Here is a 114,628-nt window from a genome sequence, read left to right as displayed (position 1 = left end):
ATGCGGCCGAAGTCCATCGCGACCGTGGTGGTCTTCTTCTCCTCCACGCCCGACAGGTCGTCCACGCCGACACCCCGGTCGGTGAGCGTCTCCTCGGTGCGCAGCGGGCGCGTCTCCGACACCGAGCCGACCATGGTCGTCTTGCCTGCCCCGAACCCGCCCGCGATCAGGATCTTGATCGCCGTGGGCAGCTTGGCGCGCGCCGCGCCGACGTCAGAGCGTACGGAGTCCATTGAGCACCGCCTTGTAGGTTTCCAGGTCGAGAACGTCCGTCTCCCGCGCGGGCTCCTGGATGGCGACGAGCCCTCGGTCCACGAGGTCGCCCAGCAGGACGCGGACGGTGCCGGCCGGCAGGTCCAGGTGGGCGGCGATCTCGGCGACCGACAACGGCCGCTCGCACAGCCTGACGATGGTGTGGTGCTCGGGGCCGAGGCCGGGCTCGGTGGCGGGCGCCGTGTTCAGGGTCACCACCAGGGTGATCAGGTCGATACGGCCCCGGCTCGGCTCGGTGCGCCCGCGCGTCATCACGTACGGGCGGACGATGCGCCCGGCCTCGTCGTCGAGCCACTGCTCCTCGGCCGGGTCGTCGGACAGGTGCGTCATGTGCCGCCCCCTTCCCTTCTGGCGGCGCCGTCGGAGCGGGCGGGCGAGGTGAGGTACTGCCCGACACGGGTCACCAGCATGGCCATCTCGTAGGCGACCAGGCCCACATCGGCGTCGCCGGCGCACAGGACGGCCAGACAGGCGCCCTCTCCGGCCACGGTCACGACAAGGTAGGCCGACTTCATCGCGATGATGGTCTGCCGTACGGCTCCGCCCGCGAAGCGCTCGCTGGCCCCCTGGGCCAGGCTCTGGATCCCCGCCGCCACCGCGGACAGGTGCTCGGCGTCGGCCCGCGTGAGGCCTTGCGATGTGGCCAGGAGCAGCCCGTCGGTGGACAGAACGATCCCGTGTTCGGCTTCCCTCACCCGCTCGACCAGGTCGTCCAGCAACCAGGCCAGGTCGGCGGGGGAACTCGTCCTTTGCATCACTCGCTGTCCTCTTTTACCGGCTCACACTGTTCACTACGTCGTCTCCATTGGTCTCCGGCGGTCACCTGGCGAGGCGGAGTTCGGTCACCCGCGGCCGTGGTCCGCGGGCTCACGGGGATGCGGTCGGAGGTTCGTCCTCCCGTGTCGGGGTGGCGTCCAGGCGGCGCGGCAGCCTGGCGGCGTCGAAGCGGCCGCGTTCCGTGCCGCTCTGGAAGGAGCCCATCAGCCGCCGCAGGTCCTCCGGCGACAGCTCGTCGTCCTCCTCGGCGGCGGCCGGGACCGGCGGCGGGGGCTGCTCGCGCAGCTCCGGCGCCAGGTGCGCCTGCGCGACGCGCCTGGGCAGCCCGGAGGGGGTGTAGGCGGGCCGCTCGGGCGGGGGCGCCGGCAGGTCCGGCAGCTCGTTGACGGGCGGGTCGTCCCACCGCGGGGCCACCGTCAGCAGCGGCGGACGGGAATCCTCGGGATCGTCGGCGGCGTGCACGGGAACCTCCCCGGTCGGACTGTGCCCTCCCTGCCGGGGCTCCGGCACGCCGTTCAGCGGCACGCCGGCGGGCGCCGCGTCCGGCTCGATGTCGGGCTCGATGTCGGAGTCGGACTCGATCAACTCGCGGGGGATCAGGACGACGACGGTCGTGCCGCCGTACGGAGAGGACTTCAGCGTGACCCTGATCTTGTGCCGCGAGGCCAGGCGGCTGACCACGTACAGGCCGAGGCGGGGCGTGCCGCTCAGCTTGAACTCGGGCGGGTCGGCGATGCGCTCGTTGGCCGCGGCCAGCTCGTCCGGGGGCATGCCGAGACCGCGGTCCTCGATCTCCACGACGTATCCCTTGGCGACCTCCTGGCCGCTGACCTGCACCGAGGCGTACGGCGGGGAGAAGGAGACGGCGTTCTCGATCAGCTCGGCGAGCAGGTGGATGACGTCGCCGATGGCCCGGCCGGCGAGCTGCGCCTCGCCCATGGGCATCAGCGTGACCTGGGTGTAGTCCTCCACCTCGGCGAGCGCGCCGCGGACCACGTCGACCATCGGCACCGAGCGCCGCCAGGCGCGGCCGGGGGAGGCGCCGGACAGGACGATGAGGTTCTCGGCGTTGCGCCGCATGCGGGTGGCCAGGTGGTCGACCCGGAACAGGTCGGCCAGCTCGCCCGGCTCGGTCTCCCGCTTCTCCATGGCGTCGAGGATGGTGAGCTGCCGGTGGACCAGCGACTGGGTGCGCCGGGCCAGGCTGAGCAGGATGCCCCGGTAGCCGCGCCGCAGCTCCGCCTGCCCCACCGCGACCGCGATGGCCGTCTCCTGGACGATGTTCAACGCCTGGCCCACCTGCCCGATGGCGTCGTTGCCGACCGCGAGCGGCGGCGCCTCGGCCTTGACGTCCACGTCGTCGCCCCGGCCGAGACGTTCCACGACGCTCGGCAGCCTCTGTGAGGCCAGCTCCAGGGCGGCGGCGCGCAGCTCCTCCAGCCGCCGCACCAGCGCGCGGGCCGTGGTGATCGACAGCATGATGGACGCGATGACCGCGAGCAGGCCGAGACCCCCCATGAGCACCAGGCGGACGATGACGCCGACCGCGAGGGGTGTGGCCCGCTCGACCAGGGCGTCTCCGCTGTCCTGGATGAGCCGGTCGAGCTGGGAGAGGATGCTCTCGGCCGACGACCTCCACGTCTCCGCCCCGACGGGCGGCGGGCCGCCGCCCATGCCTTCCCGGATGAGCTGGTCTTCGGTCGAGCGGAAGCGCTTGAAGGTCTCGCTGTTCTCCAGCCGCTGGAAGGCGGCGTGCTCCATCGTGGGGAGCTCGGAGGAGGCGCCGGCCAGGGTGTACCGCCGGGCGCCGACCATCTGGCTGAAGGTGACCGCTTCGGCCGGGGTGAGCCCGCCCGCCGCCAGCGCGCCGGCGACGAACGCGTCCTCCTGCGAGATCAGCTCCTTGGCCCGCGCCATCGCGACCAGGGTGCGGGTGTCCTTGGCGAAGTCCTGGTCGTCCAGGCCGGCCAGCGCGTCGTAGATGTTGTAGACCGACTCGACGACCTGGGTGAAGGCCTCGCCCGCGGCGTGGCGGTCGATCTGGCGGGCGTCGATGCGCTTGCGCAGGGGCACCAGGCGCTGGAGCGACTGGTCGGCCGCCGCGATGCGGCGCAGCACGGCGTCGCTCGCCGCGCGGCGCACGCTGGCGTCGCCGATCAGGCGGTGGAAGGTCTCTCCCGCCGCCAGCGTGCGCGCGCGCTGGGTGGTGAGCGTCCCGCTCGGTCGGTCGCGGAGGTCGTCCTCGCCCAGCGTGACCGTGGTCAGCAGGCGCTCGCGCTGGAGCTCGGTGATCAGCCGCTCGGCCGGCTGTGACACGTTGGTGTCGAGTGTGTTGACCCACAGCAGGTTCAGGCCCTCGCGGAAGGTCACCCACGCCGCGAAACTCCAGAGCGCCACGAGTGATATCAGCAGAGCCGTGACCTTGGCACGTACCCGCGGATTGTGGAAGCGCATAACTCCATCCCTGGCCAAAGTCAGGAAGCCCTCCGTGCCGTCAGGGCGCATGATATCGGTGAAACCGGTGTCGAAGTATGTTATTGCATGGCTATCGCGTCGAAGGGGGCATTTCACCGTGTCGCCCCCGGAACCTTAGCATGGAGGAAATCCGGCCACGATCCTCCGCTGTCAGCACCGGTAAACATGGCAGTTAAGGATGGTCCTATATGGTGACGTCTCCCGTATGGTGTCCGGTTAGTCGCATTAATGGGCGGATTTCAGATGCGGTGCCACCGTCGCGTCACGCCCCGCGAGATGCAGTGCGCCGATGATGGCCGCGCGGACGACCGCGAGCGGCGTGTACAGATCCTTGTCGTGCCACATGGGCGTGCACGGCTCATCCTCGCCCGCGCGCAGCAGGTAGGCGTGCCCGGAGGCGACCGCGCGGTCGCGTCCGGGCTCCTCGCGCGCCGACTCGCACAGCAGCAGCGTCTGCATGGCATAGGCGGTCTCCTCCGCCGTGCCCCGCCACAGCCCCCACGCGCCGTCCGCCCGCTGACCCGACAGCACCCAGCGCACCGCCCGCCGCACGCGGTCGCGCTCGACGCGCCCGCCGCCGGCCGCGTCGAGCGCGACCGCGCAGCACATCGTCGCGTAGTAGGGGGAGGCGTGCCACCGGTCCGACCAGCTCCCGTCGGCCGCCTGCCGTTCGAGCAGCCAGCCCGCGACCTCCGCCATCGCGGCCGCGTATCGGGGGGAGGCGTCGGGACGGCCGGTGGCGTACTCGCGAAAGCAGTCCAGGACGTGCGCGTTGGTCGTCGTCGAGAACCCCTGCTCGCCCTGCCAGGTCGCGAAGTGCGTCCCGGCCCGGTACCCCCACAGACTGGCGGGCTCCCCGGGCTCCCCGGGCTCCCCGGGCTCCCCGGTCGCGCCCGCCAGGGCGAGGGCGTACAGGGCGACCGAGGTGGTGTCCGCGTCACCCGGCAGTCCCGCTCCCGCCGGGATGCCCTGAGGGCCGAGCCCCTCGTTCAGGCTCCGCAGCACCCGCGCCGGCATGGCCACCGGGACGCCCGCGCGAAGCAGCCAGCTCACCACCCAGCCGCGTTCGAACACGGTGATCGGCATCCCGCACGGCACCGGCCCGCCGTGCAGGCGCGCCACCGCCTCCAGGTGGACGCGCGCCGGATGGCCCGGCTCGGGAGCCCTCCCGGCGCCGAGCCACGCGGCCGTGGCGGCGGGCGAGGCTCCGACCGTCCCGGCCGGCGTGATCGGCACCCCGCGGGCGCCGGCCGCGGCGTCGCCCGCCACCTCCAGGGCGTGCATCAGCTTGTCCGGCAGCACGGCGCCCGCGCGCAGCGCCGAGCGGACGCCGGCCAGCCTGTCGGTCCGCATGCCCGGCGGCAGGGACAGCGACGCCGCCCCGTCCCCCAGGGGGGAGGGGGCCAGGCCGGCCGCCCGCACAGCCTCCAGGTGCCCGTTCACCGCCTCCACCAGGTACGGGACGATCAGCTCGACCGCCGGCATGTCGGGGCGCGGGCCCGTGTACCCGCCGCGCGACCACCGCAGCAGCGCCCGCAGCCCGCGCCCGGCCGCCGCGGCCGGCGTCCCGTGCTCGCCGTCCAGGGCCGTGGTCAGCGGGCCGCCGCCGGTGGCGCCGCCCGCCGTGCGGCCGCGCCGCAGTTCGGCGAGCAGGGCCTCGGTGGCGCTCAGCGTGGGCACCAGGGCGTAGTCGTCATGCACGCCCCACGAGCCGTCCGGTCGCTGGGCGCCGGTCAGGAACGCCACGCGCTCGGCGTGGCCGGTCAGCCACGGGGCCAGCGTGACCAGCCGTCCGGTCTCGTAGACCGACGCGGTGACCTCGCCCCAGGGTCGCTCCGTCAGCCCCCGCACAAGCGCGCCGGCCCGCGCCGCCAGGTCGCCTGTGGTGTTCCCCGTCGTGCCGCCCGCGGTGGGGGAGGTGTGCCTGTTCGCCGAGCCGCCGCGGCTGATGGCCGCGCGGCCGTTGACGTGAGGCGTGGTGCGGTCCGATGCGCCGGGGGGCGGGAGGAGGGCGCTCACAGCCGCCCCCAGTACTCGCCGAGCGCGTAGAAGCCGGCGCAGAAGTCCATCTGGCGCTCCAGGTAGTCGGCCAGTCGCGGGTGGACGTCCCGCACGCCGCCGATCAGCTTCCCGGCCTCGGCGGTGAGCACGGCGACGCGGTCGCCGACCTCTTCGCGCGTGGCGCCGATCAGCAGGGCGTTGACGTCTCCCCAGCTCCGGTCCCGCTCATAGCTGCTCAGGTCGTTGAGCAGCCGCATCACCCGCTGCACCGCGCGGGCCGCCTCGCGCACCTGCTGCGCGGCCATCGGGGCGTCCTGGCCGCCGGTGGCGATCCAGTGGCAGGTGAACACCAGGCTGAAGGCGTGGTTGTCGGCGTTGGCCAGGTACTCCTCCAACGACGGGGTGGCATGGGCGGCCTTCCAGTCCCACTCCCGCACCATCGCCTCGAGCGTGCGCCGCAGTTCGTCCTGCCAGATGTCCTCCATCGCCGGCCACGCCGGCGCCCCGGCCAGCCCGGCGCGGATGTCGGCGAGCATCCGGGCAAGGTCGTCCCCGGGTGGCGGCCCCTCGCCGGCCGCCACCTCCAGGCACACCCGCGCGTGGCCGCGGACCTCCTCCGCCGAGGTGAGCGCGTAGTCGATCAGCCAGTCGAGTGCGAACGCCCACAGGCACGCCTTGTTCGCCGTCCTCAGCTCCTCGGCGGTGTGCCGCGGTCCGCTGAACGCCATCGCCATCGCCACCGTGCCGTACAGCGCGGCGTCGAACGGCTTGGCGGAGAACAGGGCGGGGTAGGCGGCCGCCCACTCGGTCATGTGCCGCTGCGATCGTCCGGCCACCGCGGCGGCCCGCCCGCATTCCACGGCGCTCAGGCCGTGCGCGAAGGACGCCGCCATCACAGCGCCCCACGCAGCAGGTGGGGGGCGCGTACCAGTGCCAGTTCCACCTTCTCCTTCGGGCGCAGCGACCCGGCCGCGGCCGGCGTGAACGGCCCGCCGCCGCGCACCACCGGGCGGAATCGGCTCAGCAGCGCCGCCACGATGAGCGGCGCGGCCATGTCGAACAGATGCCGGCCGAGGCACTGGTGGGGTCCGCCGCCGAAGGGGAAGTAGGCGTACCTGTGCCTGCGCTCCTGCCGGCCGGGCGCGAACCGCTCGGGGTCGAATTCCAGCGGGCGTTCCCAGAACTCGTCCAGCCGGTGGGTCGCGTAGGGGGTGATCAGCACCTGCGCTCCGGCCTCGATCTGCACCCCGCCGACCAGGTCGGCCCGCTTGGCCATGCGCGGGAACAGCCAGCCCGCCGGCCGCAGGCGCATCAGCTCCTGCAGGACCATCTTGGTGTAGCGCAGTTCGGGCAGGTGGGAGGCCCGGACCGGCCCGTCGCCGACGACCCGGCCGACCTCCTCGTAGAGGCCGGAGGCGACCTCCGGATGGGCGGCGAGCGTCGCCCACAGCCAGGTCAGTGTCGTCGCCGTGGACTCGGCCGCCGCCCCGTAGACGCTGACGATGTCGTCGCGCACCTGTCGCTCGTCGGCCCCCTGCTCCTCGCGCGCCCGGACGAGCGCGGAGAACACGTCGGTGCCGGACCGCCGCCGGTCCCGGTCCTGCCTGATCATCGGCAGGACGACGTCGTCGATCCGCCGGACCGCGTCCATGAAGGCCCGGTCGCCGGGGAGCCGGACGCTGTACGGCATCGACGGCAGGAGCAGGCGGAAGGCGATGGAGCGCGCCGCGCGGTCGTAGGCGGGGGACAGGCGGCGCCCGCCCTCACGCGACAGCCGCCCGGCGAACAGCACCTTGATCACCGTCTGGTTGACGACGTCGGCCAGTTCCTCGCCCGCGTCGAACGAGCGCCCCGACGCGGCGTACGGCTCCAGTTCGGCGATCCGCTCGTCCACCGCCGCCGCCATCTGCTCGGCGAGGGAGGCGACGTACCTGGCGGTGAACAAGGGCTGCAGGATCTCGCGGCTGCTCTGCCAGGCGGCTCCGTCGTCCAGGACGCTCGCGCCGAGCAGCCGCTGGAGGGGCCGCCAGAACATCCCCTGGCGCTGGTAGTTCTCCCAGTTGCCGCGCAGGACGTGCTGGACGTCGTCGGGGTGGCTGACGAGGTAGATCGACGGGGTGCCCACGGGCAGCCGGACGATGCCTCCCGCCGACTCCCTCCCCAGTTCCGCCAGCATGTTCACCGGGTCGCGCACGATTGGCGCGAGTATCCGGCGGAGCGGAATTGTTCGGGCACGCCGGGGGGAAGCGACGACCGACATCGTGACTACTCCAATTGTGAGCTGCTTGTGGGGTATCCGGGGTCATGTCTTGATGGCGTGGACTGTTCCGCCTCGCGATGCGGGCACCGGCCCAGACGAGGTCAGGCGTCGGTCGACGGGGCACGTCCGGCCTGTTCGGAGCACGTCTGTGTCGGGCACCGCTCGCCGCATGACCACGAATGCGACAATTGCTTACTCTCCTGGCAAATTGGTGCAGGCCCAATGAGCTATCACGATCTACGACTCCGATCAAGTTTCCGGGCAACTAATGATTTTCTTCGTCAGATATGGTATTTGCCGGTCTTTCCGGGCCCCCGCATCCGAGCGGTCGGCCGGAGATGCCGCGCGCCCGGCTGAGGCTCGGCTAGTCTCGCCACGATTGATCTGATAAGTCGGGAGCTGATGCGTCGTGGAACCGGTGTCGGTGGGCCTGATCGGAGCAGGGCCGTGGGCGGAGGCCGTCCACGCCCCCACCATCGCCGCGGGGCCGCACACGCGGCTGACCGGCGTCTGGGCCCGCAGGCCGAGAGCCGCCGCCCGGCTCGGCGTCCCGGTGTACGAGCGCCTGGAGGAGTTGTTCGAGGTCTGCGAGGCCGTCGCCTTCTGCGTGCCGCCCGGCGTGCAGGCCGAACTGGGCGTCCTGGCCGCCCGCGCCGGCAAGGCGCTGCTGCTGGAGAAGCCCCTCGCCGCCGACCTCGACGGGGCCAAGCGCCTGGCCGACGCCGTGGGCGAGGCGGGGGTCGCCTCCCAGATGGTGCTGACCTTCCGCTACTCGGCCACGACCAAGGCGTTCCTCGAACGCGTGCGCGCCATCGAACCGTTCGGCGGATACGCGATGAACGTTTCAGGAGCCCTCTACACCATCGACTCCCCGTGGCGGCAGGAGCGGGGAGCCATCCTGGACGTCGGGCCGCACATGATCGACATGCTGGACGCCTCCCTCGGGCCGGTCACCGGCGTGCGCGCCCACGGCCACACCCTCGGCTGGGTGGGCCTGCTGCTGGAGCACCAGAGCGGCGCGGTGAGCGAGGCGTCGCTGTCCATGGCCGCCCGCGTCGACCACGGCGCCTCCCAGGTCGCGGTGTTCGGCCGCCAGGGCACCGAGACCCTCGACGGCGGCGATCTCGGCTACGACGTCTTCCCCGACATGGTCGCCGAGTTCGCCCACACCGTCCGCCGCGGCGGCGGCCACCCCCTCGACGCCCGCCACGGCCTGCGCCTGCAGGAGATCATCGCCGCCGCCGAGGCCCAGCTGCGCTGATCATCGCAGGTCAGGGGCCTCGGACACGGGCGGGTTCCGACCCGTCGTGTCCGATCCCGCCGGGGGTTGGTACCGTTCCCTTGACGCGCGCAGCGCAGCGAAGCCGGTGAGAGTCCGGCGCTGTCCCGCAACTGTGAGGCCCTCCGGCCGAGCCAGGTCGCCTGCGTGCCGCGCCGACGCCATCAACCCTCGTGGAAAAGGGTGATCCGTCATTTCGCGGGTCTCTCGATTCCCGGCAACTGGAGGAATCCCCTCGTGAGGCCCGTGCACACGGCCTTGGCGGGCGCGTTGCTGGGTGCGCTGACGCTGGCCGCATGCGGCCAGTCCGGCGGCACCGCAGCAGGCTCCGCCACCCCGGCCGCCCCCGCCCCCGCCGCCTCTTCGCAGGCGCCCGGCTTCCCGGTCACCGTCCAGGCCGGCAACGGCGCGGTCACCATCCCCGCCAAGCCCGCGCAGATCGTCTCGCTCTCGCCCACCGCGACCGAGAACCTGTTCGCCATCGGCGCCGGCCCGCAGGTCGCCGCGGTCGACGACCAGTCGACCTACCCCGCCGACGCGCCGAAGACCGACCTGTCCGGCTTCAAGCCGAACGCCGAGGCGATCATCGCCAAGAAGCCCGACCTGGTCGTGCTCGCCAACGACACCGGCGGCGTCGTGGCCGCGCTCACCAAGGTCGGCATCCCCGTCCTGCTCGAACCGGCCGCGACCAAGCTGGAGGAGAGCTACGACGAGATCGCCGACCTCGGCGCCGCCACCGGGAACCCCGACAAGGCCGCCCAGGTCACCTCGGACATGAAGGCGCAGATCGAGCGGCTCGCCGCCGCCGCGCCCAAGGACGCCGGGCTGACCTACTTCCACGAACTGGACAACACCCCGTACTCGGTCACCTCCGGCACCTTCATCGGCCAGATCTACGGCATGTTCGGCCTGACCAACATCGCCGACAAGGCCCCGGACGCCGCCGGCGGCTACCCCAAGCTCTCCAGCGAGTTCGTCGCCAAGGCCGACCCGGACCTGATCTTCCTCGCCGACACCAAGTGCTGTGGTCAGTCCAAGCAGACCCTGGCCAAGCGGCCCGGCTGGGGCGGCCTGTCGGCGATCAAGAAGGACCAGGTGTTCCCGATCGACGACGACATCGCCTCCCGCTGGGGCCCGCGCGTCGTCGACTTCGCCAAGGCCGTCGACGCGGCGGTCAAGAAGGCCGCCGGCTGACCGGCCCGGCCCCGAACCACCTGCGAGAACCATGACCGGCACCCGCCCGGACCCCTCCCCGCCCTCCGTGCCTTCCGTGCCCGCCCCTCCCGGCGCCGCGGAGGACGACCCCGCCATCTCCCCGGAACCGGCCGCCTCCGGGGAACCGGCCACCGGGGAACCGGCCGCCTCCGGGGAACCGGCCTCCGGGGAACCGGCCGCCTCCGCGGAACCGGGCAAAATGCGGCCGGTGGTGCCGTTCGTCGCGGCCGGCCTGCTCGCGGTCTGCCTGCTGGCCGGGCTGATGATCGGCGCGGCCGGGCTGCCGCTCAAGGGCGTCGTGCTGGAACTACTGGACCGGCTGCCGTTGGTCTCGGTGCACTCCGGGCTGTCCCCGGTCGAGCGCGGGCTGCTCTTCGAGCTCAGGATGCCCCGCGTCGTGCTGGCGGCGATCGTCGGCGGGCTACTGGCGATGGCGGGCGCCGGCTACCAGGGCGTGTTCCGCAACCCGCTCGCCGACCCGTACCTGCTCGGCGCCGCCGCCGGCGCGGGCCTCACCGCCACCCTGGTCATCGTCCTGGTCCAGGCCGAGGGGCTGGTGCCGCTGGCGGCCTTCGGCGGGGCGATCGGCGGCGTGCTGCTGGCGTACGCGCTGGGCAACACGGCCGCGCGCGGCGGCGGCACCGCGACCCTGGTCCTGGCCGGGGTGGCGGTGGCCTCCTTCCTGTCGGCGTTGCAGGCGTTCGTCCAGCAGGTCAAGGTCGAGCAGCTCCAGCGCATCTACTCGTGGATCCTCGGCGGCATCGGCGGCGACTGGTCGCAGGTGTGGCTCGTCGCCCCCTACGCCGTGGTCTCGGCGGCCGTGCTGATGGCGCACGGCCGCCTGCTCGACGTGCTGTCGGTCGGGGACGACGAGGCCGGCAGCCTCGGGGTGAACGCGGCTCGCGTCCGGCTCGTGGTGCTGTGCGCGGCCTCGCTGGCCACGGCGTCGGCGGTGGCCGTCAGCGGGCTCATCGGGTTCGTCGGCATCGTCGTGCCGCACGCCGTCCGCCGCCTCGCGGGCGGGTCCTACCGGGTGGTGCTGCCGATCTCGCTGCTGGCAGGGGCCGCGTTCCTGGTGCTCGCCGACCTGGTCGCCCGCACCGTCCTGGCCCCGGCCGAACTGCCCATCGGCGTGGTCACGGCCTTCATCGGCGCCCCCTTCTTCGTCGCGGTGCTGCGCGCCACCAGGGCGGTGGAGGCATGACCACGAGGAGACGGTCGTGAGCGCGATCGAGGTGAGCGGGCTGTCGGTGTCGCTCGGCGGGCGGACGGTGCTGTCGGACGTCGGGCTGTCGGCGCGTGACGGCGAGTGGCTGGCGGTCATCGGCCCGAACGGCGCCGGCAAGTCCACGCTGCTGCGCGCGATGATGGGCCTGCTGGACGCGCGGGGCGAGGTGCTGGTGGACGGGCTGCCCGCGCGCTCGCTCAAGCCGCGGCAGCGGGCCCGGCTGATGGCCTACGCCCCCCAGAACCCCCTGCTCCCGCCCGGCCTGACCGTCCTGGAGTACGCCCTGCTGGGACGCACCCCCTACATCTCCTACCTCGGTCGCGACGGCAGGCACGACCGCGAGGTCACCGAGTCCGTCCTGGAACGCCTGGACCTGGCCGGCCTCGCGCGCCGGCCGCTCGCCCACCTGTCCGGCGGCGAGCGCCAGCGGGTCGTGCTCGCGCGGGCACTGGTCCAGCGGGCGCCCGTGCTGCTGCTCGACGAGCCGACGACCGCCCTCGACCTCGGGCACCAGCAGCAGGTGCTCGAACTGGTCGATCGGCTGCGCCTGGCGGACGGGCTGACGATCGTCACGACCGTCCACGACCTCAGCGTGGCCGGGCAGTACGCCGACCGGGTCCTGCTGATCGCCGACGGCCGCGCCGTCGCCTCCGGGCCGGTCGGCCGGGTGCTCACCGAGCCGCTGCTGGCCGGCACCTTCGGCGCTCATGTCCGCGTCGCCCAGGGCGAGGACGGCCGCCCCCTGGTCAACCTCGTCCGCCCCGCCCTCCCCATGACGCCCGACCGGGCGAACGGTCCCGTGGAGGTGCGCCCGGCGGAGGCCCACCCCGGCGCCGAACCTGACAACCCACGGCCAGGCGGCGCTCCCGAGCGGCCTCGGCCAGGGGACGATTCCGAGCAGTCTCGGCCGGGAAGTCATTCCGAGCAACCTCGGCCGGGGGATGATCCCGGACAGGGTGACGCATGCTCTCCCTGAGCCATCGGCACGAGGACGGCGCCCGTCTGGCCTCCCTGCTATGGGATCTCGGGCCCGGATGGCGGGCCATCTCCTCGGCCATGCTGGGAGGCGGCATCGGCCCGGTGGAGTGGGTGCTGAACGCGCAGGTCGTCGGCGCCTACTCGCGGATGGACCCGGTCGCGCACCTGCTCGAACTCGCGCCGCCCGGACGCGGGGTCGGCATGCTGACGGCGGCCTCGGTCGCCGACCACACCCGCGCGCACGACGGGGGAGTGGACGCCGTGGCCACCGTCGGCCTGCGCGTCCCCACCTGGGCCGCCTCCCCCGAAGGCACCCCCGACCCCGAACTCCGCCCAGCCCCCGAGCCCCGCCCCGCCCCCGAAGCCCGCCCGGGCCTCGACTCGGACGTCCGGGGGGAGGCGGCCACCCGGCCGGTCTTCCCGGCGCCGGGGACCATCAACATCATCGTGGCCGTCCCGGTGGCGATGAGCGACGCCGCCCTGGTCAACGCCGTGATGACGGTGACCGAGGCGAAGGCGCAGGCCCTGGCCGAGGCGGGATACGCCTGCACGGGCACCGCCTCGGACGCCGTGTGCGTCGCGGTCCGCGCCGAGGGCCCGGAGGAGCCGTTCGGCGGCCCGCGGTCCACGTGGGGCGCCCGCGTCGCCAGAGCCGTCCACCGCTGCGTCCTCGCCGGCGCCCACGCTTGGCCCACCCTCGACCACACCCCCGCCTCCGCCTCCCGCCCGTTGCCTCCACATCCCTGGCCCACCCCCTGAAACCACCGGCTCGCCCCACTCCCAGACCCATGCTGGGCCGTCGTCAATGCGGATGACCGGCAACGCTGATCCGCGGATGGGGCGCGGCGTACACTCGTGATGTGGACGCCGCGCGTGATTACGACGACCTGCATGCCCTGGTGGACCGGCTCAAGCCAGACCAGGCACGCCGGTTGCGCGCGGTCGCCCTGCGTCTGGTCCAGTCCGGCGACGTCCCCGAAGGGGCGAGTGCGGAGCAATCGGGCAAACGCCGGCTCTCTTTCATCGGCATGATGAACTCCGGGGTGGGCGATCTCGCCGAACGGCATGAAGAAGTCCTCAAGGAGGGCTTGGATCGTCCGATGTGACGACCCTCCTCGATACCGGCCCGCTCGTGGCGGCCCTCGACGCCGACGACAAGAGTCACCACCGCTGTGCGGAGTTCCTGGAAACGGCTCCCGGCCCCCTCTTGGTTCCCGCGCCTGTCATGGTCGAGGTGTGCTGGCTGCTCGAGAAGTACCGTGCGTGGTGCTCGCGCCGAGGCCGCTTTCATCGACTCTCTCGTCACCGATCAGATGACCTTGCTCGATCTGGCCGAAGGCGATCTCGCCCGTGTGGCCCACCTGGTGCGGACGTACGCGGACCTGCCGCTCGGCGTGGTGGACGCCTCGGTCATCGCGATCGCCGAGCGGCTGGGGCTTCGGAGATAGCGACGCTCGATCATCGCCATTTCCGCGTGGTGCGACCGGTTCATGTGCCTGCGTTCAAGTTGCTTCCTTGAGCGCCGAGCCGGTGCCGCGGGCCGCGGGCCGTGGCGGGGCCGGCTAGGAGGTGAAGGCGACGGTGGTGAGGGTGTGGTCGATGGTGGGCTGGTGGCATTTGCCGGGCGGGCAGAAGAAGGCGAGGAGACCGACGGGCTGGCCCTGGCCGCGGCCGATGATGTAGACGATCAGGTCGAGGCGTCCCTGCTGGGCCGGGTCGTTGACCACGCCGGTCAGGCGGAAGGCGGGCTTGCCCGCCACGGTGTCGGTGGTGAGCGCCGAGGCGAAGTCGGCCGGGCCCGGCAGCACGAAGCTCAGGCTGCGTTTGAGGGTCTCGGGCGGGTCTGAGGTGGTGATGGCGTCGTTGAGCTCGGCGAACACGCCTGTCGCCCGTTCGGGGTGGGTGCCGAGCAGCGCGTTGACCGCCGTCCAGTCGGAGGCGATCGGCACGGAGAAGAGCGCGTCGAACTCCGCCGCCGCCGGGGAGACGACCGCGTACTCGTCGGCGTGCGTGCGCGCCACCCACCCGCCCGGATACTCGAAGGTCATCGGCGCCGCCGTGCTGCCGGGATAGCGCTTGGCCCCCAGCGGAGCCGTCCCCTGGTTGAGCAGCAGGGTGGCGGCGACCGCGACCGCGACCACCGCCGCGCCGGCGCCCACCAGCGCCCCCACCAGCCGGCCGCGCCGGCGCCTGGGCGCCGCGGGACGCGGGCCGGTGGCCACGCCCGGCCGGGTGGCCGGGCCGAGGGAGGCGTGCGCGGACCCCGCCGGGTCCGCCGCCGCGAACGAACGCAGGGAGGTCGTCGGCTCGGCCGAGCCCATGGTCTCGCCTCGCGGCCCGGGGTGGCCGTCGTACGGCCCGGCGGGCGCGTACGGCGGCTCGCCGGTGGCGTGCGGGCCGGGGTGGGCGTACGGATGGTCGGTCGCGGGCGCGGCGTGCCGGCCCGGGCCCGCCTGCTGCACGCCGGTGGGCTGGTCGTCGGAGCTGATCGCGTCCCGCAGGGCGGCGACGAACTGGCGGCAGGTGACGTACCGCTCGTTCGGCGACTTGGCCAGGGCGCGGAGCATAACCTGGTTGACCGAGTGCGGCAGGTCGGGCCGGTAGGGGGTGAGCGGCGGCGGGTCGTGCGATACGTGCGCGTACAGCAGGGCCAGTTCGGTGTCCCGCTGGAACGGCGGGGACCCGGTGAGCGCCTCGTAGACGACGCAGGCGAACGCGTACAGGTCGCTGCGGCCGTCCACGGGCAGCCCGCGGATCTGCTCGGGCGCCACGTACCGCGGGGTCCCCATGAAGTGGCCGTGGCTGGTCAGCCCCGCCTCGGAGAAGGTGCTCTTGGTGAGCCCGAAGTCGGTGAGGTAGACGTGCTCGGGGTCGCGGTCGGACCCGTCGGCGACCAGGATGTTGGCCGGCTTGACGTCCCTGTGCACGAGCCCGTGCTGGTGGGCGGCGTCCAGCGCCGAGGCGATCTGGGAGAACAGGCGGTAGGCGCGGGCCACCGGCAGGGGGCCGCTGCTCTGGATGAGCTTGCGCAGGTCGGCCCCGTCGACGTACCGCATGGCGATGAAGAGCAGGTCGCCGTTCTCGCCCGCCTCGTAGATCGGGATGATGTTGGGGTGGTCGACCGCCGCGACCAGGCGCGACTCGCGGACGAACCGGTCGCGGAAACGCTGGTCGGCCGACAGTTGCGGCGCCAGCACCTTCAGCGCCACGGCGCGGCCGAGCCGGCGGTCGCGCGCCCGGTAGACCGTCGCCATGCCGCCGCGCCCGACGACCGCCTCGATGAGGTAGTCGGCCACCTGGGTGCCGATCAGCGGCGGCATCGAGAAACCCTGTTCGCTCATTGGTCCACCGGGTTCCCGCAGAAGCCGCAGAAACGGTGCGCTCTCTGCAACCGCATGCCGCACTGCGTGCAGAACCGTGCCTGCGCGCCGGACGCGGCCGCCTCAGGACCGCCGGCCGGCGTACCCGGACCGCCGGCGGGCGTGGCGGGGCCGGAGGCCGGCGTGGCCGGTCCGCCGGTGGGCGTGGCCGGGCCGCCCGCGGGCGTGCCGGCGACACCGGTGGGCGTTGACGGCCCGCCGGCGGAGGCCGGGCCGGCCTGCTGTCCTGTGCCGGGCGCGCCGAACGGAGACTGGCGGTACGGGGGGAAGGAGCCGTCGCCCGGGTGCGGCGGTTCCATCGTCTGGGTGCCGCCCGCCGGTCTCCCGGAGCCGCCCCCGGGGCCCGCCGGGGCGAGAGGGCCGAGCGAACCCGCCGGGCCCGCGGCCGTACCGGAGATCCCCGAGACCGCGGGGAACGATTCGAGCACGCCGTCGCCCGCCGCCTCGCCGGCCGTCCGGCGGCGCCGCCGCAGCATGAGCGGCACCGCGACGGCGACCGCGGCGGCGACGGCGACGATGCCGGCGGACACCGGCAACAGCAGCGGCGCGAGGCCGGAGGCCTTCTGGGCGACGGCCGGGGCCTTGCTCTGCCCGGCCGAAGGGGTGCCCGCGCGGTTGGCCCGGGCGGTGCGCAGGTGGTCCTGGGCGACGGCGTGGTCGGGACGCAGCCGCAGCACCTGCTCCAGGACCGGGATCGCGTTGGCGTAGAACTTGTTGTGGAACGGCGCGAGCGCCGTCTCGTACACCACGTCCACCGGCCCCCGCCGGGCGGTCACGTCGGCGGCCACCAGCGCGGCCCGGATGTCGTCCACCGGGGTCAGCGTCGCCGCGTCGCCGCTGCCGGTGAGCAGGCCGATGACCTCGCTCCTGCCGTCGTCGATCACGGCGCCGCCGTCGCCGTCCTCGCTCAGGAACGTGGCGAGCTTGGCGCGTTCGGCCTGTTTGAACGTGCGCCCGCCCGGCGGGTCGAGGTGGGCCGTCTGGACCTTCGGCGGGGCCTTGGCGCTGGGCCGGCTCGGCAGGCCGATGGTGTCCACCGACTCGATGCCGCTGCCCAGCGTCGTGCCGAGCGGCACGGTGGGCAGCGTGCCGTCCTCGCCGCCCTTGGTGAGCTTGAGCACGGCGGGCGAGCCGGGCGAGGCGCCGGTGCGCAGCAGGTCGGCCGGGTACCCCTCAGGCACGGGCGGATCCGCGTACGGGAACACCGTGATCTTGGGGGCTGTGGTGGCGATGCAGTTGGAGTTCTGCCGGTGCGGTGGGTAGCAGGCCTGCAGGCGGGCGTTGAGCTCGGGGTTCTTCAGCTTGTGCCGGGAGAAGTCGGCCGGGATCTTGACCTTGAAGTACTCCGAGAAGACCCGGTTGGCGGCGTAGACGGCGGGGTCCTTGCTCGGCCGCACGACGCCGGTGGCGGTGACCACGACGCCGTCGGGGGAGACGGTGAACCCGCTGCCGGTGCCGACCGGCGTGTCGTACTCGCGCACGACCTGCTGGATGACCCCTCGGTCGTCGAGCAGGTTGATGGTCACGTGGGCCTTCGCCTCCACGCGGACCGTTCCAGGGGTCACTCGGTCGGTGGAGCCGCTGGGATGGGGGTGCATGGGAAGGATGAGCGATCCGAGGACGCTCAGCCCCGCGACGAGGTGGTGCAGGCGGGGCATCTCCGCCTCCTGTTCCGGACCTGGTTGAGTCCAGAGTCTCAGCGCGGACAGCCTCGTTCAAGGCTCCTCCGGCCGCCGTCACGCACTTGCAATCGGTCGTTGAACGATCTGCGACAGCCGTTTCGCGATCTCGAACGACTTGGAGGCCGCTTGGAGACGGCGTCGGCGCGGACGCTCGCGTGAAGGTCGCGTGCCGGGTTTCCCGTCAGGTGGCGTCGTGCATGTATATTTTTCGTACATAACCGGACATTGGTGGAAGATATTTAACCGACGAAGGGATGGGGCGGTATGAGGGCCTTTCCGCGGGTGCTGTTCGACGAGGCGCACAACGAGTCGTGGACGATCCGCCGCGAGGTCGCCGAGGCGATCAACCCGGCGCACCCCGACGACAACAGCTACGCCCGCGCCGCGCAGGTCCTGCGCCGCCTCGGCCACACCGTCACCGCGCACACCGAGGGCCCGGTCACCCCGGCCGTGCTCAACGCCCACGACGTCTACGTCGTCGCCCACCCCTCCGCCGACCGATGGGAGCGCACCACCGGGCTCGGCAGCCCCGCCTTCCCCGCCGAGGAGATCGACGCCATCGAGCGGTACGTCTCCGAAGGCGGCGGCCTGATCGTGCTCGCCGAGTGCGAGCAGGAGAAGTACGGCAACAACCTCGGGGAACTGCTCGCCCGCTTCGGCGTCGGCGTCGAGCACACCACCGTCCAGGACCCGGGCAACTCCTACAACGGCGTGGCCACCTGGGTGCTCGGCGCCCCGGTCCCTGGAGCGGGGGACGACCTGACCGCCGGCGCCCGCGAGGCCTGCTTCTACCGGGCGGGCGTGCTCACCGCGCCCGAGGGCGCGACCGTCCTGTTCGCGACCTCGCCCTCCGCCGACCCGGCCGGACGCCCCCTCGCCCTGGCCCTGCGCCACGGCGAGGGCCGGGTGGTCGTCTTCGCCGACTCCGACCTGTTCGGCGACGACTCCATCGACGACCTGCGGCACGCCCGGCTGTGGGGCAACGTCGTCACCTGGGCCGCACGCGTACCGGCGAGCACGGGCGGCGCGAGCTCCTCCGACGGGGCCTTCGCCGAGCTCAAGGACGCGGTCGAGGGACTGCGCCCCCTCACCGCCAAGGACGGCTCGGTCGCCGACGCCGCGGCCGCCTCGCCTCTCGTCGACCGCGTCGTCACCGCCGTCGAGACGCTGGCCCCGCGCTTCCCGCACGACCAGGACTATCTCGCCGCCGTCGTCGCCGACCTGCGCGCCTGGCAGGCGGGAGGGTTCGGCGTGCCCGACTTCCTGGACTCGCTGAACGCCTTCCATCCCGACACCCAGCGGGTGGACGGGCTGGAGCACCTGGTCGTGTTCCCGATGTACACCCAGAACGGCAACCCCGGCCGCAACCTGGAGGCCGTCTGGATCCGCACGGTGTGGCCCGACTGGCTCGCCGAGCTGGAGAGCGGGCAGTACGACAACCCCATGTTCGTGCCGATCGCCTTCGTCGACTTCACCGCCGGGTACGACACCAACAGCGCGGTGCTGTTCCCCGAGACCGTCGCCGTCCGCGAGACCCCGCCCCGGTTCACCTGGGGCGCCATCTTCTGCGACCGCGAGGCCGCGCGGTTCCGCGGCGTCAGCCGCGCCGCCGCCGACACCCTCCAGCTCGCCCTGCCGCCGGACGCCGCCCGCCTGCTCTCCAGCCAGGAGCTCGCCCAGGACACCTTCGTGCTCTGGGACCTCGTCCACGACCGGACCCACAGCCACGGCGACCTGCCCTTCGACCCGTTCATGATCAAGCAGCGGATGCCGTACTGGCTGTACTCGCTGGAGGAGCTGCGCTGTGACCTGACCGCGTTCGGCGAGGCGGTCGCGCTGGAGGGGCGGGGCGTGCCGCACGCCCGGTACGTGCAGTACGCGATCCTGTTCGACCGGCTGTTCCGCTTCCCGATCACCGGCGAGCGGGTGCGCAACTACGACGGCCTCGGCGGCCAGCTGCTGTTCGCCTACCTGCACCGCAACGACGTCGTCCGCTGGACCGACAACCGGCTGTCCATCGACTGGGACCGGGTCGCCGACTGCGTGGCCGACCTGCGCGGCGAGGTCGAGAAGCTCTACCGCGACGGCATCGACCGATCCAAGCTCGCGCACTGGCTGGCCGCCCACCAGCTCGTCGCCTCCTACGTCGCCCCGCACCCCGCGTCGGTGTGGAACCGCGGCGCCGACGCCCTGCCCGTCGAGGGCTTCCCGAAGGCCGTGGTGGACGCGGTGCTGCCCGACGAGTTCCCCCTGAGCATGTTCTACGAGGCCCTGCGTCGTAAGCTTTCCGGAGTCATCGAGGCGACGAAGGGAATCCGCGCGTGAGCCAGGGCGACCAGGGCGGGCCGGCGAGCAGAGTGGTGGTCGTCGCCGGGGCCGGCGGGCCCACCGGCCGGGCGGTCACCGCGCGGCTCGCCGCGCGCGGCGACACCGTGATCGGCCTCGGCCGGCGCGCCTCCGACGGCGTGACCGCGGTCGACCTGGCCGACGGCGAGGCCGTCCGCGAGGCGGCGAGCCGCATCGGCGCCGAGCACGGCAGGGTCGACGGGGTGGTCCACCTCGTCGGCGGCTGGCGCGGGTCCAAGGCCTTCGCCGACACCGACCTCGCCGACTGGGACGCCCTGCACGAGGCGATCGTCCGCACCCTGCAGAACGTCTCGCTCGCCTTCGAGCCGTTGCTGCGCGACAGCGACGACGGCCGGTTCGCCATCGTCTCGGCCAAGGCCGCGCGGGAGCCCACCCAGGGCAACGCCGCCTACGCCGCCGCCAAAGCCGCGGCCGAGGCGTGGACGCTCGCCCTGGCCGACGCGCTCCGCGGCACCCACAGCGCCGCCGCCATCCTGGTGATCAAGGCGTTGGTCAACGACGACATGCGGGCGGCGAGCCCCGACCGCAAGTTCCCCGGCTTCACCGACGTCGACGACCTGGCCGCCGCCGTCGCCGGGCTGTGGGACCGCCCGGCCGCCGAGGTCAACGGCCTGCGGGTCGACCTGACGAGCTGACGACCTGACCGACCACCACCGGCACGACACGCGGGGGCACGACCACATGACCCAGGCACGGCGGCGCCACGACCCCGAGGTCAAGGCGTTCGCGAGCGACAACTACGCGGGCGTCCACCCGGAGGTCCTCCAAGCGGTCGCCCTCGCCAACGGCGGCCACCAGATCGCCTACGGCGAGGACGTCTACACCGAGGCGCTCCAGGAGGTCTTCCAGCAGCACTTCGGGCCGCGGGCCCAGGCGTGGCCGGTGTTCAACGGCACCGGCGCCAACGTCGTCGGCCTGCGGGCGATGACCGCGCCGTGGGAGGCCGTCATCTGCGCCGAGAGCGCCCACGTCAACACCGACGAGGGCGGCGCGCCCGAGCAGATGGCCGGGCTCAAGCTGCTCACCGTGCCCACACCCGACGGCAGGCTCACCCCCGAGCTGATCGACCGGCAGGCATGGGGCTTCGGGGACGAGCACCACGCCCAGCCCAAGGTCGTGACGATCACCGAGAGCACCGAGCTCGGCACCGTCTACACCCCCGAGCAGATCGCCGCGGTCTCCGCGCACTGCCGCGAGCTCGGGCTGCTGCTGCACCTGGACGGGTCACGCCTGGTCAACGCCGCGGCGGCGCTGGAGGTGCCGCTGCGGGCGCTGACCACCGACGTGGGCGTGGACGTGCTGTCCTTCGGCGGCACCAAGAGCGGGCTGATGTTCGGCGAGGCCATCGTCGTGCTGAACCCCTCGGCCGTCCGCGGGCTGGTCTACCTGCGCAAGAGCTCGATGCAGCTCGCCTCGAAGATGCGGTTCGTCTCGGCGCAGTTCGAGGCGCTGCTCGCCGGCGACCTGTGGCTGCGCAACGCGCGCAACGCCAACGCCATGGCCGCGCGCCTGGCCGCCGCCGTGCGCGACATCCCCGGCGTCACCCTGACCAGGGCGGTCGAGGCCAACGCCGTCTTCGCCGTCCTGCCCCGCGAGGCGGTCGACCGCCTGCGCAAGAGGTTCCGGTTCTACACCTGGAACGAGGCCACCGGCGAGGTCCGCTGGATGACCGCCTTCGACACCACCGAGGCCGACGTGGACGCCTTCGCCGCCGCCGTCGCCGAGGAGCTCTCCGCGTCCTGACGCCCGCCGCGCCCGGGCCCGCCTGCGCCTTGACGAGGGTCAGGGCTTGGCGCCCCGGGCGGTGAGCAGTTCGGTCATGTAGCCGATTTCGCCGTTCTGCGTGTCCACGATGCTCTGCGCCATCGTGCGCACCTCGTCGCGGGTGGTCAGCTTCAGCACCGCCTTGGCCATGTCCACGCCCCCCTGGTGGTGGCGGATCATGAGCTGGAGGAAGAGGACCTCGGCGTCCTTGCCCTTGGCGGCCTTCAGGCGCTTCAGCTCCTCCGGCGTCGCCATGCCCGGCATCATCGCCGCGCCGCCCGCCGCCGCGACGGGGGCCGCGGACCCGCCGTGCCCGCCGTGGCCCGCCATCCAGGCCATCACCGGCCGCGAGCCCGCCTGGTCCAGGCCCCACTGCTGCAGCCAGCCCATGAAAATTCCACGCTGCGCGGTCTGGGTGGTGATGATGTCGTAGGACAGTCCCCGGATCGCGGAGTCGGCGGTCTCGTCGCGCACGGTGAAGCTCATCTCGACGGCCTGCGCGTGGTGTACCGCCATGTCACGCGCGAAACCGGCCTCAGGGGAGGCGTCTCCCGGCGGCGCGGACCTGCCGAACAGCAGGAAGGTGGCGACGGCCGTCACCGCGCAGGTGAGCAGCGCGACGAGGACGAGACGTGAGCGTGAGTTGACCATTGCCAGCCAATATGAGGGGTCGTGCCAGACGTTGAACGCAAACGTTATTACCTACCCACTATCCTCCACATAAGTATCGGCAGCTTGACCACACACGTCCTGAACGGCCGTTGGAGGAAACACGATGGGCAAGGAGAGGACGCAGGCACGGCGGGAGCATCTCGCCCAGATGCGCACCGCGCAGAAGCGCAAGGAACGGCGCACGGCGATGCTCATGTGGGGTGTCGGCGCCTTCGTCATCGTCCTCGTCGTGGGCCTGGTCGGCTTCTACGTGATCAGGGAGAACGCCGCGGGCTCGCTCGACGCGGTGAAGACCTTCAGCTACAAGGCCTCCCAGCACACCGCGATCAAGGTCAACTACAAGGAGACGCCGCCGGTCGGCGGCGAGCACAACCCGCAGTGGCAGCAGTGCGGCCCCTACGACGGGCCGATCAACCCCGAGAACGGCGTGCACTCCATGGAGCACGGCGCGGTCTGGATCACCTACCGGCCCGACCTGCCCAAGGCCCAGGTGGACAAGCTCAAGGCCATGGTGACCTCTGACTACATCCTGCTCAGCCCGTACCCGGGTCTGACGGCGCCGGTCGTGGTGAGCTCCTGGAACCACCAGCTCGTCCTCACGGGCGCCGACGACGCGCGCCTGCCCCGGTACATCACCAAGTACAAGCAGAACCCGAGCACGACGCCCGAGTACGGCGCCACCTGCGGCGGCGAGGGCGCCACCTCGGCGCTGGCCGCCGACAACCCGATCCCCACCACGTCGCCGACCCCTGCGCCGAACGCGTCGGCCGCCCCCAGCGAGTCGCCGGCCCCGGCCGAGTCGTCGGCCATGCCGAGCGCGACGCCCAGCTCCTGACCCGTCCCGCGCGAGCGGCGGCGGAACCGGGCCGGCCCGCGGAGGTTCGCCTCCGCCGGCCGGCCTTGTCATGTCCGTATCTCCGCCGCCCTCACCGCCCTCACCGTCCTCACCCTCACCGTCCTCACGCCCTCACCGCCGTCACCGCCCCGCCGTCCGCGCCGCTCTCGCCGTCCGGTGCGGCGCCGGGCGCTCGCGGCCGGCGCGGGGCCGGTCAGCGCAGGACGTCCTCGGGGTCGACGGCCTCCAGCGCGTGGGCCTCGCCGACCGGGCGGCTGGTCAGGGTGCCCGCGTGGGCGTTGAGCCCGAGCGCCAGCGCCGGGTCGTCGCCCAGCGCCTCCCGCCATCCCTTGTCGGCGATCGCGAGGGCGTACGGGAGGGTGACGTTGGTCAGCGCGTACGTCGAGGTGTGCGGGACGGCCCCCGGCATGTTGGCCACGCAGTAGAACACCGAGTTGTGCACGCGGTAGGTCGGATGCGCGTGGGTGGTCGGCCGGGAGTCCTCGAACGCCCCGCCCTGGTCGATCGAGATGTCCACCAGCACCGAGCCCTCCTTCATGCGGGCCACCATCTCGTTGGTCACCAGCTTGGGCGCCTTGGCCCCCGGGACCAGCACCGCTCCGATCACCAGGTCGGCGGAAAGGACGGCGCGCTCGATCTCGTAGATGTTGGAGGCGACCGTCTGCAGGTGCCCCCGGTAGATGGTGTCGGCCTGGCGCAGCCGGTCGATGTTCTTGTCCAGGAGCAGCACCTCCGCCTGCATGCCGAGGGCGATCGTGGTCGCGTTCATGCCGGTCACCCCGGCGCCCAGCACCACCACCTTGGCCGGGTACACGCCGGGGACCCCGCCCATGAGCACGCCCCGGCCGCCGCCCTGGCGCATCAGGTGGTAGGCGCCGACCTGGGGCGCCAGGCGTCCGGCGACCTCGGACATGGGCGCGAGCAGGGGGAGCGCCCCGCCGGCCGTCTGCACGGTCTCGTAGGCGACGGCCGTGACCCCCGACTCGATGATCGCGAGCGTCAGCTTCCGGGACGCCGCGAGGTGGAGGTAGGTGAACAGGACCTGGCCCTGCCGCATGAGGGGGTACTCCGAGGCGATGGGCTCCTTGACCTTCAAAATCATGTCGCCCTCCCCCCAGACCTCCTCCGCCGAGGGGAGAATCTCCGCGCCCGCCGCCCGGAAGTCCTCGTCGGGGATGGAGGAACCGGCGCCCGCGCCCTGTTCGACGAAGACCTGGTGGCCGTGGCGGACCAGTTCGTTGGCTCCGGCGGGGGTGAGGGCGACCCGATGCTCCTGGTCCTTCACCTCTCGGGGTATTGCGACCTTCATGAGATCCTCCTTCGACCCGGGGCGGCGGCTGCCCGCTCGTCTCCCGTTACCGCCGTTCGCGTGCCGGTGACGGTGTGATCAGCGGAGCACTGCCCAGGAGCGACCCCGCCTCACCCGGCCCGGCGCCCGAGCCGGCGGCCGTGGCGTCCCGCCGGCCGCCGCAGGCGCCCAGGCCCTCGGGATATCGGGGCCGATCTCGGCGCGCGGGCGAATTGTCAGGTTCTCTTCAGCGTAGGACCCCCTCTCCGGCGTTCATCCTGCGGTTAGCTCGTACGGGCGAGCCTCGATAGGCTCGGCCGAGCGATGTCGGTCACCGGACATCAAGGGCGGACGCCCCGCTCCTGGGGCGAGGCGATGTCGAAGGGGTGAGGATGCGCAACCGTCGGGCGGCCGGCGATCACAGTGATCCGGCCGGCGTGCTGCCGGGTCTCGGCGATCCTCCTCCGGCCGACCCCGGCGACCCGCCGGTGCTCATGGACGACCTCCGCTCCGCCGAGGACGAGACCATGGTCGACATCCGGCCCGTGCCCGGCGAGCCCGAGGAGACCCCCCTCGCGGCGGTCCCGCCGGAGGCCGTGCCTCCTCCGGCCGGCGAGGAGGACCTCCCGCCCGGGTCCGGCGGCATTCCCCCCGGCCCCGAAGGGCCCGCCGTCCCCGGTGAGCCGCCGCCCGGGCCCCCGAGAGCCGGGCGCGGCACGACCATCGCCCTGATCGCCGGGCTGTTCGTGGCCATCATCGTCACCGGCGTCCTCGGCACGATCGCGGTGCTGATGACCCGCGAGCCCGACCTGCCGCTCGGCGCCGACCCGCCGAGCCGCCTGGCCACCCCCATCCACTTCGCGCCCGTCACCGGCGTGCGCGCCGCGCCGTGCCCGGGCGCCGAGGCCGTGCTCGACGACGCGGGGACGACGTGTTACCAGGTCGCCCGGGGGGTCACCGTCACCTCCGTGGTGAGGATCTCGACCGTCGCCGCCCAGGACGGCACCTATGCCGTGCGCGTCGTGCCCGCGCCCGACAGCCGCGCCCGGCTGGCCGACCTGATCAAGGACACGCTCAACCAGCAGCTCGCCGTCGTGGTGGACGACAAGGTCGTCACCGCTCCCCGGGTCGCGCAGCCCATGACCCAGGACAGCCTCAGCATCGCGGGCCTGTCCAAGGAGACCGCCGAGGCGCTGATGTCGCGCCTGCTCGGCGGCGTCGGCACGGTCACCGGCAGCGGCGCTCCGACCCCCACCTCGTCCTGCCCCCCGACCGGCGCCCCCGGCACCGGGACGACCGGCGACCCGGGCACCGGTACCACCGGCAACCCCGGCACCGGTACCACCGGCAACCCCGGCACCGGTACCACCGGCAACCCCGGCACCGGGACGACGGGCGACCCGGGCACGGGCACCACCGGCGCCCCCGGAACCGGCACCACGGGCGGCCAGGGGACGGGCGGCACGATCGGCGACCCGGGCGCCGGAACGGTCGGCGGCTCCCCGGTCTGCCCGCCCACCGCCGCGACGACGGCCGCACCGCCCCCCGGCGGCGCCACGACCGGGGTGCCCTCCGGCCCGCCCGCGACGGGCGCGCCCTCGGCGCCGGCCTCGCAGCCGGGCTCGATGCCGCTGGTCCCGCCCGGCGCCACGCACACCCCGGGAACCGGGACCGGCGCCACGCCCGCCGGCAAGGGCGCGCAGCCGGCGGGCTCCGCGAGCCCCCATGCGACCGGCGTCTCGGCGCGTGGCCCGCGCCGCACCCTCGACCCGCGGTTCCCCGGTTGCAAGCAGGCCCACGCGGCCAACTACGGGCCCTACACCAAGGGCGTCCACCCCGAGTACGACTGGTACGTCGACGGCGACCACGACGGCGTGGCCTGCGAGCGGGGCGACATCACCTGACCCGCCGCGCCGGCCCTGGCTCTGCCATGCCGCGCCGTGTCCCGCCATGTCCCGCCATGCGGTGCCGTGTCCGGTCGTAGCCGCCGGGCGGCGGGCGCGTCCCCCCGGCGGGGCCGATCAAGGGGAGGCGGGGGACAGGGCGATGTCCTCGGGACGGATGGGCACCCGCGACAGGGACAGGCCCGTGGCGGCGCGAACGGCGGCGACGATGGCGGGGGTCGAGGACAGAGTGGGCGGCTCGCCCGCCCCGCGCAGGCCGTAGGGCGCCGCCGGGTCCGGATTCTCCAAGATCGACAGTTTCATGGGCGGCATGTCGAGGATGGTGGGGATCAAGTAGTCGGTGAACGACGGGTTGAGCACCCGTCCCTCCCGCACCTGGATCTCCTCCATGAGCGCCAGCCCCAGCCCCTGCGCCGACCCTCCGTGGATCTGCCCCTCGAGCGCCGTCGGGTTGATCATTTTTCCGACGTCCTGGACGGCGGCCAGCTCGACCACCTTGACCAGGCCGAGGTCGACGTCCACGTCCACGACCGCCCGGTGGACGCACAGGGCGAGCTGGGTGTGGGAGTCGCCCTGCCCGGTCAGCGGGTCCATGGGGCGGGTCGGCCGGTGGCGGTACTCGCGGGTCTCCTCGACCGGGCCGTGCTCCCGCAGCAGGTCGGCGAGCGCGAGGCCGGGGCGCTCGGCGCACAGCGCGTTCAGGCGCTCGCGCACCGCCTCGCACGCGGCCTTGACCGCGCCGCCGGTGACGTAGGACTGCCGTGAGGCCGAGCTGGACCCGGCCGAGCCGACCGTCGTGTCGGCCGGGGCGACCGTCACGCGCCCGGCGCCCAGCTCGGGGAACTCGGCGAGTTCGGTGCGGGCGATCTGGGCCTGCACGGTGACCAGGCCCTGCCCGACCTCGGCGGCGGCGGTGTGGACGAGCACGTGCGGCTCGTCCCCGAGCAGTTCGACCCGGACGCGGGCCGTGCTGTAGTCGTCGAAGCCCTCGGAGAAGCAGATGTTCTTGATGCCGACCCCGTACCCGATCCCGCGCCGCACGCCCTCGCCGTGCGTCGTCTGGGCGACCCCGCCCGGCATGGACCGCAGATCGGACGAGCGCGCCGCGCCGGGCAGCGGCATGGCGGCCAGTTCGCGCAGCATGCCGGCCAGTGGCGCCGGAGAGTCGATCACCTGGCCGGTCGCCAGGCGCGACCCCTGCGACACCGCGTTGCGCAGGCGGATCTCCACCGGGCCGAGCCCGCACGCCTCGGCGAGCCGGTCCATCTGCGACTCGTAGGCGTAGCAGGCCTGCACCGCGCCGAAGCCGCGCATCGCCCCGCAGGGCGGGTTGTTGGTGTAGGCGCCGTAGGCGTCGATCGCGATGTTGGGCACCTCGTACGGCCCGACGCCGAGCGAGGCGGCGTTGCCGACGACGGCGAGGGAGGAGGAGCAGTACGCCCCGCCGTCCAGCACGATCTCGGCCTTGACGTAGACGAGCCTGCCCTCGCGGGTGGCGCCGTGCTCGTACCGCATGCGGGCGGGATGCCGGTGGACGTGGCCGAAGAACGACTCCTCGCGACCGTAGACGATCTTGACCGGCCGGCCGGTGCGCAGGGCGAGCATGCTCGCGTGGATCTGCATCGACAGGTCCTCGCGGGCGCCGAACGCGCCGCCGACCCCGGCCAGCGTCAGCCGCACCTTGTCCTTGGGCAGGGCGAGGCAGGGGGCGATCTGGTCCTGGTCGACGTGCAGCCACTGCGTGGCGACGAACAGGTCGACGCCGCCGTCCTCGGCCGGGACGGCCATCCCCGACTCGGGGCCGAGGAACGCCTGGTCCTGCATGCCGACCTCGTACTCGCCGGTGACGACGACCTCCGCGGACGGCGGAATGCTCCCCACGCGGACGGGCTGGTGGCGTACCAGGTTGCCGCCCGGCAGCACGTGCGGGCAGGCGGGGTCGAACAGGGCGCGGCGCGCGTCGGTGACGGCCTCGCGCGGCTCGTACGCGACGATGATGGCGGCCGCCGCCCGCCGAGCGGTCTCCGGGTGGTCGGCGGCGACGATGGCCACCGGTTCACCCTGGTAGCGCACCTGGTCGATGGCCAGCACCGGCTGATCCTTGTGCTCCAGGCCGAAGAAGCGCTCGCCCGGGACGTCCTCGTGGGTGAGCACGGCGTGCACGCCGGGCATCGCGAGCGCGGGGCCGACGTCGACGGAACGGATCCACGCCGAGGGGTGCGGGCTGCGAAGCGTGGCGCCCCACAGCATGTCCGCGAGGTACAGATCGGAGGAGTAGGCGAACTCCCCGGTCACCTTCAGGATGCCGTCCGGCCGGATGGCGCCGGTGCCGACGCCTTCGCCGAGGCTGCGCCCGCGCGCGGTCTGGGTCACACCGGCAGTACATCAGCCCAGCTCAGGGGCGCCAATAGGCGCGGGCGTGAAACGCCGGGGGCCGGTCGGGCGATGAGTTGGAGGTTCATCCAAATCGAGTGGTTAGCCTTGATAAGTGCGTATACGTGATCTCATCGCGGTGGACGGGCTGCGCCTCACCCTGCTGTCGGACCAGAGCCACCTGGACCGGCGGTTCACCGGCGCGCACATCACCGACCTGCCCGAACCCGGACGTTACCTGTCCGGGGGAGAGCTCGTGCTCACCGGGTTGACCTGGCATCGCGGCCCAGGGGACTCCGCGCGGTTCGTCGGGGCCCTGGCCAAGGCCGGAGTGGCCGCGCTGGCCGCGGGACGGGCGCTGCTCGGCCACGTGCCCGGCGACCTGGTCGAGGCGTGCCGGGAGCGCGACCTCCCGCTGCTGGACGTGCCGGAGGAGGTGTCCTTCCGCGCGTTGAGCGAGGTCGTCGAGGCGCGCCTGGGCATCGGCGGCGCCGCCGACCTGCGGGGAGCGCTCGGCCGGCACCGCCGCATCGTCGCGGCCGTCGCCGAGGGCACCGGGCTGGAGGAGCTTTTCACGGTGATCGCCCAGGAACTCGGCATCACCGGCGCGGTCGTCTCGGCGAGCGGCGCGGTGGTCGCGGGACGGCTGGATGAGGATCTGCCGGCCTTACTCGCCCGCGAGTATCTGTCCGCGCCGCGCCTGCCCCACCTGGTGCGCACTCCGCGGGGACCGTTCACGCTGTTCGCCGTCGACCGGTCGCACCGGGCGGCCGGCTGGGCGCTGGTCCTCGGGTCGGACCTGCTCGACCACGCCGACACCGGCTTCGAGCTCGCGGCCTGCGTCGCGCTGCAGCGCGGCCGCACCGAGGAGGGCCGCAGGGTGGAGCGGCGGCTGGCCGAGGAGCTGATCGGGCTGGCCATCACCGGGTCGGGGAGCGGGCCGGAGCTGGCGGCCCGCCTGCGCACCTGCGGCATCGGACCCGAGGAGCCGTACGCGGTGGTGACGGCGGCCGTCGTCAGGCCCGGAGCCACCGACGGACCCGACGCCGCCACGCTCGGCGGCCAGGTTCTGGAGGAGTTGCTCGACCGGCGGATCGTCGCCGCGCGGGGAGCGGACGGGGCCGTCGCCCTCGTGCCACTGCGGATCATGGCGGCGGAAGCGCGGGCCATGACAGCCGATTCGGCAGGGGAGATGGCCTCTGACCTGGGCCTGAGCACACAAATCGACCGGGACCGCGGACCTCGTGTCAGGTCCGCTGCCGAATCGATGCACATTCATCCGCAAGTGCGGGCGCAAGTGCATGGGCAAATGCAGTCTCATGTGCAAGCATTGGTACACGCGATAAGGGAACGTGTGACGGCCCTCTCGGCCGGGATGCCGAGAGCGCAGGTGGCCATAGGCGTCAGCGCCTGGCTCACCGGTGCCACGGGCATCCGGGGCGGTGCCGAGGAGGCTGGTCACGCGCGGCGTCTGGCGGAGGCGCGGGGTGGAGGGGTGGTGACCAGTGACGAGATCTACACGCACGCCTTGTTGCTCGCCACCGTGCCCGCAGAAGTCCGCAGGTCCTTCTCCGACCGCATCCTCGTGCCGCTCTTCGCGTACGATCGGCGGCACCGGTCGGAGTTGGTCCGTACGCTGGACGTCTTCCTCGAGTGCGCCGGCTCGTGGAACAACTGTGCCGAACGTCTGCACGTGCATGTGAACACGGTGCGGTATCGCATCCGGAGGGTCGAGGAGCTCACCGGACGTGATCTCGGTTCCATGGCGGACCGGGTGGACCTTTTCCTTGCGCTACGTGCGAACTGAATATCGAGTCAGCGGTTCAGGAAGACCGAATGGTGAATCAGCAGCAGTACAAGTCCGCACGCGAGTTCTGGGCGGCGGGGGACATGTTAATGTCCGTGCCATTGCCGGTAACACCGAAGACGGCCGAAAAAGCTACGGCCAGGGTGAGAAGTGCGAGGCGGCGGCGACGCATGGCTGACTCCTGTCGGTCGGGGATTGTCGGGGCTTACATCTTGAAGGGGTGCCGGTGAGCGGTCAAGATCTTATTGGTCAGCGAATCAGAATGACCCGCCGCCAGCGCGGTCTTTCCCAGGCGCAATTGGCACATCCGGAACTCTCGGACAGTTATGTATCACTGATCGAGAGTGGAAAGCGTACGCCCACCGCGGCCGTTCTGGAACTGCTGGCCGCCAAGCTCGAATGCTCCCTAACGTACCTGATCAACGGCGTCACGGCCGAACAGATGCAGGATCTCGAGCTTCGCCTGGGCTACGCCGGCCTGGCGCTCAACAACGGCGAGGTCGCCGAGGCCAGGCGGCGTTACGCCGAGCTCCTCGAGGACGGCAGCCTCACCGGGCTGCGCTCGCTGCTCCAGCAGGCCGAGTACGGCTACGCGCTGGCCAGCGAGGCGTGCGGCGACCTCGACGAGGCGATCGAGGTGCTGCTGCGGCTGCGCAGGTCCTCCGGCGACTCGATGCCCTCCGACCAGGCCGTGGCGATCGCGGTCGCCCTGACCCGGTGCTACCGCGAGCGCGGCGACCTCGCCGCGGCGGTGCAGGTCGGCGAGGACACCCTGCTCGGCGCCGGCCGGCCCACCTGGAACGACGCCCTGGTCGAGCTGGGCGCGACCCTGCTCAGCGTCTACGACGTGCGAGGCGACCTGCTGCGCGCCCGGCAGTTCTCGATGGAGCTGCTCGCCGCCGCCGAGATGCTCAACACCCCCCGCTCCACCGTCGCCGCGTGCTGGAACGCCGCCATCGTCGCCGAGAAGACCGGCCGTGGCGACGAGGCGCTCTCTTTGGTCGAGCGGGCTCTGGCCGTGCAGTCGGAGACCGGCGAGGCGCGCAACCTGGCCAGGCTCCGCGTCGAGTACGCCATCCTGCTGCTGCGCACGCGTCCCGCGGAGGCCGCCGCCTGCCGTGACCTGATGCTGCGCGGCGAGCGCGAGCTGATGTCGACCTCGGCGAGCACCGTCGACCTGGCCGTGGTCTCGATCTACCTGGCCAAGGCCGAGCTGGTGCTCGGCAACGCCGCCAAGGCCGTCGAGTACGCCCGCCGGGGCAGGGACATGCTGGGCGAGCGCACCCCGGCGCTGCTGGACGAGGCCCGCCTCACGCTGGCCCACGCCCTGCTGCTGCAGGAGGAGACGGCGGAGGCGACCGTCGAGCTGCTCGCCGTGGAGGAGTCTCTGGAGCACTCGCCCGCCTCGCGCAAGGCGGCCGAGGGCTGGCTGGCCACCGCCACGGTGCTGGAGCGTCTCGACGACCGCGAAGAGGCCAGCGTCGCCGCCTACCAGCGCGCCCTCGCCAGCGTCGGCCTCTGACCGGCCGCCTCCGCGCTTCCGCGCGCCGGGGGCACCCGCTTCCGCGCCCTCGGACCACCCGGTCCGAGGGCGCCGGCGTGCCCGGCGGATGACGATTCGCGGGAACGCCGACGTGGCCGGAGGGCGGGGGACAGATGACGTTCGTGTCAGGGCGGGCGGCGGGCGGGCGGTCATCTCGCCGGGGTTTTCCACAGGCGGAGACGTGCGGTGAGGACCGGCCCGTCACGTGAGTAGCCTTAGGGTGCTATGAGGACTTCCCCGCTCGCCGCCGCGCTGGCGATCCTGGTCGCCGCCGTCCTGGGCACGGCGTTCGCCGCGCCCGCCCTGGCCCACACGGCGCTCAAGAGCAGCAACCCCGAAAAGGGGGCCACGGTCAAGAGCCTCGACTCGGTCAAGCTGACCTTCACCGAGTCCGTGCGCCTGCCCGTGGTGCTCGTCCGCGATGCCGCGGGCCAGGAGCACCACGACGGCAAGCCCAAAGCCGACGGCCCGACGGTGACCCAGAAGGTCGCCGGCCCGCTGCCCTCCGGGAAGTACACCATCGCCTGGCGGGTGGTCTCCGACGACGGCCATCCCATCGAGGGCGAGATCCCCTTCACGGTGAAGGCGCCGGAGGCCGCCGCGTCGCCGTCGGCGTCCTCTGTGTCGGCCACGCCCTCTACCTCTCCCTCGATGAGCGTCCTGCCGGCGCCCGCGACCTCCGCCTCCCCGGGCGGGGGAATCGCGGCCGATCCGGCCGCCACGCCGGTGTCCGGCGACGGGGGCCAGGGCGGCGGCATCGCCACCTGGGTGTGGATCGTCATCTTCGGTCTGGCCGGCATCGGCATCGGCATGGCCCTCACCCTGCGGAAGAAGTCGTGAGCAAGACCCTTCGCCTCGCGGTCGCGGGGACGTGCCTGGCGCTCGGCGCCCTGGCCGTCGCCATGGTCGTGGGGGGCGCGGCCACCCCGCGCGTGATCCCCGGCCTGCCCGACGAGGGCCTGCTGACCCGCTGGGCGCTGCCGGTGTCCAAGCTCGCCATGGACACCGCGGGCGTCCTCAGCGTGGGGCTGCTGCTCTTCGCCGCCGCGCTGCTCCCGAGCGACAAGGGCCTGCTGGGCGCCTCCGCCCTCACCTACGTCAGGGCCGCCTCGTGGACGGGCCTGCTGTGGGCGGTCGCCGCGGCCTCCACCCTGGTCTTCAGCCTCTCCGAGACCCTGGGCACCCCGGTCGGCGACGTCCTCGGCGGCGACGAGCTGACCAGCTTCGCCAGCCAGGTCCCCCAGGGCATCGCCCTCACCCTCGTCGTGCTGTTCGGCACGGCCATCGCCCTGTTCGCGCGGGGCGCCATCACCGCCGGCTCCGCGGGGGGGCTGCTGGTGCTGTCCCTGGCCACGCTGATGCCGCCCGCCCTCACCGGCCACTCCGCCTCGGCGCCCAACCACGGCCTGGCCACGACCAGCGTCGCGCTGCACCTGCTGGTGCTCGCCCCGTGGGTGGGCGGCCTGCTGCTGCTCTGCGTGCACGCCTTGCGGCGCGGGCCCCACCTCGACCTGGCCGCCCAGCGCTTCTCCCGCGCGGCCCTGTGGTGCTTCATCGGCGTGGGCGTGTCCGGGCTGTTCAGCGCGCTGAGCAGGCTCACCTCGGTGGGCGACCTGTTCACCTCCTCCTATGGCCTGATCATCATGGCCAAGATCGTCGCCTTCGCCGTGCTCGGCGTGATCGGCTGGTGGCACCGCGGCCGCACGCTGTCGGCGCTCGCCGCCGGGCGGCCCGGCGCCTTCACCCGGCTCGCCGGCGTCGAGGGCCTGATCATGCTGGTCGCCGTCGGCCTGGCCGTCGCGCTCTCCCGCACGGCCCCGCCCCCGCTCGACCTGCCCGTCGACCGCGCCTTCGAGCTCCTGGGCTACCTCGTCCCGCCGCCGATCTCCGTGGCCAACCTCCTCACGCTGTGGTGGTTCGACCTGTTCTTCGCGGTGGTCGCCGCCCTGCTGGCCGGCCTGTACGGGGCCGGCGCCGTCCGGCTGGCCCGCCGCGGAGACCACTGGCCCGTGGGCCGCACGATCAGCTGGGCCATCGGCGTGCTGCTGCTCGTCCTTGTCACCCAGAGCGGCGTGGCGCGCTACGCCCCCGTGCTGTTCAGCGTGCACATGACCGAGCACATGGTCCTGTCGATGCTCGTGCCGATCTTCCTGGTGCTCGGCGCCCCCGTCACCCTGGCCCTGCGCGCGCTCAAGCCCGCCGCCCGGCGCGGCGACCGCGGCCCGCGCGAGTGGATCACCACCATCCTGCACAGCAGGTTCGTCAAGGTGGTCACCCATCCGGCCATCGCCACGGCCCTGTTCATCGTGTCCACCTACGCCCTCTACTTCACGCCGCTGTTCGCCGCGGCCATGGAGGAGCACCTCGGGCACATCGCGATGACCGTGCACTTCCTGCTCAGCGGCACCCTGTTCTTCTGGGTGATCATCGGCATCGACCCGGCGCCGACCAAGCTCCCCTATGTCGGGCGGCTCCTGCTGCTGTTCGTCACCATGCCCTTCCACGCCTTCTTCGGCATCGCGCTCATGAACATGGGCACCCCTCTGGCGGGCGAGTGGTACGACCAGCTCGGCCGCACCTGGGGTGCCTCCGGCGTCGCCGACCAGAGCACGGGCGGGGCCATCGCCTGGGCCTTCGGCGAGATCCCCACGCTCATCGTGCTCATCGCCCTGGCCTTCCAGTGGTACCGCGACGACCAGCGCACGGCCCGGCGGGCCGACCGCCGCGCGGACGCGCGCGCCGCCAAGGAGGGCGGCACCGGCGACGCCGAGCTCGACGCCTACAACGCCTACCTCTCCCGGCTCAACCAGCCCGGCGGCCGCGAATGACCGCTCTCCACCGCGACGCGCCGCGACCTACCTGCGGGTAGCGTGGCATCAAGGAGTTCGGGCATAAACACCTTGGGCGGGATAGCGGCATACCTGCCTCCCGGGTGGTCTCGCCTTCACTCCGAGCGATTTTCTCGACCGCTCTTCAAGCACGCGCCGGTAGCGCACCGCCGTCCCATCGGTGGTGACGCGGTGGGGCCGGGATCACGTAGCCCGGAGCGGCGCGCGGCCCAGAAGGGTTGGGGGAGTTGTACGAAGAGTTGCGCATGCGCGGAAAGCGAAGTCTGGCGCGGGCGATCGAGGACTATCTGACGGAATGGTCGGAGCGCACCGGAATCACCGTCGAGGTATGGGCCATGCCCAAAGACAGGGTCACCGGACCGGTCGCCGACGCCGTCTACGCCGTCGTGCTGGAGGCGCTCGCCAACGTCGAGATGCACAGCGGGGCCCACACGCTCTCCGTCGCCCTCACCACGGGGAGCGGTGGGCTGCGGCTCACGATCAGCGACAACGGCATCGGCTTCCCGCCGGGACGCACCGGCCGCGGCATGGACATGATGAAGCGGCGCTTCAGCGAGGTGGGCGGCACACTGGCGGTCAACAGCGTCGTCGGCGAGGGCACCACCGTCAGCGGCCACATCTGACCCACCGGGCCTTGGGGTCGTGGTGAGGGGGCCACGACCGGGGAGGGGCTGTGGTCAGGGGGCCGTGACGGGGCCGGAGGCGCCGGTGGAGTGCGAGATGTCGAGTCGTAGCTCCACGGCCTCCACCGGGCCCGCCTTCGCGGCGAACACGACGCCGGCCAGCGCGCCGATGAGGGCCAGGAGGCTCAGAGCAGGGGTGTGACCACGTGTCCCGCGCGCGTCCGCCATCCACGTCTCCTTCCGTGCCGGTGATCTCCACCGCGCCGCATCGATCGCCGGCGCCGATGTCCGCGGCTGACCGGAGATACGCGGAACACCCACCGATCGTTCGACCGGCCCCCCGCCGGTTCCATGATCGTTCGCCGGGCCCCCGGCTCGTACGAACCGTCGGCGCTCGTGCTCGGCGGTTACCAGAGAGGCGGGGTCTCAGCAGAGGGAGGTGGAGTCCTGCTGGGCGTAGAGGCGCCCGCACTGGCGGACCACGACCTGCGCGCCGTCGGGGTTGACGGTGACCAGCAGGATCGGCCGGTCCAGGGCGTGCCGGCCGTCGGAGGCGCCGTGCAGCTTGATCAGCCCGCTGTCGCCGTCGATCTCCTGCAGCTTCTCCAGCGCCAGCAGCACGCCGGCCCGGTCGACCATGCCCGGCGCGCCGGCCGCGGCCGCCGGGCCGCCCTGGCCGGAGAAGGCCACCTGCGCCGCCCCGATGAGCACCTCCGCCGCGTCATGCGCCTGCACGGCGTACTCCTTGGACGGCAGCCGGGTACTGGGCAGCTTGTCCATGTGCAGCTCGGTGATCAGCGTGCTCAGCTGGTGGTAGAAGTCGCTCCTGAACTCGGTGGGGACGTTCGCCCACGCGCTCTCTGCGGCCAGCGCCACGTACATGACCCGCACCCGGTTGTTGCGTCCCAGCGCGGTGGAGTAGTCGTTGACGTACTGCGTGATGTCGTCGTTGGCCATCACCGTGAGCCGGTGGCACTGCGACTTGGCGATCGCGTCGACGAAGGCGCCGAACTGCGCGGTGCGACCGGCGTAGTACACCAGCTCCGGCTTGACCGGCCGGGCGCACACCTGCGTGACCTTCTCCTCCAGCGCGGCCGCGTTGGAGTAGCCGATCGAGGTGGCCCCCTTGCCGAAGTCGCGGACGAACCTGGCGCCGAGGTCCTTGGTGAACAGGTCGCTGAGCATGGTGTCGGTGAACACGGCCGCCGTGCGGGCGGGCGGGACGCCGCGCTGGGGGATGCCCGCGCGCGCCCACCGCGCCGCCGCGGCGGCCAGCAGGCTGTTGGGCGGGGCCAGCGGGAAGAAGGAAGGGATGAAGGACTCCCCGTCGCCGCGCCGCCCGAGGTCGTCGTAGGTGGAGGTGGTGCTGATCACCGGCACGGCCTTGCGGCCGAGGATCTGGATCGCGGCCTGGACGTCCTGCCGGCTCTCGCCCAGGCCCACCACGCCGATCACGCTCGGATCGCGGTCGATCTCGCGCAGCACCTGCCGGGCGACGTCCTGGGCGTACCGGAAGTCGGCGCCGGCGTTGGCGACGAGCACCCGCATCTGCAGCTTGCTGCCGTCGCCGCTGTTGCCGATCAGCCTGCCCTGCTCCAGGGCGATGCCGGCCAGCTCGCCGTGGATGTCGGTGAGCGCGTCGTCGGCCGCGGCGACCGCCTTCCCCGGGGTGGTCAGCTTCCCGAAGTAGATCACGGTCGCGTAGGGGTTGCCCGAGGCCAGGACGGAGCGGTTCTGCTGGTCGATGCGGCCGAGCACGGCCGCCAGATGCGGAGCGAAGACGAAGCCCCCGTCGCTGATGCCCACGCACTCACCCGTCCCGGCGCGCCAGATGCCGGGGCCGCAGTTGCTCGTCGCCGTGGCCAGGACGCGGACCAGCGACAACGCGACCAGGGCCGTCACGGTGACCCACGGCAGGATCGGGTGCGCCAGCAGCGGGCGGCGCCGCCCGCGGACCGGGACGTTGATCTTCTCCAGGATCGGCGCGTCCTTGGGTTCGACCTCGATGCGCAGCACGCGGTGCGAGCCCAGGGCGCGGTCTCTGGCCAGCTCCTTCCCCCACTGCTCCCACAGTTCCTCGGTGAGCTCGGGCCGGCCCGTCATGATCGGCGCGTCGTCGCCGCCGGGCCGCGCCGGGGGCAGGACCCGCTGGTCGCCGGGACCGGTCACGACCACCAGCAGCGGGTCCGACAGGCAGGTGATCGCGCGTACCTCCTCGATGCGGGCGACCAGGCGGCTGCCGTCTCCCTCGGCCAGCAGCACCGGGTAGGACGTGCGCGCCCAGGCGACCCGCCGCCACACCTTCCACAGGCGGCGCTCGTACCCCTGCCGCAGATCCTCCAGGAACGCGTTCACCAGCAGGCGCTCGATGCCCTCGTTCGCCTGGACGGCCTCCAGCCTCTTGCGGTCCTCGCCCGGCTCGGCCTGCCGGGCCCACGCGTGCGAACCGGTCACGGACGGCGCCGGCGGATCGTCGGGAACGGCGCTCACCGGAGGAAGCGAGGCGACCGGGGGGATGCCGCGCGGCGGGACGGTGGGGCGGGCGGCGCCCGGGTCGCCGAGCGGGACCGACTCGGCCCGGCGGCGGAACTGGAGCAGGCGGACGGCGAAGGTGGTGACGTCGTGCGGCTGGTTGCGGCGCTGGCCGGGCATGAGGAACGGCTGGCGGCGGAACCACCGGTAGCGGCGCCGCCCGGCCCAGTTACGCGACAGCAGCAGCACGTGGAACGATCCGATCACCGGGCCGGCGAGGATCGCGCACACGCCGAAGAGCGTGGTCAGCTGGTCGGCCCATCCGGCGCTCAAGATGGCCGTGGCGGCGGCCCAGGCCGGCAGCGGGCCCTCCGCGTAGGCGCGGACGTTCGCCCAGAAGTTGCGCCGGTCCTGCCCGGTGCCCGCGCTGATCTGCCTGCGCCGCTGCCGCACGGCCCTTTTCACCCCGTCGTGCAGGCGGTCGGGCTCGTCCTCGGGAACCTGCAGGTCGAGCATCCACAGCACCTGCGCGAACAGCGGGAACCGCAGGTGCGCCTCGCCGGGTGGGGCGACGGCCGCGAGGTCGCGCGTCACCTGGCGCAGGCGTGCGGCGAGCGCGGCGTACGGCGGAGCGGGGCGCTCCCCGGCCGGCGCGCCCTCCTCCTGCTCGGCGGAGGGCGCGAGGTGGGCGAACGGCGTGCCGTCGCACCGGGCCTCCAGCGCCTGGACCGCCGCAGACGTCGCCGCGTACTGCCCGGTGACCCACACCACGGGCAGCGGCACGTCGCCGCCGCGCCAGGTGGGACGGACGCGCATCTGGTCGAAGACGCGCAGGAACTCGCGGACGCCCTCGTTGCGCCGGCGGTAGCTCTCGTCGGGGTCGTGACGCGGGACCGTTCCCGTCTGGTTCCCGGTCCGGTTCCCGGACGGGGAGCCGGGCGCCACGGTGGCCGGGTCGTCCGGATCCGGGAAGGGCGGGGGTGCAGGGGGCACTGGGTTCACTCCCGATCGGCAGGGGCTGACGCGCTCGCTTTCGGCTGGTCGTGCGGTGGGGAGGGGTCGGATTCCAGCATAGGCTTCCGGCGCCCGCGGCGGTCGAAGCCCACGTCCACAGATGGGCCGTGGGCTCGTGGTGCCCGGCGTCCGGGCTCGCGGCCGGTGTCGGGGCCGGCGGGGTGCGGGCGGTCAGAGGTCGCGTCGCATGCACACCCGGGGCCAGCGGTCCAGGCCGAGCGCCCGCTCGCGCCGGCGCAGGTCGCGCAGGCCCGGGGTCAACTCGGCGTCGTCCAGTGACCAGAACCCGCACCGCTCGTAATAGGGGGCGTTCCACGGCACGCGGGTGAAGGTGATCAGCGTGAGCGCCGGCAGGCCCTCGGCCGTTGCGTAGGCGGCGGCGTGGTCGATGAGCGAGCGTCCCATGCCCCTGCGGGCCGACGCGGGATGCACCGAGACCTGTTCCAGGTGGAGGTTGCCGTCGATCACGTCGGCGAGGAGGTAGGCGACCGGCCGGTCGCCGGCGTCGGTCTTCACCCACGCGCGTCCTGCGCGCTGGTAGCCGGCCAGGACGTCGATGGGGAAGGGCTCGTCGTCGGCGACCTTCGTCATGCCCAGGTCGAGGAAGGATCGCCCGGCGGCGCGCTCGATGTCCTGCAGGAGGGAAAGCTCGTCGAGGGCGGCCATACGGATGCTCATCGGCTCATTGTCGTCGCCGTCGGCGCCGCTGAACAGTCGTTTACGTGCGGCCCGGCGCCCGCCGGAAGGCGCTGGTCGCCGGGGCCGCCGCCATGATCGGCCCGAGCACGACGCGGCCGGCCTTGAGGGTGTTCACGAACGTGGACCACTCGCCGGAGGCGACGACAAGGGCGGGGCCGTCGGGGTTCTTGGAGTCACGCACGGCGATGGCGTCCTCGCCGGCCAGGTTGCTCGCCACCTCCACGCAATGGCCGCCGTTGTCACCAGACCGAGATGATTTGCGCCATAACGCGTGGCTCAGGTCCATTTGTCTACCGCTTCCTTGATTACTTTGAGCGACAGCGACTGAGGGAAGGCCTCCGCCCTGATGGCGTCGTAACGAGCGGTCAGCGACGCGATCGCGTTTCGATCGGTCATCGTGCGTCCGTCGGGCACCGAATCCACATATACCGTATAAGGAGTGCCGCGCTGTTCGGCTATAACGAATCCGGCAAGAAGTCCAGGGATGGCCTCGGCGTCGAACGGAACGATCTGGATCGTCACCCGCGGGTGCTCCGCCATTTCCAGAAGGTGCAGCATCTGATCGCGCATCACCTCCTTACCGCCGATGGGACGGCGCAGGACGCCTTCGTCCATCAAACTGAGGACCAACGGCGGGTTTTCCTGGGACAAGATGCTCTTGCGTTGCATCCTGCCGGCCACTCGCTCCTCCACTATTTCGGGTGTGCTGTCGGGCGCGCGGCAGAAGATTCGCCGCGCATATGGCTCGGTCTGGAAGATCCCCGGAACGAGCAGTGGGTCCCAGGTCTGGATCGCGGTCGCCCGCCGCTCCTCGAAGGTGAAATCGCGGAAATGATCGGCGACCGGAGGCGGCGGCGGCCAGCCCTCCAGGTAGAGGGCCTCGAACTCCCCCTCCAGGCCGAATGCCTGGTCACAGCGCTTGGCGAAGTCCTCGCTGGGGGTGCGCTTGAGGTTCTCCACCGCGCCGACGAGGCTGCCGGAGAAGCCCACGCGCCGGCCGAGCTGCCCTTGGGTGAGCCCGGCGAGTATGCGGTGGCGCTGAAGCTCGTAGGCGAAGCGGGCGCGCGCGGATTCCCCGGGGTTGATTTTCGTCATATGTGGCATTTGAAACATCTATTCCATTTCGGGAGTGGTGACATGGGGGGTGACCGCCGTTCCACGGAGACCGTGGTTCCGGTGTGTAGTTAATCGGGTACCCAAGGTAATGGATCGGGAGTATCACGAGAAGACAGAATCGTTATGGTCGGCGCCGTCGCATCTCGACGTGCCGGAAAAGAGGCATGCGGGCTGGGCGCTGGAACGGTCATATCCATACGATCCGGGCAGCCCTTTTCCGGTCGTCCGTGGGATGAACTCTGGCCGCTGTGCTCCCCGGGCCGTCCGGTGCCCCCGCGGTGTGAAGAATCGACCGGTGTTCTGATCTGTCGCGCAAATAGGGCCGGCGTCGGCGGGCTATGGCACACCAATTCGGCACACGTGATGTGCGCGTGGTGGGAAACGCCGAACCGGCCCGCGTCCCGCGATTCGCCGGGGCGCGGACGCGCGTTCGATTGGGCGAGTGGATGGGGCGGGTTCGCCACCGGGGACCGCTCCACTCCCCGCGAACCCGTGTGCCGCGCCGCCGTTCTTGACTCCGTCCGCTCGTTCCGCAGTCAGTGCCGCGTCTCGGCGTCGTTTCGGAGGGTTTCTCATGTTTCAGAGGCATGCATATAACGAAATGGTATCGACCGAGGTCGTGGGCTTGTGAGCCGCGGTTGTCCGTGTTCTTTGGGTGGGTTTGGGAGCGAAACGATCACTTAATGGCACCAATTCCGGTGGAATGATGACGTAGCGGACGTCGGTCAGTAAGGCTCGACAGCACATCCGCATTCGCGGGTGTGAGTCCACGGACGCCGAGATGGTCAAGGGAGAGACGAGTGTCGGCAGCTCGTTCGAACTCCGGGTTCTCGCCGGACGTCGCGGCGGCTCTGAGCCAGGCCGACCGGGGAATTCGCATGCGGATGGGCGACCATCACGCGCTGTTCGACTACTGGCGCTTCGCCATGAGCACGATCTGCAGCGTGGACGCCTTCTACGTGGGGTTCTACCGGGAGGGGCGCAGAATCGTCTATCCGTACACCTACGACGACACCATCGCCGTCAAGCGCTACATGCCGCCGGAGGTCTTCGGATACGGCCCCACAGGCCAGGCCGCGTGGATTCTGCGGAACAAGCGCACCTACACCTACGCCAGCGACAACGGCATGCTCCTGCACCACGGCGTCGCCTTCGGCGACGAGCAGCGGGTGTCGGCCGACGCCATCACGATCCCCATGTTCGACACCCGCGACGGCGAGGAGGTGGTGATCGGCCTGGCCTCCATCCAGACCTACAAGAGCCACGCCTACACCGACGAGCACGTGCGGGCCTTCGAATGGACGGCCGGTTCGGTGGCGACCGTGCTCGCCCGCGAGCGGGAGGACGAGCTCAACCGTGAAGGGCTGGCCGTCCCGCCGGCCGGCGCGGACGGCGACCAGCCGTCGGTGGTGGAGGTGGTGCAGGACGTCTCGGAGATCCTCGCCGAGCTGCACAGCAAGATCTGCGCGGTGGAGGAGGCCATCCCGATCGGAGAGCGAGAGCTGGTGCGCATGGTCAGGGAACTGCGGCACCAGTGCGAGCGGGGCCAGACCGAGACCATGGACATCATCGCCCGGCCTTCCGTCCGGGCTGAGAACCTGCTCAACTCGCTTTCCTCCAAGGAGCGGGAGATCGCCTTGCTGATCGCGCGCGGCGGCCTGAGCAACAAGGAGATCGCCGCGCGGGTTTTCGTCACCGAATCCACCATCAAAGGCCACGTCTCCCGCATATTGCGCAAGCTCGGCGTCGAGCAACGGTCCGGTATCGCGGCCAGACTGGAGCAATTCTTCGACTAAGTGCCGCCGGTTCCGGTCGCGGGCGGCGCTCCCGGCGCGTCTGTACCCCCCTGAGGACCCCTGGCCGATCTTGTGTGACCGCATCGTCCCTGGACGGCGGCGTCTCGCACGTTACTTGCGAACCATTCGCAACACACGTTCGTCTGCACGTTCCGCGTTCTCTGTATGGTGCTCTGAGGTCGTTTGAGGTGTTTCTCGGGTGCCCTCTCCCCGCATTGTGGTCACCGGCTGTTCACTCGGCTTCACCGAGCGAGCCCAGGCAGTACTTAGTACTGCGGCATCCACCGGGAAAACCCACCCCAAGGCGTGGCGCTATGGGTGATCGATGCGGATATCGTCCTTATGTCAAAAGGGAGGGGTTTGTCGGCACCTGGCGGCTTCCGGCCGTCGGCACGGGGGGAGACGGGTCGACGTCGCCGGTGGTGCCGGCGCAGGCGAGGAGCGGCTATGGAGGGGTTGACCATCGCCATCCTCGGGATCACGCTGCTGTCCGGAGTCGTCTATTCGTGGAGCAACCGGCGGGGGAGCGACGCGCTCGCGTCGATCGCCGGTGAATTCCCGATGACGCCCGAGCAGGCCGCGCTGATCGCGATGGAGGCTGGTCTGACATGGCGGGAAAGGGCGAACGGCAGAGCCGTGCCCGTGACGCGTAGCGGAGATGTACTGAAGGTCGAGATCGAGTGCGGTGCGGGAGTGATGTCGTTCGAGATTCGCCAGACCCCTTCGGGCAGCCGGGTCACCGGGCGGGCCGAGGAGATCGCGATCGTCCGGATGCCGCAACTGGGAGGGTTCGGCGTGTCACCGGCGGACGTACCGACCATGACGGCGGGCATGCCGAGGAACCCCGCGCGGCTGCTCCGGCGGCGCGAGCGGGTCTTCGACGCCCTCGCCTTCGCGGCCCGCGAGGGGGGCACGGCCGGAGTGGATCACGCCCACGAGCCGGAGACCGTCCTCACCGCGAACAGCGGCCAAAGGACGAACACCGGCCGAAGGACGAACGCCGGCCAAGGGCGGGAGACCGGCCAGAGGGAGAACGCCCGGCGAAGGGAGGAGGCCGGTCAGGGCACGGATGCCCCTCAGGGGACGGACGCCGGTCAGGGGACGGACAGCGGTCAGGACAGCGGTCGCGGTGCGCATGCCGGGCGTGGTAGCGGTCGGCTGATGCGCGTCCGGCGAGGTGCGGTGGCCCGGCATCGGGCGGGCGCCCGCGGTGCGGTGGACGTGCTCTACGGAGTGGACGCGGGCCGAAGGCGGTGCGACGCCGTGCCGAGGCCCTGACCAGCGCGCAGGCCGGTCCCGTCGCCGGGTGGGCGGCGACGGGACCGGCCTGTGTCCTTCGCCGGCGCCGCCGCGCGGTGTCCGAGGTGTCGTCCCCCTGTGCCGGTGCCGGTGCCGGTGCCGCCGTGCGGCGTCCGCGGTGTCGTCCGCCTACCGGCGGTGTCGTCCGCTGTGGGCGGTGCGGGCGGCCGTGATCGAGCGCCCGCACCGCTGTCAAGGGTGCTCAGTCGCGGATGATGTGGACGTCCACCACCGCCGACCGGCCCGCCTCGACGGCCTCGAGGCCGCGACGCAGCGCGGGCAGCAGGTCGGCACGGTCGGTGACGGTCTCGCCGTGGGCGTGGCAGGCGCGGGCGACGGCGGCGAAGTCGGGGGGTGCGCTGAAACGCGTCCCCTCGGCGTCCCCGCGGTTCGCGGACAGGCCCTCGGGGAACAGCTCGAAGACCGGCAGCCGACTGGCGCGGTAGCCGTCGTTGTTGAGCACGACGGCCATGATGGGCGCGCCCGCCTCGGCCGCGAGGCACAGCGCCGCCGTCGGCACGCCGAACATGAAGCTGCCGTCGCCCACCACGGTCACGACCCGGCGTCCCGGTGCGGCCAGGCTGACGCCCACCGCCCCGCCGAGCCCCCAGCCCAGGCCGGGCGACCCCGTGCCGTACATGGTGGCGGCCTCGGTGCGGGCGAGGTTCTCGTGCAGCGCGCGGGCGTTGGTGACCGACTCCTCGACGACGAGGTCGTCGGCGCGCAGCACCTCGTTCAGCGCGGTGACGACCTCGGCCCCGGTCATCGGTCCCGCGGCGGCGCCGCTGGTGGCCGCCGCGGCCGTCGTGCTCGCGGACGTAGAGGGGGCCGTGGCGGTCGCGGCCGGCCGCGTCGCGGGCGCGGTGTGGCCCATCTCCTCCAGCCGGTCGGCGATCTGGCCGAGGGCGGTGGCCCCGTCGGCGGTCACGGCCACGTCCACCGGGAAGGTCCACATCGGCATGTCGGTCTTCAGCGGGTCGACGTCGATGTGGACGACCGTCGCGCCCTCGCGGGGATGGGTGAACCTCGGGATCCACGGCACGTCCGCGTCCACGACGATGATCAGGTCGGACTCTTCGACGGCCTGCTGCGCCTCCGCCGCCGTCAGCAGGTTCATCGGGTGCGACGTCGAGATGCTGACGCAGCCGCTCTCGGCCAGATCGACGACCCGGACCCCCGCGAGATCGGCCAGGCGCGTGACCGCGTGGAAGCCCTCGGCCCGGCGGCCCACCTTCGCGGTGATGAGCAGCGGCCGTTCGGCGCCCGCCACCCGCTCGGCGATCCAGCGCACGGTCTCGGGGTCGGCCGCGGGCGGGCGGGGGACCGCGTAGCCGGTGGTGCGGCCGAGCTCCGGCGCCGGCGGGTCCATCAGGACGTCGCGGGAGACCATGAGGTACGACGGCCCTGGCACCCCGCCCGTCGCGACCTGCACCGCACGGCCGATGGCCCGGGCCAGCATGCCCGGCCGGGTGATCTCGGTGACCCACTTGGCGTACCCGCGCACGACGCCGGCCTGGTCGGGGACGTCCTGCTGCCAGTGGATGGTGTGGGAACGGCCGCCGGGCGCGCCCGGTTCCTCCGCGTACGGCGTCTTGCCCGCGATGACCACCACTCCGGCGCGGTCGCGCAGCATGTTGTGCACCATGGCGCCGAGGTTCTGCGTGCCCACGTCCACGTGCACGAACACGGCCTGCGGGCGGCGGGTCACCTGCCAGTAGCCGTGCGCCGCGGCCAGCGCGACCGCCTCGAACGAGCAGATGATGACCTTGGGGGCGGGCGCGCCGGCCTTGGCCAGCGTGGCGATCGCCTCCTGCAGCGGGGCGGAGTCCGTGCCGGGGTTGAGGAACAGGTGCTCCACGCCGTGCTCGGCGAGCAGCCACAGCAGGTGCTCGGCGGTCGTCGCCGGCTGGAAGTGGTCCACGCGGTATCTCCTGACATAACTGACATAGCGGCATCTATCGCGCGTTGAATCTGCGTCGAGTGCTGAGCGTAGAAGATCAGCGCCCGCGCCGTCTCCCCCCTCGGCGGCAGGACCAGAGGCGCCCGGCACCCTGAGCATCCGGCGGCCGCGGCCGCCGTGCCGTCGGCTGCGTGCCGGCGGGTCAGCGGGCGGCGTGCCTGCCCTTGCCCCGGCGTTCGCGCAGCCGCACGACCACGAACGTGACCACGGCCAGCGCGGCGAGCCCGATGACGACCTTCGACAGGATGCCCGCGTAGCCCTCGACCAGCGACCAGCTCTCGCCCAGCTGGTATCCGGCCAGCACGAACACCGAGTTCCAGATCAGGCTTCCCAGGGTGGTCAAGGTGACGAAGTGCGCCAGCGGCATCCGCTCCACCCCGGCGGGCACCGAGATCAGGCTGCGGAGGATTGGGATCATCCTTCCGAAGAACACCGTCTTCGTCCCGTGCTCGCGGAACCACGCCTCGGCCTTCTCGATGTCCTCTACCTTGACCAGCGGCAGGCGCGCGGCGATCGCCACCGTCCGATCGCGCCCGAGCGCGGACCCGACGCCGTACAGGGCCAGAGCGCCGATCACCGAGCCGAGGGTGGTCCAGAGCAGCGCGTCGAACAGGCTCATCCCACCCCTGCTCGCGGTGAACCCCGCCAAGGGGAGGATCACCTCGCTCGGCAGCGGGGGGAACAGATTCTCCAGCGCGATCGCCAGGCCCGCGCCCGGGGCTCCGAGCCGTTCCATCATCCCGGTCGCCCATCCTGCGACCCCGTCAACCGTCGTGTCCATGCCCGACACGCTATGCAAGATCGGGCATTCCGCGGCATGAGGGCGACCACCGGGTGGGCGATCCGGCGTCAGGGCCAAGGTTGCCGGGCTCCGGACGCCACCGCGAGTGGCTAGTGCGGTGACCACATACGTTCACCGGGCGCGGCTCTCCATCCCCGGCCACGTGCTGCAGTGATCGGCGCCGGGGCGGCGGGTCGTGGTACGGCGATGCCGGCGCCTGCCACGGCGCCCGAACCGGTGAACATTCATGGACAGCGCACTAGAGGGGGCAGGCCGGTCCGCGAACCGTGGACGAGCATGTGCCGCGGCCTGCGCTCGTCCGCTGTTAGAGCGGTTGTCCACAGGGCAGAGGTCGGCCTGCTCGCGGCGAAGATCAGGCTATTAGTCTCGGGACACATGACCGAGTGGCCCCGGGCTGGAGGAGATCGATGCACCGGCCGTTCCGCGGTTTCGCGCGCCTGACCCGGCGGTGGCCGGCATCGGGGTTCACCCTGCTCACCCTGCTCACACTGACTTCTGCCCTTCTGCCGGCCACCCTCGCCCCGCCCTCCGCGGCGGCCGCCGCCCCTCCCCTCACCGACGCCACCACCGCCCGGGTTCCTCGGGTGGAGGCGGCGGTCTGCCCGGTCCCGGTGCCGGCGGGCACGCAGTGTGGGTTCCTGGTGGTGCCCGAGCGCAGGGACGTCGGCGACAGACGGGAGATCCGCGTCGGTTACGCCCTTCACCGCTCCACGGCGGCCGACCGCCGGCCCGATCCCGTCGTCTACACCAGCGGAGGCCCGGCCTCGGCCTCCGTCCAGCTCACCGGCTACCTCACCGACATGCCTCTCGGCCGCGACCGCGACGTCGTCGTGCTCGAACAGCGCGGCAGCCGGTGGTCACGGCCGCGGCTCGACTGCCCCGAGATCGCCCGGGCCCTTCTCGACACCCTGAGCATGCCCGGCGGGCCCGCCGACCCGGCCGAACACGCCCGCATGGCCTCCGGCGCCACGGCCTGCCGCGACCGGCTCACGCGGCAGGGGGTCGACCTGCGCGGCTACGTGACCTCCGAGATCGCCGCCGACGTCGTCGACCTGCGGCGCGCGCTGGGATACGACCGGTGGAACCTGTTCGGCGTCAGCTATTCGACCAGGTCGATGCTCGCCGCCGCGGAGGCCGACCCCGAGGGCACGCGGTCGGTCGTCCTGGACTCCTTCTTCCCCCCGCTGACCCGCCGGTACGACGAGGCGGCCGCCGACCTGGCGGGTTCCATCGCGTCGCTCGGCCGCGAATGGCCGGGCCTGTCCGGGCGCTTCGCGACGATGGTCCGGCGCCTGAACGAGCGGCCGGCGCAGGTCCGCACCTCCGACCCCCTCACCGGCCGTCCGATCGCCGTCCGGCTCACCGGGGACGACGTGGCCACCATCCTGGACGAGGCGATGCACGAGGTGGAGGTCCTGCCGGTCGTGCCCGCGCTGGTGGACGCCGTGGCCGACGGGGATGACCGCCCGTTGCAGGTGCTGGCCGACCAGGCCGGCGGCGGGCTGCTGTCCCACGAGTTCGGGCTGTTCTACGCGGTGATGTGCCAGGACGAGGCGCCTTTCAACACCTTCTCCGGCCAGGGCCACCCTCAACTGTTCACGGTCGAGGCCGACAAGGCGGTCTGCGACGCCTGGGGGCTGCCCGCCTCCCCGTCCGCCGTCCTCACCCGCGGCCCCGCACCGACGGCGCCGCGCAGGGTCGTCAGCGCGCCGGTGCTGGTGGTGGGCGGGGAGTTCGATCCCACGACGCCGGTCGCGAAGGCCAGGTCCGCGGCCCGGGCACTGCCCGGGGCGAGGGTCGTCGAGTTCGCCGGCGTGGGGCACGCCGTGTTCCTGTCGAGCCGGTGCGGGCGGCAGACCATCTCGGCCTTCGTGGCCGACCCCCGTGCGGCGGCCCCGTGCGATCCCGGCCGGGCGTCGTACGCGATCCCGGGCCCAGGGGACTTCCACGTCACCCCGGTCGTCTACCGCGTGAGCACCGGCGCCTGGTGGCTGCTCATCCCGTTCGCCCTGTTCCTGGTCACCTCGTTCGGGCAGCTCGTGGTGGGGATGCGGGCGCTGGTCCGGCAGAGCGCGGCAGGCAGGGTGAGCTCGGTGGTGGCCCTCACCACGGTCGCCGGTTTCACGGGGGTCACCTTCATCCTGCTGACCGCGTTGGGCCTCTACAGCGCCGCGGCGTCCAACCAGACCGCGCTCGGCATCGGCATCCCCTCGGCGGTCCTGTGGTACGGCACCGTCGCGGCGCTTTCGGCGGCGCTGAGCCTGGTGGCGCTCCTCCGTAGCCGCCTGCACTGGCAGACCGCCGTCCCCGTGGCCGCCGCCGTCACCCTGCTGCTGTGGTGGGTGCTGTACCTGTGATCACGTCCGGCCGCTGGTCGGTGCGCGGCACTCCGACGATGCTCCGCATCTCGCGCATGGCGGTTCAGGGCGGGCGCGGTGCGCGGGGAACGGTCAGGGGAGGGTGAGGATCTCGCTGCCGGTGTCGGTGACCACCAAGGTGTGCTCGAACTGGGCGGTGCGCTTGCGGTCCTTGGTGACGGCGGTCCAGCCGTCGGGCCACAGGTCGTACTCGATGGTGCCCAGGGTGAGCATGGGCTCGATCGTGAAGGTCATGCCGGGCACCAGGGTGACCGACAGCGACGGGTCGTCGTAGTGGGGCACGATCAGGCCCGAGTGGAAGGAGGTCGAGATGCCGTGCCCGGTGAAGTCGCGCACCACGCCGTAGCCGAAGCGCTTGGCGTACGCGGAGATCACCCGGCCCACGATGTTGAGCTGACGCCCCGGGGCCACCGCCTTGATCGCCCGCATCATCGCCTCGCGCGTGCGCTCGACCAGCAGGCGCGACTCCTCGTCCACCTCGCCGACCAGGTAGGTGGCGTCGGTGTCGCCGTGCACGCCGCCGATGTAGGCGGTGATGTCGATGTTGACGATGTCGCCGTCGTTGAGGACGGTGTCGTCGGGGATGCCGTGGCAGATCACCTCGTTGATCGAGGTGCACAGCGACTTGGGGTAGCCGCGGTAGCCCAGCGTCGAAGGGTAGGCGCCGTGGTCGCAGAGGAACTCGTGCCCGATGCGGTCGAGTTCGTCGGTGGTCACGCCGGGGGCGATGTGCCGGCCGACCTCCTCCAGCGCCTGGGCGGCGATGCGGCCCGCGACGCGCATGCGCTCGATCGTCTCGGGCGTCTGGACGTCGGAGGTGCCGCGGCGGGGCTCCTTGCGGCCGACGTACTCCGGGCGCTCGATGTCGGCGGGAACCTTGCGGGTGGGCGAGAGCCGTCCTGGCCGGAGCAGTGTCGTCATGCGCCAAGTCTAGTTCGGCGGCAAGCGGGCAGGATCTGCCGCAGAACGAGCGCGCCGGCCGTTCTGCGGGCATTGTTGTAGATCATCCGTACGGCAAGGAGAGACATGAGCGCCGACCAGTGGTGGTTCTGCCTGAAGCACATGGCGGTCGAGCCGGACGAGGGCTGTCCGAACAAGGACCGCATGGGGCCCTATGCCACGCGTGACGCGGCGGCGGCGGCGTTGGAGACGGCCGCCGCGCGCAACAAGAGCTGGCAGGAAGGCGACAAGGAGTGGGACGGAGACTAGACCTGGCGCCTCCACGGCCGGGTGGCCATCACGCGCCGGACGGCGAGGATGCCGATGCCGCACCAGATGAGGTTGAGCAGGGCCGAGGGCCACGCGAGGTGCACGGCGGAGTTGATCATCAGGGCGATCGCTCCGCCGAGGTTGAGGAGCTGGTAGGCGAGCCCGTCGCCGGACAACCTGCGCATCGACAGCATGGCGTAGGCGTAGACGAGCACCCCGGCGCCGAGCATGCCCAGAATGTCGATCAGGAGCGGCACCGTCTCATGCCCCGGCGGAAGCGCGCGGCCGGCGGGAAAGGCGATGAAGGCGGCGTGTGTCGCCTATAACGGGAAATGTCTGGCGTGGGTGGGTGCAGTGCAACTCTGTTCCCCCTATCCATCGACATGCCGGCGTCCGCGGCGGGTCGGGCCGCGCGCTGCCGCGAGTGCCGGCGTTCGTGCGGCTCACCTCGCTTGACCGGTGTTGCCCGCCAGCGTACGCCCGGTGCGGGCGCCGTCCGGGGTGGGCCCTGAACAGGCATGCCACCTGGTTGGGCATGATTCAGCAGCGAGCGGATCCACGTCCTATCGGGACGTAGGTTCTGCTTTCGATATCCCGGCCGAATGGGTCTTTCTTCGACGATGTCCGGCCGGCCCCGGAGGGTGGCCGTCGTGCGGGGCCGGTGGCTCAGTCGGGGAGGCGCGGGCCGGTGATGCGTTCGGCCAGGCGGGCCAGGCGATCGATGAGCCGGCCGCCCGAGCGCGGCCCCTCCCCGGCGGCCATGCTGACCAGGTGCTGGGCGGCGTCGAAGGTGAACAGGCCGTCGTGGGACGGCACCGCCAGCGCGTCGTGGGCCAGACCCTCGAGCTCGGGGTCGCCGCCGTCCAGAGCGAGGATCGTCGCCCCTGTGCGCCGCGCGTCGTCGACGCGTTCGAGCAGAGGCGCCGGCGCCTTGTCCTCGGCCACGACGAACAGCGTCTCGCCGCGACGGGCCGCCTGGATGCGGTCGATGCCGACCGCGAGGTGCGGCGGCGCGTCCGCCGGGGGCGACCAGCGCACCAGCGTCGGGGCGAGCTGGGACAGCCCCGACATGCGCGCCTCGTCGTCGAGGTGGGCGGCGAGGTGCCACGGCTCGTCCTTCGGGGTGCCGACCAGCAGCAGCCCGCCGGGCGAGCGGGTCGAGCGGAGGAAGGTGCCGAGCTCACGGGTGCGCTCGACCCAGCGGGTGGTGGAGAGCACCTCGCGCAGGAAGGCCACCGACGCAGCGTCCATGGCCTCCATGGTGCATCATCGCCCCCGCCGCCGTCCCGGATAGCGCCACCTGGCATGATCGAGAGGATCAGAGCGCAACGAGGAGATCAGGCACATCATGAGCGATGCACTGCCGGACGTCAGCGGCCTGTCGGTGGGGATCCTCGGCGGCACGGGCGACCAGGGGAAGGGGCTCGCCCGCAGGTTCGCGATCGCCGGGCACACCGTGATGATCGGCTCGCGCAGCGCCTCGCGGGCCCAGGAGGCGGCCGACGGTCTCGGTTCCGGGCTCCCGATCAGCGGCGCGGACAACGCCGCCGTCGCCGCGGAGGCGGACGTCGTCATCGTGGCCGTGCCGTGGGACGGGCACCGGTCCATCCTCGCGTCGCTGCGCTCGGAGCTGACCGGCAAGATCGTCGTCGACTGCGTGAACCCGCTCGGGTTCGACAAGCAGGGGGCCTTCGCGCTGGAGGTGGAGGAGGGCAGCGCCGCGCAGCAGGCGGCGGCGGTCCTGCCCGGCAGCCGCGTCGTCGCGGCCTTCCACCACGTCTCCGCCGTCCTGCTGCTCGACCCGGCCGTGGCGGAGATCGATCTCGACGTGCTGGTGCTGGGCGACGACCGCGAGGCGACCGACACGGTTCAGGCGCTGGCGTCGCGGATCCCCGGCGCGCGCGGCGTGTACGGCGGGCGGCTGCGCAACGCCCGGCAGATCGAGGCGTTCACCGCCAACCTCATCTCGATCAACCGCCGGTACAAGGCCCACGCCGGTCTGCGGGTGACCGACGTCTGACCTCGCGTCCTGCGGGGGCGCCTGACCGTGGTGCGGGTGCCGGACGGTGGTGGGGGTTGCGGTCTGTGGCCCGGAGGCGATCTGACAAAACGGGGCGTTTGCGGTCATTCTTGACGGCATGAGCTCTTTGCACCCGGAGACCCGTGCCGTCCACCTGCCCAACCCGCCGCTGAACGGAAGCACGCCGATCGCGGTGCCGCTGTACCAGACGTCGGGGTTCGTGTTCGACGATCCGGCCGTCTTCGCCGACGGCATGGGACGTCCCGACGGCGCCTTCGTCTATGGGCGACTGAGCAACCCGACCGTGCGCGCGCTGGAGGAGGCCGTCGCGGGCCTGGAGGGCGGCGTGGGCGCTGTGGCCGCGGGGTCGGGCATGGGGGCCATCAACACCGTGCTGTTCGGGCTGCTCCAGCCCGGTGACCATGTGATCGCGCAGACGGCCCTGTACGGCGGCACCGCCGCGTCGTTCGCCGACCTCCAGGAGCGGTTCGGGGTGTCGGTGACCTACGTGCCGCAGGACGACCCGGCGGCGGCGCGCGAGGCGATCCGGCCCGAGACCAAGCTGCTGTACCTGGAGACCATCGCCAACCCGATGACCCAGGTGGCCGACCTGCCCGGCATGTGCGCCGTCGCCCGCGAGGCCGGGGTGACCACGGTGGTGGACAACACCTTCGCCTCCCCGGTGCTGTGCCGGCCGCTGGAGCACGGCGCCGACGTCGTCGTCCACTCCATGACCAAGTACCTGAGCGGGCACAGCGACGTGCTGGGCGGCATCGCCGTCTTCGCCGACGACGCGCCGCATCGCAAGGTCTGGTCGTACGCCACGAAGCTCGGCGCGACCCTCGACCCGTTCGCCGCCTGGCTGACGCTGCGCGGCATGCAGACGCTGCCGTTGCGCATGGCCCGCCACTGCGACAACACCCGCTCGCTCGCGACCCGGCTGGCCGAGCACCCGGCCGTCGCGGCCGTCCACTGGCCCGGCCTGCCCTCGCACCCGTCGCACGAGTTGGCCGCCAAGCTGCTGCCCGACTTCGGCGGGGTGTTCTCCTTCGACCTGGTGGGCGGGCGCGCAGCAGGGGAGAGGTTCATGAGCTCGGTCCGGCTCGCCCTGCTCGCCCCCTCGCTCGGCGGCGTCGAGACGCTGATCCTGCACCCGGCCACGACCTCGCACCGCTCGCTGACCGCCCACGAGCTCCAGCGGGCGGGGATCGGCGAGGGCACCGTACGGGTCGCGGTCGGCATCGAGCACCCTGACGACCTGTGGGCCGACTTCGCCCAGGCCCTCGACGCCTAGACGGACGGTATCCGCGCCACCTGCCCGCTCTGCCCCGTTGGTGGGAACGGGTGGAGCGGGCGGGGCCGGCCGGGTACGGGGGGCCGCACGGGCGGCGGCCTGGCCGGTCGGCGGGCCGCCGCGGGCGGTCAGCGGTAGCTGTGCTCGGGAGCCGGGAAGGCGCCGGAGACCACCTCGTCGGCGAACGCGCGGACCGCGTGGTCCATCTCGCCGGCCAGGTCGAAGTACTTCTTCACGAACTTCGCCGGACGCTGGGTGAGACCCATGAGGTCCTGCCAGACGAGCACCTGGGCGTCGCAGGATGGGCCCGCGCCGATGCCGATGGTGGGGATCGACAGGGCGGCGGTCACCCGCGCGGCCAGGTCGGCCGGCACGCATTCGAGCACGACGGAGAAGGCGCCCGCGTGCTCCAGCGCCTTGGCGTCGGCCATGAGCTGCTCGCCCGATTCGCCGCGTCCCTGCACGCGGTAGCCGCCGAACGCGTTGACCGACTGCGGGGTCAGCCCGAGGTGGCCCATCACCGGGATGCCGGCCGAGACCAGCGTCTCGACCTGGGGGAGCACCCGGCGGCCGCCCTCCAGCTTGACCGCGTGGGCGCCGGCCTCCTTCAGGAACCGGGCCGCGGAGGCGAGGGCCTGCTCGGGTGAGGACTGGTAGGAGCCGAAGGGCAGGTCGGCGACCACCATCGCCCGCGAGGACCCGCGGACGACCGCCGCCGTGAGCGGGATCAGGTCGTCGACGGAGACGGGAAGGGTCGAGTCGTACCCGTAGACGACCATGGCGGCCGAGTCGCCCACCAGCATGACCGGAATGCCGGCTTCGTCGAACACCCGAGCCGTCATCGCGTCGTAGGCGGTGACCATCGGCCACTTCTCGCCGCGTTCCTTGGCGGCGGAGATGTCGCGGACGGTGATCCTGCGTCCAGCTTGGCCGCCGTAGAGCGCGGTCGGCGAGCTGGCAATCTGGGACGTAGAGGACATCATGGATCCCTCCAGGCCTCGAGGCGCCCTTGTGGCGTCCCCGGACGGTCAGATCATCGCATGTCTGACCGTCAAGGCAACACCCGGGAGGCCCCCTCCTCATCCCGGCGTTCCCCTGTCGGAGTCCCCCATACCCCTGGGGCCGCGAGCCCGTGCCGGCGAGATCGCGGGCGCGCCGGCGGGGATGCCGCCGCACGTCCGAGGAGGTTCTGTCGGTGCGCTCGGGTAGCGTCCCGCAGGCCTCTGGGAGAGCGTCCGGCGCCGCCCGGGAACGCCCGAGGTCCGTCATGCCCGCGAATGGGACGACCGGGTGGACGGCCGGTGAATAACGAAACGAAACCGTTGCGTATCGAATCTAGAAGCGCTACGGTAGCGTTGCGATACTCAACCGTATCGAAATTACGGACGTGTTAATTCCTGGGGGGATGAAGCAGTGGAACAACCGACAGGTCACCCACGCCGATGGCAGGTCCTCGGCGTCATGGTGTTCAGCCTGCTGGCGATCGTTCTGGACAACACGATCCTCAACGTCGCGCTGAAGGTCATCTCCGACCCCGAGGCGGGGCTCGGCGCGACGCAGAGCCAGCTCGAGTGGGCCATCAACTCCTACACGCTGGTCTTCGCCGGCCTGCTGTTCACCTTCGGCGTGCTGGGTGACCGGTTCGGGCGCAAGCGCATGCTGCAGGTCGGCATGGTGTTGTTCGGCCTGGCCTCGCTGGCCAGCGCCTACGCGCAGGACCCGACGCAACTGATCTTCGCGCGGGCCGCCATGGGCCTCGGCGGCGCCGCCGTCATGCCGGCCACTCTGGCGATCATCGCCAACGTCTTCGCGCCGCAGGAGCGCGCCAAGGCGATCGGCATCTGGGCGGGCGGCGTCGGCCTGGCCATCGCCATCGGCCCGATCACCGGCGGCGTGCTGCTCGAGCACTTCTGGTGGGGCTCGGTCTTCCTGGTCAACGTGCCGGTCGTGCTCATCAGTTCGGTGCTGATCGCCCTGCTGGTGCCCGAGTCCAGGAACCCGGACAAGGCGCAGCTCGACCCGGTCGGCGTGCTGCTGTCGATCATCGGCCTGGTCGGCGTCATCTACGGCATCATCAAGGGCGGCGAGCTCGGCACCGTCACCGACCCCGAGGTGTGGGCGCCCGGCCTGGCCGGCGTCGCGGTGCTCGCGGCCTTCGTCTGGCACGAGCGCAGGACCGCCCACCCGGCCTTCGACGTCCGCTACTTCGGCATCGCGAAATTCTCCACCGCCGTCGCCAGCGTCGGCCTGGTGTTCTTCGCCATGATGGGCGTGATGTTCTTCCTGGCGTTCTATCTGCAGATCGTCAAGGGGTACAGCCCGCTGCAGGCGGGGGCGCTGATGTTGCCGTTCGCGGCGGCGCAGCTCATCTTCTCGCCGCTCAGCGCCCAGATGGTGCGCAGGTTCGGCGGCAAGGCCGTCGCCACGGTCAGCCTGGTCATCGTGGCCGGCGCGCTGGCGGGCTTCGCCTTCCTGGAAGTCGGCACCTCGATCTGGGTCTTCATGGGGCTCGCCTTCGTCCAGGGCGCGGCCATGGCCAACATCAACCCGCCGGCCACCGAGGCCGTCATGTCGTCCCTTCCCCGGGAGAAGGCCGGCGTCGGCTCGGCGATGACCAACACCGTTCGCCAGGTGGGCGGAGCGCTCGGCGTCGCCGTCCTCGGCTCGCTGCTGTCGGCCAGCTACCGCGACAACATGGCGGGGGCGCTGTCGGGGCTGCCGGAGAACGTGCGGCACGCGGCCGGCGAGTCGATCACGGCCACCTTGGGCGTCGCCCAGTCGCTCGGCCCCAAGGGCGCCGCGCTCATCGCCCCGGCCAAGCAGGCGTTCGTCGACGGCATGCACGTGACGGCGCTGTGCGGCGCGGTCGTCGCGCTCATCGGCGCGGCCGTCGTCGCCAAATGGCTGCCAGGTAAGAACGCGACCGCCACCCCGGTCGCTCGACCGGAAAGCAAGGAACCGGCAGTAGTGTGATCTGACCATGGTGACTGAGCAGACGGGGACGGTCCGTACGCCCGGCCGTCCCCGCAGCGAGAAGGCCGAGAAGGCGATCATCGACGCGGCGATCGCCATGATCGCCGATGGCACGGGTGTCGCCGAGCTGTCCATCGAGGCGATCGCCGCGCGGGCGGGTGTCGGTAAGACCACCATCTACCGGCGGTGGTCCAACAAGGAGGAGCTCGTCGTCGACGCGCTCGCCAGCCTCAAGGCCCCGATACCCGAGCTGCCCGGCCTGTCGGTGCGCGACGACGTCATCCGCTACCTTTCGGCGATGCAGGCCGACAGCCACAGTCCGCGCACCCGCTGCATCATGAACATCGCGCTGGCCGAGTCCGACCGCTTCCCTCACCTGACCGAGCGGTTCCGCGCGATCGTGCTGCGCCCCCGGCGGGAGGCCCTGCGGTCGGTCATCCAGCGGGGTGTCGAATCCGGTGAGCTGCGCCCGGACGTGGACGTCGAGATGGCGATCGCGGCGCTGTCCGGCGCCATGATGTTCTTCACCAAATGGCGTGGCGACGACGACGAACTGCCCGCCGACCTCCCCGACCGCATCGCCGACCTCATCCTCACCGGCCTGCGGCCCTGAGTGGTTCGTCCCGGCGAGTGTTCCCCGGGAGCTTCGAGGGCGGACGGCGGCCGAGGGATCGTGACCCGGCCGCCGCTCGGCGTAGTAGGGCGGGGACTACGAGGCGGGGGTCTCCCGCCAGCGGTTGGTGATGGGCAGGCGGCGGTCACGGCCGAAGTTCTTTGGGGTGATCTTGGGGCCCGGGGGATACTGCCGGCGCTTGTACTCGGCTAGGTCGACCAGGCGGATGACCCTGGCCACCAGCTCGGCGTCGTGCCCGGCGGCGACCAGTTCGCCCTTGCCCATGTCGTGCTCGACGTAGTCGGCGAGCAGCCGGTCGAGCACGTCGTACGGCGGCAGGGAGTCGGTGTCCCGCTGGTCCGGACGCAGCTCGGCGCTCGGCTCCTTGGTGATGGAGTTCTCGGGGATGGGCGGCCGGTCGAAGCGGTGCAGCAGCTCGCCCTCACGCCCGGCCTGCTCGTTGCGCCAGCGCGACAGCTGCCACACCGTCGTCTTCAGGACGTCCTTGATCGGGGCGAAGCCGCCCGCCGAGTCGCCGTAGAGCGTGGAGTAACCGGTGGCCAGCTCGCTCTTGTTGCCCGTGGTGAGCACCAGGTGGCCGTGCTCGTTGGACAGCCCCATCAGCAGCATGCCCCGCACGCGCGCCTGGAGGTTCTCGGCGGCCAGCCCGCTCAGCTCGACCTCCTTCTCGAAGGCGTCGACGATGCCCTCGATCGGGACCAGCCGGGAGTGCAGCCCCTGCCGGTCGACCAGGTCGCGCGCGTCGCTCACCGAGTGGTCGGAGGAGTGGCGGGAGGGCATCAGGACGACGTGGACCCGGTCGGGGCCGACGGCGTCGGCGGCGATGGTGGCGGTCAGCGCCGAGTCGATGCCGCCGGACAGGCCGAGGATGACCGACCGGAAGCCGTTCTTGGCGAAGTAGTCGCGCACGCCGAGGACCAGCGCCGAGTAGACCTCCTCCAGGTCGGGAAGACGCGGGGCGACCGTCGGAGGCTCAGGCTCGTAGGCGGGCAGCGGGTCACCCGAAAGCACCAGCCGCTCGACCGTGATGGTGGTGCCGTCGCCGGCGTCCACGGGGAACGAGCCGGGACTGACCCACGGGTCGGCGGTCGGCAGCTCGAGATCGGTGACCAGGAGCTCCTCGCGGAACTGGCCCGCGCGGGCGACCAGCTCACCCTGCGCGTCCACCACGATCGAGTCGCCGTCGAAGATCAGCTCATCCTGGCCGCCGACCTGGTTGGCGTAGGCGAGGGCGCACCCGGCCTGCCGGGCGCGGTCGGCGCACAGCGCCAGGCGCACGTCGTCCTTCTCGCGCTCGTAGGGGGAGGCGTTCGGCACCACGAGCAGGCCCGCGCCCGCCTGCGCGACCGCGGCGACCGGGCCGCCGTCCTGCCACAGGTCTTCGCAGACGGCGATCGCCACGTCCACGCCGTGCAGCCGGAAGATCGGCAGCCGGTCGCCGCGAATGAAGTAGCGGTATTCATCGAAGACGCCGTAGTTGGGAAGGTGGTGCTTGGCGGTCCTGGTGACGACCCGGCCGCGGTGGAGCAGCGCGGCGGCGTCCAGCGGCGCCCCCTTCGGCTGCCCGGCGCGCGGCGTGACCCCGGAACGGTCGACGTAGCCGACGACCACGGGCAGCTCGCCGAGGCCCTCGTCGGCCAGCCGGGTCGCCGCCGCCGAGAGCGTCGCGATCGAGGCGTCGACGAACGAGGTGCGCAGCACCAGGTCTTCGACGGGGTAACCCGTCAGGAACATCTCGGTGAACACGACCAGGTGTGCGCCGCGATCTGCGGCGCGCCGCGTCCACTCGACGAGTTCACCGGCGTTGGCGGACAGGTCGCCTACCGACGGGTTGGTCTGGGCGAGGGCTATTCGCAGTTGAGGCACGGTGTCCACCTTACGTGTGACGGCGTCGGCGAGCAGGGGCCGGACCGCCGGCTGTGGAGGAGCGCCCGGCCCTAACCCGCCTTCCCCGGCGGGGGCCGCCCATCCCTGCCTGCTTCAGGAGCCCACGCCCACCTCGACGGGGTGGCCGGCGGCGGCGCGCCGGCGGATGGCGGGGCCGATGGCGAGCTGGCCGAGGGCCGCGAGCAGCCCCAGTACGCCGACCGTGATCCACAGCGTGGCCTGGCCGGCGCTCAGCAGGCGGGTGCCGATCAGCGGGGCCAGCAGCCCGCCGGCCGACCAGGCGAAGCCGAACAGCCCGCTGTAACGGCCGCGCAGATGCGGCGGAGCCAGGAGCGCGACGACCGTGCCCGCCATGCCCGCCGTGACCACCTCGCCCAGCGTCCAGATCGCGACGCTCACCGCGTACCCGGCGGTGGTGGAGACGAACGCGGTGAGCGCGAACCCGAGCGCGCACACCGCCATGCCCAGCGCCAGCGTGCCGCTGGGGTCCCGCTTGGCCAGCCAGTGCCCCACCAGCGGCTGCACCACCACGATCAGCAGGCCGTTCACCGCCATCGCGAACCCGTACGCGGAGGCGGGCAGCCCCGAGGAGGTGACCGCCAGTGGCAGCGTCGTGTACGCCTGGAGGTAGACGAAGGTGTACAGCAGCGTCAAGGCGACATAGGTGACCATCAGCCGGTCCTTCAGCACATCGCCGAAGCCGCCGGCCTCGCGCGTCCTGTCGGGGCGCGTCTCCGGCACGGCACGCCACACCAGTACGCCGAAGACCACCGAGGTGACCGCGTCGATCCAGAACAGCCAGACGAACCCGGACCTGACCAGCATGCCGCCCGCGACCATCGCCACCGCGAAGCCCAGGTTGATCGCCCAGAAGAGCAGCCCGAACGCGCGCGACCGGTCGTGCGCCGGGATCAGGTCGGCGACCAGGGCCTGCGAGGCCGGGCGGTAGGCGTCCACGACGACGCCGAGCACGCCCATCGCGGCGACGATCGCCGGCAGCGAGGTGCTGTACCCGAGGGCGATCATGGTGACCGCCGTGGCGACCATGCCGCCCGCCAGGGTCGCGCGCCGGCCGAGATGGTCGGCCAGCCAGCCCGCGACGAGCTGCGACATCAACGAGCCGATGCCGAAGACCGCCAGCACCAGGCCGGCCGTCGCCAGGGGCAGCCCGCGCGCCTGGGTCAGGTAGATGCCGATGAAGGGCTCGACCATGGTGCCGAGCCGGTTGATGAAGGTGCCGCCGAGGAGCACCCAGAAGGCGCGGGGGAACCCGCCGATTCTGGACCGGAGGAAGGAGGGCCTGTCGGAGATAACGCTGGTCACGAGGTCCAGCCTTGGACATGGCCTCGCCGCCGTGCCAATCTTTTAGGCTGTGCTAAAACATCGGTGAAGGGCGGGGGCCTCGTGGGGGTGCAGTGGCGGTTCGAGGCCGACGACCTGGCGCGCCTGCGGTTCGCCTTCTCCCCGCTCTGGGAGGTCGTCGCGAGCCTTCGCGTGCTCAGCGCTCCCGCGCGCCACTCCGTCCACCTGCCGTGGCTGCGCGCCGTCAAGCCGCGGCTCGGCGAGCTCGACCTGTCCGAACTGCTCGCCCTGGCCCCGGCCCGCGGGTACATCGCCGACTTCCTGACCCCGCCGCCCGACACGCCGCTGCCCGACTTCGCCGCCGAGCTGGCCCGGGTGCGCGAGACGCCCGCCGAGAAGGCCGCGGAGGAGGCCGGCTGGGTGGCGACGCCGGACACCCGGGCCATCGCCCGGTTCCAGGCCGACCCGGCCGCCGGGGTCCGCCGCGTGGCCGACGCCCTCGCCGCGTACTGGGAGCTCGCGCACGCCGAGCACTGGCCGCGTGTGCACGGGCTGCTGGAGGCCGACCTGATGTGGCGCACCCGCCGTCTGGCCGCGGGCGGGGCCAAGGAGCTGTTCGCCGACCTGCACCCCTCGGTCCGCTGGGAGGGCGACCGGCTCACCACCGCCACAGGAGGGGCCTGGTGCCACGCCGGTGACCTGGGAGGAGACGGGTTGTTGCTGGTGCCGAGCGCCTTCCGCTGGCCGGACATCGCGGTCATGGCCGAGCCCTACCAGCCGATGCTCGTCTACCCGGCGCGTGGCGTCGGCACACTGTGGGAGGCCGGCCCGCCCCCGGCGCCCGGCGCGCTCGCCGCGCTCATCGGCAGGACCCGCGCCCAGTTGCTGCTCTCGCTGCGCGACCCCGCCTCCACCACGGCCATCGCCAGGCGGATGTCCATCACCCCTGGCGCGGTCTCGCAGCATCTGTCCGTCCTGAGCGCCAGTGGCCTGGTCGTCCGCAGACGACTCGGCCGTGAGGTCCTCTACCGGCGCACCCCCACCGGCGACGCCCTCGCCGGCGCCTCCTGACTTCGGGGCGCCTGCGGCGGCACACCGGCCGGCGTCCCTCCTCTTGCTTCCTACTCCGGCCGGATCCGGGACGCTTGCTTCTTACTCCGGCCGGATCCGGGACGGCGGCGACGGTGACTCCGTCCGGATCGATGGTCCGGGCGACGGCGCGCGAGCCGCCCCCTGACCGCGCCGGACCGGCCCCCTGGCCGCGCCGGACCGGCGATCCGGCGACGGCTGGCGGGGCGCCGGCGTCAGCAGAAGAAGGGGCGGACGGAGGGCAGGGCGGCGAACGGGGCGCGGCCGGACGCGGGACGCGAGCCGCCCGGATAGGCGTCCAACGTGCCCCGCGCCGCGCCGTTCTCGTTCACCGGCCCCTCGGCCACGGCCCGTGAGGACTCACCGCCGCCCACCGGCATGCCCTCGGAGGCGATGCCGCCGGCCGATGCGAGACCGGACGCGGCCGGTCCGAGCGCCGCGCCGTCCGGTCCGAGCGCCGCGCCGTCCGGGGCGGCTTCGCCAGGACGCGTCCCGCCGGACGCGCCGGCCAGGGAGGAGGCGTCCGTGGACCCGTTCCCCCCGGATCGGCCCGCGGACGAGGCGTCCCCGCCGGCGCCGTTCACACCCGCCGAGGGCGGATGGTTCGCGTTCGTACCGCCCCCTGGCAGGACGTCCGCGGCCGTGCCGTCCCCGGAGCGCGGCCGTGCCGCCGGACCCCCGCCGGACGGACCGGCGGCCCGCCCGCCCGCCCGGGACGCCCCGGCACCACCAGAAGACCCGGAACCACCAGAATGCCCGGAGGCCCCGGAACCGCCGGAAGACCCGGAACCACCAGAAGGCCCGGAGGCCGCGGAACCGCCGGGACCGCCGGGAGACCCGGACGCCCCGGAAGACCCGGAAGACCCGGACGCTCCCGAACCGCCCGAACCGCCAGGGCGGGAAGGCGCGGACGCGCCGGGGGCTCCCTGGGCGCCGGAGGCCCCCGGCGTGCCGGACCGCCCTTGCGCACCCGAGGCACCGGAGAGACCCGAGGGACCCGAGCCGGTCGAGGGAGCCCGGGAACCCGGCGGCCGTCGGGAGCCCGCGGGCCCGTGGGAACCTGCCGCACCGGGGGCGCCATGTGCGGCCGACCACCTTGAGGCGCCGGTCGGCCTGTCGTCCACACGGGAGGGGACGCCGCCGCCCGTGCGGGGCGGCCACGCGCCGATGCGCGGGGGGGCGTTGCCGGAGGTGCGCCGCGCGGACGCCCCCCACGCCGACGGGGCGGGAGATGCCGACCCCGGGGCGTACAGACGGTCGGGGGTGCGCTGGAGGCTGCCGGGCAGCAGGCCGATGCCGCGCGCGACCAGTCGCTGCCCGTAGACGTCGGTGATGCGGACGGTGTACGGCCCGGACCCGGCCCCGTGGCCGGCCACCCAGTAGTTGTCCGGCGCGCGCGACAGGTCGCGCCAGCGCCCGTCCCGCGAGATCTGCAGCCGGCGCAGCGGGTTGCCGTGGTCGACGGCCTGGATGGCGAGCCAGCGGGCCGAGGACCCCTGCTTGAGGCGGAACGCCACCGGCCTCGGGACCGCGGGGTTGCGCACCCTGTGGTAGCCGACGGGCACGACGCCGCGGCCGGGGTCGGCGATGCGGGCGAAGGCGGGGCGGCTGAGGTCGAGCTCTCCCGTGGCGCACGACAGGCACTCGTCGACGACCTGCACGCGGACGGTGCCGCGCGGGCCGGTGACGTCGAGATACGCGCCGCAGGCGGCCGAGCCGGCGTACTCGACGGGGGAGACCGCGACGACCAGGGCATCGCGCACCGCCCCCAGCAGGGAGCAGTCGCCGCCGAGCACCCGCGACAGGCCGCCCGGACCGCCCGGCCCCGGGCCCGACGCGGCGCACGCGGCGTTGCGGCCGACCTGCGCGCCGAGCGCCACCAGCGCGAGCGCGGTGCCCAGGGACACCGCCCACGCCAGCCGGTGCCACGCCGCCGCCCGCGCCCGTCGCCGCCTGCGCGGACGGTCGCCCCGAGGGCGCGCGGACACGGCCTCGCCGTCGCCCGGTGCCCGTCCGGACGCGGTCCCGCCCTCGCCCGGCGAGCGTCTCGACGTGTGATTCGCTGTCCTGCGATCACGCGGTGCCCGCCCGGGCATGACCTCGCCGTCGCCCGGCGAGCGTCCTGACGTGACCTCGTCGTCGCCCGGCGCGCGGCGCGCGTCCGGCAGGTCGCCGGCTCCTGCCCGCGCCTGATCATGAGCGCGCGTCATCGGACGCCGTGGCCACCGTCGCGATGCCGTCGGCCTGGCGCGCCGCCGATCCGCCTCCATGTGTGCTCTCCTCGCCGGACGTCGGCATTGACGAATGCGGAACGGCACCATGCTGTCACATTAAGCAACCGCAGGCTGGTCTTGTCCCATCTCCGGAGTGGGATGCCGATCGCAGGGCATTCGGTGACCGATGGGCGCGAAGATCGTCGCGGGCCGATGGCGGGCGCGGACCGGCGTGAAAGGGTGAAGGTCACGGCTTCGACTCCTCACTACGGACCCGCGTAACGTGTGCGAAACACCAAGCGGGCAGACTGGTAGATGACCAGACATGTCTTCCGCCGACTCAGAACCTGGCTCAGCGTGACGACGATGGTGTCCGAACACCGTCCGGCAGAAGGGGATGCCTTGGACCGCCAGCAGGAATTCGTGCTCCGTACGCTCGAAGAACGCGACATCCGGTTCATCCGGCTGTGGTTCACCGACGTGCTCGGGTTCCTCAAATCCGTGGCGATCGCCCCGGCCGAACTCGAGGGCGCCTTCGCCGAGGGCATCGGCTTCGACGGGTCGGCGATCGAGGGGTTCGCCCGCGTGTACGAGTCCGACATGCTGGCCAAGCCCGACCCTTCGACGTTCCAGATCCTGCCGTGGCGCAGCGAGACGCCGGGCGCCGGCCGCATGTTCTGCGACATCCTCATGCCGGACGGCTCGCCGTCGCACGCCGACCCGCGCTGGGTGCTCAAGCGCACGCTCGCGAAGGCCGCCGATATGGGCTTCACCTTCTACACCCACCCCGAGGTGGAGTTCTTCCTGCTCAAGGGGCGGCCGGAGGAAGGCGCCAGGCCCGTGCCGATCGACTCGGGCGGCTACTTCGACCACACCCCGCACAGCTCGGGCCACGACTTCCGCCGCAACGCGATCATGATGCTGGAGGCGATGGGCATCTCGGTGGAGTACAGCCACCACGAGGGCGCCCCCGGCCAGCAGGAGATCGACCTGCGGTACGCCGACGCGCTCACGACGGCCGACAACATCATGACCTTCCGGCTGGTCATGAAGGAGGTCGCCCTGGAGCAGGGCATCTGGGCGTCCTTCATGCCCAAGCCCTTCACCGACTTCCCCGGCTCGGGCATGCACACCCACATGTCGCTGTTCGAGGGCGACCGCAACGCCTTCTACGAGCCGGGCGCCGACTACCAGCTCTCCAAGATCGGCCGGTCGTTCATCGGAGGCCTGCTGCGGCACGCGGCCGAGATCACCGCGGTCTGCAACCAGTGGGTGAACTCCTACAAGCGGCTGTGGGGCGGCGCCGAGGCGATCGCCGGGCTCGGGGGCGAGGCGCCCAGCTACATCAGCTGGGGACACAACAACCGGTCCGCGCTCGTCCGCGTCCCCATGTACAAGCCGCACAAGGGCAACTCGACCCGCGTCGAGTTCCGCTCGCTGGACTCCGCGTGCAACCCCTACCTGGCGTACGCGGTGATCCTCGCCGCCGGCCTGAAGGGCATCGAGGGAGGCTACGAGATGCCGCCCGGCGCCGAGGACGACGTGTGGGCGCTCACCAGCGCCGAGCGGCGCGCTCTCGGCATCGAGCCGCTGCCGCAGAGCCTGGACGAGGCGATCACCACCATGGAGCGCAGCGAACTGGTCGCCGAGACCCTGGGCGAGCACGTCTTCGACTACTTCCTGCGCAACAAGCGCGCCGAATGGCACGAGTACCGCCGCCAGGTCACCGAGTTCGAACTGGGCCGCTACCTGCCCGTGCTGTGATCGCGCTCGGGCGGCGTGCGCGCCGACGGGCGGGAGGTGGCAGAGGGACGCGACGGCGGGTCGTCGGCCTTCTGCCACATCCATCTCGTGATGACCTGAACCGTTGATGGACATCGGCGAGTACGTCGAGTTCTTCGATCCGGACGTGGTCGGCGCATGGCTGCGCTGGGACGCGGTCACCGCGTCGAACTGCCCGGTCACGCAGATCTGCACGCGGTCGAGGGAGTACCTGGCGGCGCTGTACACCATGTGGTACGTGACTCCGGACGGCTCCGACGGCGACTGGAGAGGTGAGCAGGACCGGCCACTGCGGGTGGGCGAAGCCCACACCACGTCGGGCGGCTGGCCGGAAGGGCGTGCTGATCGCGTCGCGGGCCTGAGGGACGCCTTCCAGCGTGAGGGCCGTCCGGTTCACCTCGTGCTGCCCGGATACTCGCTGGGGAACGGCCGGGTTCTGCTGCTCGACGGCACCCACCGCGCGGTCGCGGCTCATCTGTCCGGCGTGGACGTACGGCTGATGGTGTTCTCCATCGAGGGCCCGATGGACGCGGCCGTGCTTCCTGATCTCGCCCGCTATTCGGCCTCTTCGGCGGCTTCCGCCTGCGGAGCGGACGCGTAAGGGGGGCGGGCGGCGGCGCGGCGGGCGAGATAGTCGAGGAGCAGATTCTCCACCGCCTCCCGCTTCTCGGACACCCGCAGCCGCAGCAGCGAGTCCAGCAGGACCGTCCAGAACAGCAGGGCGGCCGTCGGCGCCGCCACGACGACCGTCCAGTGAAGGTCGAAGGCGACCATGAGGTTCGGCGAGGCGAACAGCACCGGCGCGAGGATGGCCGCCAGGATGTTGATCTCCAGCTCCGTCTTGTCGATGCTGTAGACGGGCGCGTACGCCCGCAGCCAGAGCTTGCTGTACACGAACCGGTAGTACTGCACATCGCCCGTGTGGTAGCCGCCGGTCGGGTGGAAACGACCGCTCGCCGCCTCGGCCTCCTCGGCCGGCCGGGCGGCCCTCTGACCGGACTCCCGTGGGGTGCCCCCTTTCCGCGAGGCCACCTTGCTCGTGCGGGCGCCTTCGCGCTCCTGCCGGACGGGCTCGCCCGCTCGCTCCCGTCGCCCGAGATGCGCGTGCACCTCGAAGCACTCGGCGAGATCCTCCGGCGCGAACCACTCCTTCAGCCGGTCCTGAGACCCGATCTGGTACCTGCGCCTGACGAACCTCAGCCGCTCCAGTCGGCTCACCAGCTTGAATGCCAGTTCACGGCAGATATAGCCGAGGACGAAGGCGCCCGCGAGCGCGCAGATGGCGACCATCACCCCCAGAACGCCCGTCGCGCCCGCCAATGTCCGCAGGGTGTCCTCGTGACGTAACTGGTTGACGAGCACGGTGCCCTCGGTGAGGACCACCAGGCCCGGCGCGAGGACGCTGGCCAGTTGAAGGCTGATGTAGAAGGACATCCGGCCGCGCGCCAGTTCCGCGCCTCCCAGCAGAGGAGTGAGTGGATCCACCGTTGGCACCCCCGGGAGCGTCCGCCGCGACGCATCAAGAGGTATCGACCACGGTGATCTCCGTCAAGGGAGCCGATGGCGGAGGGGGGACCGGCTCTCATGCGTCATGCCGCCGTTACTCACCGCTAACGGCTCCGTCATCGTCGGCTGATGCAATGACGATCAAGCGGTACGGATAATATCTGGCGGTATCTACCGGAATTTACGGTCTATCGCTCCTGTTAGGAGCAGCATGGGGGGTGCTACCGCATGACAACGACGTCCGCAGGTGTGCAGACCGCGCTTACCGTACCGGCCCGGTTTCGCGGCCCTGAGGGGATGGCGAACGGCGGCTGGGTCGCCGGGACGCTGGCCGGAACCCTCGCCGATCGGCTCGACTGCGCGCACGCGCTCGAGGTCACCCTGCACCGGCCCATCCCCCTGGACACCGAGCTCGCCGTGAGCCACATGGCCAACTCCGCGTCGCTGTCCCTCGACGGGCAGGTGCTCGTGGAGGCCATCCCCGTCGCGCTCGACGTGACCCCGCCGCCCTTCGTGCCCTTCACCGACGCCGCGCGCGCCGAGGCGGGCTTCCCCGGCCTGACCGGCGGCCATCCCGCGCCCGGATGCTTCGTGTGCGGCCTGCGCGACCCGGGCGACGGGCTGCGGATCTTCCCCGGCCCCGTCGAGGGCACCGACCTGGTCGCGGCCGGGTGGCGGGTGCCGGTGACCGTGACCGACGACGGCGTCGTCCCGGACGCCCTGGTGTGGGCCGCGCTCGACTGCCCCACCGGGTGGGCGAACGCCGGGGAGGGCGGCCCGGGCCTGCTGGGACGCATCACGGCGCAGGTCTTCCGGCGCGTGTACCCGAACGGCACCTACTCCGTCGTGGCACGCTCCACCGGGCGCGAAGGGCGCAAGCTCTTCGGCGAGAGCGCGGTGTACGAAGTGGACGGCACCCTCGTCGCCGCCGCCAAGGCCACCTGGATCATCCCCGCCTGACCGCCCCGCTCCGGCATCCTCGTGTGAGGGCCGGTCCGCCGGCGTCCCCGGACGCCGGGTCAGAGCGCGAGGCCGGCGCGGATCAGGCTGATCGTCCAGATCGCCAGGACGGCCAGCACGCCCGTGCTCAGCAGGGCCGAGGCGCCGAAGATCGACCAGCGCAGCAGCCGGTGGGTCAGCGGCACCCGGTCCTCCGCGCCCCGGCTCGGCGCCCACGGCCCGCGCAGGTCGGCCGTCGTCAGCTCCGGATCGCCGTCCCCTTCAGAGCCGTCCCGGCCTGCGTCCGTGCCTTCGTCCCCGCCAGGCCGCGGACTGCCGGGCCGGGTGCCTTCGTCGCCGCCGGGCCGGGTGCCCGCGTCCGACTCCGCCTCCGGCTCTGTCGCCGTGCCCGGTCCGGTGGACGCGTTCCGCCCGGTGTCCCGTGCCGGGGCCGTGGCGAGGCGGATTCTCTCGTTGAGCCTGAGCTTGGCGCCGTTGGCGATGCTCGCGGAGGAGGCGTGGTCGTGGCCGTCCGGGTCGGAGCCGTTCACGGGCAGGCCGACCAGCCAGGCGAGCAGGCCGGCGACGGCGGTGTCGTCGGCGGGAAGCCCGGAGGCCAGATAGCGCACCTCGGCGGCCGTCCTGGCCAGGTCGCGCACCATGTTGCCCAGGCCGACCCCGTCGAACCACTCCGGCAGCCGGTCGGCGTCCTGGCCCACGGCCGTCGTGCGGAGCAGGTCGGCCTTGGTGACGACGACGGCGACGCGTTTCTGCCGGCCTCCGTCGGCCCGTGCGGCCAGCTCGTTCCTGACCCGCTGAAAGGTGTCGGAGGGGTCCTCGGGGGACAGCACGACGCCGGCGCGCTGGAGGGACTGCCGCTCGCCCTCCGACAGGCCGAGCTGCACCAGCGGCAGGGCGAACGGGTCCACCACGAGCAGCATCGCCTCGCCGTGGGCCAGGTAGCTCATCGCCTCCACCTGGGTGGCGCCGGTGAACCCCTCCCCGGAGGGGTCGAACAGGTACAGAATGCGGTTGCCGCTGCGGGCCCGCGAGCCGGGTAGCGTGACGTCCACCATGGTCGCCGACGGAGCCCGCGTCGTGGTCTTGGAGACTCTGCCGAGCCGCAGCTCATGGCGCAGCCGCGAAAAGGCGATCTCATCGCCCTCCACCACGAACCCGGCCCGGCCCTGCGCGTCCTTCACCACCCGGTTCAGCGCGTTGAGCGCCAGCACCATGAAGGTCGTCTTGCCCGCGTCGGGCCCGCCGATGAAGGGCAGCGGCTCGATGCGGGCCCTGCCGATGCGGGGCGGCAGCGCGCGACCGCACTCCGGACAGTACGCCGGCAGCCGGAAGCGGCCCAGGACGATGGCCGTGGGCAGGCGTGTGCCGCACCGGCACACGTGCCGGAACACCCCGTCGAGGTTGGGAGCCAGGTGGCGGTGCCGCCGTCCGCAGGTGGGGCAGGCGTACTCGGGCAGGCTGATGCGCGCGTAGCACTGCGGGTGCGGGCAGGTCTGCAGGATGCGCCGCGCCCGCATGAACACCGTCTCCACGCAGAGCAGCAAGAGCAGACAGCTGAGCCACAACAGCAACCCCGCCGCCGCGACCAGCGCGTACGCGGCAGTGAGCGCGGCGGCGACGGCGGCCAGCGGGACCACCGCCGCGGCGACGCCCGCGACCAGGGCCAGCCAGATGGGCAGGACGAAGAATCCCTGGACGTTGGTCATCAGCCGCCGTGTGACCGTGCCGAGCGCCCGCCTGGCGGCCTGCGCCATCGCGGGGACGGCCGCGCGCTGCGTCCGCCACCAGTCCAGTGCCATCTGGCCGAACAGGTAGTGGCGGTAGACGGGGTCCCGGTCGGTCTCGGCGGCGCCCGGACGGCCCTCCGCGTCCGCCGCGCCGGCGACGACGGGGGAGGCGCCGCGTGCCGTGACCGGGAGCAGCACCCGCCCGGCACGCAGGAAGTAGTGCCCGACACCGGCCGCGGTCGCGGCGGCCAGGGTCAGCGTGGCGACGACCGGGAACCCGTACAGGAACCCGAAGTACATGCACGCGCCCCACAGCACGACCGCGACACCGAAGACGAACGGCATCAGCCCACCCCCTTCGAGGGGCTCATGTAGAGGGGCATGGAGGGACTCATGTGGAGGGTCATCGGGGGTCTCGCTGCCAGGGAAGGGTGCGCCGGCCCTTCGCCATCTCCTTGAGTCCGGCCGCCAGCTCCGGGTCGTGCTTGAAGCGCGAGTCGGCCGACCCGAACGGCGACCAGCCGGTGAGCTGCGATCTCGCCCACGCGTCCAGCTCGGGCACCGTGGCGCCGGCCAGGTGCAGGCGGACCGCGACCTCCAGCAGCGCGGCCTGCTCGTCGCGGCTCCTGCGCTCCTCCAGCCAGGCGTGGGCCAGCCCGGTCCTCGCCTCCTCGGGCAGTCGCCGCATGACCTCGGCGCGGAAGCGCGGCTCCCGATCAGCCGTGATCCGGGCGGCGCAGGCCAGCGCCTCCCGCAGCAGTTCGTCGTCGGACTCTGGCCGCAGGTCCTCCAGCCGCCCCAGTGTCGCCGCCGCGCCCGCGGGGTCGGCGGTCTCCCGGAGGCCGGCGACCAGGAGCATCACCTCGGCGTCCGCGGCCGGATATCCGGGGACGGTGTCCCGCACCAGCCCGGCCAGCCCCACCAGGGCGGGGTCCTCGACGCCCTCGGCGAGGAAGGTGCGGGCCGGCAGGTCGCTGAGGTGCGGCGAGCGGCCCATGGCGGCGCCGAGCCGTCGCACCAGGGCCTCGCACTCGGCCCGGCCGGGCGCCTGCTCCCACACCGCGAACACCGCGGCGTCCAGCGCCCCGGCCGGCACGTCATCGCCGTTCGCGTCCGCCCCCAGAGAATGCGCCGCGTCCACCGATCCGTGCGAAGGGGCGGCGCCGGAAGAGGCCGAACCATAGGGGTCCAGGGCGTGGGAGGCGTCCCCGGCCCTGGGAAGGAGGGAGCCGCAGGCGTCTTCGGCGCCGTGAGGGGGCGAACCGGACGCGGGCCCGGCATCGTGTGGGGCGGCGGGCCCGGGGTCGTGCGGGGCGCCGGGAACGGGGCCGTGTGGGGCGCCGGGATCGGGGTCGTGCGGGGCGCCGGGAACGGGGCCGTGCGGGGCGGCGGGAACGGGGCCGGGGCCGGACGCCGCGGTCGCGGTCTCGTGGAGGGCGATCAGCTGGACGGTGGCCTCGACGCGGGGGAGGCGGTCGCGCCGGACCCGGGACAGGATCACCGCCGTCCCGGTGAGCGGCGCGGAGGACAGGTCGCGCGAGGCCAGCAGGTCGCACACCTCGTCGCTCAGCATCCGCCCGCGCACCGCCGGCGCCGACTCCTCAAGCCCCCGGACCACTCCCGCGAGCACGGCCTCGCGCATGCCCGGCGGCACCCGTTCGAGCAGGAGGCCGAGGTCGCCCCCGCCCGCACGGACGACGGCGCGGGCCGCGAGCGCGAGGCCGGTGGGGTCGATGGGCGCGCCGACCGCTTCTGCCGTGGCCGCGATCTGGACGAGCTCGGAGGCGTCCCGGACGTCGGCCAGCGCCCGCGCGGCCTCCGCGCGCAGCGTCTCGCGCGTCCGCGGCCACGCCGGAGGGGCGGGGGAGGGCAGCGTGGGGTCGCGCAGGGCCAGGACGGCGCAGCGCGCGGCGCACAGCTCGGCGGTCTCGGCGGGCGCCAGGGCACGCGCGGCGTCGGCCAGTTCGTATTCCATCCGGTCGCACACGCGCCCGAGGTCGGACCACAGCCAGTCGGGCAGGCCGGGCGAGAGCGTGCGCGCGATGGCCGACTGCTCCTCGGCGGTCACGCTGTCGTCGCCCCGGCACAGCGCGAGCAGCGCCGCGCTGGTCTCCGGTTCGAACCCCTCGCCGTCCAGGCCGCCGGCGGACCGCAGCTCGCCGATCGCGTCGATGCCGGCAAGGTCCATGCGTCGCCAGCATTCGGCGACCGTACGGGCGAAGCGGCCGAGCGGGGGGCCCGCCGCGGGTGGGGGCTCGGAAAGCCGCACCACGGCGGCGTCGATGTCGGAGGGCAGCCAGACGTCGGGGGTGGTCCCGACGATGACCTGCGGCGCCGCGCCCGGGTCGGCGCTGTAGGTGCAGAACGGCAGCCGCGCGGCCACCTGCCAGGGCAGCGAGTAGGAGATGACGCCGATCCAGCGCACGATCTCCTCGACGTCCGCGCAGACCAGCACGAGCCGTCCGTGGCCCTGGGAGAGCGCCTTGACGACGGCCTCCAGCAGGGCGCCGAGCCGCGTGTAGGCGGCCTCGCCGCAGGAGGCGAGCCAGGAGGCCAGCGACTCGGGGTCGACGTGGTCGCCGGGCGGCAGGTCGGTGAGCGCCGGGAGCGCCGTCCCGGAGGAGGCGGGCACGTCCGACCACAGGGGGGCCTGCCAGAACTCCACCGGGCGCAGGCCCGTCAGCTCCTCGGGGTCGGCGACGACGGCGTGGCCGAGGTAGTTGCCGTACCGGCCCGAGTAGTCCTGGCCGAGGTAAACGCAGCGGGTGAGGACGTACCGAGGCCCGGCCGGTCCGTAGGCGAGGGCCACGGGCAGCCGGGCGACCTCGGCCGGAGTGGGGGCGAGCGGCGCGCCGGGCGGCGGCCGGTAGGACAGGTAGGGGGCCACCTTGCCCGCGAGGCCGGGGGGCAGCCCCGGCGACTCGGCGACGAACTGGAACCCCGCCCGCCCGGCGGGCCCCGCCTCAGCGGAGGTGTAATGCAACTGCCACGCCATCGGCCGCCCCGCCCCCTTCCATGCCCGCCGAGGAGCGCGGGGTTCCCCGCCGCACGGCGTCGGTGAGGGTCATCGGCGGACTCCGGTGAGCATGCCGAAGCGGTGGAGGAGCCATAGCAGGGGGTCCTCGACGCGGTAGGGGCGGATGCCGCCGGGGCCGACGCTGTCGGCGCCGGGGACGCCGCCGAGAGCGGACAGGCCGAACAGCGCGAAGTCGATGAAGTGCTGACGCAGGTAGCGGTCGACCATGCCGGCCTGCCACTCGTCCAGCAGCGCCCTGATCTGCTCGTGGACGGCCTCGCGGTCGTCCAGGTCGAGGGTGCCGGACGGGGTGCGGGCCCGGTGCAGGGCCGACTGGGTGTCCATGCCCTCCTGCAACGCGTCGATCTTGCTGAGCGCCACCGCCACCGGCACCTTCAGCCGCCCCGACCCCGCCCGGTCGCGCAGCAGTTCGGTGACCCGGCTGATGACGTTGATCGGGTCGCTGTCGGGGTCGCCCGCGTTGACGCCGCTCCTGGCCGCGGCGATGCCGCTGAGCGACGCCTTGGCCCCGGGCAGCTCCAGCGGGTCCACCAGGAAGACGATGGCGTCGGCGGCGTTGAGGTAGCGGAGATGGGTCTCGGTGGACTCGCGGCTGCGCAGGTCCTCACCGGCGGTGTCGAACAGGACGAGCGTCAGCGACATGGTCTTGGAGCGCAGGCGGCCGGGGACGGTGCGGGTGAGCAGGTACACCAGCGGGTCGCGGGGCTCGGTGGCGGCCGGCCGGGTGGTGGCCAGCAGCCGCTGCTCGCCGTAGAGCGGCCGGGCGAAGTCCTGCTTGTAGCGGGCGATGGTGCGGTCGTCGCAGGCGACCAGCGAGGAGTCCAGCTCGGCTCCGACCCGGTTGGTCAGCTCGTGCAGCAGCACGGCGATGTAGGTGCTCTTGCCCGATCCCTTGGCCCCGACCAGCGCGACGATCTTGCCGGGGTTCGCGCAGTACTCGGCGGGCAGCCGGTTGTGGCACTCGGGGCACACCCGCCACCCGGTGGAGCGCGTACACCTGGGGCAGTCGGCCCGCCGTCCCGGCCTGCGCACGGAGAACACCGGCGGCAGGGACGCGGCGGCGGGCGAGCCGAGGTAGTCGGCGAGGGTCTCGTCCAGCACGGCGTCGCATCCGCCGCCGCGCCCGGACCTGCCCGCGCAGCGGAAGGCGATGCGGTTGCGATCGAGCCGCGCGAAGCAGAACGGGCAGGTGATCTCCACGGCGTCATCCCACCTTCATCCGCCGGACCGGCGGGTCGATGAGGGCGACTTCGCCGCCCGGGGCGCCGCGGTCGGCGCCGTGGCCGTGCGCCGGCCCCGGATCGGGGTCGTCGTCGAACACCAGGCCGCCGCCGAACGACGGGCCCGGCCCGCCGCCGGGGATGGGGGTGCGGCCGGCCGCCGGGGCGTCCCCGTAGGGCTCCCACGCCGGGGCGCTCTCGACGGCGCCCTCGGCGAAGCAGCGCAGCCAGTACGGCTTGGCCTGCCGCGGGGCCGGGACGGTGAGCCGGGCCGGGACCTCCAGGTCGGTCCAGTCGTCCAGCAGGATGCCGTCGTCGGCGGACTTGGGCTGGACGTGCCCGGGCTTGAGCACCAGGGCCAGGCGGCGCAGCCGGACGGGCCGGTCGGCGGTGATCTCGACCACCAGCGACCGCCGCCAGGCGGGCCCCTGCTGGCTGAGGTCGTAGCGGACCGGGACGCGGCCGGCCAGGTGCAGGCTGACGGCGGCGCCGCGCACCCGCTCGCCGCGCACCATGGAGGTGGGCGCGACCTCGACGGTGACCGGCTCGCCCTCGGGCACGTCCAGCCGCACCCCGCCCTGCGCCCGGTAGGCCGCCGAGTTGACGATCATGCTGCGGCCGTTCCAGCGGACCTCGACCTCCGGGACGTCCGGCGGCCAGACGAACCCGACGTACACGGTGACGCCGCGGCGCTGGGCGGTGAGCCGGGCCGGGGGAGCCAGGTTGACGTGCTCGATGTGCGCGCCGACGGTGGCCAGCTCGCCGGACACGGTGACCGCCAGCAGCACGCCCTGGCCGCCGCCGGGGCGGATCGACTGGCCGTCGCGGGTGGGCGCCGAGGGAACGGCCCGGGTCGCCGCGCGCAGCTCGGTCAGCGACAGGGTGGTGCCCATCGGCCAGGGCGGCGCCGCGTCCAGCCCGACGATCTCCAGGGCGCCGGTCGCGGGCTCCTCGTAGTGGACCAGGAAGGTGCCCGGCGCCGACGGGTCGGGCCGCAGGGTGAAGTCGGTGATCGGCCGCGGCCGTCCGAGGGGTGTCATCGTGCGCCGCACGCCCGGCGTGACCACCTCGCCGTCGGGGTCGGCGTAGACGGCGCGGACGGTGTAGCTGTAGCTGGTGCCGTTGGCGACGTCCCGGTCGCGGAAGCCGGTGTCGCCGGCGGGCACCGGGTGCCCGTCCCGGGTGACGATCACCCGGGTGGCCTCGGCGGGCCGCGTCCAGCGCCCGGACACCACCCCGTCGCCCGCGGTCAGCCGCAGGTCGCCCGGCTCGGGACGGACGATCACCGTGGCGGCGAGCGCCGGCATGGCGACGGCCTCGTCCCTGCGGGCGACCACCCAGTAGGCGACCGGGGTGTTGACCGGCGGCTGCTCGTCGCGAGCGGAGGGCCGCTCGGCCGTCGCCAGCAGGATGCCGTCGCGGTAGACGTCGTAGACGATGCGGCCGGCCCGGGACGGCGAGGGCTGCCAGACCAGGCTCACCCCCTCGCCCTGGACGGCGGCGCGCACGGCCCGCGCCGGGTGGGGGGCCAGCCGGGCGAGCAGTTCGGCGGCGCCGGGCAGGTCGGGGACGCGCTGGAGGGCGTCGCGCGCCGCGAGCCAGGCGTCGTCGGGGTCCAGGGCGGTGCGCGCCCGCTCTCTGAGCCGCACGGCCTGCGCGAGCCGGGCCCGCACCTCGGTGGCCAGCTCGGCGGCGTCGCCGGTGAGCGCGCCGGGCTCCAGCGCCTCGGCGAAGTCGGCCGCCGCGTGGATCTCCCCCGCGTCGACCAGCTCGCGCAGCCGCGAGGCCGCGCCGCCGCCGAGGCCGCCCTCGCCGCGGACCGCGAAGATCAGCCGGCGCGCGTCGCCGGCGGCGAGGTCGAGCTCGGTGGTCGCGTGGCGCAGCAGCGTGTCGTCGTAGGGGTGTTCGCGGACCCGTTCGCGCAGGCGGGACACGATGTCGTACAGGACCAGCGCCGCGGGGTCGGGGGAGTTGCGCAGGGCGGCCAGCACCGTGTCCGCGCCGATGGTCCACGGCCCGCGCGTGCGGGCGGCCCAGTGGCGCCCCACCTCGGCGATGGCCTCGGGCACCGAGCCGCCGCCCGCGACCGCGAAGCCGTCGAGCACCCGCATATCGGCGCACCGGTCGCCGAACAGGAACCGGCCCAGGTGGGGCGCGCCGAGCACGTCCAGCGCCTCGCGCACCTTGGCGAACCCGGGGTAGGGGGCCGCGTCGGGCAGCGGGTCGGGGTCGCGGACCTCGATGTCCCGCTCGGCGGCCAGCCGGACGGCCTCCTCCTGGCTGACGCCGCTGGAGCGGGCGATGGTGGCCAGCAGCGCGGGGGAGAGCATGCGCAGCCGCCCCGCGGCGTCCTCCAGCCGGCCGCCGGCGCCCGACAGCCGGCGCGCCGCCCTGCGCTCGGAGTCGCCCAGCGCCTCGCGCAGCGGAGCCAGGTCGCCCTCGGCGGCGGCGGTGAAGATGGGCGAGAACCGCGCGTGGTCGGCCTCCAGCCGGTCGGCCAGCCGCTTGTACTTCAGCATGCCCCGGGCGCGCCGCCAGCACTGGCGCACCTGGCGGACGGTCTCGGCGACCTGGGCGGCCGTCATCGCCTCGGTGAGCTGGTAGCGGACGCGCAGGTCCTCCGGCGGGAGACCGCCGGCCTCGCGGGCGGGCTCCAGCACCTCCCGGGTGTAGCGCTGTTCGTCGAACGCCATGCGACCGCCCGGCTAGCTGACCTGGACGCGGGACAGGGCGGCCCGGGACTCGGCGACGTCCTCCTCGGACATGCCGCCGATCTGGATGCGCAGTTCGAGCTCCTCGCCGGTCTCGCGCTCGCGGGCGGTGACCTGCAGCAGCCCGGAGGCGTCCAGGGCGAAGGTGACCTCGATCGGCCACCCGGCCGGCTTGCCCGCGGGGATCTTCAGCACACCCTCGGCGATGACGCCGTTGTCCTCGACCTCCTCGGACTCGGCGGTGCCGGCCTGCTCCATGACCTCGATGGTGACCCCGGTCTGCCCGCTGTCGATGGTGTAGAAGTCCTGCGTGACGCCGGCGGGGAGCGCGTCGTTGGCGTGGACGAGGTGTTCGACGCTGCGGCGCCGGGTCTCCTTGTCGGTGACGATGATGCCGAAGGCGCGCGAGGCGACCGTCTTGATCGTGCGGCCGGCGATCTGCTCCTGCTGCTCGGCGCTCAGGCCCGCCCGCTCGGCGATCTCCTTGGCCTTGGCCGGCTCGCCGGAGCGCATCAGGCGGCGGTAGGTCTCCTCGAAGGCGAACAGGGCCGCGCCCTTGGCCACGGCCAGGTCGGGGTCCTGCAGGCGCGGGGTGAGCTGGAACTCCTTCTGCAGGGCCTCGGTGACCGCGGGCATCTTGGTGGAGCCGCCGACGAGCACCAGGTGGTCGTAGGCGGCGACCCCCTTGCCGGTGGCGGTCTCCATCGTGCGCCGGGTGATCTCGATGGTGCGGTCGAGCAGGTCGCGGGTGAGCTCCTCGAAGGACGCGCGGGTGAGCTCGACGGTGCTGACCCGGCCCTCGTGCATGACGCGGACGACGTGCTGGGCGCGCGTGGACAGGGTCTTCTTCAGGTCCTCGGCGTCGCGGCGGAGCTGCTGCTCGGAGTGCTTGTCCAGCAGCGGGTCGCCGGCGTCGGGGTGCTCCTCGCGGAACCGCTCGGCCAGGTGCTCGGCCAGGCGGTCGTCCCAGTCGGCGCCGCCCAGCTCGTGGTCGCCGTCGGTGCAGACGACCTCGATGTCCCCGCCCTGGATGCGCATCACGGTGGTGTCGAAGGTGCCGCCGCCGAGGTCGTACACCAGGATCGTGCGGTCCTGGTCGGGGTTGAGCACCCCGTAGGTGATGGCCGCGGCGATCGGCTCGGAGATGATGTCGATGACGTTGAGGCCGGCGATCTGCCCGGCCTTCCTGGTGGCGTCGCGCTCGGCGGCGCCGAAGTAGGCCGGGACGGTGATGACGACGTCGTCCACCGTCTCGCCGGTCGCGGTGGCGGCGTCGTCGGCGAGCTTGCGCAGGACGAAGGCGGAGATCTCCTCCGGGGTGTAGGGCCTGCCGTGCCGCACGCGCGGGGTGTCCTGCCCCATGTCGCGCTTGATGCGGCTGACGACCAGGTCGGGGTGCAGGACGGCGCTGTCCTTGGCGGTCGCCCCGACCACGACGTTGTCGGGCGACTCGAAGAACACCACCGAGGGCGTGGTGTCGGCGCCCTCCAGGTTGCGCAGCACCGTGGGACGGCCGACGTCGTCGACATAGGCGATGCACGAATACGTCGTACCGAGGTCGATCCCGTGAACAGCCATCCCCTACTCGCTCTCCTTCTCCGTGCCGCCGCCGGCGCGTTCGGCGGCGCCGTTCACCGCGTCACGCGCATTGTCGGCCTTGCCGTTGTTTCGATTGCCTCGCTGTTGCTTCGGGTCGTCCGCGCTGCCCGCTTTATCCTGTTTCTTCGCTTTTTTTGGATCGGTCGATTTCGGCTGCGCCGCCCGGTCGTCGGCCCTCCCCACCACCACCGGCGCCTTGCGCAGCACCCGCTCGCCCATGGTGAAGGCCTCGCCCAGCACCTCCACGACCGTCCCGTCCTCCCCGGCGGCCACCGGGCTGGTGCCCGCCGGCCGGTGGAGGGCCGGGTCATAGGCGTCGCCCGCCTTGACGCCCACGCGCTCGGCGCCCGTGCGGCCGAGCACCTCGGCGAGCTCCTCGGCGATGGCCGACAACAGCGGCCCGGCCAGCTCGGCCGACGGGACGCGCGGCCCCTGCCAGCGCGCCGCCTCGCGCGCCACCGTGTCGTGCAGGCGGTACAGGGCCGCCCTGACGGGGGTCAGGGCCTCCTGGAGCGCCCCGTGCCGCAGTTGCTGGTTCTCGGCGTGCAGGCGGTCGATCACCTGCTCCCGGTGCGCTGCCCGCTCGTGCTCGCGCCCCACGGTCTCGGCGAGGGCGGCGAGCCGGCGGGTGAGCTCCTCGACCTGGCGCGAGAGCTCCTTGGCGGCGTCGGCCTGCCCCTCGGAGGGCGCGGAGGGCGTCGTGCCGCCGGAGGCGGGCTCGCGCGGCTCTTCGGGGGGAGGCGCCATCGATCTCCTCGCGGCGGAAATAAGAATTCCTGACGTCAGTAACTGTAGGCCACCGAAGACCCCGCCCGGTAGAGATTGATCTGTCCGGTAATGAGCCTTATGTCGGACTGATCGGTCATCCCGGTCGCGGGCCTTTCGGAGGCGGGACCTGCACCGTATATACATCCTTCACGGCTCGGCGCAGGGAATTCTCGGTTGGATATGGCTTAGATCCCATAAGTCCCATTAGTTACATGCATTGCGCGCCGGGTGATGTCAGATGGGATCGCCGCCGCCTCTCGTCCCGGCGGGCGAATCCGCCCGGTGCGGGTCCGCGTCCCTCCTGCGTTCCACCGGCGGAGGCGTTGATTCGGACACTCATAATTGAGGGATGACAAACCGGATCTTGATCGTCGAGCACGAGGCCGAGGCGGGCCTCGGCCTGTTCGCCGGATGGCTGGCCGGGGCGGGCCTGGCCTGCGAGGTCGTGCGGCCGTACCTGGGCGAGGAGATCCCCTCCCTCGACGCCGGGACGGGAGTCGCCGGTCTTGTCGTGCTCGGCGGCGCGCCGTCGGCCTGGGACGACGAGGGGACGCCATGGCTGCCGGCCACCCGTGAGCTGATCAGACGGGCGGTCGAGGCGTCGCTGCCCACCCTCGGCATCTGCCTGGGCGCCCAGCTCATGGCCCTGGCCTGCGGCGGAGAGGTCCGTCCGGGGGAGGCGGGGCTGGAGGTCGGCCTGGGCGAGGTGTCCCTGCTGCCGGCCGCCGCCGACGACCCGCTGTTCGCCGGGCTGCCGCTCACCGCGCGTGCCGTGCAGTACCACCAGGACGCCGTCACCGTCCTGCCCCCCGGCGCCGTCCCGCTGGCCACGGGCGCCGCCTACCCCAACCAGGCATTCCGCCTCGGTGAGCGGGCCTGGGCCGTGCAGTTCCACCCCGAGGCGTCGCCGGAGATCTTCGGGTCGTGGACCGGGCCGAACCTCGCCGAGCTGGCCGCGTCCGGACACGACGCCGCCCGGCTCTGCGCCGAGGTGGACGCCGCCGAGCCGGAGCTGCGGCGGACCTGGCGCCCCCTCGCCGAGGCCTTCGCCGCCGTCGCGCGGGAGGGGCGGGAGCCCGGCGACCTGCCCGGCACCCATGTCCATTCCCGGTGACCGGGCGATTACGTAGCGAAACCACTAACGACGAATCGGTGAGGAAGCGGCTACGTTGAGCATGTGACCGCCGAGTCCCGTATGCAGACGACAGCAGGGCGTCTCGCCCGGCTGGGCTTCGCCGACGGAGCCCAGGCCGAGCGGCTTCTCGACGACCTCGGACCTGAGGCCGTGGGCGATCTTGACCTGCTCGCGGCCCTGGTCGGCGCGGCCGACCCCGACCTCGCCCTCATCTCGCTCAACCGCCTCGCCGAGCGCGACCCGAGCGTCCTCGGCGCATTGCGCGCCGACCCGGGCCTGCGATCGCGGCTGCTCGGCGTCTTCGGGTTGTCGGCCGCGCTCGGAGACCACGTCGTGCGCCATCCCGAGCACTGGAAGCTCCTGTCCGGCGACGAGGCCGTCCAGCGCACGCCCCGGCACGCGATGCGCTCAGAGCTGCTGGCGGCCGTCGGCGCCGACCCGGACGACCCCGAGCCGTGCGCCTCGCACGGCGGCGCCGAGGCCACGCCGGCCGCGTCGGCCACGTCGGCCATGTCCGCCCTGCGCGTCGCCTACCGCGGCAGGCTGCTGCACCTGGCCGCCCGCGACATCACCGGCGCCGCCTCGCTGTCGGAGATCACCTCCGAGCTGTCCGACCTGGCCTCCGGCGCCCTGGAGGCCGGGCTCGCCATCGCCAGGGCCGAGGTCCCCGAGAGCGCCGACGTCCGCCTCGCGGTGATCGGCATGGGCAAGTGCGGCGCCCGCGAGCTGAACTACATCAGCGACGTGGACGTCGTGTTCGTCGCAGAGCCCCGCGACGGCGTCGACGAGACCAAGGCGCTCCAGACCGCCACCCGGCTGGCGCAGGGCATGATGCGCGCGTGCTCCACCAGCACCCCCGAGGGCTCCCTGTGGGAGGTGGACGCCGCGCTGCGGCCCGAGGGCAAGGCCGGGCCGCTGGTCCGCACGCTCACCAGCCACCTGACGTACTACCGCCGGTGGGCCAAGACCTGGGAGTTCCAGGCGCTGCTCAAGGCGCGGCCGGTCGCCGGCGATCTCGAACTCGGTGGCGAGTACGTCGCCGCGGTCAACGAGCTGGTCTGGCAGTCCGCCGCCCGCGAGAACTTCGTCGAGGACGTCCAGGCCATGCGCCGCAGGGTCGAGGCCCACGTCCGCGCCGGCGAGGCCGACCGGCAGATCAAGCTCGGCCCCGGCGGCCTGCGCGACATCGAGTTCGCCGTCCAGCTCCTCCAGCTCGTGCACGGCCGCACCGACGGGCTGCTGCGCCGCCGCGCCACCCTGCCCGCCCTGGCCGCCCTCTCGCGGGGCGGCTACGTCGGCAGGGACGACGCCAAGGCCCTGGCCGAGGCCTACACCTTCCTGCGGCAGATCGAGCACCTGCTGCAGCTGCACCGCCTGCGCCGCACGCACGTCGTGCCGGAGAACGTCACCGACCTGCGCCGCATCGGCCGCGGCCTCGGCATGGTCGTCGACCCGGTGGGGGAGTTCACCACCCGCTGGAAGCGCCACGCCAGGGAGGCGCGGCGCCTGCACGAGAAGCTCTTCTACCGGCCGCTGCTGCAGGCCGTCGCCCGGCTGCCCGGAGAGGAGGCCCGCCTGTCGGCGGCGGCCGCCTCGGCCCGGCTGTCCGCGCTCGGCTACGCCGACCCCGACGGAGCCCTGAGGCACATCGCGGCCCTCACCAGCGGCGTCTCCCGCAGGGCGGCGATCCAGCGCACGCTGCTGCCGGTCATGCTCGGCTGGTTCGCCGACGCGCCCGACCCCGACGCCGGGCTGCTGGGCTTTCGCCAGATCAGCGACAAGCTCGGCACCACCCCCTGGTACCTGCGCCTGCTGCGCGACGAGACCGCGGTCGCCGAGCGCCTGGCCCGCCTGCTGGGCACCAGCCGCTACGCCACCGGCCTGCTGCTGCACTCGCCGGACGCCGTCGCCATGCTCGGCTCGGACGGCGAGCTGACGCCGCGCCCCAAGCAGGCCATCGCCGGCGAGGCCGCCGCCTCGGTGCGGCGCCACTCCCAGGACGCCGAGAGCGCCGTGGTGTCGGTCCGCGCGCTGCGCCGCCGCGAGCTGCTGCGCACGGCGGTCGCCGGGCTGGTCGGCCGCATCGACATCGAGGAGGTCGGCCAGGCCCTCTCCGAGCTCAACGACGTCACCATCCAGGCCGCCCTGGACTCCGCCGTCCACAAGGTCACCCTCGAACGGCGCGGCGAGTTCCCCACGCGCTTCGCGGTGATCGCGATGGGCCGGCTCGGCGGCTACGAATGCTCCTACGGCAGCGACGCCGACGTGATGTTCGTCCACTCGCCGCTGGAGGGCGCCGACGAAAAGGCCGCCGCCGACGCCGCGCACGCGGTCGCCAACGAGCTGCGCCGCCTGCTCGCCCGTCCCGCGCCCGATCCGCCGCTGCTGATCGACCCCGACCTGCGCCCGGAGGGCCGCCAGGGCCCCCTCGTGCGCACCCTGTCCTCCTACGCCGCCTACTACCGGCGCTGGTCCTCGCCGTGGGAGTCCCAGGCGCTGCTGCGCGCCCGCTTCTCGGCCGGAGACCCGCACCTGGGCCAGGCGTTCATGGAGCTGGTCGAACCGCTTCGCTACCCGCCCGACGGCATCGGCGAGGCGGCCATGCGCGAGATCCGCCGGCTGAAGGCACGCATGGAGGCCGAGCGGCTGCCCCGCGGCGCCGACCCGCTGCTGCACACCAAGCTCGGCAGGGGCGGGCTGTCGGACGTCGAGTGGCTCGCCCAGCTCATCCAGCTCCGCCACGCCTGCCAGATCCCCGAGCTGCGCACCACCCGCACGCTGGAGGCCCTGCGCGCGGCCGTCGGGGCCGGGCTGCTGGCCTCCACCGACGAGGAGGTCCTGGCCGAGGCCTGGCGCTTCGCCTCCCAGATCCGCGACGCCATCATGCTGGTGCGCGGCCGGGCCGGCGACAGCATCCCGGTCGACGTGCGCGAGCGCATGCTGATCTCCCGCGCCCTCGGCTACCCGCCCGACGGCTCGGAGGACTTCGTCGAGGACTACCTGAGGACCACCCGCCGGGCGCGGGTGGTCACCGAGCGCGTCTTCTACGGCGGCGCCTGACCCGCCGCGTTCCGCTCTCTTCCGTTCCCTTCCGCCGCGTTCCGCTCTTTTCCGCCGGCGACGCCTCCCTCGGGCGGTCTGTCGCGTGGCGCGACCGAGGCGCGGCGTCGTCCCGGCGCGGCGTGGGCGAAGGTCCCCGCGCCCCATGACCTCAATGAGTACCTTTGTTGACGTTCCGTTGACCTACCGCTTCGTGGAGGAACGGTCATGCCCCCCTCGGACTTCCGCGCCGCCCCGCAGGGCCCGGCCGGTGATGCCCGGTGAACTCCGTCTACATCGACCTCGCCATCGGCCTGGTCCTGGCGTTCCTGATGTTCTCCCTCCTGCTCAGCGGCGTGAACGAGGGCCTGGTGCGCCTGCTCGGCATCCGCAGCAAGTTCCTGTGGGCCTACCTCAGGGACACCCTCGACGGGCACAAGGGCAGGAAGTCCATCCCGAGCACCATCGCCGAGGTGTTCGCGAGCCTGCCGTTCCGCCGGGACGAGCGCCCCGCGTTCAGCGCCCAGCCCCCGCCGGTGCGGAACTCGGCGACGAGCTGGACCGGTCTGCTCTACGAGCGGCTGCGCGAGATCGACCACGGCAAGGACGGCAGGACCAGCATCGCCTCCATCCCGCCCGGCCGCTTCGCCATGGCGATGATGGAGATCGTCACCGGCGAGGGCGGCGTGCCGGCCATGCTCACCAAGCTGGAGCAGAGCGGCAGCCCGCTGTACCGGCCGCTCAAGGGCGCCTGGGACACCGCGCACGGCGACCTGGACGCCTTCCGCAAGGGCGTCGAAGAGTGGTTCGACGGCGAGATGTCGCGGCTGACCATGCTCTACCGCCGCTACGTGCGCTGGGTGATCGCCGCGCTCGGCCTGGTGCTGACGCTGGTGTTCAGCATGGACGCCCTGGAGTACGGCAGGGCCATCCTCACCGACAACGCCATCAGGGCGCAGGTCGCGACCACGGCCGACGGGGGAGCCCGGTCGCTGGAGTCCCTGCGCGACAAGTGCCCCGAGCACCCTGCCGACCCCTACGGCTGCGTGACCGAGGTGCTGTCGGCCCCCGCGTTCGTGCAGATGGTCAGCCACGCGCCGGTGTCGGTGCGCATCCCCGAGGGCGGCAGCCCCCAGTGGTCCTGGAAGGGCGGCGACTGGTTGCACCGGCTGATCAGCCCGGGTCACTGGCCGGGATTCCTCATCACCTTCTTCGCCCTGCTGTTCGGGGCCCCGTTCTGGTGGGACATCCTGCGCCGGCTCACCGGCATCCGCGTACGGGCGGGGGAGACGTCCGGAAAGTAGGCGCGGCACCGGCGAACGCCGCCCCGAATGCCGCCCCGATTGCTGTCGTGCACGGCGAATGCCCTCACTGTAAGTGTTCGACGTGCTGCGTTACGTGTTGAGAGCGCGAGACGGGGGGTAGGAGAGCCATATCTCATTCCGCGCGCTGGTTGGGGGGACCATGGGGCGGTTCCGGGCAGGTCATATCGGGGTGCTGTCGCTCGGCGTCTTGGCGCTGGCCGCGTGCGGCCACGGGGACACCAAGGTCGCCGCGCAGCCGGCCGCGCCGCACAAGCAGGCCGGGCCGGCCGCCGCGCAGGAGGCGCGGAAGGCCGCCGTGGCCATCGCGGCCAAGGTCAAGGCGAACGAACTGGGCCAGATCCCGGTGATCATGTATCACCGTGTGGTGGCCAAGCCGACCGTCACCGACGACCGCACCCCCGCGCAGTTCCGCGCGGAGCTCGAACGCCTCGCCAAGGACGGCTACGTCCCGATCACGGCCAGGGAGTACACCACCGGCAAGATCGCCATCCCGGCGGGGCGCCACCCGGTCGTGCTGACCTTCGACGACTCCTCGCCCTCGCAGCTCACGCTGGACGGCATGGGCAAGCCCAAGGCGGACACCGCGGTGGCCATTCTGCAGGACGTGGCCGCCAAGCATCCGGGGTTCCGGCCGGTGGCCACCTTCTACGTCATCAGGGACATGTTCGGCACCTTCGGGCCCGAGGCCCAGGCGCAGACGCTCGGCTGGCTGCGGGACAACGGCTTCGACATCGGCAACCACACGCGCGACCACATGAACCTGCGCGGCAAGTCCAAGCAGCAGGTCACCGACCAGATCGCCGCGGGCCAGAAGCTGATCACCTCGTTGATCAAGGACGTGCCCGTCACGCTCGCCCTGCCCTACGGCAACCAGCCCAGCACCAAAGACTGGGCCATGCGGGGCGAGGCCGGTGGCGTGAAGTACAACTACTCGGGGGTCTTCCTCGCCGGGTACACCCCCGGCGCCTCGCCGTTCAGCAAGGACTTCGACCCGCTCGGCATCCCGCGCATCCGGGCCATGGACAAGGTCGGCGACTGCGCCCGGTTCTGCTCCACGGCCTGGCTCGACTGGCTCAACGCCCACCCCGAGGACCGCTACACCTCCGACGGGGACATCAGGACCGTGGCCTTCCCCAAGTTCAAGGCGCCGTACGTCGCGAGCCGCTTCGCCGGGTACACGCTGCCGTACTGACCGGCTAGTGCAGGTCCAGGGCCATCAGCACGACGAGCCCGATCAGGTGGGCGAACACCACGAACACGATCAGGAAGACGAAGACGAACTTCGCGGGCCCGTGCTCGAAGTGCTGCCCCTCCTTGAGCGGGGGCAGCTGGGCGCGGCGCTCGGCGATGCGCTCTTCGAGGGGCTTGCGACCGAACAATGGATTCCCTTTCCTCACCCGGGCAGCCATCGCTCGCGTGTGCCCGTCACCATGCCAACGTCATGAACCCCGGGAGGCTTCCTCGGCGCGGACGCCACCGGGCTGAACGGACACGACACGAGGGTATAGCGCCCCCTCCCCGCCCCCTCGCCCGGGAACCATCGGGGGCGCGGGGCGGTGACCAGGGCGGCTGGACGGGGCCGGTTGACGCGACATATCGTGATATTGAGCACGTCGCACGATATGACGTTCATGAGCCTTCGTTCACGGGAGGAATCTCCATGTCGCACATCCCCAAGAGCACAGGGAGCGCGCTGCGGGAGCTGCTGCGGGCCGTGGCCGGGCTGACCTCGGGGCTGTCCTCGGGCATCCTCGGCAAGCCCACCGCGCCGGGCCCGGTGGTCGACATCCGCGACGGCAAGGGCCACGACCCCCGGCGCCGCCGCTAGAGACCGGGGCGGGGCCGCTCGATTCAGATGCGCGCGGCGCCGATCGGCGACAGCTCGCGGAGCCTGTCCTCGGTCGGGCTGCCGGGCCGGGCGGTGAAGACCTGCAGGAACTGTGACCGGTCGGGGTCGGCCAGCGTCTGGCAGTACAGCTCCAGCAGGCCGAGCCGCGGGTGCCGGACGCGCTTGGCCGGACAGGCGGGGCCCAGCACGGGATGCTCACGCCACACCGCGGCGAACGCCGGGCTCTCCTCCAGCAGCGCCTCGACGATCGCGGCCGCCCGCGACCCCCTGCCGTCGCGCGTGTAGGCATCGTGCAGACCGGCCGCGATGAGGCGGTCGTGCAGCGGATGGTCGTCCTCGGGGTGGATCAGCCGCTCGGCGGGGTCGGTGAACCAGCGGTAGTGCAGGCTGCGCGCCAGCCCGGTGTGGCGGGTCTGGTCGCCCATCAGCGCGACCGCGGGCGGGGTCTGCCTGAGCGTCTCCCCGAGATGGGTGACCACCTGGGCGGGGGTGTCCTCCAGCCGGTCCAGAATGCGCGCCATGCCGGGTGAGACCTGGTCGCCGCGCGGGACCCGCGGCGGCGTGGCGTGCCCGGCCAGGCGGAACAGATGGTCGCGCTCCTCGGCGGACAGGCGCAGGCCACGGGACAGCGCGGCGAGCATCTGCTCCGACGGCATCGGGCCGCGCCGCTGCTCGATGCGGCTGTAGTAGTCGGTGGACATGCCGGACAGCGCGGCGACCTCCTCGCGGCGCAGCCCGCCGGTGCGGCGTCGCGCTCCGCGCGGCAGGCCGACGTCCTCGGGCTGCAGCGCCTCCCGCCGCGTGCGCAGGAATTCGGCCAGTCGGACCCGGTCCATGGACGAGAACACCCCCTCGACGCCCACCGGGCGCGGGCGCCCCCGGCGCCGCCGTCCCACGCCTCGGATCAGGGCTGTCTGCAGCGTACCCGCCGCCGGCCGGGCCCCCGACACCTCCCGCCAGGCCGATGACGTCCCCTTCTGTGACCGGCGGCACTGATACTTGACCGTGCGTTCCAGATAGTCGTAGCCTGCTTCCATGGCTCGAGTCAGGGAGTTCGACACCGAGGCCGCGCTTGAGGCGGCCATGTCCGCCTTCCGCCGCAGGGGGTACGAGGGGACTTCGGTGCAGGACCTGGTCGACGCCACGGGAGTCGGGCGGGGGTCGTTGTACGCGGCGTTCGGCAGCAAGGAGGGTCTGTACCTGGCGGTCATGGATCGTTATCGGGAGCGGTACGCGGTCCCGCTGGTCGAACTTCTCGGCAGCGGCGCGCCCGCCCGGGACCTGATCCACGCGGTGCTGGTCGGCGTGGTGGACGAGATCGTCCACGACGGCGAACGGTTGTCCTGTCTCATCGTGAGCGCGACGACGGAGCGGCTGCCCCATGACCCTGATGTCGCCAAGCGCGTGCGGGCGACGACCGCGTCACTGGAGGACGCGCTGACCGAGGCGATCCGCCAAGCCCAGGCGGGCGGGCAGGTCGCCGGCGCTCGGGATGCGAGGGACCTGGCGGGATTCCTGCTGGCGACCGTCCACGGCCTGCGGGTCATGGGCGCGATCACCGCCGATCGCGGGTCACTGATGCGCATCGTGGAGGTGGCCATGGGCTGCCTCGACTGAGTTCTCCCTGCCCTCAAAATGTAACGAGCATTCAAGAATTAACCCGTGCGCGGCTCACGCGTCACATCACCCGGACCGCACCCGCGGCCGGCTCCACCATGGGGGAAGCACATGAACAAGATCGGTGTCGGGATCATCGGGGCGAGCTCGCGAGGATGGGCGGCCATCAGCCACGTCCCGGCGCTCAAGGCCCTTTCCGACTACTACGACCTGCGCGCGATCAGCACCACGCGGCGGGAGTCCGCCGAGCTCGCCGCGAAGGAGTTCGACGTCCCGGCGGCGTACGACGACCACAGGGACCTGATCGCGGATCCCGGTGTCGACCTGGTGGTGGTGGCGGTGAAGGTGACCCACCACCATGCGCTCGTCTCGGCGGCGCTGGAGGCCGGGAAGATGGTCTACAGCGAATGGCCGCTGGGCGTGGATCTCCGCGAGGCGGCCGATCTCGCCCAGCGCGCCCGGGCCGCGGGCGTGCGCACCGTGATCGGACTGCAGGCCCGCTTCTCCCCGGTGGTCCGTCATGTCCGCGACCTCATCGCCGACGGCTACGTCGGCCGGGTGCTCGGCACGACGCTGACCGGGTCAGGGGTCTCCTGGGGACCCGAGACCGACCGCGCCCACGCCTACATCTTCGACGCGGCCAACGGAGCGACGCTCCTGACCGCGGCGGGGGTGCACGCCCTCGAAGCGGTGAACCACGCGCTGGGGGACCTCGCCGGCGTCTCGGCCAACCTCGTCATCGGCCGCGAGGAGGTGCGGGTGGTGGACGATGGGACGACGATCCCGGTGACGACGGCCGACCAGCTGTCCGTCATCGGGACGCTGGACAACGGCGCGGCCCTGTCCTTGTTCTACCGCGGCGGCTTCTCGCGCGGCGACAACCTGCGGTGGGAGATCAACGGCACCGAAGGCGACCTCGTCCTCACCGCGGCCGGAGTCAACGGAAACCTGCAGGTGGCAAATCTGAAGCTGGAAGGCGGCCGAGGCGCCGACACCGCGGTCGCCGAGATCACCGTTCCTGATCACTACTTCGGCCCGGTCCCGCGCGCCCTGGCCGCGCTTCCGCAGAACGTGGCACAGACCTATGCGTTCCTGGCGAAGGACGTGCGGGACGGCACCGAGACCGTCCCCGGCTTCGATCACGCCCTTTCGCGGCACCGGCTCGTCGAAGCGATCGAGCGGGCATCCCGCACCGGATCCGTCCAGGTTCCGGCAGGTTCGGCCGCTTGACCGCGCGAAAGGCCCAAGGTGGGAAACGGAAAGCCCGTGGCGAGGTGCATGCCCTTGCCACGGGCTTCCGACTCGACGACCTGCGGGACCGCCTCGCGGCAGCACCGGCCGGAGACCGCGCGACGCACACGTGCGTCGCCGCGCGGTCGCCGGTCACACGTCGTAGTAGAGCTCGAACTCGTGCGGGTGCGGGCGCAGACGGATCGGGTCGATCTCGTTCTCGCGCTTGTAGGCGATCCACGTCTCGATGAGGTCGGGCGTGAACACGCCGCCCTCGAGCAGGAACTCGTGGTCGGCCTCCAGCGCGGCCAGAACCTCCTGCAGCGAACCGGGGACCTGCGGGACCTGGCCGGCCTCCTCCGGAGGAAGCTCGTAGAGGTCCTTGTCGACCGGCGCCGGCGGCTCGATCTTGTTGCGGATGCCGTCCAGGCCCGCCATGAGCTGCGCGGCGAAGGCGAAGTACGGGTTGCACGACGGGTCCGGGACGCGGAACTCGATGCGCTTGGCCTTCGGGTTGGACCCGGTGATCGGGATGCGGATGCAGGCCGAGCGGTTGCGCTGGGAGTACACCAGGTTGACCGGCGCCTCGTAGCCCGGCACCAGGCGGTGGTAGGAGTTCACCGTCGGGTTGGTGAAGGCCAGCAGCGCCGGCGCGTGCTTGAGCAGGCCGCCGATGTAGTAGCGCGCGGTGTCCGACAGCCCCGCGTAGCCGACCTCGTCGTAGAAGAGCGGCTCGCCGTCCTTCCAGAGCGACTGGTGGCAGTGCATGCCGGAGCCGTTGTCCCCGAAGATCGGCTTGGGCATGAAGGTGACCGTGTGGCCGAACTCCACCGCGGTGCTCTTGATGATGTACTTGTACAGCATCAGGTTGTCGGCGGTCTTGAGCAGCGTGCCGAACCTGAAGTCGATCTCGGCCTGGCCGGCGGTGCCCACCTCGTGGTGCTGCATCTCGGTCTCGATGCCCGCCTCGATCAGGCGGCGGACCATCTCGGAGCGCAGGTCGGTGAAGTGGTCCATCGGCGGCACCGGGAAGTAGCCGCCCTTGTAGCGCGGCTTGTACCCGAGGTTGCCGCCCTCCTGGGCCTTGCCGGTGTTCCAGGCGCCCTCGATGGAGTCGATGTGGTAGTAGCTCTCGCTCGCGCTGCTGGAGAACCGCACATCGTCGAAGATGTAGAACTCGGCCTCAGGGCCGAAGTAGACCGTGTCGGCGATGCCGGTGCCCTTGAGGTACTCCTCGGCCTTGCGGGCGACGTTGCGCGGGTCGCGGCTGTAGGCCTCGCCGGTCAGCGGGTCGTGGACGAAAAAGTTGATGTTGAGCGTCTTGTGCTGACGGAACGGGTCCAGGACGGCCGTCGACGGATCGGGCAGCAGGAGCATGTCCGACTCGTGAATGGCCTGGAACCCGCGGATCGACGAGCCGTCGAACATGAGGCCGTCGGTGAAGACGCTGGCGCCGAAGTTCTCCACAGGGAAGGTGAAGTGGTGCGTCGTGCCCGGCAGGTCGGTGAACCTGACATCGACGAACTGCACCCCTTCGTCCCTGATGAACTTCAGGACGTCGTCGGCGGAGCTGAACATCCAACCTCCCAGGGGCACGGGCTTTCAGACTTGAACGTAGGCCTGTGCCGTTTCCACCCCATGTCTCGTTTGTTTCACGGATGTTAAGCAGAGGGGGGGTATGCCGCCGGAACCACCGCTGCGGCCTCCCGATATCTTACCCGCATGAGCAAGCAACCCCGCTGGACGCAGACGTGGATCGGCGGCACCCGCGCCGCCGGCGTCGACCTCGGGCATCCGGGCGAGCGGCTCGGCCTCCCGAGGGAGGGCAGCGGATCGGTCTCGGGGTTCGGGCGGCGCATCGGCGCGATCACCGTCGACTGGCTCATCTGCACGTGGGCCATCGCCGGTGGCCTGCTGCGGGTCGACCCGCGCAGCGCCGGCTGGGTGGGCTTCGCCGTGTTCGCCGCCGAGTACGTCCTGCTGGTGGGCACCATCGGCATGACCTTGGGCATGCGGCTGTTCGGCATCAGGGTCGCCGCGCTCGACGGCGGCCGGCCGGGGTTCGGCGCCGTCGTCCTGCGCACGCTGCTGCTCTGCCTGGTGGTCCCCGCCGTCGTCTGGGACCGCGACGGGCGCGGCCTGCACGACCGCGCCGCCCGCACCGTGGTCGTCCGGCTCTGAGCCCCTCAGGGCCGCCTGGTGCAGGAGAAGATCGCGGTACCCGGCAGCAGGCGGCCGCGCAGGGGGCTCCAGCCGCCCCACACGCGCTCGTGCCCGGCCGGCCACTCGGGTTCCACCAGGGACGTGAGCGTGAGCCCCGCGCCTGTCACCGCGCCCACCCAGTCGCCCAGCGTGCGGTGGTGCTCGACGTAGGACGGCTCGCCGTCCTCGTCCTGCTCCACGTACGGCGAACGGTCGAAGTAGGAGCGGTCGGCGGTCAGCCCGCGCGGGCCCGGATCGTCCGGAAACGCCCAGCGGATCGGGTGGCTCACCGAGAACACCAGCCGCCCGCCCGGCCGCAGCACCCGGCGGATCTCGGCCAGCACCGCGCCGGCGTCGGCGACGAACGGCAGGGCCCCGTACGCCGAGCAGGCCACGTCGAAGGACTCGGAGGAGAAGGGAATGCGGCCCGCGTCGGCCTGGACCACGGGCAGGCGGGTGCCGATCTGCTCGTCGATGCGCCTGGAGTGCTGGAGCTGGCGGTGGGACACGTCGAACGCGGCCACCTCGGCGCCCTGGCCGGCGAGCCACCGGCCGCACTGCCCGGCGCCGCAGCCGATCTCGAGCACCCGGCGGCCGCGCACGTCGCCCAGCAGGCGCGCGTCGGCCTCGTCCAGCCCTTCGGGGCACCAGACGAAGCCGTCGTCGCGCAGGAAACCGCCGTGCTCGGCCTGGTAGTCGTCGGCCGCGGCGTCCCACCAGCGGCGGCTGGCCCGCGCGCTCGGCGCCTCGCCCAGCGCGCGGCGCGTCACCGGAGAGGAGCCGGAGGTCACCGCATCTTGCCGCGGGGCATGCGCGCGCCCTTCGGCATCGGGCCCTTCGGCACCGGGAGCGTCTGCGGCAGCGCCCGCAGGCGGTAGTTGACCTCGGACACCGCTTCCTTCTTCAGGTTGCGGGGGAGCTTCATCAGGTGGCGCTGCAGCTTGTTGATGGGCACCTGGCCCTCGCCGTCACCGCACTGGATGTCGTAGACCGGCACGTCGATGGCCACGCGCTGCACGCGCTTCTTCTCGGCCACGAGCATGCGCTGCACCCGCGTGCCGGGCCCCTCGGAGACCAGCACGATGCCGGGGAAGCCCACGACCCGGTGCACCACGTCCTGGTCGCGGGTGACCGCGACGGCCGGGGTGACCTGCCAGTTGCCGCGCATGCTCTGCAGGATCGCCGCGGCGGCGCCCGGCTGGCCTTCGAGCATCGAATACTGCGCCCGCTGGGCGAGCTGCCCGAACACCAGCAGGCCCACCGTGATCGCGACCATCACGCCGAGGATGATCAGCTGCCACAGCAGCCCGGTGACGAGCCCGACGACGACGAAGACGACCAGCGTGGCCAGCGCCGACGCGTAGACGATCGGCATCCCCTTGGGGTTGGCCTTCTGGATGATCTGAGCGACCATGCGGAGCTGCTTGACGCGCCCCGGGCGCTCTGGGTCTGCGGGCTTCTTCGCCATGGTTGAAGGATACAAACGCAAGGCTCAAGAAAGGAAAACGTGACCTGATGGCCGGTCGGACCGTGACCATCGGCGTCGCCCCGTCATCGTCCGCCTACGCCCGGCGACCCACGCGCCGCCTCGAATCACCGGGGAAGGGGGTCGGCCATGGCGGCACGACACCCCCTTCACGGATGTGGAACGGGCCTCAGGCGGTCTGGCGGGCCTCGACGGCCTGCCGGTAGAGCCGGCCGGCGCGGTAGGAGGAGCGGACCAGGGGCCCGGACATGACCCCGGCGAAGCCGATCTGCTCGGCCTCGGCCTGCAGCTCGACGAACTCCTCGGGCTTGACCCAGCGGTCCACCGGGTGGTGGCGCGGCGTCGGGCGCAGGTACTGCGTGATGGTGAGCAGGTCGCAGCCGGCCTCGTGCAGGTCGCGCATCGCCTGGACGATCTCCTCGCGCTCCTCGCCCATGCCGAGGATGAGGTTGGACTTGGTGACCAGGCCCGCCTCGTGGGCCATGGTGATGACCGCGAGGGAGCGCTCGTACCGGAAGGCGGGGCGGATGCGCTTGAAGATGCGCGGCACCGTCTCGATGTTGTGCGCGAACACCTCCGGACGGCTTCCGAAGACCTCTTCGAGCTGGTCGCGGTGGCCGTTGAAGTCGGGCACCAGCAACTCGACGCCGCAGCCGGGGATCATGGAGTGGATCTGCCGTGCGGTCTCGGCGTACAGCCAGGCGCCGCCGTCGGGCAGGTCGTCGCGGGCGACGCCGGTGACGGTGGCGTAGCGCAGGCCCATCTGCGCGACCGACTCGGCGACCCGGCGCGGCTCGTCGGTGTCGTACTCGGCGGGCTTGCCGGTGTCGATCTGGCAGAAGTCACAGCGCCGCGTGCACTGGTCGCCTCCGATGAGGAAGGTCGCCTCGCGATCTTCCCAGCACTCGGAGATGTTGGGACAGCCGGCCTCCTGGCAGACCGTGTGCAGACCTTGGTCCTTGACGAGCGATCTGATCTCGTTGAACGTCGGCCCGTTGCGGAGCCTGGTCTTGATCCACGGGGGCTTGCGCTCAATGGGGGTCTGGCTGTTGCGCACCTCCAGACGGAGGAGCTTTCGGCCTTCAGGAGCTACGGTCACGCCTTCCAGCTTACGTCCGCGTCCGCGCCGGACCGGCCACCGGGTGACCAGGCTCACGGCCCCTCCGGAGAGCGGTCAGAGCCGCCCGGACAGCAGGTCCTCCTCCTGGACGTCGACTCCTTCGGCGCCCAGGGCCTCGGCCAGGCGCCGCTCGGCGAACGGCAGCACCTCGTCGACGGTGATGCGCCGCCCGGTCTCGGCCGACAGCGAGGTGACCCCGGCGTCGCTGATGCCGCACGGGATGATGCGGTTGAACCAGCTCGGGTCGTTGGCGCAGTTGAGGGCGTAGCCGTGCATGGTGACGCCCCTGGCCACCCGGATGCCGATGGCGCCGAGCTTGCGGTCGGGCAGGCCGCTGGCCGGGTCGCCGGCGACCCAGACGCCGCTGCGCCCCTCGACCCGGCCGCCGACCACGCCGAAGTCGGCGCACACCTTGATCAGCGCCTCCTCCAGCAGCCGGACGTAGGCGATGACGTCGAGCGCCTCGGTGAGCCGGACGATGGGATAGCCGACGAGCTGGCCGGGACCATGCCAGGTGATCTTGCCGCCGCGGTCGACGTCGATGACCGGGGTGCCGTCGGTGGGACGCTCCTCAGGGCGGGTGCGCTTGCCGGCGGTGTAGACGGGGGCGTGCTCCAGCAGCATGCAGGTGTCGGGGATCAGGCCGGCCGCCCGGCGGGCGTGGACCTCACGCTGGAGCTCCCACGCCTGCTCGTAGGGCACGTCGACTCCGAGGCGGACCAGCGCGAGTCTGCGAGGCTCACCGCCGTTGGTTCCTGCCTGCTTGGTCTGGTCGGCGCGCTCAGTCACGGTGCAAGCCTAACGCGAGGTCAGGCGCTCACGTGGTCAGCGGGCGCGGGTCGATGCGGACTTCCTTGACTCCGGTGCCGTCGCGCTCGACGCGGTAGGCGTGGCCCCGGGGGTCCACGGTGACGGCCTGGATGAACTCGGTGCCGACGTAGTGCAGCGCCACCCCCTCGTCGGCGGCGTAGCCCTCGGGCAGCTCGCCGGAGGCGATCGACTCGTGCAGCAGGGCGCGGCGCTGCGGGTCGGAGTTGTAGTGCACCCCGCAGGAGTAGGGCAGCAGGCCGAGGCCCTCGGCCCACGGCCGCAGGACCGGACCGAAGGAATCGGTGTTGCCGCCCACGTGCCAGCACAGCGCGCCGGCGCTCTGACCTGCCAGGACGACACCGGCCCGCCAGGCCTCCTCCATCGCCTCGTCCAGGCCGTGCAGCCGCCACAGCGCGGCCAGGTTGGCGACGCTGCCGCCGCTGACGTAGACGGCGTCCTGTTCCAGGAGCCACTCGCGGGGGCTGTCGACGTTCGGCATCGGGAACAGCGCGAGGTGGCTGACCTCGACGTCCCACGCCAAAAACGCGCCGTACATCTTCAGCAGCCACTCGGCGTCGTCGCCGGTGGCGGTGGCGAGCAGCCCGAGCTTCGGGCGGTCCTGGCCGGTGAGGTCGAGCGCGTATCGGAGCAGGCCCGAGGGCTCCATGACGCCCTGGCGCGGCGAGGAGACGAACGAACCGCCGCCGATGGCGAGGATGTGGGACTGGCCGAGCCTGTTCATGATCTCTCCTGCTGCCTGTTGGGAAGGGCGGGGAGGACCCTGCCTGGAAGGCGCACGGGCCGGACGCGGCACCCTCCCGTTGTCACCGGACCGGCACCCTAGAGTATGGCTGCCAGGGCCCCGTCGAGACGCGGATGCCGGAACCGGTACCCCATCTCCAGCAGGCGCCGGGGGAGCGCGCGCTGGCCGATGAGCACGCCCTCGTCGGCCAGGTCGCCGAGGGCCGCGCGCAGCGCGAACCCGGGCACCGCCACCGGCATGGTGGGGCGGTGCAGCGCCCGGCCGAGGGCCCGGGTGAACTCGGCGTTGGTGACCGGCGTGGGGGCGGTGAGGTTGACCGGCCCGCGGACCTCGGGCTCGTCCATGATGTGCAGCACGGCGCCCACCCAGTCGGGAAGGGTGATCCACGAGACGTACTGCCGGCCGGAGCCCAGGGGCGCGCCGACGCCGAGCCGGAACACCGGCAGCATCTTGCCGAGGAAGCCGCCCTCGGGGGCGAGGACGTGCCCGGTGCGCAGCCGGACGACGCGGACGCCGGCCTGCTCGGCGGCGGCGGTCTCGGCCTCCCACGCGAGCACCAGCTCGGCGAGCCACCGCCCGTGCTCGCGTGCCCGGCCGCCCTGCGCGGACCGGGGCGTCTCGCCGCCCGGGGCCGCGGCCGGCTCGCCGGTGCGGGGGTCGAGCGGGCGCCACCCCGGCGGGGGCTGCCAGGACTCGTCGACCGGGTGCTCGCCGGTGTCCCCGTAGAGGCCGATGGCCGAGCCGCTGAGCCAGACGCGCGGCCGGTGCTCCAGCCCCGCCATCGTGGCGGCGAGGGTGCGGGTGCTGTCGACGCGGCTGGTGACCAGCTCGCGCCGGTGCTCGGGCGTCCACCGGCGGTCGGCGATGCCCGCCCCGGCGAGGTGGACGACGGCCTCGGCGCCCTCGAGCACCGAGGGCGCCAGAATGCCCTCGCGCGGATCCCAGAACGCCTCGTCCGGCGCGGCGGGCGTGCGGCGGACGAGCCTGACGACCGTGCGGCCCTGTTCGCGCAGGGCGCGCACGAGCGCCGAACCGAGAAGCCCGGACGAGCCGGTGACCACGACTGCCATGCGATCACCCTACGTCCGCCGCCCCGGCAGCCCCCGCGTCATCACCGCGTGTCAGCCCCGGTGATGCGCGGCCATGCCGGGCCCGGCCGGAGCCGGGCCCGTGGTGGTCAGCCCAGGCCGAGCTGGTTCTCGAACCGGCCCTCTTCCAGGCGGCGCTTGACCGTGGTCAGGAAGCGGGCGGCGTCGGCGCCGTCGACCAGGCGGTGGTCGTAGGTCAGCGCCAGGTACACCATGGAGCGGACCGCGATGACCTCGCCCTCGGGCGTGTCCAGGACGACCGGGCGCTTGACGACCGCGCCGGTGCCGAGGATGGCGACCTGCGGCTGGTTGATGATCGGCGTGTCGAACAGCGCGCCGCGGCTGCCGGTGTTGGTCAGCGTGAACGTGCCGCCGGACAGCTCGTCCGGGCTCACCTTGTTGGTGCGGGTGCGCTCGGCCAGGTCGGCGATCTTCCGGGCGAGACCGGCGATGTTGAGGTCGCCGGCGTCCTTGATCACCGCGGAGGCGAGCCCGCGCTCGGCGTCGACCGCGAACGCCAGGTGCTCGTGGTCGAAGTAAGTGACCTCGTTGGTCTCGCTGTTGATCACCGCGTTGAGCTTGGGGTGCTGCTTGAGCGCCTCGACCGTCGCCAGCGCGAAGAACGGCATGAAGCTGAGCTTCACGCCCTCGCGGCGCTGGAAGTCGGTCTTGGCGCGGTCGCGCAGCCGCGCGATCTTGGTGACGTCGACCTCGACGACGGAGGTGAGCTGCGCGGAGGTCTGCAGCGACTCCATCGTGCGCTTGGCGATGGTCTGCCGCATGCGCGACATCTTCTCGGTGCGGCCGCGCAGCGTGGTGTCGGCCTGCACCGGCTCGGGCGCCGCGGCGGCGGCCTGCGGAGCCGGGGCCTGCGCGGGGGCGGGGGCGGGGGCCTGCGCGGCCTGGGCCTGCGCCTGCGCCGCCTGCTCGCGCTGGACGCGCGCGGCCTCCAGGACGTCCTGCTTGCGGATGCGGCCGCCGACGCCGGTGCCGGTGAGGGCGTCCAGGTCGACGCCGTGCTCGGTGGCGAGCTTGCGCACCAGCGGCGTGACGTACGGGCTCTCGCCGGAGGCGATCGGCGACGGCGCCGCGGCGGCCGGCGCCTGCTGCGGGGCCTGCTGCTGCGGGGCCGGGCGCGGCGGCGCGGCCTGCGGAGCCGGCGGCTGCGGGATGGAGGAGACCGGGGCCTGCTGCGGAGCCGGGGCGGGCTCGGGCGCCTTGGCCGGCTCGGGCTCGGGTTCGGGCTGCGGCTCGGGCTGGGCCTGCGCCTGGGGCTCGGCCTGCGCGGGCGCGGCCGAACCGGCCCCGGCGCCGTCCTGGTCGATGATGGCGAGCTCGGCGCCGACCTCGACGGTCTCGTCCTCAGCCACGACGATCTTGGTGAGCACGCCCGCGGACGGGGAGGGGATCTCGGTGTCGACCTTGTCGGTGGAGACTTCGAGCAAGGGCTCGTCGGTCTCGACCTGGTCCCCTTCCTTCTTCAACCAGCGGGTGACGGTGCCCTCGGTCACGCTCTCGCCGAGCTGGGGCATGGTTACGGAAACCGGCATGGTGTCGTCTTCTCTCGCGTTTCCTGTGAGGGCTTAGTTGTGTACGTGCAGGGGCTTGCCGGCGAGCGCGAGCATCGCCTCGCCGACGGCCTCGGACTGGGTCGGGTGAGCGTGGATGAGCTGGGCCACCTCGGAGGGCAGTGCCTCCCAGTTGTAGATGAGCTGGCCTTCGGTGACGAGTTCACCCATGCGCTTGCCGACCATGTGGACCCCGAGGACGGGGCCGTCCTTCGCGGAAATGATCTTGACGGCGCCCTGGGTGCCGATGATCTGGCTCTTGGGGTTGCCGCCGAGGTCGTAGACCAGCTCGGTGATCTCGTAGCCGCGCTCCTTGGCGGCGGCCGAGGTGATGCCGACCGAGGCGACCTCGGGGTCGGAGTAGGTGATGCGCGGCACGCCCGCGTAGTCGATCGGCACGGGGGACAGGCCGGCGATGTGCTCGGCGACGAGGATGCCCTCGGCGAAGCCCGCGTGCGCGAGCTGGAGGGTGGGGATGAGGTCGCCGACCGCGTAGACGCCGGGCACGCTGGTCTGGCAGAACTCGTCCACCACGACGGTGCCGCGCTCGATGGCGACGCCGGCCTCCTCGAAGCCCATGCCCGAGGTGACGGCGCCGCGGCCGACGGCCACCAGCAGCAGCTCGGCCTCGAAGGTCTTACCGCCCTCGAGGGTCACCACGACGCCGGTGTCACTGGTCTTCACGCTCTCGAAGCGGGTGCCCAGCTCGTACTTGATGCCGCGGCGGCGGAAGGCGCGCTCGAGCAGCTTGGAGCTGGACTCCTCCTCCAGGGGGAGCAGGTGGGGCAGGGCCTCCACGATGGTGACCTCGGCGCCGAAGGACTTCCAGACGGAGGCGAACTCGACGCCGATGACGCCGCCGCCGAGCACGATCACCGAGGAGGGCACGCGGTCGAGCTTGAGCGCGTGGTCACTGGTGATGACGCGCTCGCCGTCGATGTCGAGGCCGGGGAGCGACCGCGGAACCGACCCGGTGGCCAGCACGATGTTGTGGCCCTCGACGACCTGGTCGCCGACGACGACGCGCTTGGCGCCGTCCAGCCGGCCCTCGCCCTCGATGATCGTGACGCCCCTGCTCTTGAGCAGGCCCTGCACGCCCTTCCAGGCGCGGTTGACGATCTTGTCCTTGAAGGCGTGGACACCGGGCATCTCGACGCCCTCGAAGTGGGCCTTGACGCCGACGCTCGTGGCCTCGCGGGTCTCGTCGGCGACCTCCGCCGCGTGCAGGAGAGCCTTGGTGGGGATGCAACCCCGGTGCAGGCACGTGCCGCCGATCTTGTCCTTCTCGATCAGCGCGACGCTCTTGCCCAGCTCTGCCGCCCGCAGGGCGCAGGCGTACCCGCCGCTGCCGCCGCCCAGGACAACGATGTCGTAGGGGCCGCTGCCATCAGCCACTGGAAAGCTCCTTGTCGGATCGGTGGGCCCTCACGGCCGGGTCATGCCCGCTCTCGCGGCGCGCCCGGCCTGCCCAACAGCATCTTTTCACTTGTCTCGCGTATTCGTGACGCGCGCGGTGCGCCGGTGTGGACCGGCGGCGTGGCCGCCGGTCTCCCAGGCGCACCGCGCTCATCATGCCTCGTGACCGCTCTGGTGACGCTCGGCCAGCGCGACGAGGGTGCGAGTGATCACGCCGGTGCCGCCCTTGGGGATGTACCCGTAGGGGGCCTCCTTGTTGAAGGCGGGGCCGGCGATGTCGAGGTGGGCCCAGCGCACGCCCTCGGGGACGAACTCGCGCAGGAAGATGCCCGCCGCGAGCATGCTGCCAGAGCGCTCGGGGTTGAGGTTGGCGATGTCGGCGATCGGGGAGTCCAGGCCCTTGCGCAGCTCCTCGGGCAGCGGCATGCCCCAGGCTCCCTCGCCCTGAGCCGTGGCGGCCTCGACGACCTCCTCGCGCAGTTCGTCGTCGGAGGCCATGACGCCGCAGGTGCGCCAGCCGAGGGCGACGATCTGGCCGCCGGTGAGGGTGGCGACGTCGACGATGATGTCGGGGTCGTCCTCGGCGGCGCGGGCGATGCCGTCCACCAGCACCAGGCGGCCCTCGGCGTCGGTGTCGAGGACCTCGACGGTCTTGCCGGCGTAGGTGTGCAGCACATCGGAGGGGCGCTGGGCGCTGCCGCTCGGCATGTTCTCGGCCAGGCACAGGTAGCCGACGGCGTTGACCCGCAGGCCGAGCCGGGCGATGGCGAGCAGGGCGCCGAACACCGCGCCCGCGCCGCCCATGTCGGACTTCATCCACGCCATGGAGGCGGACGGCTTGAGCGACAGGCCGCCGGAGTCGAAGGTGATGCCCTTGCCGACGTAGGCGACGGTCGTGGTGGCGTCGGGATGGGAGTAACCCAGGCGCACCAGGCGGGGAGGGTTCACCGAGCCCTGGCCGACGCCGACGATGCCGCCGTAGCCGCCCTCCTTCAGGGCCGTCTCGTCGAGCACCTCGACCGACAGGCCGGCCTTGGCCGCGGTCTCTTCGGTGATCTCGGCGAAGCGCGCGGGCGACAGGTCGGACGGCGGGGTGTTGACCAGGTCGCGGACCAGCGTGACCGACTCGGCCAGCGTCGCGGCCCGGCCTACCGCGCCGTCGGCGCCGGGGGCGTCGCTCAGCACGGTGACCGTCTCGAGCGGCGCCTGCCGGCCCTCGCCCGTGCGGTAGCGGGCGAAGTCGTAGGCGCCGAGCAGAGCGCCGAGCGCCACGGCCTCGGCCTGCTCGGGCGTGGCGGCGGGCAGCGCGAAGGCGGCCTCCGTCGTGCCGGCGAGCGAGCGGGCGGCCGCGCCGGCCGCCCGGCGCAGCGTCTCGAGGTCGTGCGCCCCCTCCTGCGCGGGGACCTCGCCGAGCCCGACCGCGACGATCACCGGTGCGGGCACGGCGCCGAAGGAGGGGAACTTGGCGATCTCGCCGGCCTTGCCGGAGAACCCCAGCGCTTGCAGCGTGGGCGTGAGCCCGCCGGTGATGGCGGCGTCCAGGTCTTGCGCGCCGGGCGCGGGGCGGGGGCCGTCGGGCGAGGTATTGATGCCGACTACGAGGGCGCCGGTCTCGACCGGGCCCGAGTCAGAGGCGTTGAGTCGCACTGTCGTCACGTAGGCCGATGCTAGCCGTGCTTCTCCCGTACGCATAAACAAGGGTTCGTCCTACGTATGGGAGGCCGCCCGTGGCGTCGATGATGCCAATAGCGCTAGTACCATCGTGCGTTTGATGTGAATGATGCTAGTGTCAATGGCACTATGCTGCTCACCCTGGATCTGAACGACCCGCGGCCGCTGCACGAGCAGGTCACCGGAGCGATCAGGCGCGCCGTCGCGTCGGGCCTGGTGGTGCCCGGTCAGCGGCTGCCTCCGGCGCGCGAGCTCGCCGCCGCCATCGGTGTCAACGCCAACACGGTGCTGCGCGCCCTGCGGCAACTGCGCGACGAGGGCGTCCTTGAGTTCCGCCGCGGCCGGGGCGTCTCGGTGCTCGCTTCCCCCGACGGAGGCGAGGTCGTCCGGCGCATGGCGCGCGAGCTGCTGGAGGAGGCCGAGCGCTACGGCCACGGCCCGGCGGACGTCATAGAGATCATCAAGGAGCTGGAGTCGTCATGACGTACCGATCGCGGTTCCTGCCGGCGGCGGGCGCGTGGGCCGCGTCGGTGACCGCCGCCCTCGTCGTGGTCCCCCTCGTGCTCCGCTCCCGGCTGCCCGAGCCGCTGGCCACCCATTGGGGACCGCCGGGAGCGCCGGACGGCGCGTCGTCCTTCTGGGCCGCCCTCGGCCTGCAGATGGCGTTGTGGGCGGTGTTCGCGAGTCTCGCGGCGTCCATGGTGCTCCGCGGAGACGTCGTGCGGCACAGGGCGCGCAGGAAGGCGGCCGCCGCGATGCTCGCCGGCGGCGCCGGACTGGCGCTGGGCACGCAGTGGATGACGCTCGGCGCCAACCTCGGCCGCGCCACCTGGCGGGACGCCGGAGCGGTCGGCGGCCGGGTTCCGCTGGTCCTCGCCGGAGCGGTCCTGCTCGGGGTGATCGGCCGGCTGCTCGCCTCGGCGGGGCCCGGCGACCCCCCGGAGGAGGGGGCGGCGCGGCTGCCCAGGCTCCGGCTGCGCGCCGACCGGCGCTCGGTGTGGGTCTCGGCGGCCTCCAACCGCTGGATGTCCGGCCTGTGCCTCGCCGCCCTGGCCGGTCTCGCCGTCCTCGCGGTCCTCGGCCTGATCGCCGGGGACGGCCGGATCCGCGACACGGCCGTCCCGCTGATGATCGTCGCGGTGGTCGGCTGGGCCCTGTCGACGGTCGGCGCCCGGGTGAGCGAGCAGGGCCTGGTCATCTCGTTCGGTCCCTTCCAGTGGCCCACGCGGACGATCCCGCTCGACAAGATCCAGAGCGCCAGAGCCGAGGTGCGCCATCCGCTCGAAGTCGGCGGCTGGGGGATCCGCGGCCTCCCGGGAGCGTCCACCATCATGATCCGCGGCGGCGAGTGCCTCGTCGTGCGCTACACCTCCGGAGGGGAACTCGCCGTGTCCGTGGACGACGCCGCACGCGGCGCGGCGCTGCTCAACGCCCTGGTCTCCGCCCGTCCGGCCGTGTCCCCCTGAGTCCCCCTGACCTGCCGGGCGGGGAGGGGCCCGCCGCGGTCAGGGGGCGGCGGCGCAGACGATCAGGGCGGCCGCGGTGGCGACCTCGACCAGGGCGCCCAGCACGTCCCCGGTGATCCCGCCGAGCCGCCGGACGGCATGGGCCCGCACCGCCCAGGCCGCGCCGAGACCGGCCGCGACCGCCACCGGGAAGACGACCGGGCCGCCCGCGAGCAGGCCGAGCACGAGGGCCCCGGCCGCGACCGCCGCCGTCGCGATGATCGCCGTGCTCTGCCGGACCGTCCCGGCGACCATGGCGCCGAGGCCGCCGGGACGGGCGGACGGCACCCCGGTCACGCAGGCCCAGGTCACCGCCAGCCGCCCGGTGACGACGGCGAGCGCGAGCGCCATGGGCCCCGCCTCGGAGGCCGCCGCGGCCTGCGTGAGCAGCGTGAAGACCAGCGTCACGACGCCGAACGGGCCGATGTCGGAGCGCTTCATGATGTCCAGGGCCTGCCCGGCCGGCTTGCCGCTGCCCAGGCCGTCGGCCAGGTCGGCCAGCCCGTCCAGGTGCAGGCCGCGGGTGAGCACGGCGAGGGTGCCGAGGCCGAGCGCCGCGGCCAGCAGCGGCGAGACCAGCGGCCCGGCGGCGGCCATGACCGCCGCACCGGCCAGGCCCAGGCCGAGCCCGATCAGCGGCGCCAGCGCCATGGCCCATCCGGCGGTGACGCGGTCGGTGCGGGGCAGCCCGGCCGGCCAGATGGTGAAGGTGCCGGCGGCCAGGCGCAGTCCTGCGGCGACCGGCTCCTCCGGCGCGGAGGACGCGGGCGTGTCAGGGGACATATCAGGAGGCATATCGGTAGCCCGGTCGAAGAGGTCTCACAGGGAACGAGGGACGACGCGGACGGCGGCATCGGTGGCCCGCCCGGCGCGGTCTCACAGGGCTCTCACAGGGCTCTCACAGGGGGAGGGGGACGACGCGGCCGGCGACGACGAAGACGGCCTCCTCCGATTCGGCGGCCAGGCGCTGGTTCAGCCGGCCGAGGGCGTCGCGGAACACCCGCCCGCTGGCCGTGGCGGGGACCACGCTGAGGCCGACCTCGTCGCTGACCGCCACCACCTGCGCCCGGGTCTGCCGCCAGGCGGCCACCAGCTCCTCGCAGCGCGCCGCGACCGCGTCCAGGGCCGTGCCGAACCGTCCGGGCTTGCGGCCCCTCGGCCGGTCGTGGGCGGGATCGTCCCATGCCCCGCACGCGTCGAAGACCGCGGCGAGCCAGGTGCCGACACCGTCGATCAGCAGCGGCCCCGTCTCGGAGCGCAGCAGCGCCTCCAGCTCGGTGGTCTCGACGGTCGTCCAGTACGGCGGACGCCGCAGCTGATGGGCGCGGACCCGGGCCAGCCACTCGGCGTCGCGCCCGCCGGTCGGCCCGGTCGCGACGTAGGTGACGTCGGGCTCGGTGATCAGCCGCAGCTCGGCCTCGCCGGACTTGCCCGAGCGGGCGCCGCCGAGGACCAGCGCCCGCCTGGGCAGGGGCGGGCGCGCCGTCGCCGGGGTGCGCGTGTCGATGATCGTGCCGTCGTCCACCATCTCGCCGCCCCAGAAGCCGAGCCGCCTGCGCAGCTCGCCCTCCGAGGGGAGCCGGTGGTCCAGGTTGACGGCCACGACCTGCGTGCGGGCGGTGACCAGGCCGCGCCTGCGCAGGTCGCCGAGGCGCTGGGGCCGGTCGAGCAGGTCGATGAGCACCAGGTCGTAGGCGTCCTCCGCCCAGGAGGGGGAGGGGGAGCCGGACAGGTCGTCGGCGGAGACGGCGTACAGCACACGCCCGCGGTCGGGGCCGCTCACGGCGTAGCCGTCCGGCGTGACGGTCATCCGGTAGCCCTTGGGCATCGCCGCGGGGGGAGCCAGGGGGAGGCCGGCGGGCGGAGCGAGCCGCACCACGTCGTCGAGCACGACGGCGGTGGGCAGGCGGTGGCCGGGGGACAGGCGGCGGCAGGACGCGCACCCGCAGTTGGGCTCGGGCCAGCCGTACGGACCGGCGGTGCCGGATAGCAGGACCTTCACTATGCCCGTGCCGCGCTGGTCACCTCGGCGGAGGTGGCGGGAGCCGCGACGGCCGCCGTCACGGGAGCGCGAGCGGGCGCGGCCGGGCGTGCGGGGGCCGTCGGGCGTCCGGGCGCCGTCGGGCGTCCGGGTCCGGCGGCGGGGGCCGGAAGTCGGAAGTTGGGCGGCATCGTCCGGCCTCCAATCTCGGCTGTCGCGCGGTCGCGCAGGTCCGCTCCGTTCTGCCCGGCCTCTGGCCTGTCCCGCCGCGCACACGGCAAGATCTGCGGCAGACTCCAGGGGATAGGGTCTGCACAGCCTGGTGAGGGCATTGGGCAAACCCCACGAAAAGGAGCGTATGGCATGACTTGGCGCTGGCGTTATGAAAACGCTAACGGTGGTGAGGTTTTGGACGGCCCGCTTCCGCGCGAGATCTTCCCGAGTCAGGCCGATGCCGAGTCATGGCTCGGTGAGAACTGGCGCACCTTGCTCGAGGCGGGAGTCGAGCAGGTCACGCTGCTGGAAGACGACAAAGTGGAGTACGCCGGGATGTCGCTGCGTGTGGAGTGAGCGCGGGGCCCCTTGGCTTTCCTGATGCCCATGTGACAAAACGTTGTCAGAGTGACCGAAATACCAAGGGGCCCGAGACGACTCCTTTACGGCCGCGCCTTCATGCCGGCCCGGCGAAGGCGAGCCGTCAGCGCCCCGGCCGGGACGGCGGGCTCTGGGTCTTGGCCGGGTCGCGCTCGACGATCGCGCCCAGCGCGGAGTCGATCTTGGACATCACCTCGGCGTCGAGCTTCACCCCCGACGCCTTGACGTTGTCGGCCACCTGCTCGGGGCGGGTGGCGCCGATGATGGCCGAGGAGACGTTCGGGTTCTGCAGCACCCAGGCGACGGCCAGCTGCGCCATGCTGAGCCCCAGGTCCGCGGCGATGGGCTTGAGCTCCTGCACCCGTGACAGCACGTCGTCGTCCATGAACCGCGAGATGAAGCCCGACCCGGACGGGTCGGTCGCCCGCGACCCGGCGGGCGGGGCCTGGCCAGGCAGGTACTTGCCGGTGAGGATGCCCTGCGCGATGGGCGACCAGACGATCTGCCCGACGCCCTCCTTCTCGCACAGCGGCACGATCTCGGGCTCGATCACCCGCCACAGCATCGAGTACTGCGGCTGGTTGGAGATCAGCCGGTCGAAGCCCATCTCGTCGGCGATCTTCAGCGCGTCGGCGATCTGGGAGGCGGTCCACTCGCTGACGCCGACGTACAGGACCTTGCCCTGCCGCACGAGGTCGTCGAAGGTCTTCAGCGTCTCCTCGAGCGGCGTCTCGTAGTCGTAGCGGTGCGCCTGGTACAGGTCGACGTAGTCGGTCTGCAGGCGGCGCAGCGAGCCGTGGATGCTCTCGGTGATGTGCTTGCGCGACAGCCCCGCGTTGTTCGGCCCCGGCCCGGTCGGCCAGTACACCTTGGTGAAGATCTCGACCGACTCGCGGCGCACGCCCTTCAGTGCGCGGCCGAGGACCTCCTCCGCCTTGGTGGCGGCGTAGACGTCGGCGGTGTCGAAGGTGGTGATGTCCGCGTCGAGGGCGGCCCGCACGCACTCCTTGGCGGCGTCCTCCTCGACCTGCGAGCCATGGGTGATCCAGTTGCCGTAGCTGATCTCGCTGACCATGAGACCGCTGCGACCGAGATGGCGATATTGCATGCTTTTGACCCTAACCGTCGCGTACCGGTGATCTGTTTCGGGGTAGTCTGCCCCGGGTGCGGCGGTTGATCACACGCGGGGTTGTACGGCGCGCGCTCGCGGTGACCGCCGCGGGCGCGGCCCTGGCCATGGCGGCCTACGCCCTGCGCATCCTCACCCGCCGGCCGAACCCGCCCCACCCCCTCACGTCCCGCCCCGACACTCTTCCCGCGCCGCGTCCCGGCGCTCTTTCTGGACGAGCGCCCGCGCGTCGCCCCGATGTTCTTCCCGGTCCCGCGCCTGCGGGGCGCCCCGATGCTCTCGCCGGGCCCGCGCCGCGTCCCGGCGCTCCGCGCGCGCTCCGAGCCGGAGTCCCTCCCGCCCCCCTGGACGAACGCGGGCCGGAGCGGACCGTCGCCCGGTGGCGGGGACGGCGGGCGGCGCCGGTCGCCGTGCTGTGCCTCGCGGTCGTGACGGCCGCCCTGCTCGGCGCCCGTGCCATACGGGACACCCCCGCGCCGGCCGCCGCCACCGCCCCGTCCCAGCCCGCGTCGCAGACCGCCCCCTCACCCGGCGCGGTGGCCGGCACCGCCTCGCCGGAGGTCACCGCGGGATCCGCCACGCCCGTGGGTGGCGCGTGCCCGCCCGAAGGACGCCGGGTCCTGGCCCGGCCGCTGGACCCACGTGTGCGCGCGGCGGTGGACCGCCAGTGGCGGCGCGTCGAAAGGTGGCTGCGGGGGAACGCGCCGGTGACCTACGCGGCTCTGCGTCCTCCGGCCAGGGCGCGGGCCATCGCGGTCGCCGAGGCGCAGACCGGCCTGCGGTTTCCCGCCGGCCTGCGGGCGTCGCTGCTGCGCCACGACGGCTCCAGCGCGGGCGGCGCGGTGCTGCCCGGCCTGCGCGACCTCGGCGTGCGCGAGATCCGCGACACCTGGCGCGCGCTGTGCGCCGGGCGGGGCCCGGCCGACTGGCCCGCAGGGCGGTGGGACGGCCGGTCGATTCCCTTCGCCGTGCCCGCGCCGGGCGTCGCCGGAGCCTCCGCCGTGATCACCCCCGGGCGAGGCGATGTCGGCCGCCCGAGCGCCGAGGGCGTCACGCGCGACCCGCGGAACGGCTGGACGTCGTCGTACGCGCTGCTCAGAGCCACGGCCGGGGCGTTGGAGGCAGGGCGGCCGGTGCGGGGGCTGCGGCCGGCGGTGTCAGGTGGCCGTCTGCGCTGGGTTGCGTCGGGTTCCTCGTCGTAGACCGGCGCCGTTTTCGCCGACCACCTTCCCGCCGCCCCGGCGCCGAACAGCAGACCCCACTTTGCGGGGACGAGGCGATCGGCTCTTGTGCTCGGTGGCCGGGGAGCCTTCTCGGAGATGGTGCCGGGCGTGGCGGGACGCACCATGGCGGAGGTGCCGTGGCGGTTGAGGGGAGGACCGGTATGGCGGCCGTGCCATGGCGGTGGGAGCCGGCATGGCGGGCGAGCGGCGCGGGGGCTAGTTCTTGGGGGGGACGGGTTTGCCGCCGGGGAGGACGGTGGGTGGGGGGAAGCGCAGACGGCGGATCTGCATCGCCCGCATGGCCGCGTAGAAGCCGACGCCCTTGAGGCTCTCGTCCGGCAGGCGCTGCGCGGCCTCCTTCTTCACCCGCTGCGCCACCCACACCGCGCTCACCGCGACCACGACGATCATCGCCGGCCACAGGATGGTGATGGCGTAGGAGTACAGGAGCATCCCGGTCTGGCCGCCGAACATCGGGACCGTCCACAGGATGACGAGCAGCAACAGCGAGACGGGAAGGAAATACTGGCTGATCGTGCGGCGCGAGTCGACCCAGTCGCGGGCGAGCTTGCGCGCGGGCCCGCGGTCTCGCGCGGGGAGATAGCGGTCGTCGCCCCGCAGCATGCCCTCACGGGCGCGCGTCCGCTCGGAGGCCTGGCGCTCGCGCGCCTGCTTGTAGGCCTCTTTGCGGTTGCTGGGAGCGGTCACCGGCTGGCGGCGGCGGCCTTCGGCCTCGCGGCGTTTGGGGGTTGGCCGGCCCTTTCCCGCGGTTTTCGCCAGCGTCTCTGAAGACGGAGTGGGGCTGTCATCCACGGGGGCCTGCGTGCGACGTCGGAACACGACGTCAGCCTACCGGGGGTGCAACTTAATGACGCCCTCGTGCGTTATGCGTAGGGTGGACCTACGCGACTTTGCCGCGATAATCGGGGGCTGACGATGAGCGGGCAGCCTGTGGAGTTGCGAGTCGGCGCGAGGGAGCATGGATGCCAGCGAAGCGAGCATACGGCCGGCGAGCGTCGCAGCGAGCGGGAGCATAGGCACAGCACTACCTAAGAAGGGGACGGCCAACGCGCATGAGCGTGATGAAGAGACTTTCCATGATCTTCAAGTCCAAGGCCAACAAGGCATTGGACAAGATGGAGGATCCGCGCGAGACCCTCGACTACTCCTATCAGCGGCAGCTTGAGCTTCTGCAGAAGGTACGCCGGGGCGTGGCCGATGTCGCCACCTCGCGCAAGCGGGTGGAGCTGCAGATCAACCAGATCCAGCAGCAGGCGAAGAAGTATGAGGACCAGGGCCGCAAGGCGCTGAGCGTGGGGCGTGAAGACCTGGCGCGTGAGGCGCTGAGCCGTCGCTCGGCCCTGCAGACCCAGATCGCCGACCTGCAGGTGCAGCACAACAACCTGCAGGGCGAAGAGGAGAAGCTCACCCTCGCCAGCCAGCGCCTGCAGACCAAGGTCGACTCCTTCCGCCACAAGAAGGAGACCATCAAGGCGACCTACACCGCCGCCGAGGCCCAGACCCGCATCAACGAGGCGTTCTCCGGCATCTCTGAAGAGATGGGCGACGTGGGTCTGGCGATCCAGCGCGCCGAGGACAAGACCGCCCAGATGCAGGCGCGCGCGGGCGCGATCGACGAGCTGCTCGCGAGCGGCGCTCTGGACGACTTCAGCGGCCAGCGCAACGACGACATCCAGGCCGAGCTCGACCGCATGGGCGGCGGCAGCGACGTCGAGCTCGAGCTCGCCCGCATGAAGGCCGAGCTGGGCCAGGGCCCCGCGCCGCGCGACGCGATCGAGGCCGGCCACCCGGGTCAGCAGCAGGCGCCGCCGCAGCAGCAGCCGCAGTCGCACCCCACCCAGCAGTACCGCCAGCCGGGGGAGGGCCTGTGATCGTCCGCATCATGGGCGAGGGCCAGGTCGAGGTGGCCGAGGGCGACATCGACGTGCTGAACTCCCTCGACAGCGAGCTCGAGGCCGCCATCGAGATCGACGACGAGGCGCAGTTCCGCACCAAGCTCCACGCGCTGCTCGACAAGGTGCGCCAGATCGGCAAGCCGCTTCCCGATGACGCCCTGGAGCCCTCCGAGCTCATTTTGCCGCCGGCCGACGCTTCGATCGACGAAGTGAGGGGCATGCTGGGCGATTCGGGGCTTATCCCGGGATAGTTTGTAGATATGACACAAACCCGGTACGCCCCCGACCGGGGTCTGACGGTGCGCATGGTGACGACCATGTTCCTGCTGGGCCTGCTCTACGTCGTCTTCGTGGGCGTCCTGATCGCCCTGGGGGTCCAGGCGGTCGTGGTCCTCGTCCTGGCCGGGGGCCTCCTGCTGGTCCAGTACTTCTTCTCCGACAAGATCGCGTTGTTCGCGATGCACGGACGGGAGGTCTCCCGGCAGGAGGCGCCCGAGCTGCACGGCCTGATCGACCGGCTGTGCGTAATGGCGGACGCACCCAAGCCGCGGGTGGCGATCGCCGACACCGATGTGCCCAACGCCTTCGCCACCGGGCGCAACCAGAAGAACTCCGTGGTGTGCGTGACCACCGGCCTGCTGCGCCGGCTCGACCCGCTGGAGCTGGAAGGCGTCATCGCCCACGAGATGTCCCATGTCGCCCACCGGGACGTCGCGGTGATGACCATCGCCTCCTTTCTCGGCATCGTCGCCGGCCTCATGACGCGCTTCGCGCTCTACTCGGGCCTCGGCCGCGACCGGGGCAACAACAACGGCCCGCCCATCGGCCTCATCATCATGCTCGTCTCGATCGTCGTGTACGCGGTCAGCTTCCTGCTGACCCGGGCGCTGTCGCGCTACCGCGAGCTGTCGGCCGACCGGGCCGGGGCCCTGCTGACCCAGCGGCCCTCCGCTCTGGCCAGCGCCCTGGTGAAGGTCACCGGCGAGATGTCGCGCATCCCGACGCGCGACCTGCGCGAGGCGCAGCCGTTCAACGCCTTCTTCTTCACCCCGGCGATCTCCGGCCGCGCGGGCGCGAGCCTGGCCACCCTGTTCGCCACCCACCCGCCGCTGGAGCGCAGGCTCGAGCAGCTCAGCACGATCGCCGCCCAGCTCGGCCGGGGAGCCTGAGCCCGATGGGCTGGCTGGACGCCCTGCTCGGCCGCAGCAAGCCCGCCCGGCCGAACCTCGACGCGCTGTTCGCGCTGCCGTCCGCGGCGGTGACCCTGCAGGCCGCCACCGGCTTCGAGCCGACCGGCCTGGGCTCGGTGTGCTTCCGCTCCGCCGAGGGCGGGGCGTTCGCCACGCTCCAGCGGGACATCCGGGAACTGCTCGGCGACGTCGAGGTCGAACGCTCGCAGGACTCCTACGGCTACACCTGGCTGCTGGTACGGCGCCCGGCCGAGGACCTGAGCTCGCTGGTCACCGACCTGCACGGGGTGAACTCCTCGCTGGAGGGCGCCGGCTTCGGCCCGTCGCTGCTGTGCTCACTGGTCACCTTCACCGACGACCAGCGGCGCGCCCTCGCCGTCGTCTACCTCTACAAGCAGGGCACCTTCTACCCGTTCGCGCCGCTGGCCGGCGAGCGCAGGGACAACGCGCTGGAGCTCCAGGTGCGCGGGGCGATCTCCGGTGAGCTGCGCGTCGAGCCCGAGCTGTCCCGCTGGTTTCCGCTCTGGGGCGCGCCGGGCCTGTGATCCCGCGCCGGTCCGGCCCGGCGACCGCCTGTTCCCTCTGCTTCGTCCCTGCCCAGCGTCAAGGGGACGTACGAGAACGATCACCCCGGTCGTTCCGCCCCTTAGCCAGGCGAAACGCGGGGTATACCACCCGGCAGATCAGCCATCGCCGGGGGGAAACAGGTGGCAGTGACCGACCATGGCCGCGCTGGGGCGGCCGCAGAGACCCACGCGGCGGAGCGGCTGCGCGCCGTCGTGCCGCGCGTGATGTCGGTGTGCATCGCCATCGCCGCGGTGTACTCGGCCGTGATCGCGCTGATCGCGCCGGTACGCCACCTGCTGAGACCGCTCACCGGCCTGATCGAGATGGCGGTCTTCCCCGTCGAGCCGAACCTGGGCTACGCGGTGTTCCTCGGCATCCTCGCCGGAGCCCTGGCCCGGCACAAACGCGCCGCGTACTGGGTGCTGGTCGCCTTCTTCTCCCTGCTGGTGCTCGGCAACCTCGCCGTCGTGCTGTCGGCGTCGCTCATGCCCGACCTGGTGGAGGAGTACGCCCTGATGGGCCAGGTGGTGGCCTCGGAGGTCAACCTGTCGGTGTCGGCCGTCGTGCTCGGCATCTTGGCGGCGGCGCACAACCAGTTCTTCGCGCCGATGCGGCGGGCGTCGTTCCGCAAGGCGCTGCTCACGCTGGGCTCGCTGCTCGCGGTGGCCTTCGGCGTCGGGTACGGCCTGGTGATGCTGTTCCCGGGCACCCTGCGGCCCCGGGACCACCTGCCCTGGGCGCTGGAACGGACGCTCGGCGGGGTGGTGACGCTGGACTTCTACCGCACCGGCCGGCCGCCGTTCTGGGTGAACTCCGTCATCGGCCTGCTGAGCGCCGTCGCGGTGCTGGTCGCTTTCGCCGTGCTGTTCCGCTCCCAGCGGGCCCGGGCCGAGCTGCCGCCCGACAGCGAGACGCGCATCAGGGCGCTGCTGTCGGCCTACGGCTCGCGTGACTCGCTCGGCTACTTCGCCACCCGCCGCGACCGGGCGGCCATCTTCTCGCCCAGCGGCAAGGCGGCGGTGTCCTACCGCGTGGTGGCCGGCGTCTGCCTGGCCGGCGGGGACCCCATCGGGGACGTCGAGGCGTGGGGACCGGCCATCCGGGCCTGGATGGACGAGGCGCGGCGCTACGGGTGGGCGCCCGCCGTCATCGGGCCCAGTGAAGCCGCCGCCCATGCCTACGCGCGCGCCGGGCTGCGCGTGCTGGAGCTCGGGGACGAGGCCGTCATCGAGGTCGCCGAGTTCGGCCTGGAAGGCCGCGAGATGCGCGGGGTGCGGCAGGCGGTCAACCGGGTCGGGCGCGCGGGCTTCACCTTGCGCGTACGGCGGCACAGCGAGCTGTCGGCCGAGGAGGCGCGCCAGATCATCGAGCGCGCCACCGCCTGGCGCGACACCGAGACCGAGCGGGGGTTCTCCATGGCCCTGAGCAGGCTCGGCGACCCGGCGGACGGCGAGTGCGTGCTGGTGGAGGCGAGGGACGCGGCCGGCGAGCCCGCCGCCATGCTGTCGTTCGTGCCGTGGGGCGACGACGGCCTGTCGCTGGACCTGATGCGGCGCGACCGGCACGCCGACAACGGGCTGATGGAGTTCATGGTCGCCGGGCTGATCACCCAGGCCGCCGCGTTCGGCGTCAAGCGGGTCTCGCTCAACTTCGCCATGTTCCGCTCGGTGTTCGAGGGCGGGGCGCGGCTCGGCGCCGGGCCGGTGCTGCGCCTGTGGCGGCGCGCGCTGGTGTTCTTCTCCCGGTGGTGGCAGCTCGAGTCGCTGTACCGGGCCAACGCCAAGTACCACCCCCGGTGGGTGCCGCGCTTCCTGGCCTACGACGACACCCGCGACCTGCCCAGGGTGGGGCTGGCGTCGGCGATCGCCGAAGGGTTCCTCACCGTGCCGAGCCTGCTCACCCTGCTGCGCCGCCGCCGGCGCGCCGCCGCCGGCCGCCCCGTGGAGGGTGGGCGTTCCGCCGGCGGCTGAGCGCCGGGACGGACGGTCCCTTGTGCCGGGTCACGCTACGAGTACGGCTTGCAGCCGGTAGTTCTAGATTCCTCCAAGTCCGCGCCACAATGGGGCGACAAGCCCAATAAGCGGGGGACGGAGGGCGCCATGTCGGACCCGGTGCCGCTACGGCCGGGTGATCCCGCGCGGGTCGGGGGCTACGAGCTCACCGCCCGGCTGGGGGAGGGAGGCCAGGGGGTCGTCTATCTCGGCCGCACTCCGGCGGGCGCGCCGGTGGCCGTGAAGGTGCTGCGCTCCGACCTGGCGCAGAACGAGGAGGCGCTGGCCAGGTTCGTCCGGGAGGTGTCCACGGTCGTCCGCGTGGCGACCTTCTGCACCGCCCAGGTGATCGAGACCGGGGTGGCCGACCAGCGGCCCTTCATCGTCAGCGAGTACATCGACGGTCCGACCCTCATGGCCGTGGTCGAGCGCGAGGGGCCCCGCCAGGGCGCGGCCCTGCACCGGCTGGCCATCGGCACCGTCACGGCGCTGGTCGCCATCCACCAGGCCGGCATCGTGCACCGCGACTTCAAGCCCTCCAACGTGCTGCTCGGCGCGGACGGGCCCCGGGTGATCGACTTCGGCATCGCCAGGGCGCTGGACAGGAGCTCCACGCTGACCTCGACGCTGGTCGGCACGCCCGCCTACGTCACCCCCGAGCAGCTCGCGGGGGAGCAGGCCGGCCCGGCCGCCGACATGTTCTCCTGGGCGGGAACCATGGTGTTCGCCGCGACCGGCGAGGCGCCCTTCGGCGCCGACAGCCTTCCGGCCGTCTTCCACCGGATCATGAACCTGGAGCCGGATCTCGGCGCGCTGGACGAGCGGCTGCGCGTCATCGTGGCCGCCTGCCTGGCCAAGGACCCGGCCGCCCGGCCGGCCGCGGGCGAGGTGCTCATGCGGCTGCTCGGACACGACGGCGCCGGCCCCGCGCCGGCCGCCGCGATCATGGCGGAGGGGTCGGCCGTCGCCCAGCCCCATCTCTCCCACTCCTGGCCGGGCCCCGCGACGGCGTCCGGCGGGCGGCCGTACCCGCCACCGCCGCCCCGGCCGGGCGGTCCGTCCCTCACCGGCTCGTTCCCTGCCGGTCCCTTCTCCACCGGCTCGTCCTTGAACGGCCCGTCCTCCGCCGGCCCGTCCTCCACCGACTCGTCC

At 72.6% G+C, this 114,628-nt stretch carries 96 protein-coding genes, 1 pseudogene and 1 riboswitch (1 of these 98 running past the window's edge); of the genes and pseudogenes, 48 read left to right on the top strand and 49 right to left on the bottom strand.

Annotation, left to right across the window (positions count from 1 at the left end):
• From ACWEN6_RS15375 to ACWEN6_RS15345, 7 genes are all read right to left on the bottom strand, one after another.
• Positions 1-233: the beginning of a GTP-binding protein gene (locus tag ACWEN6_RS15375; protein WP_452570768.1), read on the bottom strand. 376 nt of this gene lie to the left of the window's left edge; only the first 233 of its 609 coding nucleotides appear in the window; its start codon is at positions 231-233; its stop codon lies off the left edge, out of view.
• Positions 214-603 carry a DUF742 domain-containing protein gene (locus ACWEN6_RS15370; protein ID WP_452570767.1) on the bottom strand — a complete coding sequence of 130 codons (390 nt, stop codon included), beginning with the start codon at positions 601-603 and terminating at the stop codon, positions 214-216. Before ACWEN6_RS15370 ends, ACWEN6_RS15375 begins: the two co-directional genes overlap by 20 nt.
• Positions 600-1,028, bottom strand: a complete 429-nt coding sequence (locus ACWEN6_RS15365) for a roadblock/LC7 domain-containing protein (protein ID WP_452570766.1) — start codon at positions 1,026-1,028, stop codon at positions 600-602. The genes ACWEN6_RS15370 and ACWEN6_RS15365 overlap by 4 nt, the downstream gene beginning before the upstream one ends.
• Before the next feature lie 112 nt (positions 1,029-1,140).
• Positions 1,141-3,504, bottom strand: coding sequence for a sensor histidine kinase (locus tag ACWEN6_RS15360; protein ID WP_452570765.1), 2,364 nt, complete (start codon positions 3,502-3,504; stop codon positions 1,141-1,143).
• A 246-nt stretch (positions 3,505-3,750) separates the two neighbouring features.
• Entirely contained in the window at positions 3,751-5,544 is a 1,794-nt protein-coding gene (locus ACWEN6_RS15355; protein WP_452570764.1) for a prenyltransferase/squalene oxidase repeat-containing protein, read from the bottom strand.
• Positions 5,541-6,419, bottom strand: a complete 879-nt coding sequence (locus ACWEN6_RS15350) for a terpene synthase family protein (RefSeq protein ID WP_452570763.1) — start codon at positions 6,417-6,419, stop codon at positions 5,541-5,543. Before ACWEN6_RS15350 ends, ACWEN6_RS15355 begins: the two co-directional genes overlap by 4 nt.
• Positions 6,419-7,720 (bottom strand): cytochrome P450, encoded by a 1,302-nt coding sequence (locus tag ACWEN6_RS15345; protein WP_452570762.1) that lies wholly within the window; start codon positions 7,718-7,720, stop codon positions 6,419-6,421. The genes ACWEN6_RS15350 and ACWEN6_RS15345 overlap by 1 nt, the downstream gene beginning before the upstream one ends.
• Before the next feature lie 475 nt (positions 7,721-8,195).
• Here ACWEN6_RS15345 and ACWEN6_RS15340 point away from each other — a divergent pair, with 475 nt between their 5' ends.
• The 8 genes and pseudogenes from ACWEN6_RS15340 to ACWEN6_RS15305 all read left to right on the top strand — a co-directional run bounded on the left by ACWEN6_RS15340 (position 8,196) and on the right by ACWEN6_RS15305 (position 13,934).
• Complete coding sequence (locus ACWEN6_RS15340) at positions 8,196-9,047, top strand: Gfo/Idh/MocA family protein (RefSeq protein ID WP_452570761.1); 852 nt, start codon at positions 8,196-8,198, stop codon at positions 9,045-9,047.
• Positions 9,048-9,149: 102 nt separating this feature from the next.
• Positions 9,150-9,204, top strand: a riboswitch (cobalamin riboswitch).
• 98 nt (positions 9,205-9,302) lie between these two features.
• On the top strand, positions 9,303-10,259 hold the full coding sequence (locus ACWEN6_RS15335; RefSeq protein WP_452570760.1) for an ABC transporter substrate-binding protein: 957 nt from the start codon (positions 9,303-9,305) through the stop codon (positions 10,257-10,259).
• Between the two features lie 220 nt (positions 10,260-10,479).
• Positions 10,480-11,484 carry a FecCD family ABC transporter permease gene (locus tag ACWEN6_RS15330; RefSeq protein ID WP_452570799.1) on the top strand — a complete coding sequence of 335 codons (1,005 nt, stop codon included), beginning with the start codon at positions 10,480-10,482 and terminating at the stop codon, positions 11,482-11,484.
• 16 nt (positions 11,485-11,500) lie between these two features.
• A complete protein-coding gene (locus ACWEN6_RS15325; protein WP_452570759.1) occupies positions 11,501-12,484 on the top strand; it encodes an ABC transporter ATP-binding protein in 984 nt (327 codons plus the stop codon).
• Positions 12,472-13,245, top strand: a complete 774-nt coding sequence (locus ACWEN6_RS15320) for an adenosylcobinamide amidohydrolase (RefSeq protein ID WP_452570758.1) — start codon at positions 12,472-12,474, stop codon at positions 13,243-13,245. The genes ACWEN6_RS15325 and ACWEN6_RS15320 overlap by 13 nt, the downstream gene beginning before the upstream one ends.
• 101 nt (positions 13,246-13,346) lie before the next feature.
• Positions 13,347-13,592, top strand: coding sequence for a hypothetical protein (locus ACWEN6_RS15315; RefSeq protein ID WP_354843752.1), 246 nt, complete (start codon positions 13,347-13,349; stop codon positions 13,590-13,592).
• Positions 13,589-13,762: pseudogene (locus tag ACWEN6_RS15310) on the top strand (PIN domain-containing protein); the annotation flags it as partial. The gene ACWEN6_RS15315 and the pseudogene ACWEN6_RS15310, both read left to right, overlap by 4 nt.
• A gap of 37 nt (positions 13,763-13,799) precedes the next feature.
• Positions 13,800-13,934: a hypothetical protein gene (locus tag ACWEN6_RS15305; RefSeq protein WP_452570800.1), complete on the top strand. Its 135-nt coding sequence runs from the start codon at positions 13,800-13,802 to the stop codon at positions 13,932-13,934.
• 114 nt (positions 13,935-14,048) lie between these two features.
• On the opposite strand, the gene ACWEN6_RS15300 is transcribed toward ACWEN6_RS15305, so the two are convergent.
• Positions 14,049-15,827, bottom strand: a complete 1,779-nt coding sequence (locus ACWEN6_RS15300) for a serine/threonine-protein kinase (protein ID WP_452570757.1) — start codon at positions 15,825-15,827, stop codon at positions 14,049-14,051.
• A complete protein-coding gene (locus ACWEN6_RS15295; RefSeq protein ID WP_452570756.1) occupies positions 15,824-17,524 on the bottom strand; it encodes a hypothetical protein in 1,701 nt (566 codons plus the stop codon). Before ACWEN6_RS15295 ends, ACWEN6_RS15300 begins: the two co-directional genes overlap by 4 nt.
• A 288-nt stretch (positions 17,525-17,812) precedes the next feature.
• Here ACWEN6_RS15295 and ACWEN6_RS15290 point away from each other — a divergent pair, with 288 nt between their 5' ends.
• From ACWEN6_RS15290 to ACWEN6_RS15280, 3 genes are read left to right on the top strand one after another with little or no spacing between them, the layout of a single operon-like run.
• Positions 17,813-19,873, top strand: coding sequence for a DUF6421 family protein (locus tag ACWEN6_RS15290; protein WP_452570755.1), 2,061 nt, complete (start codon positions 17,813-17,815; stop codon positions 19,871-19,873).
• On the top strand, positions 19,870-20,550 hold the full coding sequence (locus ACWEN6_RS15285; RefSeq protein ID WP_452570754.1) for an SDR family NAD(P)-dependent oxidoreductase: 681 nt from the start codon (positions 19,870-19,872) through the stop codon (positions 20,548-20,550). Before ACWEN6_RS15290 ends, ACWEN6_RS15285 begins: the two co-directional genes overlap by 4 nt.
• A gap of 46 nt (positions 20,551-20,596) precedes the next feature.
• Positions 20,597-21,658, top strand: a complete 1,062-nt coding sequence (locus ACWEN6_RS15280; RefSeq protein WP_452570753.1) for a threonine aldolase family protein — start codon at positions 20,597-20,599, stop codon at positions 21,656-21,658.
• 39 nt (positions 21,659-21,697) lie between these two features.
• Here the strand turns inward: ACWEN6_RS15280 and ACWEN6_RS15275 are convergent, their stop codons facing one another.
• Positions 21,698-22,330, bottom strand: coding sequence for a DUF305 domain-containing protein (locus ACWEN6_RS15275; RefSeq protein WP_354843734.1), 633 nt, complete (start codon positions 22,328-22,330; stop codon positions 21,698-21,700).
• A gap of 124 nt (positions 22,331-22,454) precedes the next feature.
• Between ACWEN6_RS15275 and ACWEN6_RS15270 the strand changes: the two genes are divergently transcribed.
• On the top strand, positions 22,455-23,186 hold the full coding sequence (locus ACWEN6_RS15270) for a DUF3105 domain-containing protein (RefSeq protein ID WP_452570752.1): 732 nt from the start codon (positions 22,455-22,457) through the stop codon (positions 23,184-23,186).
• Positions 23,187-23,400: 214 nt separating this feature from the next.
• Here ACWEN6_RS15270 and ald read toward each other — a convergent pair whose 3' ends face one another.
• Entirely contained in the window at positions 23,401-24,516 is a 1,116-nt protein-coding gene (gene ald, locus ACWEN6_RS15265; RefSeq protein WP_452570751.1) for an alanine dehydrogenase, read from the bottom strand.
• Between the two features lie 371 nt (positions 24,517-24,887).
• On the opposite strand from ald, the gene ACWEN6_RS15260 reads away from it, so the two are divergent.
• Positions 24,888-26,399 (top strand): excalibur calcium-binding domain-containing protein, encoded by a 1,512-nt coding sequence (locus tag ACWEN6_RS15260; protein ID WP_452570750.1) that lies wholly within the window; start codon positions 24,888-24,890, stop codon positions 26,397-26,399.
• A 117-nt stretch (positions 26,400-26,516) separates the two neighbouring features.
• Here ACWEN6_RS15260 and ACWEN6_RS15255 read toward each other — a convergent pair whose 3' ends face one another.
• Entirely contained in the window at positions 26,517-28,772 is a 2,256-nt protein-coding gene (locus ACWEN6_RS15255; protein ID WP_452570749.1) for a xanthine dehydrogenase family protein molybdopterin-binding subunit, read from the bottom strand.
• A 115-nt stretch (positions 28,773-28,887) separates the two neighbouring features.
• Here ACWEN6_RS15255 and ACWEN6_RS15250 point away from each other — a divergent pair, with 115 nt between their 5' ends.
• The 5 genes from ACWEN6_RS15250 (at position 28,888) to ACWEN6_RS15230 (ending at position 35,594) form a co-directional block, all read left to right on the top strand.
• Positions 28,888-30,579 carry a PucR family transcriptional regulator gene (locus ACWEN6_RS15250; protein WP_452570748.1) on the top strand — a complete coding sequence of 564 codons (1,692 nt, stop codon included), beginning with the start codon at positions 28,888-28,890 and terminating at the stop codon, positions 30,577-30,579.
• A gap of 220 nt (positions 30,580-30,799) precedes the next feature.
• Positions 30,800-32,101 carry a helix-turn-helix domain-containing protein gene (locus ACWEN6_RS15245; protein WP_452570747.1) on the top strand — a complete coding sequence of 434 codons (1,302 nt, stop codon included), beginning with the start codon at positions 30,800-30,802 and terminating at the stop codon, positions 32,099-32,101.
• Between the two features lie 246 nt (positions 32,102-32,347).
• A complete protein-coding gene (locus tag ACWEN6_RS15240) occupies positions 32,348-32,962 on the top strand; it encodes a copper resistance CopC family protein (RefSeq protein ID WP_452570746.1) in 615 nt (204 codons plus the stop codon).
• On the top strand, positions 32,959-34,950 hold the full coding sequence (locus ACWEN6_RS15235; protein WP_452570745.1) for a cytochrome c oxidase assembly protein: 1,992 nt from the start codon (positions 32,959-32,961) through the stop codon (positions 34,948-34,950). The genes ACWEN6_RS15240 and ACWEN6_RS15235 overlap by 4 nt, the downstream gene beginning before the upstream one ends.
• A 266-nt stretch (positions 34,951-35,216) precedes the next feature.
• Positions 35,217-35,594, top strand: a complete 378-nt coding sequence (locus ACWEN6_RS15230; RefSeq protein ID WP_354925833.1) for a sensor histidine kinase — start codon at positions 35,217-35,219, stop codon at positions 35,592-35,594.
• 54 nt (positions 35,595-35,648) lie between these two features.
• On the opposite strand, the gene ACWEN6_RS15225 is transcribed toward ACWEN6_RS15230, so the two are convergent.
• The 5 genes from ACWEN6_RS15225 to ACWEN6_RS15205 all read right to left on the bottom strand — a co-directional run bounded on the left by ACWEN6_RS15225 (position 35,649) and on the right by ACWEN6_RS15205 (position 40,874).
• Positions 35,649-35,822: a hypothetical protein gene (locus ACWEN6_RS15225; protein ID WP_354843705.1), complete on the bottom strand. Its 174-nt coding sequence runs from the start codon at positions 35,820-35,822 to the stop codon at positions 35,649-35,651.
• Between the two features lie 198 nt (positions 35,823-36,020).
• Entirely contained in the window at positions 36,021-39,059 is a 3,039-nt protein-coding gene (locus tag ACWEN6_RS15220) for a hypothetical protein (RefSeq protein WP_452570744.1), read from the bottom strand.
• 192 nt (positions 39,060-39,251) lie between these two features.
• Complete coding sequence (locus ACWEN6_RS15215) at positions 39,252-39,758, bottom strand: GNAT family N-acetyltransferase (RefSeq protein WP_354843699.1); 507 nt, start codon at positions 39,756-39,758, stop codon at positions 39,252-39,254.
• Between the two features lie 40 nt (positions 39,759-39,798).
• Positions 39,799-40,065, bottom strand: coding sequence for a DUF397 domain-containing protein (locus ACWEN6_RS15210; RefSeq protein ID WP_452570743.1), 267 nt, complete (start codon positions 40,063-40,065; stop codon positions 39,799-39,801).
• On the bottom strand, positions 40,056-40,874 hold the full coding sequence (locus ACWEN6_RS15205; protein WP_452570742.1) for a helix-turn-helix domain-containing protein: 819 nt from the start codon (positions 40,872-40,874) through the stop codon (positions 40,056-40,058). The genes ACWEN6_RS15210 and ACWEN6_RS15205 overlap by 10 nt, the downstream gene beginning before the upstream one ends.
• A gap of 821 nt (positions 40,875-41,695) precedes the next feature.
• On the opposite strand from ACWEN6_RS15205, the gene ACWEN6_RS15200 reads away from it, so the two are divergent.
• Together ACWEN6_RS15200 and ACWEN6_RS15195 are read left to right on the top strand one after the other, a co-directional pair.
• A complete protein-coding gene (locus ACWEN6_RS15200) occupies positions 41,696-42,691 on the top strand; it encodes a LuxR C-terminal-related transcriptional regulator (protein ID WP_452570741.1) in 996 nt (331 codons plus the stop codon).
• Positions 42,692-43,138: 447 nt separating this feature from the next.
• Positions 43,139-43,969 (top strand): hypothetical protein, encoded by an 831-nt coding sequence (locus ACWEN6_RS15195; RefSeq protein WP_452570740.1) that lies wholly within the window; start codon positions 43,139-43,141, stop codon positions 43,967-43,969.
• A 223-nt stretch (positions 43,970-44,192) separates the two neighbouring features.
• Here ACWEN6_RS15195 and ACWEN6_RS15190 read toward each other — a convergent pair whose 3' ends face one another.
• Both ACWEN6_RS15190 and ACWEN6_RS15185 read right to left on the bottom strand, forming a co-directional pair.
• On the bottom strand, positions 44,193-45,911 hold the full coding sequence (locus ACWEN6_RS15190) for a thiamine pyrophosphate-requiring protein (protein WP_452570739.1): 1,719 nt from the start codon (positions 45,909-45,911) through the stop codon (positions 44,193-44,195).
• Between the two features lie 181 nt (positions 45,912-46,092).
• Positions 46,093-46,731, bottom strand: a complete 639-nt coding sequence (locus tag ACWEN6_RS15185) for a DedA family protein (RefSeq protein WP_452570738.1) — start codon at positions 46,729-46,731, stop codon at positions 46,093-46,095.
• Between the two features lie 428 nt (positions 46,732-47,159).
• Between ACWEN6_RS15185 and ACWEN6_RS15180 the strand changes: the two genes are divergently transcribed.
• Complete coding sequence (locus ACWEN6_RS15180) at positions 47,160-49,109, top strand: alpha/beta hydrolase (RefSeq protein ID WP_452570737.1); 1,950 nt, start codon at positions 47,160-47,162, stop codon at positions 49,107-49,109.
• 93 nt (positions 49,110-49,202) lie between these two features.
• Here ACWEN6_RS15180 and map read toward each other — a convergent pair whose 3' ends face one another.
• Positions 49,203-50,051 carry a type I methionyl aminopeptidase gene (gene map, locus ACWEN6_RS15175; RefSeq protein ID WP_354843668.1) on the bottom strand — a complete coding sequence of 283 codons (849 nt, stop codon included), beginning with the start codon at positions 50,049-50,051 and terminating at the stop codon, positions 49,203-49,205.
• Between the two features lie 105 nt (positions 50,052-50,156).
• Here map and ACWEN6_RS15170 point away from each other — a divergent pair, with 105 nt between their 5' ends.
• Positions 50,157-50,339, top strand: a complete 183-nt coding sequence (locus ACWEN6_RS15170) for a hypothetical protein (RefSeq protein ID WP_354843665.1) — start codon at positions 50,157-50,159, stop codon at positions 50,337-50,339.
• On the opposite strand, the gene ACWEN6_RS15165 is transcribed toward ACWEN6_RS15170, so the two are convergent.
• Both ACWEN6_RS15165 and ACWEN6_RS15160 read right to left on the bottom strand, forming a co-directional pair.
• The gene (locus ACWEN6_RS15165; RefSeq protein ID WP_452570736.1) at positions 50,336-50,596 is read right to left on the bottom strand and encodes a CBU_0592 family membrane protein; all 261 of its coding nucleotides are present in this window, start codon (positions 50,594-50,596) and stop codon (positions 50,336-50,338) included. The two genes, ACWEN6_RS15170 and ACWEN6_RS15165, sit on opposite strands and share 4 nt — an antisense overlap.
• Before the next feature lie 409 nt (positions 50,597-51,005).
• On the bottom strand, positions 51,006-51,590 hold the full coding sequence (locus ACWEN6_RS15160; RefSeq protein WP_354843660.1) for a hypothetical protein: 585 nt from the start codon (positions 51,588-51,590) through the stop codon (positions 51,006-51,008).
• Between the two features lie 97 nt (positions 51,591-51,687).
• On the opposite strand from ACWEN6_RS15160, the gene npdG reads away from it, so the two are divergent.
• Complete coding sequence (npdG, locus tag ACWEN6_RS15155) at positions 51,688-52,359, top strand: NADPH-dependent F420 reductase (RefSeq protein WP_354843657.1); 672 nt, start codon at positions 51,688-51,690, stop codon at positions 52,357-52,359.
• A 118-nt stretch (positions 52,360-52,477) separates the two neighbouring features.
• Positions 52,478-53,653 carry a trans-sulfuration enzyme family protein gene (locus ACWEN6_RS15150; protein ID WP_452570735.1) on the top strand — a complete coding sequence of 392 codons (1,176 nt, stop codon included), beginning with the start codon at positions 52,478-52,480 and terminating at the stop codon, positions 53,651-53,653.
• Positions 53,654-53,781: 128 nt separating this feature from the next.
• On the opposite strand, the gene panB is transcribed toward ACWEN6_RS15150, so the two are convergent.
• The gene (gene panB / locus ACWEN6_RS15145) at positions 53,782-54,636 is read right to left on the bottom strand and encodes a 3-methyl-2-oxobutanoate hydroxymethyltransferase (RefSeq protein WP_452570734.1); all 855 of its coding nucleotides are present in this window, start codon (positions 54,634-54,636) and stop codon (positions 53,782-53,784) included.
• Positions 54,637-55,066: 430 nt separating this feature from the next.
• On the opposite strand from panB, the gene ACWEN6_RS15140 reads away from it, so the two are divergent.
• Positions 55,067-56,626, top strand: a complete 1,560-nt coding sequence (locus ACWEN6_RS15140; RefSeq protein WP_452570733.1) for an MFS transporter — start codon at positions 55,067-55,069, stop codon at positions 56,624-56,626.
• A 7-nt stretch (positions 56,627-56,633) separates the two neighbouring features.
• Positions 56,634-57,239 carry a TetR/AcrR family transcriptional regulator gene (locus ACWEN6_RS15135; protein ID WP_452570732.1) on the top strand — a complete coding sequence of 202 codons (606 nt, stop codon included), beginning with the start codon at positions 56,634-56,636 and terminating at the stop codon, positions 57,237-57,239.
• A gap of 96 nt (positions 57,240-57,335) precedes the next feature.
• Here ACWEN6_RS15135 and ACWEN6_RS15130 read toward each other — a convergent pair whose 3' ends face one another.
• The gene (locus tag ACWEN6_RS15130) at positions 57,336-59,126 is read right to left on the bottom strand and encodes an NAD+ synthase (protein WP_452570731.1); all 1,791 of its coding nucleotides are present in this window, start codon (positions 59,124-59,126) and stop codon (positions 57,336-57,338) included.
• 114 nt (positions 59,127-59,240) lie between these two features.
• Positions 59,241-60,470, bottom strand: a complete 1,230-nt coding sequence (locus tag ACWEN6_RS15125) for an MDR family MFS transporter (protein ID WP_452570730.1) — start codon at positions 60,468-60,470, stop codon at positions 59,241-59,243.
• Between the two features lie 81 nt (positions 60,471-60,551).
• On the opposite strand from ACWEN6_RS15125, the gene ACWEN6_RS15120 reads away from it, so the two are divergent.
• Entirely contained in the window at positions 60,552-61,520 is a 969-nt protein-coding gene (locus tag ACWEN6_RS15120) for a DUF5937 family protein (protein WP_452570729.1), read from the top strand.
• A gap of 233 nt (positions 61,521-61,753) precedes the next feature.
• Here the strand turns inward: ACWEN6_RS15120 and ACWEN6_RS15115 are convergent, their stop codons facing one another.
• Positions 61,754-63,526 carry an expansin EXLX1 family cellulose-binding protein gene (locus tag ACWEN6_RS15115; RefSeq protein ID WP_452570728.1) on the bottom strand — a complete coding sequence of 591 codons (1,773 nt, stop codon included), beginning with the start codon at positions 63,524-63,526 and terminating at the stop codon, positions 61,754-61,756.
• Positions 63,527-64,153: 627 nt separating this feature from the next.
• Here ACWEN6_RS15115 and ACWEN6_RS15110 point away from each other — a divergent pair.
• Positions 64,154-65,515, top strand: coding sequence for a glutamine synthetase family protein (locus tag ACWEN6_RS15110; RefSeq protein ID WP_452570727.1), 1,362 nt, complete (start codon positions 64,154-64,156; stop codon positions 65,513-65,515).
• A gap of 106 nt (positions 65,516-65,621) precedes the next feature.
• On the top strand, positions 65,622-66,134 hold the full coding sequence (locus tag ACWEN6_RS15105; protein WP_452570726.1) for a hypothetical protein: 513 nt from the start codon (positions 65,622-65,624) through the stop codon (positions 66,132-66,134).
• On the opposite strand, the gene ACWEN6_RS15100 is transcribed toward ACWEN6_RS15105, so the two are convergent.
• A complete protein-coding gene (locus tag ACWEN6_RS15100; RefSeq protein ID WP_452570725.1) occupies positions 66,089-67,018 on the bottom strand; it encodes a hypothetical protein in 930 nt (309 codons plus the stop codon). The two genes, ACWEN6_RS15105 and ACWEN6_RS15100, sit on opposite strands and share 46 nt — an antisense overlap.
• Positions 67,019-67,267: 249 nt before the next feature.
• On the opposite strand from ACWEN6_RS15100, the gene ACWEN6_RS15095 reads away from it, so the two are divergent.
• The gene (locus ACWEN6_RS15095) at positions 67,268-67,999 is read left to right on the top strand and encodes a hypothetical protein (protein ID WP_452570724.1); all 732 of its coding nucleotides are present in this window, start codon (positions 67,268-67,270) and stop codon (positions 67,997-67,999) included.
• Between the two features lie 59 nt (positions 68,000-68,058).
• On the opposite strand, the gene ACWEN6_RS15090 is transcribed toward ACWEN6_RS15095, so the two are convergent.
• The 6 genes from ACWEN6_RS15090 to ACWEN6_RS15065 all read right to left on the bottom strand — a co-directional run bounded on the left by ACWEN6_RS15090 (position 68,059) and on the right by ACWEN6_RS15065 (position 79,040).
• Positions 68,059-70,071: a TRAFAC clade GTPase domain-containing protein gene (locus tag ACWEN6_RS15090; protein ID WP_452570723.1), complete on the bottom strand. Its 2,013-nt coding sequence runs from the start codon at positions 70,069-70,071 to the stop codon at positions 68,059-68,061.
• A gap of 58 nt (positions 70,072-70,129) precedes the next feature.
• A complete protein-coding gene (locus tag ACWEN6_RS15085; protein ID WP_452570722.1) occupies positions 70,130-72,721 on the bottom strand; it encodes a GAP1-N2 domain-containing protein in 2,592 nt (863 codons plus the stop codon).
• 69 nt (positions 72,722-72,790) lie between these two features.
• Positions 72,791-73,963, bottom strand: a complete 1,173-nt coding sequence (locus tag ACWEN6_RS15080) for a TRAFAC clade GTPase domain-containing protein (protein WP_452570721.1) — start codon at positions 73,961-73,963, stop codon at positions 72,791-72,793.
• Positions 73,964-73,967: 4 nt separating this feature from the next.
• Positions 73,968-76,676 carry a hypothetical protein gene (locus ACWEN6_RS15075; protein ID WP_452570720.1) on the bottom strand — a complete coding sequence of 903 codons (2,709 nt, stop codon included), beginning with the start codon at positions 76,674-76,676 and terminating at the stop codon, positions 73,968-73,970.
• Between the two features lie 12 nt (positions 76,677-76,688).
• Complete coding sequence (locus tag ACWEN6_RS15070; RefSeq protein ID WP_354843608.1) at positions 76,689-78,272, bottom strand: Hsp70 family protein; 1,584 nt, start codon at positions 78,270-78,272, stop codon at positions 76,689-76,691.
• A 3-nt stretch (positions 78,273-78,275) separates the two neighbouring features.
• Entirely contained in the window at positions 78,276-79,040 is a 765-nt protein-coding gene (locus ACWEN6_RS15065; protein ID WP_452570719.1) for a nucleotide exchange factor GrpE, read from the bottom strand.
• A gap of 370 nt (positions 79,041-79,410) precedes the next feature.
• On the opposite strand from ACWEN6_RS15065, the gene ACWEN6_RS15060 reads away from it, so the two are divergent.
• From ACWEN6_RS15060 to ACWEN6_RS15045, 4 genes are all read left to right on the top strand, one after another.
• Positions 79,411-80,175: a type 1 glutamine amidotransferase gene (locus ACWEN6_RS15060; protein ID WP_452570718.1), complete on the top strand. Its 765-nt coding sequence runs from the start codon at positions 79,411-79,413 to the stop codon at positions 80,173-80,175.
• An 81-nt stretch (positions 80,176-80,256) separates the two neighbouring features.
• Positions 80,257-83,256 (top strand): bifunctional [glutamine synthetase] adenylyltransferase/[glutamine synthetase]-adenylyl-L-tyrosine phosphorylase, encoded by a 3,000-nt coding sequence (locus ACWEN6_RS15055; RefSeq protein WP_452570798.1) that lies wholly within the window; start codon positions 80,257-80,259, stop codon positions 83,254-83,256.
• Between the two features lie 260 nt (positions 83,257-83,516).
• Positions 83,517-84,539, top strand: coding sequence for a hypothetical protein (locus ACWEN6_RS15050; RefSeq protein ID WP_452570717.1), 1,023 nt, complete (start codon positions 83,517-83,519; stop codon positions 84,537-84,539).
• Between the two features lie 160 nt (positions 84,540-84,699).
• On the top strand, positions 84,700-85,752 hold the full coding sequence (locus tag ACWEN6_RS15045; protein WP_452570716.1) for a polysaccharide deacetylase family protein: 1,053 nt from the start codon (positions 84,700-84,702) through the stop codon (positions 85,750-85,752).
• A 4-nt stretch (positions 85,753-85,756) separates the two neighbouring features.
• Here ACWEN6_RS15045 and ACWEN6_RS15040 read toward each other — a convergent pair whose 3' ends face one another.
• Positions 85,757-85,939 (bottom strand): hypothetical protein, encoded by a 183-nt coding sequence (locus ACWEN6_RS15040; RefSeq protein WP_354843592.1) that lies wholly within the window; start codon positions 85,937-85,939, stop codon positions 85,757-85,759.
• A 281-nt stretch (positions 85,940-86,220) separates the two neighbouring features.
• Here ACWEN6_RS15040 and ACWEN6_RS15035 point away from each other — a divergent pair, with 281 nt between their 5' ends.
• Positions 86,221-86,388 carry a hypothetical protein gene (locus tag ACWEN6_RS15035; protein ID WP_452570715.1) on the top strand — a complete coding sequence of 56 codons (168 nt, stop codon included), beginning with the start codon at positions 86,221-86,223 and terminating at the stop codon, positions 86,386-86,388.
• A 23-nt stretch (positions 86,389-86,411) separates the two neighbouring features.
• On the opposite strand, the gene ACWEN6_RS15030 is transcribed toward ACWEN6_RS15035, so the two are convergent.
• Positions 86,412-87,245, bottom strand: coding sequence for a helix-turn-helix transcriptional regulator (locus tag ACWEN6_RS15030; protein ID WP_452570714.1), 834 nt, complete (start codon positions 87,243-87,245; stop codon positions 86,412-86,414).
• 199 nt (positions 87,246-87,444) lie between these two features.
• Between ACWEN6_RS15030 and ACWEN6_RS15025 the strand changes: the two genes are divergently transcribed.
• Positions 87,445-88,026, top strand: coding sequence for a TetR/AcrR family transcriptional regulator (locus ACWEN6_RS15025; protein WP_452570713.1), 582 nt, complete (start codon positions 87,445-87,447; stop codon positions 88,024-88,026).
• 111 nt (positions 88,027-88,137) lie between these two features.
• Entirely contained in the window at positions 88,138-89,256 is a 1,119-nt protein-coding gene (locus tag ACWEN6_RS15020) for a Gfo/Idh/MocA family protein (protein WP_452570712.1), read from the top strand.
• Positions 89,257-89,409: 153 nt separating this feature from the next.
• Here the strand turns inward: ACWEN6_RS15020 and glnA are convergent, their stop codons facing one another.
• The gene (gene glnA / locus ACWEN6_RS15015; protein ID WP_354843578.1) at positions 89,410-90,834 is read right to left on the bottom strand and encodes a type I glutamate--ammonia ligase; all 1,425 of its coding nucleotides are present in this window, start codon (positions 90,832-90,834) and stop codon (positions 89,410-89,412) included.
• A gap of 144 nt (positions 90,835-90,978) precedes the next feature.
• Between glnA and ACWEN6_RS15010 the strand changes: the two genes are divergently transcribed.
• Positions 90,979-91,437, top strand: a complete 459-nt coding sequence (locus ACWEN6_RS15010; RefSeq protein ID WP_354843575.1) for an RDD family protein — start codon at positions 90,979-90,981, stop codon at positions 91,435-91,437.
• 5 nt (positions 91,438-91,442) lie between these two features.
• Here the strand turns inward: ACWEN6_RS15010 and ACWEN6_RS15005 are convergent, their stop codons facing one another.
• The 9 genes from ACWEN6_RS15005 to ACWEN6_RS14965 form a co-directional block, all read right to left on the bottom strand.
• Complete coding sequence (locus tag ACWEN6_RS15005) at positions 91,443-92,249, bottom strand: class I SAM-dependent methyltransferase (RefSeq protein WP_452570711.1); 807 nt, start codon at positions 92,247-92,249, stop codon at positions 91,443-91,445.
• Positions 92,246-92,926, bottom strand: a complete 681-nt coding sequence (locus ACWEN6_RS15000) for a DUF4191 domain-containing protein (protein WP_452570710.1) — start codon at positions 92,924-92,926, stop codon at positions 92,246-92,248. Before ACWEN6_RS15000 ends, ACWEN6_RS15005 begins: the two co-directional genes overlap by 4 nt.
• Positions 92,927-93,113: 187 nt before the next feature.
• The gene (gene lipA, locus ACWEN6_RS14995; protein WP_354925911.1) at positions 93,114-94,043 is read right to left on the bottom strand and encodes a lipoyl synthase; all 930 of its coding nucleotides are present in this window, start codon (positions 94,041-94,043) and stop codon (positions 93,114-93,116) included.
• Positions 94,044-94,118: 75 nt separating this feature from the next.
• A complete protein-coding gene (lipB, locus tag ACWEN6_RS14990; protein ID WP_452570797.1) occupies positions 94,119-94,787 on the bottom strand; it encodes a lipoyl(octanoyl) transferase LipB in 669 nt (222 codons plus the stop codon).
• A gap of 94 nt (positions 94,788-94,881) precedes the next feature.
• Entirely contained in the window at positions 94,882-95,616 is a 735-nt protein-coding gene (locus ACWEN6_RS14985) for a Type 1 glutamine amidotransferase-like domain-containing protein (RefSeq protein WP_452570709.1), read from the bottom strand.
• Between the two features lie 98 nt (positions 95,617-95,714).
• Positions 95,715-96,707, bottom strand: a complete 993-nt coding sequence (locus tag ACWEN6_RS14980) for an epimerase (protein ID WP_354843561.1) — start codon at positions 96,705-96,707, stop codon at positions 95,715-95,717.
• Between the two features lie 107 nt (positions 96,708-96,814).
• A complete protein-coding gene (sucB, locus tag ACWEN6_RS14975) occupies positions 96,815-98,275 on the bottom strand; it encodes a 2-oxoglutarate dehydrogenase, E2 component, dihydrolipoamide succinyltransferase (RefSeq protein WP_452570708.1) in 1,461 nt (486 codons plus the stop codon).
• 33 nt (positions 98,276-98,308) lie between these two features.
• Positions 98,309-99,688, bottom strand: coding sequence for a dihydrolipoyl dehydrogenase (lpdA, locus tag ACWEN6_RS14970; RefSeq protein ID WP_452570707.1), 1,380 nt, complete (start codon positions 99,686-99,688; stop codon positions 98,309-98,311).
• Positions 99,689-99,862: 174 nt separating this feature from the next.
• On the bottom strand, positions 99,863-101,401 hold the full coding sequence (locus ACWEN6_RS14965) for a leucyl aminopeptidase (protein WP_452570706.1): 1,539 nt from the start codon (positions 101,399-101,401) through the stop codon (positions 99,863-99,865).
• Positions 101,402-101,509: 108 nt separating this feature from the next.
• On the opposite strand from ACWEN6_RS14965, the gene ACWEN6_RS14960 reads away from it, so the two are divergent.
• Both ACWEN6_RS14960 and ACWEN6_RS14955 read left to right on the top strand, forming a co-directional pair.
• A complete protein-coding gene (locus tag ACWEN6_RS14960; protein WP_354843548.1) occupies positions 101,510-101,863 on the top strand; it encodes a GntR family transcriptional regulator in 354 nt (117 codons plus the stop codon).
• Positions 101,860-102,846, top strand: a complete 987-nt coding sequence (locus ACWEN6_RS14955) for a hypothetical protein (protein WP_452570705.1) — start codon at positions 101,860-101,862, stop codon at positions 102,844-102,846. The genes ACWEN6_RS14960 and ACWEN6_RS14955 overlap by 4 nt, the downstream gene beginning before the upstream one ends.
• A 39-nt stretch (positions 102,847-102,885) precedes the next feature.
• On the opposite strand, the gene ACWEN6_RS14950 is transcribed toward ACWEN6_RS14955, so the two are convergent.
• Both ACWEN6_RS14950 and ACWEN6_RS14945 read right to left on the bottom strand, forming a co-directional pair.
• A complete protein-coding gene (locus ACWEN6_RS14950) occupies positions 102,886-103,668 on the bottom strand; it encodes an adenosylcobinamide-GDP ribazoletransferase (RefSeq protein ID WP_452570704.1) in 783 nt (260 codons plus the stop codon).
• Positions 103,669-103,783: 115 nt separating this feature from the next.
• Positions 103,784-104,887 carry a bifunctional adenosylcobinamide kinase/adenosylcobinamide-phosphate guanylyltransferase gene (locus ACWEN6_RS14945; RefSeq protein WP_452570703.1) on the bottom strand — a complete coding sequence of 368 codons (1,104 nt, stop codon included), beginning with the start codon at positions 104,885-104,887 and terminating at the stop codon, positions 103,784-103,786.
• A 342-nt stretch (positions 104,888-105,229) separates the two neighbouring features.
• Here ACWEN6_RS14945 and ACWEN6_RS14940 point away from each other — a divergent pair, with 342 nt between their 5' ends.
• Positions 105,230-105,436: a hypothetical protein gene (locus tag ACWEN6_RS14940; protein ID WP_354843537.1), complete on the top strand. Its 207-nt coding sequence runs from the start codon at positions 105,230-105,232 to the stop codon at positions 105,434-105,436.
• Positions 105,437-105,563: 127 nt separating this feature from the next.
• Here the strand turns inward: ACWEN6_RS14940 and ACWEN6_RS14935 are convergent, their stop codons facing one another.
• A complete protein-coding gene (locus ACWEN6_RS14935) occupies positions 105,564-106,568 on the bottom strand; it encodes an aldo/keto reductase family protein (protein ID WP_452570702.1) in 1,005 nt (334 codons plus the stop codon).
• Between the two features lie 56 nt (positions 106,569-106,624).
• On the opposite strand from ACWEN6_RS14935, the gene ACWEN6_RS14930 reads away from it, so the two are divergent.
• Positions 106,625-107,791 carry a hypothetical protein gene (locus ACWEN6_RS14930; protein WP_452570701.1) on the top strand — a complete coding sequence of 389 codons (1,167 nt, stop codon included), beginning with the start codon at positions 106,625-106,627 and terminating at the stop codon, positions 107,789-107,791.
• Between the two features lie 237 nt (positions 107,792-108,028).
• Here the strand turns inward: ACWEN6_RS14930 and ACWEN6_RS14925 are convergent, their stop codons facing one another.
• Positions 108,029-108,520 (bottom strand): DUF3043 domain-containing protein, encoded by a 492-nt coding sequence (locus ACWEN6_RS14925; protein WP_452570700.1) that lies wholly within the window; start codon positions 108,518-108,520, stop codon positions 108,029-108,031.
• A gap of 365 nt (positions 108,521-108,885) precedes the next feature.
• On the opposite strand from ACWEN6_RS14925, the gene ACWEN6_RS14920 reads away from it, so the two are divergent.
• The 6 genes from ACWEN6_RS14920 to ACWEN6_RS14895 all read left to right on the top strand — a co-directional run.
• Positions 108,886-109,704 carry a PspA/IM30 family protein gene (locus tag ACWEN6_RS14920; RefSeq protein WP_452570699.1) on the top strand — a complete coding sequence of 273 codons (819 nt, stop codon included), beginning with the start codon at positions 108,886-108,888 and terminating at the stop codon, positions 109,702-109,704.
• The gene (pspAA, locus tag ACWEN6_RS14915; protein ID WP_380826236.1) at positions 109,701-109,979 is read left to right on the top strand and encodes a PspA-associated protein PspAA; all 279 of its coding nucleotides are present in this window, start codon (positions 109,701-109,703) and stop codon (positions 109,977-109,979) included. The genes ACWEN6_RS14920 and pspAA overlap by 4 nt, the downstream gene beginning before the upstream one ends.
• A gap of 9 nt (positions 109,980-109,988) precedes the next feature.
• Complete coding sequence (gene htpX, locus ACWEN6_RS14910) at positions 109,989-110,897, top strand: zinc metalloprotease HtpX (protein WP_452570698.1); 909 nt, start codon at positions 109,989-109,991, stop codon at positions 110,895-110,897.
• Between the two features lie 5 nt (positions 110,898-110,902).
• Positions 110,903-111,463, top strand: coding sequence for a PspA-associated protein PspAB (gene pspAB / locus ACWEN6_RS14905; RefSeq protein ID WP_452570697.1), 561 nt, complete (start codon positions 110,903-110,905; stop codon positions 111,461-111,463).
• Between the two features lie 162 nt (positions 111,464-111,625).
• Positions 111,626-113,455 (top strand): phosphatidylglycerol lysyltransferase domain-containing protein, encoded by a 1,830-nt coding sequence (locus ACWEN6_RS14900; protein ID WP_452570696.1) that lies wholly within the window; start codon positions 111,626-111,628, stop codon positions 113,453-113,455.
• Positions 113,456-113,584: 129 nt separating this feature from the next.
• The coding region (locus ACWEN6_RS14895) for a serine/threonine-protein kinase (protein WP_452570695.1) at positions 113,585-114,628 on the top strand (1,044 nt) is incomplete at its 3' end.

It is taken from the genome of Sphaerisporangium sp. NPDC004334 (assembly GCF_053602655.1).
The sequence above is the reverse complement of the archived record's forward strand: the minus strand, read 5'-3'. Positions and strand labels throughout refer to the sequence as shown.

What these genes read in the sequence shown, in the direction of transcription:
- ACWEN6_RS14955 (WP_452570705.1), top strand. Translation starts at nt 101,860, where the DNA reads ATGACGTACCGATCGCGGTTCCTGCCGGCGGCGGGCGCGTGGGCCGCG.
- ACWEN6_RS15180 (WP_452570737.1), top strand. Translation starts at nt 47,160, where the DNA reads ATGCACCGGCCGTTCCGCGGTTTCGCGCGCCTGACCCGGCGGTGGCCG.
- ACWEN6_RS15045 (WP_452570716.1), top strand. Translation starts at nt 84,700, where the DNA reads ATGGGGCGGTTCCGGGCAGGTCATATCGGGGTGCTGTCGCTCGGCGTC.
- ACWEN6_RS15035 (WP_452570715.1), top strand. Translation starts at nt 86,221, where the DNA reads ATGTCGCACATCCCCAAGAGCACAGGGAGCGCGCTGCGGGAGCTGCTG.
- ACWEN6_RS15170 (WP_354843665.1), top strand. Translation starts at nt 50,157, where the DNA reads ATGAGCGCCGACCAGTGGTGGTTCTGCCTGAAGCACATGGCGGTCGAG.
- ACWEN6_RS15160 (WP_354843660.1), bottom strand. Translation starts at nt 51,590, where the DNA reads ATGGACGCTGCGTCGGTGGCCTTCCTGCGCGAGGTGCTCTCCACCACC.
- ACWEN6_RS15270 (WP_452570752.1), top strand. Translation starts at nt 22,455, where the DNA reads ATGGGCAAGGAGAGGACGCAGGCACGGCGGGAGCATCTCGCCCAGATG.
- ACWEN6_RS15195 (WP_452570740.1), top strand. Translation starts at nt 43,139, where the DNA reads ATGGAGGGGTTGACCATCGCCATCCTCGGGATCACGCTGCTGTCCGGA.
- ACWEN6_RS15205 (WP_452570742.1), bottom strand. Translation starts at nt 40,874, where the DNA reads ATGACGAAAATCAACCCCGGGGAATCCGCGCGCGCCCGCTTCGCCTAC.
- ACWEN6_RS15300 (WP_452570757.1), bottom strand. Translation starts at nt 15,827, where the DNA reads ATGAGCGAACAGGGTTTCTCGATGCCGCCGCTGATCGGCACCCAGGTG.
- ACWEN6_RS15085 (WP_452570722.1), bottom strand. Translation starts at nt 72,721, where the DNA reads ATGGCGTGGCAGTTGCATTACACCTCCGCTGAGGCGGGGCCCGCCGGG.
- ACWEN6_RS15295 (WP_452570756.1), bottom strand. Translation starts at nt 17,524, where the DNA reads ATGCCCCGCCTGCACCACCTCGTCGCGGGGCTGAGCGTCCTCGGATCG.
- htpX (WP_452570698.1), top strand. Translation starts at nt 109,989, where the DNA reads ATGACACAAACCCGGTACGCCCCCGACCGGGGTCTGACGGTGCGCATG.
- ACWEN6_RS14980 (WP_354843561.1), bottom strand. Translation starts at nt 96,707, where the DNA reads ATGGCAGTCGTGGTCACCGGCTCGTCCGGGCTTCTCGGTTCGGCGCTC.
- ACWEN6_RS15060 (WP_452570718.1), top strand. Translation starts at nt 79,411, where the DNA reads ATGACAAACCGGATCTTGATCGTCGAGCACGAGGCCGAGGCGGGCCTC.
- ACWEN6_RS15215 (WP_354843699.1), bottom strand. Translation starts at nt 39,758, where the DNA reads ATGAGCATCCGTATGGCCGCCCTCGACGAGCTTTCCCTCCTGCAGGAC.
- ACWEN6_RS15020 (WP_452570712.1), top strand. Translation starts at nt 88,138, where the DNA reads ATGAACAAGATCGGTGTCGGGATCATCGGGGCGAGCTCGCGAGGATGG.
- ACWEN6_RS14940 (WP_354843537.1), top strand. Translation starts at nt 105,230, where the DNA reads ATGACTTGGCGCTGGCGTTATGAAAACGCTAACGGTGGTGAGGTTTTG.
- glnA (WP_354843578.1), bottom strand. Translation starts at nt 90,834, where the DNA reads ATGTTCAGCTCCGCCGACGACGTCCTGAAGTTCATCAGGGACGAAGGG.
- ACWEN6_RS14920 (WP_452570699.1), top strand. Translation starts at nt 108,886, where the DNA reads ATGAGCGTGATGAAGAGACTTTCCATGATCTTCAAGTCCAAGGCCAAC.
- ACWEN6_RS15230 (WP_354925833.1), top strand. Translation starts at nt 35,217, where the DNA reads ATGCGCGGAAAGCGAAGTCTGGCGCGGGCGATCGAGGACTATCTGACG.
- ACWEN6_RS15065 (WP_452570719.1), bottom strand. Translation starts at nt 79,040, where the DNA reads ATGGCGCCTCCCCCCGAAGAGCCGCGCGAGCCCGCCTCCGGCGGCACG.
- map (WP_354843668.1), bottom strand. Translation starts at nt 50,051, where the DNA reads ATGACGACACTGCTCCGGCCAGGACGGCTCTCGCCCACCCGCAAGGTT.
- ACWEN6_RS14960 (WP_354843548.1), top strand. Translation starts at nt 101,510, where the DNA reads ATGCTGCTCACCCTGGATCTGAACGACCCGCGGCCGCTGCACGAGCAG.
- ACWEN6_RS15055 (WP_452570798.1), top strand. Translation starts at nt 80,257, where the DNA reads ATGCAGACGACAGCAGGGCGTCTCGCCCGGCTGGGCTTCGCCGACGGA.
- ACWEN6_RS15095 (WP_452570724.1), top strand. Translation starts at nt 67,268, where the DNA reads ATGACAACGACGTCCGCAGGTGTGCAGACCGCGCTTACCGTACCGGCC.
- ACWEN6_RS15305 (WP_452570800.1), top strand. Translation starts at nt 13,800, where the DNA reads ATGACCTTGCTCGATCTGGCCGAAGGCGATCTCGCCCGTGTGGCCCAC.
- ACWEN6_RS15210 (WP_452570743.1), bottom strand. Translation starts at nt 40,065, where the DNA reads ATGGACCTGAGCCACGCGTTATGGCGCAAATCATCTCGGTCTGGTGAC.
- ACWEN6_RS15070 (WP_354843608.1), bottom strand. Translation starts at nt 78,272, where the DNA reads ATGGCTGTTCACGGGATCGACCTCGGTACGACGTATTCGTGCATCGCC.
- pspAB (WP_452570697.1), top strand. Translation starts at nt 110,903, where the DNA reads ATGGGCTGGCTGGACGCCCTGCTCGGCCGCAGCAAGCCCGCCCGGCCG.
- panB (WP_452570734.1), bottom strand. Translation starts at nt 54,636, where the DNA reads ATGATGTCCTCTACGTCCCAGATTGCCAGCTCGCCGACCGCGCTCTAC.
- ACWEN6_RS14965 (WP_452570706.1), bottom strand. Translation starts at nt 101,401, where the DNA reads ATGCGTACGGGAGAAGCACGGCTAGCATCGGCCTACGTGACGACAGTG.
- ACWEN6_RS15225 (WP_354843705.1), bottom strand. Translation starts at nt 35,822, where the DNA reads ATGGCGGACGCGCGCGGGACACGTGGTCACACCCCTGCTCTGAGCCTC.
- ACWEN6_RS15030 (WP_452570714.1), bottom strand. Translation starts at nt 87,245, where the DNA reads ATGGACCGGGTCCGACTGGCCGAATTCCTGCGCACGCGGCGGGAGGCG.
- npdG (WP_354843657.1), top strand. Translation starts at nt 51,688, where the DNA reads ATGAGCGATGCACTGCCGGACGTCAGCGGCCTGTCGGTGGGGATCCTC.
- ACWEN6_RS15240 (WP_452570746.1), top strand. Translation starts at nt 32,348, where the DNA reads ATGAGGACTTCCCCGCTCGCCGCCGCGCTGGCGATCCTGGTCGCCGCC.
- ACWEN6_RS15260 (WP_452570750.1), top strand. Translation starts at nt 24,888, where the DNA reads ATGCGCAACCGTCGGGCGGCCGGCGATCACAGTGATCCGGCCGGCGTG.
- ACWEN6_RS15365 (WP_452570766.1), bottom strand. Translation starts at nt 1,028, where the DNA reads ATGCAAAGGACGAGTTCCCCCGCCGACCTGGCCTGGTTGCTGGACGAC.
- ACWEN6_RS15185 (WP_452570738.1), bottom strand. Translation starts at nt 46,731, where the DNA reads ATGGACACGACGGTTGACGGGGTCGCAGGATGGGCGACCGGGATGATG.
- ACWEN6_RS15135 (WP_452570732.1), top strand. Translation starts at nt 56,634, where the DNA reads ATGGTGACTGAGCAGACGGGGACGGTCCGTACGCCCGGCCGTCCCCGC.
- ACWEN6_RS15075 (WP_452570720.1), bottom strand. Translation starts at nt 76,676, where the DNA reads ATGGCGTTCGACGAACAGCGCTACACCCGGGAGGTGCTGGAGCCCGCC.
- ACWEN6_RS15330 (WP_452570799.1), top strand. Translation starts at nt 10,480, where the DNA reads ATGCGGCCGGTGGTGCCGTTCGTCGCGGCCGGCCTGCTCGCGGTCTGC.
- ACWEN6_RS15360 (WP_452570765.1), bottom strand. Translation starts at nt 3,504, where the DNA reads ATGCGCTTCCACAATCCGCGGGTACGTGCCAAGGTCACGGCTCTGCTG.
- ACWEN6_RS15000 (WP_452570710.1), bottom strand. Translation starts at nt 92,926, where the DNA reads ATGGCGAAGAAGCCCGCAGACCCAGAGCGCCCGGGGCGCGTCAAGCAG.
- ACWEN6_RS14935 (WP_452570702.1), bottom strand. Translation starts at nt 106,568, where the DNA reads ATGCAATATCGCCATCTCGGTCGCAGCGGTCTCATGGTCAGCGAGATC.
- ACWEN6_RS15090 (WP_452570723.1), bottom strand. Translation starts at nt 70,071, where the DNA reads ATGCCGTTCGTCTTCGGTGTCGCGGTCGTGCTGTGGGGCGCGTGCATG.
- ACWEN6_RS14985 (WP_452570709.1), bottom strand. Translation starts at nt 95,616, where the DNA reads ATGAACAGGCTCGGCCAGTCCCACATCCTCGCCATCGGCGGCGGTTCG.
- ACWEN6_RS15105 (WP_452570726.1), top strand. Translation starts at nt 65,622, where the DNA reads ATGGACATCGGCGAGTACGTCGAGTTCTTCGATCCGGACGTGGTCGGC.
- ACWEN6_RS14950 (WP_452570704.1), bottom strand. Translation starts at nt 103,668, where the DNA reads ATGTCCCCTGACACGCCCGCGTCCTCCGCGCCGGAGGAGCCGGTCGCC.
- ACWEN6_RS15370 (WP_452570767.1), bottom strand. Translation starts at nt 603, where the DNA reads ATGACGCACCTGTCCGACGACCCGGCCGAGGAGCAGTGGCTCGACGAC.
- ald (WP_452570751.1), bottom strand. Translation starts at nt 24,516, where the DNA reads ATGAAGGTCGCAATACCCCGAGAGGTGAAGGACCAGGAGCATCGGGTC.
- ACWEN6_RS15320 (WP_452570758.1), top strand. Translation starts at nt 12,472, where the DNA reads ATGCTCTCCCTGAGCCATCGGCACGAGGACGGCGCCCGTCTGGCCTCC.
- ACWEN6_RS15275 (WP_354843734.1), bottom strand. Translation starts at nt 22,330, where the DNA reads ATGGTCAACTCACGCTCACGTCTCGTCCTCGTCGCGCTGCTCACCTGC.
- ACWEN6_RS15010 (WP_354843575.1), top strand. Translation starts at nt 90,979, where the DNA reads ATGAGCAAGCAACCCCGCTGGACGCAGACGTGGATCGGCGGCACCCGC.
- ACWEN6_RS15150 (WP_452570735.1), top strand. Translation starts at nt 52,478, where the DNA reads ATGAGCTCTTTGCACCCGGAGACCCGTGCCGTCCACCTGCCCAACCCG.
- ACWEN6_RS15350 (WP_452570763.1), bottom strand. Translation starts at nt 6,419, where the DNA reads ATGGCGGCGTCCTTCGCGCACGGCCTGAGCGCCGTGGAATGCGGGCGG.
- ACWEN6_RS15280 (WP_452570753.1), top strand. Translation starts at nt 20,597, where the DNA reads ATGACCCAGGCACGGCGGCGCCACGACCCCGAGGTCAAGGCGTTCGCG.
- ACWEN6_RS15290 (WP_452570755.1), top strand. Translation starts at nt 17,813, where the DNA reads ATGAGGGCCTTTCCGCGGGTGCTGTTCGACGAGGCGCACAACGAGTCG.
- ACWEN6_RS15025 (WP_452570713.1), top strand. Translation starts at nt 87,445, where the DNA reads ATGGCTCGAGTCAGGGAGTTCGACACCGAGGCCGCGCTTGAGGCGGCC.
- sucB (WP_452570708.1), bottom strand. Translation starts at nt 98,275, where the DNA reads ATGCCGGTTTCCGTAACCATGCCCCAGCTCGGCGAGAGCGTGACCGAG.